At 49.2% G+C, this 115,343-nt stretch carries 103 protein-coding genes (2 of these 103 cut by a window edge); 54 read left to right on the top strand and 49 right to left on the bottom strand.

All coding sequences use genetic code 11. The annotated features are described in order from the left end of the window. The 5 genes from GJR95_RS15010 to lepB form a co-directional block, all read left to right on the top strand. Positions 1-1,807 carry the 3' portion of a CocE/NonD family hydrolase gene (locus tag GJR95_RS15010; protein WP_162386641.1) on the top strand. 146 nt of this gene lie to the left of the window's left edge, so the window shows 1,807 of its 1,953 coding nt (coding positions 147-1,953); its start codon lies beyond the left edge, outside the window; it ends in the stop codon at positions 1,805-1,807. Between the two features lie 243 nt (positions 1,808-2,050). After that, on the top strand, positions 2,051-2,332 hold the full coding sequence (locus tag GJR95_RS15005; RefSeq protein WP_162386640.1) for a DUF427 domain-containing protein: 282 nt from the start codon (positions 2,051-2,053) through the stop codon (positions 2,330-2,332). After that, positions 2,329-3,042 carry an ABC transporter ATP-binding protein gene (locus GJR95_RS15000; RefSeq protein WP_162386639.1) on the top strand — a complete coding sequence of 238 codons (714 nt, stop codon included), beginning with the start codon at positions 2,329-2,331 and terminating at the stop codon, positions 3,040-3,042. Before GJR95_RS15005 ends, GJR95_RS15000 begins: the two co-directional genes overlap by 4 nt. A 47-nt stretch (positions 3,043-3,089) precedes the next feature. Further along, complete coding sequence (locus GJR95_RS14995; protein WP_162386638.1) at positions 3,090-4,649, top strand: ABC transporter permease/substrate-binding protein; 1,560 nt, start codon at positions 3,090-3,092, stop codon at positions 4,647-4,649. A 159-nt stretch (positions 4,650-4,808) separates the two neighbouring features. Beyond that, entirely contained in the window at positions 4,809-5,978 is a 1,170-nt protein-coding gene (gene lepB, locus GJR95_RS14990) for a signal peptidase I (protein ID WP_162386637.1), read from the top strand. Between the two features lie 2 nt (positions 5,979-5,980). On the opposite strand, the gene GJR95_RS14985 is transcribed toward lepB, so the two are convergent. The 5 genes from GJR95_RS14985 to GJR95_RS14965 form a co-directional block, all read right to left on the bottom strand. Next, positions 5,981-6,616: a DNA-3-methyladenine glycosylase gene (locus GJR95_RS14985; RefSeq protein ID WP_162386636.1), complete on the bottom strand. Its 636-nt coding sequence runs from the start codon at positions 6,614-6,616 to the stop codon at positions 5,981-5,983. Positions 6,617-6,712: 96 nt separating this feature from the next. Next, a complete protein-coding gene (locus GJR95_RS14980; RefSeq protein WP_162386635.1) occupies positions 6,713-7,405 on the bottom strand; it encodes a DUF2306 domain-containing protein in 693 nt (230 codons plus the stop codon). Positions 7,406-7,654: 249 nt separating this feature from the next. Next, the gene (locus GJR95_RS14975) at positions 7,655-9,046 is read right to left on the bottom strand and encodes a serine hydrolase domain-containing protein (RefSeq protein ID WP_162386634.1); all 1,392 of its coding nucleotides are present in this window, start codon (positions 9,044-9,046) and stop codon (positions 7,655-7,657) included. Between the two features lie 355 nt (positions 9,047-9,401). Next, positions 9,402-10,028: a helix-turn-helix domain-containing protein gene (locus GJR95_RS14970; protein WP_162386633.1), complete on the bottom strand. Its 627-nt coding sequence runs from the start codon at positions 10,026-10,028 to the stop codon at positions 9,402-9,404. Positions 10,029-10,171: 143 nt separating this feature from the next. After that, entirely contained in the window at positions 10,172-10,324 is a 153-nt protein-coding gene (locus GJR95_RS14965) for a hypothetical protein (protein WP_162386632.1), read from the bottom strand. Positions 10,325-10,351: 27 nt separating this feature from the next. On the opposite strand from GJR95_RS14965, the gene GJR95_RS14960 reads away from it, so the two are divergent. The 23 genes from GJR95_RS14960 (at position 10,352) to GJR95_RS14865 (ending at position 35,505) form a co-directional block, all read left to right on the top strand. Further along, the gene (locus GJR95_RS14960) at positions 10,352-10,603 is read left to right on the top strand and encodes a helix-turn-helix domain-containing protein (protein ID WP_162386631.1); all 252 of its coding nucleotides are present in this window, start codon (positions 10,352-10,354) and stop codon (positions 10,601-10,603) included. A 52-nt stretch (positions 10,604-10,655) separates the two neighbouring features. Then, the gene (locus GJR95_RS14955; RefSeq protein ID WP_162386630.1) at positions 10,656-11,336 is read left to right on the top strand and encodes a tetratricopeptide repeat protein; all 681 of its coding nucleotides are present in this window, start codon (positions 10,656-10,658) and stop codon (positions 11,334-11,336) included. 104 nt (positions 11,337-11,440) lie between these two features. After that, positions 11,441-12,187: a 3-oxoacyl-ACP reductase family protein gene (locus GJR95_RS14950; RefSeq protein ID WP_162386629.1), complete on the top strand. Its 747-nt coding sequence runs from the start codon at positions 11,441-11,443 to the stop codon at positions 12,185-12,187. A 44-nt stretch (positions 12,188-12,231) separates the two neighbouring features. Next, the gene (locus GJR95_RS14945) at positions 12,232-13,449 is read left to right on the top strand and encodes a beta-ketoacyl-[acyl-carrier-protein] synthase family protein (RefSeq protein WP_162386628.1); all 1,218 of its coding nucleotides are present in this window, start codon (positions 12,232-12,234) and stop codon (positions 13,447-13,449) included. A gap of 26 nt (positions 13,450-13,475) precedes the next feature. Further along, the gene (locus GJR95_RS14940) at positions 13,476-13,967 is read left to right on the top strand and encodes a 3-hydroxyacyl-ACP dehydratase FabZ family protein (RefSeq protein WP_162386627.1); all 492 of its coding nucleotides are present in this window, start codon (positions 13,476-13,478) and stop codon (positions 13,965-13,967) included. 14 nt (positions 13,968-13,981) lie between these two features. After that, positions 13,982-15,226 carry a beta-ketoacyl synthase N-terminal-like domain-containing protein gene (locus GJR95_RS14935; protein ID WP_162386626.1) on the top strand — a complete coding sequence of 415 codons (1,245 nt, stop codon included), beginning with the start codon at positions 13,982-13,984 and terminating at the stop codon, positions 15,224-15,226. Between the two features lie 20 nt (positions 15,227-15,246). After that, complete coding sequence (locus GJR95_RS14930; protein ID WP_162386625.1) at positions 15,247-16,443, top strand: lysophospholipid acyltransferase family protein; 1,197 nt, start codon at positions 15,247-15,249, stop codon at positions 16,441-16,443. A gap of 37 nt (positions 16,444-16,480) precedes the next feature. Next, a complete protein-coding gene (locus GJR95_RS14925) occupies positions 16,481-19,087 on the top strand; it encodes a lantibiotic dehydratase (protein ID WP_162386624.1) in 2,607 nt (868 codons plus the stop codon). Between the two features lie 50 nt (positions 19,088-19,137). Further along, positions 19,138-19,551: a DUF2141 domain-containing protein gene (locus GJR95_RS14920; protein ID WP_162386623.1), complete on the top strand. Its 414-nt coding sequence runs from the start codon at positions 19,138-19,140 to the stop codon at positions 19,549-19,551. A gap of 10 nt (positions 19,552-19,561) precedes the next feature. Next, entirely contained in the window at positions 19,562-21,070 is a 1,509-nt protein-coding gene (locus GJR95_RS14915) for a class I adenylate-forming enzyme family protein (RefSeq protein ID WP_162386622.1), read from the top strand. Positions 21,071-21,073: 3 nt separating this feature from the next. Further along, a complete protein-coding gene (locus tag GJR95_RS14910) occupies positions 21,074-21,700 on the top strand; it encodes a 4'-phosphopantetheinyl transferase family protein (protein ID WP_162386621.1) in 627 nt (208 codons plus the stop codon). An 18-nt stretch (positions 21,701-21,718) separates the two neighbouring features. Beyond that, positions 21,719-22,462 carry a thioesterase II family protein gene (locus GJR95_RS14905; RefSeq protein ID WP_162386620.1) on the top strand — a complete coding sequence of 248 codons (744 nt, stop codon included), beginning with the start codon at positions 21,719-21,721 and terminating at the stop codon, positions 22,460-22,462. Further along, positions 22,443-24,770 carry a TonB-dependent receptor gene (locus tag GJR95_RS14900; protein ID WP_162386619.1) on the top strand — a complete coding sequence of 776 codons (2,328 nt, stop codon included), beginning with the start codon at positions 22,443-22,445 and terminating at the stop codon, positions 24,768-24,770. The genes GJR95_RS14905 and GJR95_RS14900 overlap by 20 nt, the downstream gene beginning before the upstream one ends. 150 nt (positions 24,771-24,920) lie before the next feature. Then, positions 24,921-25,208: an acyl carrier protein gene (locus GJR95_RS14895; RefSeq protein ID WP_162386618.1), complete on the top strand. Its 288-nt coding sequence runs from the start codon at positions 24,921-24,923 to the stop codon at positions 25,206-25,208. Between the two features lie 164 nt (positions 25,209-25,372). Beyond that, positions 25,373-25,498 (top strand): hypothetical protein, encoded by a 126-nt coding sequence (locus GJR95_RS42535; protein ID WP_262889785.1) that lies wholly within the window; start codon positions 25,373-25,375, stop codon positions 25,496-25,498. A 187-nt stretch (positions 25,499-25,685) separates the two neighbouring features. Then, positions 25,686-25,817: a hypothetical protein gene (locus GJR95_RS42530; RefSeq protein WP_262889784.1), complete on the top strand. Its 132-nt coding sequence runs from the start codon at positions 25,686-25,688 to the stop codon at positions 25,815-25,817. Positions 25,818-26,015: 198 nt separating this feature from the next. Further along, positions 26,016-26,165 (top strand): hypothetical protein, encoded by a 150-nt coding sequence (locus tag GJR95_RS14890; RefSeq protein WP_162386617.1) that lies wholly within the window; start codon positions 26,016-26,018, stop codon positions 26,163-26,165. Between the two features lie 37 nt (positions 26,166-26,202). Next, entirely contained in the window at positions 26,203-26,328 is a 126-nt protein-coding gene (locus tag GJR95_RS42525) for a hypothetical protein (protein ID WP_262889783.1), read from the top strand. Between the two features lie 626 nt (positions 26,329-26,954). Next, complete coding sequence (locus GJR95_RS14885; protein WP_162386616.1) at positions 26,955-28,235, top strand: M50 family metallopeptidase; 1,281 nt, start codon at positions 26,955-26,957, stop codon at positions 28,233-28,235. Positions 28,236-28,250: 15 nt separating this feature from the next. Next, positions 28,251-29,471 (top strand): arginase family protein, encoded by a 1,221-nt coding sequence (locus tag GJR95_RS14880; protein WP_162386615.1) that lies wholly within the window; start codon positions 28,251-28,253, stop codon positions 29,469-29,471. Positions 29,472-29,475: 4 nt separating this feature from the next. Beyond that, entirely contained in the window at positions 29,476-31,674 is a 2,199-nt protein-coding gene (locus tag GJR95_RS14875; RefSeq protein WP_162386614.1) for a TonB-dependent receptor, read from the top strand. A gap of 15 nt (positions 31,675-31,689) precedes the next feature. Beyond that, the gene (locus GJR95_RS14870) at positions 31,690-32,724 is read left to right on the top strand and encodes an NADP-dependent oxidoreductase (protein ID WP_162386613.1); all 1,035 of its coding nucleotides are present in this window, start codon (positions 31,690-31,692) and stop codon (positions 32,722-32,724) included. A gap of 414 nt (positions 32,725-33,138) precedes the next feature. Continuing rightward, positions 33,139-35,505 (top strand): gliding motility-associated C-terminal domain-containing protein, encoded by a 2,367-nt coding sequence (locus GJR95_RS14865; protein ID WP_162386612.1) that lies wholly within the window; start codon positions 33,139-33,141, stop codon positions 35,503-35,505. 63 nt (positions 35,506-35,568) lie between these two features. Here the strand turns inward: GJR95_RS14865 and GJR95_RS14860 are convergent, their stop codons facing one another. Further along, complete coding sequence (locus GJR95_RS14860; RefSeq protein WP_162386611.1) at positions 35,569-37,107, bottom strand: P-loop NTPase family protein; 1,539 nt, start codon at positions 37,105-37,107, stop codon at positions 35,569-35,571. 202 nt (positions 37,108-37,309) lie between these two features. Here GJR95_RS14860 and GJR95_RS14855 point away from each other — a divergent pair, with 202 nt between their 5' ends. Next, positions 37,310-39,103, top strand: coding sequence for an IPT/TIG domain-containing protein (locus GJR95_RS14855; RefSeq protein ID WP_162386610.1), 1,794 nt, complete (start codon positions 37,310-37,312; stop codon positions 39,101-39,103). Positions 39,104-39,154: 51 nt separating this feature from the next. Here GJR95_RS14855 and GJR95_RS14850 read toward each other — a convergent pair whose 3' ends face one another. Continuing rightward, positions 39,155-40,093, bottom strand: a complete 939-nt coding sequence (locus tag GJR95_RS14850; RefSeq protein WP_162386609.1) for a 2-hydroxyacid dehydrogenase — start codon at positions 40,091-40,093, stop codon at positions 39,155-39,157. Positions 40,094-40,228: 135 nt separating this feature from the next. Between GJR95_RS14850 and pdxA the strand changes: the two genes are divergently transcribed. The 5 genes from pdxA (at position 40,229) to GJR95_RS14825 (ending at position 46,186) form a co-directional block, all read left to right on the top strand. Then, on the top strand, positions 40,229-41,788 hold the full coding sequence (pdxA, locus tag GJR95_RS14845) for a 4-hydroxythreonine-4-phosphate dehydrogenase PdxA (protein WP_162386608.1): 1,560 nt from the start codon (positions 40,229-40,231) through the stop codon (positions 41,786-41,788). Between the two features lie 132 nt (positions 41,789-41,920). Further along, positions 41,921-42,808 carry a YicC/YloC family endoribonuclease gene (locus GJR95_RS14840; protein ID WP_162386607.1) on the top strand — a complete coding sequence of 296 codons (888 nt, stop codon included), beginning with the start codon at positions 41,921-41,923 and terminating at the stop codon, positions 42,806-42,808. 272 nt (positions 42,809-43,080) lie between these two features. Next, complete coding sequence (locus GJR95_RS14835) at positions 43,081-43,857, top strand: LytR/AlgR family response regulator transcription factor (protein WP_162386606.1); 777 nt, start codon at positions 43,081-43,083, stop codon at positions 43,855-43,857. Beyond that, entirely contained in the window at positions 43,854-45,032 is a 1,179-nt protein-coding gene (locus GJR95_RS14830; protein ID WP_162386605.1) for a sensor histidine kinase, read from the top strand. Before GJR95_RS14835 ends, GJR95_RS14830 begins: the two co-directional genes overlap by 4 nt. Then, the gene (locus tag GJR95_RS14825) at positions 45,029-46,186 is read left to right on the top strand and encodes a sensor histidine kinase (RefSeq protein WP_162386604.1); all 1,158 of its coding nucleotides are present in this window, start codon (positions 45,029-45,031) and stop codon (positions 46,184-46,186) included. The genes GJR95_RS14830 and GJR95_RS14825 overlap by 4 nt, the downstream gene beginning before the upstream one ends. An 81-nt stretch (positions 46,187-46,267) precedes the next feature. Here GJR95_RS14825 and GJR95_RS14820 read toward each other — a convergent pair whose 3' ends face one another. From GJR95_RS14820 to GJR95_RS14795, 6 genes are all read right to left on the bottom strand, one after another. After that, positions 46,268-46,453, bottom strand: a complete 186-nt coding sequence (locus GJR95_RS14820) for a hypothetical protein (RefSeq protein WP_162386603.1) — start codon at positions 46,451-46,453, stop codon at positions 46,268-46,270. Positions 46,454-46,545: 92 nt separating this feature from the next. Next, positions 46,546-49,656 (bottom strand): lantibiotic dehydratase, encoded by a 3,111-nt coding sequence (locus GJR95_RS14815; RefSeq protein ID WP_162386602.1) that lies wholly within the window; start codon positions 49,654-49,656, stop codon positions 46,546-46,548. Positions 49,657-49,754: 98 nt separating this feature from the next. Next, positions 49,755-50,123, bottom strand: coding sequence for a hypothetical protein (locus GJR95_RS14810; protein ID WP_162386601.1), 369 nt, complete (start codon positions 50,121-50,123; stop codon positions 49,755-49,757). After that, a complete protein-coding gene (locus GJR95_RS14805; protein WP_162386600.1) occupies positions 50,123-50,260 on the bottom strand; it encodes a hypothetical protein in 138 nt (45 codons plus the stop codon). The genes GJR95_RS14810 and GJR95_RS14805 overlap by 1 nt, the downstream gene beginning before the upstream one ends. Positions 50,261-50,871: 611 nt before the next feature. Further along, complete coding sequence (locus tag GJR95_RS14800) at positions 50,872-51,798, bottom strand: bestrophin family protein (protein ID WP_162386599.1); 927 nt, start codon at positions 51,796-51,798, stop codon at positions 50,872-50,874. A 162-nt stretch (positions 51,799-51,960) separates the two neighbouring features. After that, a complete protein-coding gene (locus tag GJR95_RS14795) occupies positions 51,961-52,893 on the bottom strand; it encodes a sugar phosphate isomerase/epimerase family protein (RefSeq protein WP_162386598.1) in 933 nt (310 codons plus the stop codon). Between the two features lie 205 nt (positions 52,894-53,098). Between GJR95_RS14795 and GJR95_RS14790 the strand changes: the two genes are divergently transcribed. From GJR95_RS14790 to GJR95_RS14780, 3 genes are all read left to right on the top strand, one after another. Next, positions 53,099-53,509, top strand: coding sequence for a hypothetical protein (locus GJR95_RS14790; RefSeq protein ID WP_162386597.1), 411 nt, complete (start codon positions 53,099-53,101; stop codon positions 53,507-53,509). 63 nt (positions 53,510-53,572) lie between these two features. Then, on the top strand, positions 53,573-53,962 hold the full coding sequence (locus tag GJR95_RS14785) for a helix-turn-helix domain-containing protein (protein ID WP_162386596.1): 390 nt from the start codon (positions 53,573-53,575) through the stop codon (positions 53,960-53,962). A gap of 51 nt (positions 53,963-54,013) precedes the next feature. After that, positions 54,014-54,397 (top strand): VOC family protein, encoded by a 384-nt coding sequence (locus GJR95_RS14780; protein ID WP_162386595.1) that lies wholly within the window; start codon positions 54,014-54,016, stop codon positions 54,395-54,397. 63 nt (positions 54,398-54,460) lie between these two features. On the opposite strand, the gene GJR95_RS14775 is transcribed toward GJR95_RS14780, so the two are convergent. The 24 genes from GJR95_RS14775 to GJR95_RS14660 all read right to left on the bottom strand — a co-directional run bounded on the left by GJR95_RS14775 (position 54,461) and on the right by GJR95_RS14660 (position 85,695). Next, positions 54,461-56,848 (bottom strand): gliding motility-associated C-terminal domain-containing protein, encoded by a 2,388-nt coding sequence (locus GJR95_RS14775; RefSeq protein ID WP_162386594.1) that lies wholly within the window; start codon positions 56,846-56,848, stop codon positions 54,461-54,463. Between the two features lie 345 nt (positions 56,849-57,193). Further along, positions 57,194-58,399: a DUF3570 domain-containing protein gene (locus GJR95_RS14770; RefSeq protein WP_162386593.1), complete on the bottom strand. Its 1,206-nt coding sequence runs from the start codon at positions 58,397-58,399 to the stop codon at positions 57,194-57,196. 12 nt (positions 58,400-58,411) lie between these two features. Next, positions 58,412-58,639, bottom strand: a complete 228-nt coding sequence (locus GJR95_RS14765) for a DUF4266 domain-containing protein (RefSeq protein WP_162386592.1) — start codon at positions 58,637-58,639, stop codon at positions 58,412-58,414. Positions 58,640-58,667: 28 nt separating this feature from the next. Then, the gene (locus GJR95_RS14760) at positions 58,668-59,636 is read right to left on the bottom strand and encodes an FAD:protein FMN transferase (RefSeq protein WP_162386591.1); all 969 of its coding nucleotides are present in this window, start codon (positions 59,634-59,636) and stop codon (positions 58,668-58,670) included. Beyond that, entirely contained in the window at positions 59,633-60,076 is a 444-nt protein-coding gene (locus tag GJR95_RS14755) for a thioredoxin family protein (RefSeq protein WP_162386590.1), read from the bottom strand. The genes GJR95_RS14760 and GJR95_RS14755 overlap by 4 nt, the downstream gene beginning before the upstream one ends. Before the next feature lie 27 nt (positions 60,077-60,103). Continuing rightward, a complete protein-coding gene (locus tag GJR95_RS14750; RefSeq protein ID WP_162386589.1) occupies positions 60,104-60,628 on the bottom strand; it encodes a Rieske (2Fe-2S) protein in 525 nt (174 codons plus the stop codon). 254 nt (positions 60,629-60,882) lie between these two features. Further along, complete coding sequence (locus GJR95_RS14745) at positions 60,883-61,296, bottom strand: hypothetical protein (protein WP_162386588.1); 414 nt, start codon at positions 61,294-61,296, stop codon at positions 60,883-60,885. A 22-nt stretch (positions 61,297-61,318) separates the two neighbouring features. Beyond that, positions 61,319-61,567 (bottom strand): hypothetical protein, encoded by a 249-nt coding sequence (locus GJR95_RS14740; RefSeq protein WP_162386587.1) that lies wholly within the window; start codon positions 61,565-61,567, stop codon positions 61,319-61,321. Positions 61,568-61,957: 390 nt separating this feature from the next. Next, a complete protein-coding gene (locus GJR95_RS14735) occupies positions 61,958-63,283 on the bottom strand; it encodes a DUF4270 family protein (protein ID WP_232541191.1) in 1,326 nt (441 codons plus the stop codon). Between the two features lie 9 nt (positions 63,284-63,292). Next, positions 63,293-63,661: a DUF4907 domain-containing protein gene (locus GJR95_RS14730; RefSeq protein ID WP_232541190.1), complete on the bottom strand. Its 369-nt coding sequence runs from the start codon at positions 63,659-63,661 to the stop codon at positions 63,293-63,295. Further along, a complete protein-coding gene (locus tag GJR95_RS14725) occupies positions 63,648-64,745 on the bottom strand; it encodes a Kelch repeat-containing protein (RefSeq protein WP_162386586.1) in 1,098 nt (365 codons plus the stop codon). The genes GJR95_RS14730 and GJR95_RS14725 overlap by 14 nt, the downstream gene beginning before the upstream one ends. 345 nt (positions 64,746-65,090) lie before the next feature. Further along, complete coding sequence (locus GJR95_RS14720) at positions 65,091-66,491, bottom strand: S41 family peptidase (RefSeq protein ID WP_162391714.1); 1,401 nt, start codon at positions 66,489-66,491, stop codon at positions 65,091-65,093. A 435-nt stretch (positions 66,492-66,926) separates the two neighbouring features. Beyond that, a complete protein-coding gene (locus tag GJR95_RS14715) occupies positions 66,927-68,174 on the bottom strand; it encodes an NAD(P)/FAD-dependent oxidoreductase (RefSeq protein ID WP_162386585.1) in 1,248 nt (415 codons plus the stop codon). Between the two features lie 2 nt (positions 68,175-68,176). Then, entirely contained in the window at positions 68,177-69,175 is a 999-nt protein-coding gene (locus GJR95_RS14710) for a 4-hydroxyproline epimerase (protein ID WP_162386584.1), read from the bottom strand. 60 nt (positions 69,176-69,235) lie between these two features. Beyond that, on the bottom strand, positions 69,236-70,156 hold the full coding sequence (locus GJR95_RS14705; protein ID WP_162391713.1) for a dihydrodipicolinate synthase family protein: 921 nt from the start codon (positions 70,154-70,156) through the stop codon (positions 69,236-69,238). Positions 70,157-70,180: 24 nt separating this feature from the next. Beyond that, a complete protein-coding gene (locus GJR95_RS14700) occupies positions 70,181-71,821 on the bottom strand; it encodes a M1 family metallopeptidase (RefSeq protein WP_162386583.1) in 1,641 nt (546 codons plus the stop codon). Between the two features lie 14 nt (positions 71,822-71,835). Then, positions 71,836-73,959: a S9 family peptidase gene (locus GJR95_RS14695; protein ID WP_162391712.1), complete on the bottom strand. Its 2,124-nt coding sequence runs from the start codon at positions 73,957-73,959 to the stop codon at positions 71,836-71,838. A 166-nt stretch (positions 73,960-74,125) separates the two neighbouring features. Beyond that, entirely contained in the window at positions 74,126-74,446 is a 321-nt protein-coding gene (locus GJR95_RS14690; protein ID WP_162386582.1) for a heavy metal-binding domain-containing protein, read from the bottom strand. A 233-nt stretch (positions 74,447-74,679) separates the two neighbouring features. Beyond that, a complete protein-coding gene (locus GJR95_RS14685; protein WP_162386581.1) occupies positions 74,680-75,138 on the bottom strand; it encodes a hypothetical protein in 459 nt (152 codons plus the stop codon). A gap of 497 nt (positions 75,139-75,635) precedes the next feature. Then, positions 75,636-77,123 carry an MBOAT family O-acyltransferase gene (locus GJR95_RS14680; protein ID WP_162386580.1) on the bottom strand — a complete coding sequence of 496 codons (1,488 nt, stop codon included), beginning with the start codon at positions 77,121-77,123 and terminating at the stop codon, positions 75,636-75,638. Positions 77,124-77,135: 12 nt separating this feature from the next. Continuing rightward, positions 77,136-78,209 carry a hypothetical protein gene (locus tag GJR95_RS14675; RefSeq protein ID WP_162386579.1) on the bottom strand — a complete coding sequence of 358 codons (1,074 nt, stop codon included), beginning with the start codon at positions 78,207-78,209 and terminating at the stop codon, positions 77,136-77,138. 64 nt (positions 78,210-78,273) lie between these two features. After that, a complete protein-coding gene (locus tag GJR95_RS14670) occupies positions 78,274-80,703 on the bottom strand; it encodes an outer membrane beta-barrel family protein (RefSeq protein WP_162386578.1) in 2,430 nt (809 codons plus the stop codon). A 902-nt stretch (positions 80,704-81,605) separates the two neighbouring features. Continuing rightward, positions 81,606-84,143: a carboxylesterase family protein gene (locus GJR95_RS14665; protein WP_162386577.1), complete on the bottom strand. Its 2,538-nt coding sequence runs from the start codon at positions 84,141-84,143 to the stop codon at positions 81,606-81,608. 202 nt (positions 84,144-84,345) lie between these two features. Continuing rightward, on the bottom strand, positions 84,346-85,695 hold the full coding sequence (locus tag GJR95_RS14660) for an alpha-L-fucosidase (RefSeq protein ID WP_162386576.1): 1,350 nt from the start codon (positions 85,693-85,695) through the stop codon (positions 84,346-84,348). 281 nt (positions 85,696-85,976) lie between these two features. Between GJR95_RS14660 and GJR95_RS14655 the strand changes: the two genes are divergently transcribed. Together GJR95_RS14655 and GJR95_RS14650 are read left to right on the top strand one after the other, a co-directional pair. Beyond that, positions 85,977-86,480, top strand: coding sequence for a lipocalin-like domain-containing protein (locus tag GJR95_RS14655; protein WP_162386575.1), 504 nt, complete (start codon positions 85,977-85,979; stop codon positions 86,478-86,480). Positions 86,481-86,781: 301 nt separating this feature from the next. Next, complete coding sequence (locus GJR95_RS14650; RefSeq protein ID WP_162386574.1) at positions 86,782-87,246, top strand: lipocalin family protein; 465 nt, start codon at positions 86,782-86,784, stop codon at positions 87,244-87,246. 78 nt (positions 87,247-87,324) lie between these two features. Here GJR95_RS14650 and GJR95_RS14645 read toward each other — a convergent pair whose 3' ends face one another. From GJR95_RS14645 to GJR95_RS14610, 8 genes are all read right to left on the bottom strand, one after another. Then, positions 87,325-88,002 (bottom strand): uracil-DNA glycosylase family protein, encoded by a 678-nt coding sequence (locus GJR95_RS14645; protein WP_162386573.1) that lies wholly within the window; start codon positions 88,000-88,002, stop codon positions 87,325-87,327. Continuing rightward, positions 87,999-88,880: a serine hydrolase gene (locus tag GJR95_RS14640; RefSeq protein ID WP_162386572.1), complete on the bottom strand. Its 882-nt coding sequence runs from the start codon at positions 88,878-88,880 to the stop codon at positions 87,999-88,001. Before GJR95_RS14640 ends, GJR95_RS14645 begins: the two co-directional genes overlap by 4 nt. Positions 88,881-88,885: 5 nt before the next feature. Then, positions 88,886-89,989 carry a vWA domain-containing protein gene (locus GJR95_RS14635; RefSeq protein WP_162386571.1) on the bottom strand — a complete coding sequence of 368 codons (1,104 nt, stop codon included), beginning with the start codon at positions 89,987-89,989 and terminating at the stop codon, positions 88,886-88,888. A gap of 219 nt (positions 89,990-90,208) precedes the next feature. Next, entirely contained in the window at positions 90,209-92,101 is a 1,893-nt protein-coding gene (locus GJR95_RS14630) for a CocE/NonD family hydrolase (RefSeq protein ID WP_162386570.1), read from the bottom strand. A 114-nt stretch (positions 92,102-92,215) separates the two neighbouring features. After that, positions 92,216-92,794, bottom strand: a complete 579-nt coding sequence (locus GJR95_RS14625; RefSeq protein WP_162386569.1) for a Uma2 family endonuclease — start codon at positions 92,792-92,794, stop codon at positions 92,216-92,218. Between the two features lie 136 nt (positions 92,795-92,930). After that, entirely contained in the window at positions 92,931-93,854 is a 924-nt protein-coding gene (locus GJR95_RS14620) for an aspartate carbamoyltransferase catalytic subunit (protein WP_162386568.1), read from the bottom strand. Between the two features lie 75 nt (positions 93,855-93,929). Further along, positions 93,930-95,348, bottom strand: coding sequence for an arylsulfatase (locus GJR95_RS14615; protein ID WP_162386567.1), 1,419 nt, complete (start codon positions 95,346-95,348; stop codon positions 93,930-93,932). A 33-nt stretch (positions 95,349-95,381) separates the two neighbouring features. Further along, positions 95,382-96,311 (bottom strand): M20/M25/M40 family metallo-hydrolase, encoded by a 930-nt coding sequence (locus GJR95_RS14610; RefSeq protein WP_162386566.1) that lies wholly within the window; start codon positions 96,309-96,311, stop codon positions 95,382-95,384. Between the two features lie 352 nt (positions 96,312-96,663). Here GJR95_RS14610 and GJR95_RS14605 point away from each other — a divergent pair, with 352 nt between their 5' ends. The 8 genes from GJR95_RS14605 to GJR95_RS14570 all read left to right on the top strand — a co-directional run bounded on the left by GJR95_RS14605 (position 96,664) and on the right by GJR95_RS14570 (position 106,481). Further along, positions 96,664-97,005 (top strand): PadR family transcriptional regulator, encoded by a 342-nt coding sequence (locus tag GJR95_RS14605; RefSeq protein ID WP_162386565.1) that lies wholly within the window; start codon positions 96,664-96,666, stop codon positions 97,003-97,005. An 18-nt stretch (positions 97,006-97,023) separates the two neighbouring features. Next, positions 97,024-99,774 carry an ABC transporter permease gene (locus GJR95_RS14600; RefSeq protein WP_162386564.1) on the top strand — a complete coding sequence of 917 codons (2,751 nt, stop codon included), beginning with the start codon at positions 97,024-97,026 and terminating at the stop codon, positions 99,772-99,774. Positions 99,775-100,361: 587 nt separating this feature from the next. Then, positions 100,362-101,147 carry a LamG domain-containing protein gene (locus GJR95_RS14595; RefSeq protein WP_162386563.1) on the top strand — a complete coding sequence of 262 codons (786 nt, stop codon included), beginning with the start codon at positions 100,362-100,364 and terminating at the stop codon, positions 101,145-101,147. After that, positions 101,144-101,923: a hypothetical protein gene (locus tag GJR95_RS14590; protein WP_162386562.1), complete on the top strand. Its 780-nt coding sequence runs from the start codon at positions 101,144-101,146 to the stop codon at positions 101,921-101,923. The genes GJR95_RS14595 and GJR95_RS14590 overlap by 4 nt, the downstream gene beginning before the upstream one ends. Before the next feature lie 11 nt (positions 101,924-101,934). Beyond that, positions 101,935-103,050, top strand: coding sequence for a caspase family protein (locus tag GJR95_RS14585; protein ID WP_162386561.1), 1,116 nt, complete (start codon positions 101,935-101,937; stop codon positions 103,048-103,050). A gap of 3 nt (positions 103,051-103,053) precedes the next feature. Next, entirely contained in the window at positions 103,054-104,244 is a 1,191-nt protein-coding gene (locus GJR95_RS14580; RefSeq protein WP_162386560.1) for a caspase family protein, read from the top strand. Between the two features lie 64 nt (positions 104,245-104,308). Further along, positions 104,309-104,938 (top strand): hypothetical protein, encoded by a 630-nt coding sequence (locus GJR95_RS14575; RefSeq protein WP_162386559.1) that lies wholly within the window; start codon positions 104,309-104,311, stop codon positions 104,936-104,938. A gap of 46 nt (positions 104,939-104,984) precedes the next feature. Beyond that, a complete protein-coding gene (locus GJR95_RS14570; protein WP_162386558.1) occupies positions 104,985-106,481 on the top strand; it encodes a DUF4384 domain-containing protein in 1,497 nt (498 codons plus the stop codon). Between the two features lie 13 nt (positions 106,482-106,494). Here the strand turns inward: GJR95_RS14570 and GJR95_RS14565 are convergent, their stop codons facing one another. The 4 genes from GJR95_RS14565 to GJR95_RS14550 form a co-directional block, all read right to left on the bottom strand. Then, positions 106,495-107,328, bottom strand: a complete 834-nt coding sequence (locus tag GJR95_RS14565) for a C1 family peptidase (RefSeq protein ID WP_162386557.1) — start codon at positions 107,326-107,328, stop codon at positions 106,495-106,497. Continuing rightward, positions 107,325-108,143, bottom strand: coding sequence for an anti-sigma factor (locus GJR95_RS14560; RefSeq protein WP_162386556.1), 819 nt, complete (start codon positions 108,141-108,143; stop codon positions 107,325-107,327). Before GJR95_RS14560 ends, GJR95_RS14565 begins: the two co-directional genes overlap by 4 nt. A 2-nt stretch (positions 108,144-108,145) precedes the next feature. After that, positions 108,146-108,829, bottom strand: coding sequence for an RNA polymerase sigma factor (locus GJR95_RS14555; RefSeq protein WP_162386555.1), 684 nt, complete (start codon positions 108,827-108,829; stop codon positions 108,146-108,148). A gap of 363 nt (positions 108,830-109,192) precedes the next feature. Beyond that, positions 109,193-109,444: a hypothetical protein gene (locus GJR95_RS14550; RefSeq protein WP_162386554.1), complete on the bottom strand. Its 252-nt coding sequence runs from the start codon at positions 109,442-109,444 to the stop codon at positions 109,193-109,195. Between the two features lie 294 nt (positions 109,445-109,738). Between GJR95_RS14550 and GJR95_RS14545 the strand changes: the two genes are divergently transcribed. The 7 genes from GJR95_RS14545 to GJR95_RS14510 form a co-directional block, all read left to right on the top strand. Then, positions 109,739-110,713 carry a hypothetical protein gene (locus GJR95_RS14545; RefSeq protein WP_162386553.1) on the top strand — a complete coding sequence of 325 codons (975 nt, stop codon included), beginning with the start codon at positions 109,739-109,741 and terminating at the stop codon, positions 110,711-110,713. Between the two features lie 57 nt (positions 110,714-110,770). Then, the gene (locus GJR95_RS14535; RefSeq protein ID WP_162386552.1) at positions 110,771-111,733 is read left to right on the top strand and encodes a hypothetical protein; all 963 of its coding nucleotides are present in this window, start codon (positions 110,771-110,773) and stop codon (positions 111,731-111,733) included. A 63-nt stretch (positions 111,734-111,796) separates the two neighbouring features. Further along, positions 111,797-112,747: a hypothetical protein gene (locus tag GJR95_RS14530; protein ID WP_162386551.1), complete on the top strand. Its 951-nt coding sequence runs from the start codon at positions 111,797-111,799 to the stop codon at positions 112,745-112,747. 71 nt (positions 112,748-112,818) lie between these two features. After that, the gene (locus GJR95_RS14525; RefSeq protein ID WP_162386550.1) at positions 112,819-113,262 is read left to right on the top strand and encodes a hypothetical protein; all 444 of its coding nucleotides are present in this window, start codon (positions 112,819-112,821) and stop codon (positions 113,260-113,262) included. A gap of 2 nt (positions 113,263-113,264) precedes the next feature. Further along, positions 113,265-113,759 (top strand): CsgE family curli-type amyloid fiber assembly protein, encoded by a 495-nt coding sequence (locus GJR95_RS14520; RefSeq protein WP_162386549.1) that lies wholly within the window; start codon positions 113,265-113,267, stop codon positions 113,757-113,759. A gap of 152 nt (positions 113,760-113,911) precedes the next feature. Continuing rightward, a complete protein-coding gene (locus GJR95_RS14515; RefSeq protein ID WP_162386548.1) occupies positions 113,912-114,346 on the top strand; it encodes a curli production assembly/transport component CsgF in 435 nt (144 codons plus the stop codon). Between the two features lie 40 nt (positions 114,347-114,386). Further along, on the top strand, positions 114,387-115,343 hold the 5' portion of the coding sequence (locus tag GJR95_RS14510; RefSeq protein ID WP_232541189.1) for a CsgG/HfaB family protein. Its footprint extends 459 nt past the window's final position; the window shows 957 of its 1,416 coding nt (coding positions 1-957); the start codon lies at positions 114,387-114,389; its stop codon lies off the right edge, out of view.

Below are 115,343 nucleotides of genomic sequence, written 5' to 3'. Positions count from 1 at the left end.
AACTGTCTATGTGCCTAAGGATGCTTCGCCAACGAATAAATACCCGTTTATGATGCAGCGGACGTGCTACAGTGTAGCGCCCTATGGCCCCGACACGTACCCGAATCAGGTAGGACCATCGGGAACGCTGATGCGTGACAAATACATTTTTGTGTATCAGGATGTGCGTGGACGCTGGGCTTCGGAGGGGACCTGGACCAACATGACGCCGACCGTAACCGACCAGCAACCGGCGGTTGAGGCCAATGCAAAGAAGAAAGGAAAAGCACCCGCCCGTCAGTCGGCGCTGGCGGTTGACGAAAGCTCGGACACGTATGATACGATAGACTGGCTGCTTAAAAACGTAACCAATAACACCGGACGCGTTGGGCAGTGGGGCATTAGTTACCCTGGTTTCTATACCATTGCCGGGGCCGTTGCGGCTCACCCTGCCCTGAAAGCGTCGTCGCCCCAGGCACCCGTATCGGACTTTTTCTTCGACGATTTTCACCATAATGGTGCCTTTATTCAGGCTTATCTGTTCACCTATCCCGTATTTGGTATTCAGCACCCACAACCAACGACGGAAGCCTGGTATAACAACGGGTTTATTCAAACGGGGAGCAACGATGGGTTTCAGTGGCAGTACGATCTTGGCCCGTTGAAAAATGTGGATAAATATTACAAGGATAATTTCTACTGGCAGGAAACGGTTGAGCATCCAAACTACGACGAATTCTGGCAGAAGCGTAGTATTATTCCACACCTCAAAAACGTAAAACACGCCCTGATGACCGTAGGCGGTTGGTTCGATGCCGAAGATTTATACGGTCCGCTGAACATCTACAAGACGGTTGAGAAAAACAATCCCGGCACCTACAACACGCTGGTGATGGGGCCGTTTGGGCATGGCCGCTGGTCGCGCGAGACAGGACATACACTGCATAGTAATATCTATTTTGGTGATAGCATCGCAACGTTCTACCAGCGGAATATCGAAGCCAAATTCTTCAATCATTTTCTGAAGGGAACGGGCGACGGTAAAACTGGCCTGCCTGAAGCGTACCTGTTCAATACGGGCCGCAATGAGTGGAAAGCGTTTGATAAATGGCCCGCTGCCGATGCGCAAACGAAGCAATATTACCTGATGTCGGGCGGTCAGTTGGCCACGAACCGGGTTATGGGTTCGACCGATGCGGGCAGCGGTCCGACGCTCCGGTTCTCGGAATTTATCAGTGATCCCATGAAGCCCGTGCCGTATACCGAAGACATCACAACGACGCAGGGATTCACACCCTTCAACTACATGTCGGAAGATCAGCGGTTTGCCAGCCGACGGCCCGATGTACTAACGTTTCAGACGGATGTTTTAACCGAAGATATGACACTTGGTGGTGAAATAACTGCCAAACTGAAGGTCAGCACGACCGGCACCGATGCCGACTGGGTAGTGAAACTGATTGATGTTTATCCGGCTAATGAGCCGAACCATCCGTATATGCCGAACAAGAACATTACCCTTGGCAACTACCAGCAGATGGTGCGTTCGGAAGCCATGCGTGGGCGGTTCCGCAACTCGTTCGAGAAACCCGAGCCATTCAAATCGGGCGAGGTTACTGATGTGACATTCCGTTTGCAGGATGTGCTCCATACCTTCAAAAAAGGCCATCGGATGATGATTCAGGTGCAAAGTACCTGGTTCCCGCTCATCGATCGTAATCCCCAGAAATATGTAGAAAACATTTTTAAAGCGAACGCTGATGATTTTCAGAAGGCCACGCACCGGATATATGACAATTCGATAATCGAGGTGCAGGTAGTGAAATGAACACAAATCGTTCGTTGTTACGATTACAGGCTTTTCGCTTCGAGCTGTGCCACGGTTATTTTAGACTGTCGTGGTTAACCACCGTCCGCGGCCGAGGTGGCACGGCTCGAAGCCAAAGTCCTGGATTATATAGTTTATAAAAAAGTACGGGCAGTAAATGCATAAGAACGGGACATTCGCAGAAAATCATGACACGGTTTCTGCGAATGCCCTGAAGTATTCAACGCTATAACTTCACCACGAATGAAAGCAATCTGGAACGGTAAAATCATCGCTGAAAGCAACGACACGGTCGTTGTTGAAAATAATCATTACTTCCCGAAAGGCTCGGTCAATACTGACTTTTTGCTGGCTAGCTCAACGCACACCACCTGTCCCTGGAAAGGGCTGGCATCCTATTATTCGCTGACAGTAGATGGTAAAAACAATACGGATGCGGTCTGGTATTACCCCGATCCAAAACCGGCCGCCAGCCAGATTAAAGACCGGGTCGCATTCTGGAAAGGCGTTCGGGTGGTTGAATGATCAAGATAATAAATCTGACGAAACAGTTTGCGTCACATACGGCGGTTAATGATGTATCATTATCAATTGGACGGGGCGAAAATCTGGTTTTGCTTGGTACAAGTGGTTGCGGGAAAACGACTACCCTAAAGATGATTAACCGGCTGATCGAACCCACAACGGGTTCGATCAGTGTCGATGGCGTGGATGTGCGGCAACAACCCGGCCCTGAACTCCGTCGACGCATTGGTTATGTCATTCAGGACGGTGGCCTGTTTCCGCATTACACCGTTGCCGAGGCAATTGCTACTGTGCCTAAACTGCTCGGCTGGGATCTGGCTGCAACGCAGCAGCGAATACGCGAACTGATCGACAAACTTCAATTGCCCGAATCCTTGTTGACCCGGTATCCGGCTGAATTAAGTAGCGGACAGCGGCAGCGTGTAGGTTTAGCGCGGGCTCTGGCGGCTCGCCCACCCGTAGTGCTGATGGATGAGCCTTTTGGTGCCTTGGACCCCTTTACACGTAAGCACGTTCGGCGCGAACTGTTCGGGCTGAATGAGTTACAGGAAACCACCGTCGTTTTGGTGACGCACGATGTACGTGAAGCCCTCGAACTGGCCGATCGCGTTGCGCTTATGGATAAAGGACGAATTGTTCAGCTTGGGCCGCCCGGCGAATTGCTGAACCATCCGGCCACTGATTTCGTCCGTGATTTTATGGAAATATAGACTAAGCCTGCTTTTGTCAGGCTGGAACGCCAATCCGGTGTCAACTAATGACCGACTTCTTTGCTTTTATTCGTGACCATGCCGATAAACTGCTGGAGCAAACCCTGACGCATATTGGGCTAACCTTTGTCTCGCTACTGGTTGCCTTGCTGATTGGGGTGCCGTTGGGTATTGTGATTGCCCGTCGGCCGAAGCTGGCAAGTAGTGTTTTAGGTATCGCCGGTGTGTTGCAGACTATTCCAAGCGTTGCCCTGCTGGGATTTCTGATTCCATTGCTGGGTATCGGTGTCGGTCCTGCTCTGGTTGCTCTGTTTCTGTATGCGCTCCTGCCGATTATTCGGAATACCTATGTGGGCATTATCGAAGTCAATCCATCGGTAAAGGAAGCAGCGCGGGGCGTAGGAATGACCGATAAGCAGGTGCTGACGAAGGTAGAATTGCCGTTAGCATTGCCCGTTATTTTTGCGGGTGTTCGTACGGCAACGGTCATCAACGTGGGCGTAGCCACTCTTGCCGCCTATGTTGCTGCGGGTGGACTGGGCGAATTTATTTTTAGTGGTATCGCCCTCAGTAACGTCAATATGATGCTGGCGGGTGCCATTCCTGCCGCGCTGCTGGCCGTGGGCTTTGATGTAGGATTGGCCCGATTACAGCGATTATCAGGGGAGAAACTGCGGCTAGGAGCGCTGGCTTTTCTGATACTGGTTCCTTTCCTGTCGGCGTTTTACCTGGTGCCGGGTCGGCAGGATAAACTGATTGCTGGCTTTGCACATGAGTTTTACGGTCGGGCCGATGGCTATCCTGGCTTGACAAAAACATATGGTCTGAACCTGCGCCCCCGGCTGATTGACCAGAGCCTGATGTATGAAGCGATTCATCGAAAACAGGTAGACATCATCAGCGGTTACTCGACGGATGGACGGATCAAAGCCTATGATCTGCTTGTGCTTGAGGACAATCATCATGCGTTCCCTCCCTACGATGCCGCTCCGATTGTGCGGCAAACCACGCTGGATCGTTTTCCTGATCTCGGCCCAACGCTTGATCTGTTGGCCGGAAAACTGACCGACTCGGTTATGACCGCCCTGAATTATCAGGCCGACTACAAAAAACAGTCCCCGGAAGCCATAGCACATTATTTTTTGAAACAAACGGGTTTGTATAAAACGCCTGAATCGACAGAACGGACAGAGACGATCGTCATGGGATCAAAAGTGTTTACGGAGCAATACATTTTAGCTGAGATTTACCGGCAGCTAATTGAAGGCCATACACGGTTGCGTGTTGCGACGCGCACGGGTCTGGGAGGAACACAAATCTGCTTCGACGCCTTACGAACGGGGGCTATTGATTTTTATCCCGAATACACGGGTACCGGTTTGCTGGTTATTCTGCAACCGGCGGCCACGCGTCTGAAATCGTTGCCAATGCAGCCGGATTCTGTATATCAGTTCGTTCGCCAGCAATTTCGTGAGAAATACCAACTGGATTGGTTAAAGCCATTGGGTTTTAACAATAGCTATTGCCTGATGATGCGCCGGGAACAGGCACAACAGCTGGGTATTCGATCGATTGAGGATTTAGTGAAATTTCTTGATAAAAAGTAAAGCAGCCTCCCTTCGACGCGCAGTTTGACCGTCAGTGTAAAATTTAGCCTGTTCCATATCCCTGGTTCCTACCTTTCCCCAAAATGTTTTTCGTCGAATGGGAAATGGAGTACGGTTAGCCTCTCCCTAATACCATCTCTGCGCTGATCCCATTCGTTTATGCTCGATGCTCAACTAAAAACTGCCAGCAAGCCGGTCAAACGAAAAAAATCATTCCTTCGGGAGTGGTTCGATTCGATCCTGTTTGCTGTTGTTGCCGCTTCACTTATCCGCTGGTTATTCATGGAGCCGTTTGTCATTCCGACGCCGTCTATGGAAAATAGTTTGCTGGTAGGCGATTTTTTGTTTGTCAGCAAGCTTCATTATGGCGCGCGTACGTTTAAAACGCCCTTACAAGTCCCGCTTACCCATCAGAAAATCTGGGGCACGAACATTCCATCCTACAGTACGGCCATTCAATTGCCAACGTTTCGGTTACCCGGTTTTACCCAGGTGAAAAATGGCGATGTCGTGGTTTTTAACTATCCTCCTCCCAAAAGTGGAGAACCTGATTATCCGGTTGATTTAAAGACGAATTTCATCAAGCGGTGTATCGGGGTTCCCGGCGACAGGATAGATATACGCCAGCAACAGGTATACATTAACGGGAAGCTGTTTCCGACTCCCGCACACGCCGAAACCAATTATTTCGTCAAAACGACCGAAGTACTCGATGAGCGGTTTTTTCGCAGATATGATATTGTTAACGATTTCAAATCACCAGAGGGGCCGTTTATCAACTGGCAACCGCTTGAGCAGTATAACGACTCAACAAAGACGAATTCGCTCGTTGGCTATAGTGTAAACACAACGGCAGCCATCATTGCCAGGTTTAAGGAGTTCGACTGGGTAAAAAGCATCGAACCCATGATGGATCATCCGGGAGAGTTAATGCCGGGTATTTATGGAGGCTCGGCGCATCCATGGAATCGGGATAATTATGGCCCTATAACAGTTCCGAAAAAAGGCATGACTATACCCATTAACCCGCAAACGATTGCTTTATATGGAACCCTGATTGAGCGATATGAAGGAAACCATAAAGTAGCCCTGACACCGGCAAGCATCAAGGTTGACGATCAGCTAATTACCGCCTATACATTCAGCCAGGATTACTATTTTATGATGGGCGATAACCGCCATAATTCAGAAGATTCGCGGTTTTGGGGCTTTGTACCGGAGGACCACATTGTAGGCAAAGCGGTTTTGGTCTGGATGTCGATAGATCCCGATCCGGCCTCTTTCTGGCAAAAAATTCGCTGGAACCGCCTGTTGCGGCTAGTTGACTAAGCTCACTTTTTACTGATATACCGATTCCCGCTTATGTAAAACCGATACGGCAAATCGGCTCCGCGAGTGAGGCCAATTCGGGTGGTTGTTACCATATCGAAATCATGAAATACCGGCCCACGAATGAACAGTTCGCCCGTTGTTAGCGAGGAGGAATTATGTTTCTGCCGATCAATGCCCATCGCGATTGTCAGCTTTCCGGGGCCATTGCAGAGATTACGCTGACCATTGGCACTTGAGGAATCTATTGTATTATTTCGGTATCGTTCAAAACCCGTCTTAAACGCGTCATTGCGTCGAAAGCCCATCAATTCAATGCCTTCTGTGGGCTCCAAAGCGCGAATTAGCACAGCTTCGCCGACTCCCTCTGGCCCGGTAACGACGTTTATGCAATTGTAGTGATTGTAGATCTGATAAACGTACAACGTTCCGGCGGGGCCAAACATGGCCGCATTGCGTGTTGTTTGCCGTCGATAAGCATGGCAGGCCGGGTCGTCGGTGAGGTAAGCTTCTGTTTCAACGATAACCCCTGCGGTTATGCCTTCGAGGTTCTCATGCACAAGCTCGCAACCAAGCAGAAGCTGGGCGAGCCTGAGTGTATCGTGGGATTGATAAAAATCCAGAGGCAACTTTTCCAATACTGCTACGTCGGTTATGTCAATGGTTTTATGTTATCCCTGATCGTTTTATGTCCAGAAAATCGCTAGCCGGATACTAACGTTGATAACGCGGTACTAACTAATTACTGATTGCATAACCGCCGTTTTCACTTTCTGTTCATTTCTTGTTCGGAGTTGGCGAACCACCCGAACAATCAGCGGGGCTCCAACCAGGGTAGGGGTTAACCAGACGGCCATAGACGGTAAAAAATGCACATTGACAACCAGAAACGCCGTTAGGGTGGCAATATAGCCTGCCGACATGCCAATAATATGCGAATAAAGCCAGTATGCTTTATCGTCGGGAGGGGTCCGAAAACGATCGATTGTCTGCTTCACGCGTATCAGGGCAATACCGCCGAACACAATGCCAACAGCGCCAAAATAATACGAATTGATTACCTGCCAGATACCCCAGCTTAGCAGCACAATCGCTGTAATGCCTGCCCCGATCTGGATAGCCCAGTCCAATCGAACTACCCGGCCATCTATGGATAAACGTTTCCAGCGAAGGGCGCGATAGCCGGAAAGGACCAGGTAGAAACTAAAAAAAGCAACCATAAACAGAAAGGTCAGGTCTTTCAGGTAAGCGACAACGACCGCCGTTACAAAAACACCCGCCATGCTGTAGGTGTAATAGCGGCCTGCCCGACGGTGCACTGGTCCGCCCTTTTTTGTAAGCATGGCCACGGGACCAGCTAGCAGGGCAACTGTACCCGCCGTAGCGTGTACAATGATGAATAGCTTGATAAATAAGGCAAGAGACATGGCTTTGCGGGCTTTAAGGCTTTAGGTTGAATGAATAGACAAACCTAGAATGATCCTCTTCCCGCTACAATAATGGGTGGTTATAAACGATGCGATACGGTTATAATTTACCCCGACTTACTACAGAAAGATCACCTGATCGACAAACTGAATGAGCCGGTTACCTGATTTAGCCCGGATGTAAAAAACGGATCAAATCACAATTGATTCGTAATTCCCCTCGGAACGGTTGCCCTGAGCGACCTCTGGTTATTTTTTATTGAACGCTGCTAAAATGTACGTAGCCATCAATCCGTCGGAGGGCGACTGCTGGTTAAAATTGCCCCCCGTAATAACCGTGACCATATTTTGGGCTGGCCAGATATAGATCCGCTGGCCACCGTTGCCCTGGGCCGTTACACCATCGTAGCGGGTTCCGGCCGCATTTAAATACTTTAGCCACCACAGATAGCCATAATTGGTATTCTGCACCACAGAGTGCTTCGCCATAGAGGCCGTGACCCAATCCTGAGAAATGATTTGCTTTCCCTGCCACTGCCCCTTATTCAAATATAACAGGCCAAACTTGGCCATATCCCGCGGCCGGAGATAAAGCTGACAGTAGGATTCAGCGCTGGTCAAGTCGGGCTGAAAGTGCCAGTTAAACTGCGTGATGCCCAATGGGTCGAACAGGGTTTGTCGGGCAAAATCGGGTAATGACATATGGGCCTGTTTTTCAATAATCCGACCTGCTGTAATCGGATTGCCCGAACAGTACATGCCTTTTCCGCCGGGCTTATCGATCATTGGTAAATCCAGCGTGAATTTGACCCAGTCAGGCGAGTAATCCATCTTCTCTTCATTGCCCGCCGACTGCTCATTGGTAATGTCACAATCCAAACCACTTTGATTGGTCAGTAAATGTTCAATGGTCAGTTGCTGCTTCAGTTCTGACTGATTTTGTAGGGTATATTCAGGGAAAAAGGGTAACACCGGCTCATGTACACTTTTGATGAGTCCTTTGTCGATGGCAATGCCGGTTAGTGCCGAAATGAAGCTTTTGGTGGCCGACCTTAGCTGGTGTAGGCTATCCTGCGTGTAGTCAAAAAAGTATTCTTCAAACACCAGCCGACCGTCCTTAATGATTAAGATACTATGGATATTTGGATAGGTTCCATCCGCAATTTTGTTGACCATTGTAGCCAGTAAGGTCGAATCCAGCCCCGAATGCTGGAGGCTCCCTACCAGTAAGCCATCACTGGCCTGAGTGGGTACGTTGTAGCGATAGGTGAAGGGGCTTAATCGGGGATACCACATTTGCCGTGGAAAAGTCAGCGTGCTGTTGAGCCGCTGAAATCGCTGCTGTTTAACCGAATAAGACACTATTTTTTTTTGTGTATCGCGCTGAAAACGCACTGTATCCTTGCTTTGATTCAGAAACAGATCGGGGCCAACCGGATAGAGCGGGTAGCGACCATCGGCAATGAGGGCATATAAAAGCGAGTCTTTAGGAGAGGCCGCCAGTTTCAGTGTGGTTCGATTGGTGTACTCATAAAGTCCCTGATATTCCTGAAGTTTCTGATAAGACCGGAACGATGGAGCCTGTGCATGGACAACCAGCGTCAGGAGAAAAAACAGATTGACTAACAACCAAGATTTCATAGACGAAGAAAAAAAAGAGTATAGCCCCTGATAACTGTTTGGGTGAGCAAACATAGCGCTTCCGCATCGCTAGCCTTCTGCCAAACCCACGACATTAAGACGACATTGTTATGACATTCGTGCTAAGTGTCTGATACGTAATTACTTTGCTCGGTCACCTCTCTGCTCATCAGGCGGGTATGAAGCGAAATAGATTCGGGAAAGCCAACGGTGTATTGCTGACAACCAACGTTGAATACTGTCTGACAACGCGCTTGCTGGAAGGCTTTATTCAGAGCGCAGCGCTTAATCGGGTCTAATAAGGCAGCTTTTATGCTTTGGTAATTAACCGTCAATAAGGTGATAGTCGGGCAGTTTAAAACAGCCGTAACCCGACTGGATACCCGCCATATCGACCTTTTCGGGCTCGCCAGGCACCAATCAGGAGTAGGGGAGCGTGAATGGCATTTAGTAGAAAGAGGAAGACCAGGGGAGTCCAGACAATAACAACCTGGAAATTCAGGATCAACCCGATCTGAACGGCTAATAGGAGTAGATACCCGCCATAGGTTACCAGTGTCCATCCCAGCTCAAAATTGAGCAGCCGACTACCAGCCTCCTGAATTTGAGGATTATGGCGTTTACGGTATCGCATAAACAACGGTAGCAGAATGTTGACCCCCGGTAAAATCAGGTAAGTGAAAGCGGATAGATACATCAAAGCAACATAGGCTGGTGTTTCATCAGGCTTACTATCGGAAGGCGCTGATTCGAGCTGGTCGATCAGCGATTCATTCTCAACCATTGTCAGGGCATCGACCGGAAGGTCAAGTGCCTTAGCCAGGGCCTGCAAGGTGAATCCGCGTGGTAGTGTTTCGCCTTTTTCCAGTCGTTGTACGGTTCGTAAACTAAGCCTGGCCAGGTCAGCTAACTCCTCCTGGGAAATGCCCCGGCGTTTCCGATAGGTGATTAATGTAGTCGCGAGGGAGGAGGAGGATTGCATGATGAGCTAGCAAAAAAAGCCATTACAAAGCTATATTTTTTGCCTTATAATCACCCCAAAGTCTTAAAAACAGAGCCATTTCAGGTCTTCTTTTCGATAACTATCTCAATAAGCTGATCGGCAAAATGCCCTGCAACAGGGTGTCAAACCTGTACGAACGGCAAAAATTTCGTTTTGACGCCCAACTGCCGGATTACATTCGACAAGCTGGCTTTTTCATTGGTCGACAGATAGTGGGCATCGGTCGAAATAAGTTGAAATGACCCCCGCTGATGCCCCACATTTGTATTGTTCAAACGAAAAAACAAAACAAATCATACACCATGAGCGCCATTGCCATCAAACTCCGCAAACTCCGTGAAATCTACGGCTACCCACAAGAGTACGTTGCCTATCAGATGGGCATCAGCCAGGCAGCCTATAGTAAAAAAGAAAATGGTAAAACTGAATTGTCGCTAACCGTGCTGGAACAACTGGCCAGCCTATATCAGATTTCGATGCTCGATCTGATTGCACTTAGTCTGTCGGACCTGCTCATTATGGCGGTTCAGAAAACCACCAACGCCAGCTCTTAAGCTATCAGAAACGTCTCTTGTCAATTTTTCACTTATAACCGACCGATTTCCAATGAAAACCAAACAACACATCGGCTCTCTTGTGGCCGCTACGCTACTTACCGGCTCAATGGCAGTAGCTCAAACGACCGATCAGTACAAAACCGCAATGACTGGACTGATAACCCGGATGGATACAACCCAAAGCGTTGATGGGAACCTACAAACGGCCAATGCTTTCTCCCGCGTTGCCAACGCCGAAAAAGACAAGTGGTTGCCGTATTACTACGGTGCGCTCTGCACGGTTACGGCTGCCTTCAGTGAGCCAAGCATTGAAAAAATAGATCCGCTCTGTCAACAGGCTACGCAATTGCTCGATGAGGCCGACCGTATTTCACCCAATAATTCGGAAGTGTATTGTGTCAAAGCCATGATCGTATTGGCTGGAATCAAAGTGAACATGATGCAGCGGGGCATGCAGGGAATCATGAAGGCACAGGCCAATCTTGAAAAAGCCGTTCAACTGGATGCCGAAAACCCCCGCGCTTATTATTTAATGGGTCAGCAGTCCTATAACACACCTGAGAAATTTGGCGGTAGCAAGAAAGAAGCCCTAGCATTTTTTGAAAAAGCGGTTGAACTGGCCGAAAAACAGAAGGACCGTGCTAACACGATCGAGGTAAACTGGGGGCGTAAACCAGCCGAACGCCAGGCCGCCAACTGCCGGAAACTTCTCCAGCTTGCGGCTAAATAATACCTCTACGGGGGTGTATGCATGACTACTTGTTACGCTTGTTCGTAACGGGCTGTAAACCGATAAAAACTAATCTTCCCCAAATCCTTTTTCCTTTCTGTTTCATGAAAAAATCCATTATTCTGGTCACCGGCGGCTCGCGCGGGATTGGCCGCTCTATATGCCTTGCGCTCGCTGAGCGTGGTTGCACTGTTCTCTTCACTTACCTCAGCAATGACGTGAAAGCTGGAGAACTCATCACAGAGATTAATCAGATCGGAACGGGTGGGGCCTTTGCCTACCGCTGCGACATGAGCAGCTTACCCGAAGTGCTGGCTTTAGCGAAACGTATACGGCAGGACGTTAGCTATCTGGACGCTATTGTCAACAATGCGGGTATCGTTGGCGACGGAAAACCCTTCCTGTTTGCTACCGACGAACACTGGTGGGATGTGATTCGGACGAACGTGGGCAGCGTGACAAATACCTGCCGGGTTCTGCTGCCCATGATGATTGCCCGCAAAGCGGGCCGGATTATCAACATCACGTCACTGTCGGGCCAGAAAGGCAATGCAGGTCAGTCCGCTTATTCGGCCTCGAAAGCCGCAGTGGTGACATTTTCCCGGTCGTTAGCCAAAGAAGTAGGGCGGTTCGGCATTACGGTTAACTGTATTTCGCCGGGACTTATCGATACCGACATGACCCGCGACATCAGCAACGAATACGTGGCCAATCGCCTGGTGTGGTCTCCGTTGAAACGCAAAGGTGGTGCCGATGAAGTTGCTAATCTGGTAACCTACATGCTCTGCGATGCGCCCAGCTATATTATCGGTCAGGAACTCACCATCGACGGTGGACTGGGTGTATCCTAAGCTACATCGTTCTGATCACTTCATTTTCCTAAACCCTTACTTTTATGGAACGAGTTGTTGTTACTGGCATTGGCGTATGCTGCTCTATTGGCCAGACAAAAGATGAATTCAAGGATAGTGTCTACAACGGACGACTGGGGCTCAAACCCATCGATCCGAAACGCTTCCCGACAGATAGTGCATGCTATGCCAACAAGCAGGCTTGTGTACTCGACCAGGACCTGTATGCCGATATTGAAGCATCTGATGAAACCGTGCTAACCTACCTGGGCAATCGCGTTATTGCCGAAGCGCTGAATGACGCAAGTCTGGTGCCACAGGAGCTTAATCCTCACCGGGCGGGGCTGTTTGTAGCTACCACAATCGGCGGTTCGTATGCGTTCATGGATTTTACCAAAAAGCGAATCCAGGAAGGGATTGAGGTTGCTGATTATGAACTGCTCTTCAAGGCATCGACCCCCAACATAACGGGCTCTTTCATGCGGGCCTTAGGCTGGCGAGGGCCATCATCGACCATATCAACGGCCTGTGCGGCAGGTACAAACTCAATTGGCCGGGGATTTGATTTTGTGGCTGGAGGCCGGGTAGATGTAGCCGTTGCGGGTGGAATCGACATTTTTACCGAACTGAGTTTTGCGGGTTTCAATTCGCTTCAATCGCTGTCGAAGTCCATTTGCCAGCCGTTCGATAAAAACCGGGACGGCCTGACCCTGGGCGATGCGAGTGCCTTTGTCGTACTCGAAAGCCTGACTCATGCTCAGGAACGGGGCGCCCGTATCTACTGCGAACTAAAAGGGTATTCGGCCAATAATGAAGCACACCATCCAACGGCCCCAACACCCGATGGCAGCACGGCGTTCCTGACCATGAAACAGGCACTTCAGCATGGCAACATGACCGCCGACGAATTGGATTATATCAATGCGCATGGTACGGCAACCGGCGTCAACGACAGCATGGAACTGAACGGTATCGGACGATTGATGAATGACCGGCCTGTTTATATCAGTTCGACCAAGTCGATGATCGGTCATACACTGGGAGCGGCCGGGAGCATCGAATTCATCACTACGGCGCTGGGAATCTACCATAGTTTCGTGCCCCCTTCCTGCAACGTACAAACCACAATGGTCGCCGATGAAGGGCCAATCCGGCTTGTACAGAACCGTGCTATCGATCAGCCAATTCGAGCTGCTCTTTCCAATTCCTTTGGCTTTGGCGGCTGTATGGCCTCCATCGCACTCCGACGCTTCGATAACTGATTACGTACGCCAAGACCCTTTTCCTTATGACTTCAGTAACGCTATTTAATCAGATACAGGTCGATCAGATTCGTCCGCAGGATCTGCTGCCACACCGGCCACCCATGCTGCTCATCGATCGGTTGATCGATTACTCACCCGGTGTGTCGGTGCTGGCCGAAACGTTCGTAAAACCCGATACGATGTTTTTTCAGGGTCATTTTCCGGGAGAGCCTATTCTGCCTGGGGTGGTGCTGGTCGAAATGATGTTTCAGGCGTGCGGGATTTTCGGGCGGCTCGAAGCGCTCAACGCCGTGGATTTGAGTTCGATACAAAAAGACTATCGGCCCCGCTCCGGACGAGCCATAAAAATTGACAACATGACGTTCAACAAGCCCGTGTTGCCCAATGATACAGTACGTATCCAGTCCGTATTCGATCATAAAATGCTCAATTTCTCGGTCTTTAAAGCGCGCGTCGACATCGATGGCCGTGGCCTGGCCGCCAAGGGAATCGTTACGGTACTCATCAACTCTTAACTCCAACCCTGATCATGAAAACCAAACCATCTGTAGTGCTGACCGGGGGTGGAGTCCTGTCCGGTCTGGGTGTAGGTCTGGAGCCATTCTGGGACGCTCTGCGCCGGAATGAGTCGGCTGTCACGGTGAAAGATACCTGGAATGTTCCCGATCTGGCCACTAATGAAGCCATTTTCTACGCACCCTGCGCCGATTTTTCACTGACCGATCATGTCGGTAATTTACGCCCGCCATTTCCGCTTCGCTATTCGCAACTGGCCATGGTCGGCTGTCGACTGGCCATCGACAATGCCGGGCTGGATCTGACCGGACTCGTACCCGAGCAACTAGGTTTGATCCTGGATACAACGCTCAGCGCCAATGCCGCGGCCGAAGCCTTTTTGTATAAACTCTATACCGACGGCCCGTCTAAGGTAAGCCCTTTCGTATTCACCAAAACAACGACCAATTGTGCCCTCGGCGACGTAGCCCGTGCTTTTAAACTCAAAGGGCCCAGCTCGATCCTGCTCGGTGAGAACAGCGTTTGCTATGGGTATGATCTCATTCGGGATGGAAAAGCCGATGTGGTTATCTGCGGTGGTTTCGACGAAATCAGGGAGACTACGCTGCTGGCGAATCTGTATCGGGGCTACCTGCCTTCAGTAACCGACTCGTCGGGCCAGCGCCGGACGTTTGCCGAGAGTCTCCGCGATGAACAGGGCATCATTGTCTACGGCGAAGGGGCTGCGTTTGCGGTGCTCGAATCAGCCGAACACGCCCTGCGTCGGCAGGCTGCTGTACTGGCTGAAATCGTTAATTACCAGGTGTCGGGCGATACGTCCTACCGGGATTTTATCTACGAACGCAGTGCCGACGATCTGCTCGATCACCTGACCGAATTCTGCCAAAACAGCCAGATTGACCCATCGGGCGTCGATTTGTTCGTGGGTGGGGGAGGACTGCCCTGGCATATTCGCGACTACGAAACGCCCGCTATTCAGGATCTGTGGGCCGATAGCAGCTTGCCCGCTTATGCCAACATCAAAGGGCAAACGGGCGAAACCTTCAGTGCTTCGCCGATTATGTCATTGCTGGCCGGGGCCTTGTGTCTGCGCGACAATGTGGTTATTGGAACAGGTTACGAACCGGCGCAGGTTGGATTGCCTACCGTGGCTCCAAAACGCACAACCGACCGGGTTTTTGGCGCTGGCGCAACGGCCTTTGTTCATTCGCTGCACGTAGGCGGTAATGCCGTGACGCTGGCAATTCGTAAACCCTAAATCGTCCACTTGTTATGACCATGCAATCGTCTTTTTGGGAAACCTACGGCACCGCATTTCGGCAGACCTACGAACGGGCTTATCAGGAGGTAAGCGAACGCGAAAAGCAGAAGAAAAAAGCACACCAGCAAAAAGATCTGCATTTCCTGCGGGCCAATCTGAGCCATTTCTGCCCCGATGTTCCCGCCGAGCGACATGAAGCGATTTATTTCCGACTGCTGACGAATCACTGGCTGAGCGCCCGCAGTTTTCGCTACGTCGATTTTGGTTCGCTGGCTCACATGGGTATAAACGGTGATACCGATTTCCTGAAGCCGACCGATTCGCCCCGACCTTCGCGCATCTTCTGTACGTATCATCTGGGGGGCTATCGGGCCGTTCTGGCCATGCTGCTGAACGCGGGTTATCCGCTCACGCTGGTGATCGATAACCGCACGCTGAGAAGTCAGAAGGAGTACATCGAAAACATTTCGGCTCAGCTGAATCAATACAACCAGGCGTCGGCCTCAATCGACATGCTGGATGCCGAGAGTCCGGCCATTGGCCGGCAGATGGCCGGAGCTTTGCACAAAGGCCGATCAATTCTGATTTTTCTGGATGGTAATACGGGTGTTGGGGGCATTTATCAGCGCAATAACCGGCAGCTGCGGGTTTCATTCCTGAATAAGACCATCGTGTCACGAAGCGGAATTGCCACGCTGGCCCATGCGACCCGAACGCCTATCATTCCGATTATCTCGTATTACAAAACGGTGGATGGTGTCGAGATCCCATATTATGACTGCCTGCCCGCCATAGCACCTAAAGCTGTTCAGGCCGAGGTGTTTGTACGCGAAACAACCCAGCAACTGTATGACCTGCTGGCCGGCTATGTCCGGCGGTATGTCGATCAGTGGGAAAGCTGGTTTTACTTTCACAAATTCCTTGATTTTGATGCGCTGACGGCTACCTCGTCGGACGATGAACCCGTCGCGGATGCTCCGGTTACGGCCTTCCGATTCAACGAAGAACGGTACAGTCTTTTCAAAATAGAACAGACTGGCTACCTCTTCGACCGACAGACCTATCAGGCCTTTCCGCTGACCGACGATGCGTTTGACTGGTTGCACCAATTGGAACAGTCCAGCGATTCAACCTCCGCCGAGGGCGATTCAGCATCAGACGGTGCGTTTATCGATCACTGGTGGAGCCAGGGCGTGCTGCAATCGGCCGAGTAAAGCCTAACTCAATCGTACCCATATCCTCTCATCGCTCATGACCCGAACTATGCCTACTCCGAACAAGCCCAAGCTCCTGTCGCCGGTGCTGCTGCGCGTAGCCGGACTGTCTATCGATGTGCTCGACGGGCTGCGAGCACCCGTAATCACCCATCGGCTGCATCAGTATGAACATTGGCGTCGGCGGGTAGAAAGCCGCAAAGAACCCTTACTGGCTGCTTTGTTTGCGGTGATCGAGAAGCATTGTCCGCCCGGAAAACCGCAGCAGCAACTACAGCAATTACGTCGTGATCTGCACAATGATCGGGCAATTCGCCCTAAAGACATAACGCAGGCCCAACACTGGCTATCCGAATCGTTACTGAATCAATTGATAACGTATATCGATGATCGTAAGGCGCTGGAACGCTACATGAACACAACCGCGAAACTCTATCGTCTGCAGGCGATTCAGGGTCGGCAGCGTTTTCAGCAACTCGTCGGAAATGCAGCTTTTCAGCGGGGGCTGGCTTTGTCGAGCTTATCATTGCTCCGTCAGGTAGTGGCTTATCAACAGACGAATCCGGCCAGTTTTCGGAAGGATGATTTTCAGGTTGAAAACGGGCTGTTGCGCTATCTCTCGCGGGCGGCTACCAAAACCACACCCTACAGCACCCTAACCCATCTGGCCACAATACCCGTACATGCTGGCGAATCGCTGGACTGGAAAGCGGGCTCACCCCGTTCGCATGTGCGACTGTCGGTTCGGTTGTTGGGCGTATTCGACGCTATGCTACGAACAAACCGGCGGTTATATGAACAATGGCCTGTAATGGTGAACCCGAGTGTGTTGATTTCGGGAGAGGGCCTTAGCTACATCCGTCAGACGAATGGTCAGGTAGCCTGCGTTAAAATTTCCCTTAACCCCGTTCTCCGGTGGGTAACGTCGATGCGTCGCCCGGCGCGAACGTACAAGGATTGGGTCGATCGGATTCAACAAAAATTTCGATCAACAAGCCTGGAAGCACATCAATACATTGACAAACTGATTGAACTGGGCCTTTTGCAGCATCCATTGCCTGTGTCGGCGGCTGATGCTGACTGGGCGATACGGTTGCAGGACTGGCTGACTCAGTACCGATGGATGGCACCCAGGTTTGTCGATAGTCAGCTTAGTTTGATCCATGCCCTGCTGGCCACGGCCACAATGTTGCCAATGGCTACGCCCGGTCAGCGACTTTCGCTGTTATCGAAAGCACAGGGTGTGCTGGCAGAGCATATTGGGCAACTTCCAGCTCCACCAGCTCCTGATTTCTGGCCGCTGCGAGCCGAACAGTTATTTTTTGAAGACGTTACCCGTTCGCTTCAGGGGCATTTACCCAAGCCTGATGTAAAACGCCTGATTACCAGTGTTGATAGGTTGACGAGGCATATGGTGGAGGTTTGCACACCGCCTGCTTATTCCTTGGCAAACCTGTTCAAAACTACCTATCCGACAACCGAATCTGTACCCGTAACTACGTTCTTTGCGCATTACCTGAGCCAACCGGAATCGTTCCAGAAGAGCTCAGTAATTGCCCCTGATATTCGACAGCAATGGGAGCACTGGGCTGCTGAAGGGCTTCGTGCTGACACAATACAGCTACGAAGTGAATGGATTCCTGATTCGTCGGATACCCTACTCAGCCAGGCTGTTTTCTGGCAATCGTGGACCGATAGTCGAGGGCGACTTTGTGCCGCACTGAATGAATTAGCTGGCGGCTTTGGGCGCCTTTATGGGCGATTCCTGCCTTACTTTAACCATAGTCTGACGCACGAACTTGTCAAGACAAACCACAGTGCCACTCCTGCCGATTGTTTGCTTGTAGAAGCTACCGACGACCATTATCATAACGCAAACTTCCATCCGGCACTGGTTGAGGGATCTATTTTGACACCGGCGGGTCATGTACCACCTTCATCGGTACAAGCCATTCCGCTCAGCGACTTATCGGTACGCTTATCGGACGACGGCCAGCGGGTTGATCTCTGGCATGCACCAGGCCATAAGCGGGTGCAGGTTGTGGATATGGGCTTTCAGGCAGATCGGTCTCGCTTATATACGTTTCTGTGTCAGTTTGCTCCGTTGCCGGAGCTGAGTCTGACAGTGTTTAACTCGGTTATCAATGCGTGGTACGCTGAGCAAAAACCTGCCGGAACGATACGGATAGGACCGCGCATCGTGCTGGACCGCCGGTTGATCATTCAGCGAAAGACGTGGTGGTTACCCGTTGGGGCGGAGGCCGCGCTGCCCATCGAAGGTGATTCGTTTACTTTTTTTCGAGCCGCCCATAGCTGGCAACAACGATATCAGTTACCCGATGAAGTATTTGTCAGTTTACCCGATGCACCCAATCCCGATGACCACAAACCCCAGTACATCCGCTTCGACAATGCCTTGCTGGTGGATCTGTTTCGGCGATTAGTGCGGAAAGCCGTTACGGTAGGAGCCCTCCTGAAAGTGGTGGAAATGCGACCGACATCCGATGAGCTAATCCGTATCGAAGGGAAACGCTATGCGGTAGAAGCCGTGCCGCAATGGTATGCTCCGAAGCCTGTCAGCTCTGTTGTAGAACCGTTGCCCGGAGCGGCTATCAATCAGCCTTTAGTAACAGTGAATAATTGAATACAAACGTAACCCTGTTTTATTTTTTAATCCTTTAATCCCTGTTTAGTATGAAAAATGTACTCCTTGCCGCCACACTGCTGGCTGGCTCATTTGCCGCAAAAGCGCAACATCAGGCTAATGCACACACCGTGACGGTCAACGTGACCGACCTCAAAACGGAGAGTGGAGCTGTGTATGCGTCGCTTCAGGACCCTGGCCAGAAGGCTGTTCAGAAACAGACCGCGCTGGTTCAGAAAAACAACGCCCAACTCGTTTTCCAGAACGTTCCGCCGGGAACCTATGCCGTACGGTTGTTTCACGATGAGAACGATAACAAGAAAATGGATACGGGTATTTTCGGTATTCCGAAAGAAGGCTGGGGTGTTTCAAACAATGTAAAGGCCTCTTTTGGCCCTCCCAAATTTGACGCTATGCTTTTTACGGTCAATAGCGACAAGTCCATTACCATCCATATCAACTAATTTCACTCCTATGTCTGCTTATTCGCTGACAGACTCTCTGCCGATCTCCCCCCTCATGCCTAATCCCGCTTCGACCAGGAGCGGGGTAGGCGGGGAGACGCTGGCCAACGTGCTGCGAAGGCGACACGAGCGACATCCCGACAAAACGGCTCTTATCGAAGGAAAGCGCAGCCTGACGTATGCCGACATGTGGCAGCAGGTTAGCTACCAGCAGCGAATGCTAAAACGGGCTGGTGTTCAGCCCGCCGATGTGGTGGCTATCTGTTCGCCGAATAGCCTCGATATGAGTACGTTGTTTCTGGCTGTTTTGTCGCTGGGGGCAGTGCCGTTCGTGATTAACTATCGAATTGAGGTGCTGGGCGATTTGAGCCAGTTAAACATCGCCTGGTTTGCCGTACCTCGTAGTAGCCTTGCTATCCGAAAACAACTGGCTAGTGAGTCCTATATGACGCAACGGCCGTTCGATGCGGGATTCGATTTGTTCAGTAATAATTGTGCCACGAGTTCAACGCATGGCGATACGGCCCTGTTAGTGACCAGCTCGGGTAGCAGCGGAGCCGCCAAAGTCGTGCAGCTCACCAATGCCGGAACGCTTTTCAACATTCGGGCTAATGTGGATGCGCTAAAGCTACGTTCGGACGATGTAACCGCCATTGCCTTGCCCATGGGGTATTCGTACGGACTTATCGGCCAGTTTTTAAGCCATTTGTACGTTGGAGCGACCATTCTGCTGCTTGATACACTGTTTTTTCTGCACCAGATGGTCTGGCTCTTTGGACGCCATCGGGTTACGACCCTGTTCCTGGTGCCGCCGATGGTTCGCCAGTTGAATTACCTCCATGACCGGAAACTGTTGCCCGCCGATTTCTCGACCCTGCGATTCGTGGCGGTGGGTGGTAATCGCATCGAAACGACGGCAATTCATAAAGCGATGCAGGTTTTTGGTTGTCCGGTTGTAAAAACGTATGGCCTGGCCGAGGCTGGCCCTCGCGTTGCCACGCATCCTGTTCACCATCCGGCCGACCCGGACGTGGAATCAGTTGGACGACCCAATCAGGGCGTGCGTGTGCAGATCATTGATGACGAAGGAGGTGAGTTGTTGCCCGGTAACATCGGTACGGTTCGAATTCATAGTCCATCGGTCATGATGGGGTATTTTAATGCACCCGCCTGCCCTTCACATCGCCCCCATTCGACCATTACCACGAAGGACGTGGGTTACCTCGATTCGCAGGGCCGATTGTTTGTGCTGGGACGAAAAGGCGATCAGTTTCGGATCAATGAGCAAATCTACTGGTTCCGTGAAGTCGAAAATGTGCTGTATGCCCACTTTGCGTTCCTGAAAGTAGCGTTGCGGCATACCGACCAGCAGATTCATATTGGCGCCATTGCCATGCGGGATTATCCCGTACAGGAAACCGATGTCTATCAACGACTCCGCGACGCTTTTGGGTCACCCTGTGATCAACTGTTTGTGTTCACGTTAATGCGTACCAACACGCTTTTAAACGAAAAATAAGCTATGCCGTTATCTACTCTCTCTGTCTATTGGGCTGACCTTGCGGCTGAACATCGGTCTGAGGCTGACTTAGCCCGATTACCGGTCCCCGTGCGACCCTATCGCACGGCTCAGTCCCGGCAATTGTCGATGTTGAGTAAGTGGCTATTGCATTACGCGCTTCACCATCACCCGCCCCATCCCGATGAACCGCTGGTCAGTTTACGCTACCATGTGAATGGAAAACCTTATCTGTCAGATAGCCGCTATGCATTCAGTCTGTCGCATTCGGGGCAATTGGCTGCCTGCGTCATTGCCCCCCGCCGAGCCGTAGGAATCGACATTCAGAAACGGGTTCGGTTACGCCCTGGGGTCGAAGGATTATTTCTGTCAATGGCCGAGCGGGAGCTGATGACTGGCGAGGACGTACTGGCCCTGTGGTCGCAGAAAGAGGCCGCCTACAAGGCGCTTGGGCATGAACTGGATGCACGACTGACCGACTTTCAATTTGAGCATATTCAACAGCTTCGGTGTCGTGATGTAATCGTACGACTGACCCCGTTGCTGATTCAGCCAAACTACATTGGCTACGTTGCCTACGAAGCCAGCGATACGAACGACCACGTGACCGTACAACTCGAAAGCCTCTGATTTTATACCCCGTTGATTATGGAAGCCCTTCGTCTGTTCTGCTTTCCGTTTGCGGCCGGCAGCTGCTATTCGTACCAACCCCTGATCCGGCAGGCTCCGCCGGGTATCGTATGGATACCGCTTGATTATCCGGGTCGGGGTCGTCGGTTGTTTGAATCCTCGCTGGATACGCTCGATGCCGTAGCCGATGATCTGTTTCGGCGACTCAAAACACAACTGACAGGCCCGTTTGCCTTTTTTGGGCACAGTATGGGCAGTTTAATCGCCTATCGACTCAGCTGTCGGCTTCGGGCCGAAGGAATGACCCCGCCCCTGCATCTCTTTCTGTCGGGGCGGGGTGGGGCCAGCATTCCCGAAAAACAACGAAACGCAAAGAACATGACCCGCCAGGAGATCATTCAGGAAGTGCAGGATATGGATGGTGATGTGTCGGCTTTACTGAAAAATCCACGCTCGTTCGATCTGTACGAGAAAGTGTTGCGGGCCGATATGATGGCGCTTGAAAGCTACGATTATGCACAAACTGGCCCCGCCAGTCTGACCATTCCGGCAACTGTATTTATCGGCGAAAACGACATTTATACACTGGCGGAGGCCGCCCGCTGGCAGGAAGAGTTTACCGCACCGATTGATTTACATATTCTGCCAGGCGGCCATTTTTTTCTCTTCGACAATGCGCCGTTTATCCATCGGTGCGTACACGATGCGCTTGTCCCTTTTTCACTTTATCCAATGCAGCGACATGAAACCCTTTCTCCTTAACCTATGTCTGCTCTATGCCTCGCTCGTGAGCGTTTGTGCCCAGACAATTCAGGGAACGTTGTTTCAGGAACGAACTCAGCGGCCCATTGCCCATGCCGAAGTATTGCTGGCCAACGGATCAGACCAGCATGTCTTCTCCGACAGCACGGGTCACTACGTAATGGCAGTGCCCGAACCGGGTCGCTATCGGTTGTTGATCAAAGCCGAAGGATACCATCTTCAACTGATCGACAATGTGCTGGTAACTACCGGCAAGGAAACCGTGGCCGACGTTGTACTGACCGAATCGACTCAGCAGTTAGGGGAGGTAAACGTGCGGGGCAGCCGGCCAGCAACGGCCATTGCGAATGGTTATGTGTCGGTGAGCGGGCAGATAGTTGATCTGGAGCAAACGACGCGTTTTGCCGGAAGCCGCAATGACCCGTCGCGAATGGCCATGAATTTTGCCGGTGTGGTCGGTAATAACGACACACGAAACGATATTGTCGTCCGGGGAAATGCGCCGAATGGTCTTTTATGGCGAATCGAAGGTGTCGACGTGCCGAACCCGAACCACTTTGGTGCCATGGGCGCAACGGGCGGGCCCGTTCCGATCCTGAATAGTCAGACACTCCAGACATCGTCGTTTCTGACCGGAGCCTTTCCGGCCGCTTACGGGAATGCCTTATCTGGCGTGTTTGATCTTCAGCTGCGCAATGGAAACGAGCGCAAACGGGAATATACCTTTCAGGCTGGTTTTACGGGCTTTGAAGCTGGTGCTGAAGGGCCGCTTTCCAGAAAGAACAAGTCGAGTTACCTGGTTCATTACCGGTACAGTGTGCTGGGGCTACTCAGTAAAATCGGGGTTCGGTTCGGAACGGGTACGTCGGCTCCTCAATACCAGGATCTGACTGTTAAACTGAACTTTTCGATAGCTAAAGGTCATACACTCAGCATTTTTGGTGTCGGTGGGAAAAACGGAACAGTCTTCGATAATACGGTTAGCGCCTACAGCGATGCAGGTACCTATAACGACTATCGAACGGCAATGGGCGTGATAGGAGCAACCTATAACAGCCAGCTAACCACCCAGACAACGTTTCGTCTGGCAACTGCTTTTACAGGGACACAGGTCGCGAATCGCTATGACACGCTCGGTCGGGATGATGCCCTGCACGCAAACTACCGCGATCGGTCGCACTACACAAAAGCCACGGCTCATGCTCAACTGACGCACCGGTATTCGATGCAGAGTAGCCTGCTGGCTGGCGTGATTGCTTCCAACTACTGGTTTTCGTTTCACGACAGCACCCAGCTGGCGTCGGGTATGAAGTCACTACGTAATGCCGATGCGTCGGCACAGACCTACCAGGGCTACCTTCAGTGGCAATATACGCCTACCGATCGACTGACGCTTAATGTAGGGCTGCATGCTACGCACCTGAGCCTGAATCAGCACGGAGTTGTTGAACCAAGAGCGGGGCTTCAGTATCAACTTACGCCTAAAACAACGCTCAGTGCTGGTGTGGGCAATTTCAGCCGGATGCAGGACTGGATGCTGTATTTTAACGAACCAACCGCCGATAATCAGGTGGGTCGTTTGCCGAATCAGTCGCTTGGGTTCTCAAAAAGTCGGCAGGCCGTACTGGGCTGGACCCAACGCATAGGCACCGACTGGCTCCTGAAAGCAGAGACATATTACCAATATTTATACGACATCCCGATCGACCAGAAGCCATCGTATTATTCTGCGCTGAACGAAGGGGCCTCGTTTTTTACAACCAACCGAACGGGCCTGATCAACGCCGGAACCGGACGAAATTATGGCGCTGAGCTAACCGTCGAAAAGCCTTTTAGCAAACAGTATTACCTGCTCTCGACACTATCCATGTTCAACAGTCAATATCGAACCTTGCTGGGTGAATGGAATTCGACGGCTTTTGCCAATCGGTTTGTCTGGAATGCGCTGGGAGGTTATGAATGGACGGTTGGCTCCCGCAATTCGCTGGCTATCGATATTCGAAATACCCTGGCTGGCGGCCGACGGTACACCCCGATCGATCTGGCCCGTTCGCAGGAAATGAACACGACCGTTTTTGACGAACAGCGACCCTTTGCCGGACAATTGCCGGTCTACAGTCGAACAGATATCAAGCTTACGTACCGGCGTAACAAGCCCAGGGCCACCTTCGAATGGTCGATTGATATACAGAATGCATTTAACCATTCGAATGCTTACCAGATGCTTTACAGTAGCCAGTTGAATTCATTGGCGTATTCGTTGCAAATGGGTCGTTATTTTGTTGTTAATCAGCGGATTGTATTTTGATTTTGCTTGCTGTTATAGCTTATAACCTACGCAATTAAAGCAGTCCATTAGGTTTTTGATTCGGAGCCATTTAGCCGCCAACTTTGTCTCAGTAATTAATTCACAAACAAGCCAAAACATATTGTTTCACCCCTTTAACTCTTTTCAATTATGTCAGCTTTAGCAAACATCCAGGGCCGTATCCGTGAAATCGTAATCGATGTATTACAAGCCGATGGTGAGCTTGTCGAACTAACCAACGAAACCCCTTTCTTCGGCACTGAAGATCATCCGGGCGTTATTCAGGACTCACTGGCTATTCTGGAGATTGCCTCCCGCCTGGCCGAAGAATTTGGCCTGATGCCTTCTGATTTAGGTGAAGAAGCTTTCCAAAACCTGGATACGCTGAGTGAGCAGGTTGCTCGCAAAGTTCAGGAGAATGCACTGGCCGTCGTCTAGTTTACGCGACCAGTTTAAGCCCGAACGGACTTATCGTATAGCGGTATCCGTTCGTTAATCGAAGAACTAAAAAAAGACGCTGTGCACGGCGGGAAGGCAGTCGCGAACCTTTCATTTAGTTATCTATATATTTTTCATTTTATCACCCTGTTTCACTTATTATCATGAGCGCACAAGTTTCTACCCCAGCCCTGTCAATTGTTGAACTCGAAGAGCGTTTCGAAACCACCGTAGCAGCCGCCGATTCAGCCCGTTGCAGCGGCAACACGGTCACTGTTTCAGCAGTTTAGTTCGTGTAGCAGATCTGCCCTGGGAGGCATTCCAAAAACGATCCATGCACAGTCCGCACCGACTTAACCAACGCCTAGTCGTGCACTTCGGGACTTGTTTTTCGAATCTGCCAGCAAATGAAATCTGCGTTTCAATGGTCTTTAATCAGTATCAATCGAACAGTTTCTCCCTAAATCAAACTCTGTCATGAACTCACAACTTTCTACCTCAGCTCTGTCAATCGTTGAACTCGAAGAGCGTTTTGAAACGACCGTTGCCGCTGCTGACAGCGAGCGTTGCAGCAATAACACGGTTAAAGTTCCCGTTGTAGCTGCCTGATCGCCAGGCGGGTAATTACGCCAGATAGACAGCTATCAGCGGTTCATCCATCAACTGGCCTGGCACTCTCCAACGAACGTAGTGCCACTCTGGACTTGTCTGTTAGCATACATTCTGAGCAAGCTATTACCCCTTTAGGCTGCCTGCACTGGATTTTTTCAGATACCGAGTTGCCAAACTTTCGTAAAGAACAAAACTATGAACACGAAAATCTTCGCCCCGGCTCTCTCGATTGTTGAACTCGAAGAGCGTTTCGAAACGACCGTTGCGGCCGCCGATACCGATCGTTGCAGTGGCAATACCGTTAAGGTAAATGCGCCAGTCCCGCCCGATGGTGTAGTCTACTAAGACAGACTCCCTAATCCGTACGATTTATCGGAAAATCATGGAGAATTTACCCGTTTATCACGACGAATCGCTAACGATTGTTGAGCTCGAAGATCGCTTCGAAATGACCGTTGCCGCACTCGATTCAGCCCGGTGCAGCAACAACAGTCTCCGGTCCCTTTAGGACGTATTTACCGCTATAATTCACTTTCAATTTTTTCACTTTTCAAATTAAATCAATCATGAACAACACAGCACCCCAAGCCGAATCATTGACAATTGTTGAACTCGAAGAGCGTTTCGAAACCACTGTAGCAGCCGCTGATTCAGCTCGTTGCAGCGACAACAACGTCCAGGTATAGGGTTATTGGGTCAACTGATTTTCAACTACAATTTTTTCACTTTTCAAATTCAAATCAATCATGAACAACACAACTTCTCCAGCCAAATCTCTGACAATCGTTGAACTCGAAGAGCGTTTCGAAACCACAGCAGCTGCTGCCGATGCTGGCCGTTGCAGTGGCAACACGGTCGAAGTATAGCCTAAGGCAATTATCAGTTGATTTCCCTTTTTCAATTTTCACTTTTCAAATCAAACCAGTCATGAATAACACAACTCCAGAAGTACTGACGATCGTTGAACTCGAAGATCGCTTTGAAACGACCGTAGCAGCCGCCGATTCAGCCCGTTGCAGCGACAATAGTGTTAGCGTTTAGTCGATCTCGCTGATGCACATGCCGACGTTCCCGCCCCGTTTGTGGGGGCGTCGGCTTTTTCTCTCCCCATAACTTTCCTAAACCGACTTGACCATGATCGCCTTAGAAACCGACTCGTTCCGAATAGAAGAGATGGAGCGCTCGGACTCCAACCGACAGTTTTTGCTGACCGTAAGTGGGCGGCCTTATAAAGTCGGGGAATTTGTGTACCTCATTTTGGATGGTGTCAGCCGGAAGCTTACCTATCAGCAAATCAGCGAAACACTCAACGCCCGCCAGAGCGAAACGCATTTCGGGGCCGACGATGTGGCCCGGCTGGTAGAGGATAAACTCCGGCCAATGGGCGTTTTCGACGCTCCTCAGGCAGAAACAAGCCAGGCCAGCAATCCGGCCCTCGGCAATATATATGCCCGGTATACACTGCTTCGGTTTAACCAGTATGCCTGGTTGCTTCGTATCATTCAGTACGTTTTTTCGCCCGTATTCTTTGGCATTACCTTCGTGGTGGCGCTGGCCGCTAATACGTACCTGATGCGTGAATTGCTGGCCCTCGATCATTATGTGCAAAATCACAACGCGGCTACCCTGGCCACGGGTGATTGCGACCGGGGGCTGTGGCATATGCTCGTTTTTTATCCCGTCGTACTTGGTATTCTATTAATTCACGAACTGGGCCATGCCGCTGCGGGCTACCGGTTCGGTATCAAACCTAAAGAAATTGGAGCGGGCTTATACCTGATTTTTCCGGTACTCTATACCGATGTTACGGAGGTCTGGCGGCTCGGGAAACTCAAACGAACCATCGTTAACCTGGGGGGTATTTATTTTCAGCTTCTCATCAACCTGATCCTGATCGGGTATCTGGTCAGTCACTTCGGCGATTTCGGCCAGATCAATACAACCCGCTATCTTATTCAGCTCAATGTGGCGACGATCATTATCAACGCCATTCCATTCCTCAAATTCGACGGGTACTGGATCTACAGCGACCTGTTCTCGCTGCCTAATCTGCGTCGTCAGTCAGTCCTGTATGTTCGTAATCTGGCGGGTAAAGTGCTTCCGTCACTTCGGAAACCGGCCAGGGCGAACGATCCGGAAGTAGACCTGAAAAATCCGTTTCTGCTGGTATATAGCCTGGGGCGGTTGTGGTTTCTGGCCTATTTTTTCGTGTTCGCTTTCAAAACATTCTTTGAGGTCGTGCTGCATTATCCACAGACCACCTATCAATTCTTCATGGATTTCTCGGTCTGCTCGGCTGAGCCGTTTCTGAAATCGTCACTAACGGTCGGGTTGTTTGCTTACTTCTCGCTGGGGTATGCCCGCCAGAGCCGACAAGCTATCCGAACGGCTATCCGTAGTCGATTCGCTCACTAACTAAACTCCATCGCCATGATAACCGACGTTTCTGTTTCGCCCCTGTTGTTAAAGTCGCCTTATCTTGACATTACCCTGTCGAATCAAACGGGTAAAGGCACCATCTTCAACATGATCAGTGGAAAGAGCTACGAAGTTAGCCCGGCCATTGTTTCGATCCTTGATTTCTTTAGACAGCCTGCCACGACCGACGCGCTGTTTGACGAAATGGACATAGAGAATGATCAGCTTGAGCTGGCTATCGCCTATCTGCAACGAAATGGATTGCTACTCGATCCCAGCACAGAAGGGTGGGAGCGTTTTACGGCCGATGTGATGGCGGTAAAGAACCGGATCTTTGGGGTAGATGCCTATCACGAGCGGGCCGAAGTCGTTATTGTCGGTATTCCGTTTGGCAAGGGAAATGGGAAGTCGATGGGCGGGGCGAAGTTCCCGTTTCACATCCGGGAGTTTAGCCAGAATAACAATCTTCTGTTGAAAGGGGCTGATTTTCTGCTTTTTGATGAGCTGACCGCCACGCGTCTTCAGCCCCTGTTTCAGAACAGCAAGCTGGTTGATTACGGTAATCTGTTTGTGAACGCCAATGAGTCGACGGCTTTTGTATACGCCAAAATTCACCACATGGCGAGCCAATTGTTTAAAGCCGGTAAAATTCCGGCCTTTATCGGGGGCGACCACTCCATCAGCTATCCGCTTATTAAGGCAGCCGCTGAGACTTATCCCAATTTACACGTCATTCATTTCGATGCCCACACCGATACCTACGGCTCGCGGTACGACAGTATAAATCACTGGGGGAAAGTGCATCATTACGGTAATTTTATGACGAAGTGCCTGGAATTGAGCAACGTACAGCAAGTCTATCAGTTTGGCATTCGCGGATTTGCCAATGCCGGAACCAGGCCGCGCCCGAAACAGCACATTCACTGGTGTCATCAGGTGAGCGAGCAGTTACGGCAGGGAAAACGATTCGATTTGCCCGACGATGTTCCTTATTACGTGACGTTCGATGTCGATGTTCTGGACCCGACCGTTCTGCCTGGCACCGCAACGCCGATACCGGGAGGCTTTTCGCTGGAGGAGATCAAACAGCTTTTTAGCCAGCTCCTGCCAGGACGTCAACTAGTAGGCTTCGATCTGGTAGAAGCCAATCCCGACTTCGATTCAACGGATCTGACCACGCAGGTGGCTATGGAAATCTTGCTTCGCCTAATGAGCTATCTAACTATTTCGTAAAGACATGAAAACACGTCTACAGACATTCATTTTAGGGCTGCTTCTGAGTAGTCCTGCCTGGAGTCAGGTTGTTGTGCAGGGTAAGGTGTTCAATGCACAGATGAAGCCACTAGCCAGTGCTAATATTGGTATCCTGAATTCGTATGCCGGAGCCACCACCGACGCCGATGGCTCCTTCTCGTTCACGACCGATGGTCGGGGAACCGTTCAGGTGGTGGCGCAGATGTTGGGTTATGCTCATCTGCCGATGACGATTACCATCAGCGACACGACACGGCAGGTAACACTAAAGTTCGTGCTCAATGAAGAGTCGATCAATCTGGATGGTGTCACCGTTAAAACCCGAAAAACTGATTTTCTGGGCCGGGGCGGGCTCCCCAGCCTGAAAGCGCTGGAGGTTCGGGCAATGGGTGGCAGCAATGCCGATATTGCGAATGGCATTCGGACAATGCCCGGTGTACAGGCCACTTCGGATGCTACCGGGTTGTTTGTCAGGGGCGGCACCAGCGATGAAACGAAGGTGTATGTGGATGGACTGCTGGCCAATAATTTTTTCTACAACGGTAGTCCGGGTGTGTCGCAGCGGGGTCGGTTTGCGCCAGAGCTATTTTCGGGAAATTTCTTTAGTAGTGGTGGTTATTCGGCCCTGTACGGTCAGGCGTTGTCATCGGCTTTGATTCTGGAAACCAACGATGTGGCCGACCGTTCATCGATAGGCGGCAACATCAGCACAACGGGTGCCATGCTCGAAATGAACCGCGTGATCCGCCCTGAGCGGCTGTCGGCAGGTGGGTCGATCACCTACACGAACATGAGTCCCTATTATCACATTGTTCCGCAGCGTCGCACGTTTACCGCTGGCCCGGAATACCTCGACGGCCTGTTTCACCTCAAATATCGGGCTGGCGATAAAGGAGTACTGAAAATTCTTGGAACGGTTGGCCGCAACAACGTCCAGTTTTTGCAGAATACCACCGGCCGAACCGCCCAGTATGGGTTGGTAAGTAGCAATGGTTTTGTGAGCGTTTCGTATGCAGGCAGTGTGGGTAAGGAATGGACGATGAATGCCGGATTTGGCGCCAGTTTATCCAATAATACCGCGTCAATTGACTCTTTGCCGATGATCGATGGACAGGTATCGCTGCGTCGGTCGCGCCAGGTTGCCCAGCAGGTCTATAATACGCGGGTTGTCTTTCGGCGGTCGATCGGGAAAGGATCGGATCTGTACCTGGGTATGGACCATGTCATGACCGGAACCGACATGCAACTGGCTCAACAGCATCTGATTGCGCCAACCCAGCATCTGAACGAACAATATGGCGCCGTTTTTGCTGAAAGTAACGTGTCGCTGAGTCGGACGCTGAGCACCCGGCTTGGTCTGCGGGCCGAGGGGGCATCGGCAATCAGTCGGCTGGCTGTGGCACCGCGTATGTCGCTGAGCTATGCACCGGGAAAGGTTCATAAGCTGACCCTTAGCTATGGGCAATTTTACCAACAACCGACCTACGATTACCTGATCAGCAATACAAACCGCAACTCGCTGCGTTTTCAGGAAGCTACCCACTACATCGCGAGTTATCAGATGGTACGGACCAATCAGTTGCTGCGGGTGGAGTTGTATCAAAAAACGTATAACCGGCTGCTTCGGACAAGCCCCGATACCAGTTCGACCGGCAAAGGCTATGCCCGTGGGTTTGAGGTACTCTGGAAAGAAGAAAACCGTCTTCCGAACGTAAACTATTGGGTATCGTACTCATACCTGGATACAAAACGGCAATATCTCGACTATCCGATGCTGGTGCAACCCAGTTTTGCGGCCACGCATACGCTGGCTACCGTTGTCAATGTGCTGATTCCGTCGATTCCGCTCAACATCGGTCTGACCTACACCTTTGCATCAGGACGGCCTTATTATAATCCCAATCGGTCGAAGGACCAGTTTATGACCGATCATACACCAGCCTATCATAACGTAGGAGCCACGGTGGCTTATTTGACCCGCATCGGTAAGGCTAATTCAACGCTTGCCTTTTCGGCCAACAACTTGCTGGGTAATCAGCAGATATTCGGTTATCAATACAGCTCACTCACAAACAGGGAAGCGTCGATGCCGCTGGCCAATCGCTTCTATTACCTGGGTCTGTTTATAAACTGGGGAATTGATAAGCGTAGTAAAACTCTTAACGATCTGTTACAGAATTAATTACGATCAAAGATTATGCAAAACACGCAAGTTCGACTCATCAACCGGCCGCTTGGTTTGCCTAAAGCAACTGATTTCTCGGTAGAAACACAGCCTTTGCAGCCACTTGGCATCAATGAAATACGGGTTCAGAATCGGTACGTATCCATTGATCCGGCCATGCGCAGCTGGATGGCAGGAGGCCGATCTTACATAAACCCCGTACCTGTTGGGGCCGTAATGCGGGCGTTGGGAACGGGTATGGTCGTGGAATCGCGCCATCCTGACTACAAAACAGGCGATTACCTCTATACGAATCTCGGCATTCAGGAGTATGCCTTGCTGACTGAAGAACACCTCACGAAACCCGATTACGGAAATAAACCGTATCGGGTCGATCCAGCCGGGGCTCCACTGCCAGCCTACCTTGGCGCATTAGGGCTTCCGGGTATGACCGCCTACTTCGGACTGTTACGGGTGGGTCAGATCCGGGCGGGGGAAACGGTCCTGATTTCGGCTGCTGCGGGTGGTGTGGGAAGCCTGGCCGGACAGATTGCCAAACGGCAGGGGTGCTTTGTTGTGGGAATTACCAGTAGCCCGGAAAAATGCCGGATTGTTGAAAAGGAGTTCGGATTCGATGCCTGCCTGTCGTATAAATCGCCAACCTGGCGCGACGAGTTAGCGGCTCTTTGTCCCGACGGTGTTCACGTATTCTTCGACAATGTTGGCGGTGATGTGCTCAACGGGGCATTACCGCTGATGGCCAGAGGAGGCCGGGTGATTTTGTCGGGGGCCGTTTCGCAATACAATAACATGCAATTTATGCGTGGCCCGGCCAATTACCTGACGCTCATCTCGACCCGTGCGCGTATGGAGGGCTTTGTCGGCATCGATTTTTACGATGAGTTTGCGGAGGCACGTGCCGAAATAGCGGGCTGGATTCGTGAAGGCACTATTCGATCCGACGTTCATCTGGTTTCGGGTCCGGTCGATACATTTGTCACGCTCCTGGGCCAGTTGTTCGGCGGGCAAAATACGGGCAAGCTCGTGCTGGAAATTGTTGCAGACTAACTCAGTCGGTTATTGAACGGCTAATTCGTAGCTAAAAAAGCTAAAATGACCTGGGTCCGGAAAACGAGATTTTCCGGACCCAGGTCATTTTAATGAACCTCAGCCGGGGCGATCATGGCAATAGTCCAGTGCATTGATGATGGAATCGAAACCGTAGAAAGGTTAGTTCTATTGAGACCTAATAAACACGCCTATTTTTACAGGTTAAAATAGTTATAATAAATCAATAAACATAAATAAGATTAAATATTAATGCGGTTATTTGATGAATCGGTAACAAAATTCCTATGATTTGTGGCTAATAAGGCCCTATTTAGCGGTCTGAGAAGTGGGGAGTCTTCAGAGATGAATCCGCTTAAAAACACACCTGTATGGCAATGAGTGACTGGACAGAAAATCTGGAACGACTAGTTTATGTGTCTATCTATTTTTCGGGTCATACTATGGCTAACCCTGATCGGAACATCCCTGCAAGCGCTGGGTGCCCATCAGGTAGGAGGGCAACTGGAAATGCAGGCGATTGGCGATATACCCGGCCATTATCGGATTGTCCTAACCAATTACTTTGAAGCCGGGCCACGCGCTGATGCCCAGGCAGGTGGCGGATTGGGCGTGTTCAGGAAAAGAGACAATGTCATGTTGTTCGCTTTTTACGCGAAACGAACCGGGCCAGGTGAACCAATCGTGTTTAGCAATGAGTTTTGCGCCAAACTCCGAAACCTCAATTTTATTACGGTAAATTTTGAAGCGGAAATTCAACTCGACCCATCCGAATATAGTGACAGCCAGGGTTATTATATCTCGTATCAGGGCCGGAACCGAAACGTTAGCATTAACAACATTAAAAAATCATACGATACGGGCTTCACCTATTACCTGGAATTTCCTCCCCTGCAACAGAGTGGCAAGCCCATTAAGTATTCTTCTCCCCATTTCCCGCCCATGACCGGGGAATACATCTGTATCGGTGAACCGTTCCGATTTCCCTTTGGCGCAACAGATCCCGATGGCGATCAATTAACCTATTCACTCGTAACACCCCTCGACCAGAAAATTTATACACAGGCTATTTCTCCCGGACCTTATCCGGGCGTTGCCTGGGTGCCGGGTTATGGGCCTGCCAATGCCATACATGGCTCACCTCCACTTGCTATTAATGCAAAAACGGGCGAATTATCGGTAACCGCTACGCAAGCGGGCTTATTTGTTTTTGGGGTTAAAGTCGAGAAATACCGGAATGGCAGGAAGCTCGGCGAAGTCAGACGGGATTTTCAGTTCTTGGTGATCGACTGTGCATCCGAAACCATACCAAGTCCAGTCGTTCATGCTGAGAATCAATCATCGACAGCACCTGAAGCAACGATCTGTCAGGGAGGCTCAATCGTTCTTCAAACAACAGTTGATTCGAACTGGAACTACCAATGGTATCGGAATGGTAGCAGCATCTCGGCGGCTAACAAACCCTCGCTAACGATTTATGAGCCTGGTAGTTATAATGTTATTGTTTATTCGAAAAACGAGTGTTTAAAACCCGGAACGTCAAAGAATATTATTGTCAAAACCGCCACGTTAACCAGCTCAATAAAGGCAAGCGGATCGCTCTGCGCAGTAGATGGTTCTGTTCGGCTTCAGGCGTCGGCAAATCTGGCTGTGCGCTATGAGTGGTACCACAATGGCCAGCCGTTGACGCACCAAACTGCCGATACAGTGCGAGTTAGCCAGGAAGGAACGTATTGGGCGGTATTAACGGATACTGCTTTTGGTTGTGTTTTCCGGACCGATACGCTCTCCATTTCGCGCTTGCCAGCCTTACCCGCGTCCATTCGATCGGTTAGAGGTTCACCGCGATTATGCCCGGAAGATTCATTATTATTAGAGAGCAGTAGGGGGAAAAGTTACACATGGCAACGAGACGGTCAGCCGATTCAGGGCGCAACGGGTGCGCAGTATCAGGCGAAAACGTCGGGAAGTTATGTTGTCAGGATTACCGACGATAGTGGTTGTTCGCACGTTTCAGAACCCTTTCTTGTGGAGGCCATTCCTCCGCTGACGGTTCTCTTTGATTCAATACCAGCCATTTGTGAAGCCAATGCGACAATAATCACTCTAAACGCCAGTCCCCCTGGCGGAACGTTTTCCGGCAATGGTGTTGGTGGAAATGAATTCGATCCGCGACTCGCCGGAATTGGTAATCACCGTCTGTCGTATGCAATTAAGCCGTCGCCCGAATGCGCTGATGTAGTCGTTACCCGAACTGTTGTTGTTGGGAAATCGCCCAGTATTGAATTGCCCGATAGCATCGTCACGAATAAGGGGAATACAATTCAGCTTACGCCTTCAATCAGCACTAATGCCGTTTTTTTTCAATGGACGCCCAGTACGTATCTGGATAATCCGACCATTGCGACCCCCTTAGCCGTATCGGTCCTGAATACTATTACATACACCGTTAAGGCATCAGACAGTTTAGGATGCGCTAGCGAAGATTCCGTACGAATTAAGATCATCGATCAGATCTGGGTGCCGGATGCCTTTACGCCCAATGGCGACGGTATGAACGATGTACTGGCCCTGCCTGGCATCGAAGCCTTTCCTGATGCAGTCATTACAATTTACAACCGGTGGGGCGAGGTGATTTATCAATCCGCCAAAGGCTATCCAACGCCCTTCGACGGTACGCTAAATGGCCATGAGTTGCCCATAGGCGTTTATTCCTACAGATTGCAGACGGGCTCCGGCAAGCCACAAAAGGAAGGAAGTATTCTACTACTTAGAGACTAATAGGCATTCTACAGTAGGCAGTTAACCAAACCTGCCTACTGTAGAATGCCTATTGCTTACTAGTTAATACCGGCTATCGTCGTCTTCCTCGTCTTCATCCTCTCCCCCAAAATTGCTGCCGGGGTTGAACATGGAGCCTAACAGATCTTTAAACTGCTGACCTGTGTCGAGCGCTTTTTTGCCGATCAGTGAATGTTCGGCCAGACCATGTAGCGCGAATTCCATCATGAATAATTTTTCGGGCTTACTGAGTCGCGCGTGGAACAGATCGACTACATCATCCAGTCCATCAATGGTGCGCAGACGGGCTTCGTAGTCACGATTGGTTAGATCGCTCAGAATTTCCATGATGTTTCCATCCCCAAACCAATCGGTAATCTTCTTGTATGGATTGCCGCGTTTGTCTTTTTTGGCTTTTTCCGGATTCGGGAAATATTGCAAAAACTGATTCCGAACTGCTTTCCCAATCAAATTCTGCGCCACAATAACCGGCCCTTCCACTTCGCCTTCATAGACCAGCTCAACTTTACCACAAATGGCGGGTACAACACCGTATAGATCCGCGATGCGGACGTGGGTGTCTTTTTCACCGTTCAGCAATGCCCGCCGTTCGGCCGAAGACAGGAGATTTTCGTAAGCCGAAATGGTCATCCGGGCCGATACCCCACTCTTCGAATCAACATATTCACTTTCGCGGGCTTCGAGCGCAACCTGTTCGATAAGGTCGGCAATGAGGTCGTTGGTTTTCACCATTCCCTTCTGCTCGGTCTTAACGACGGCTTCCTGCATGGTGATTTTTTTTCCGATTTCAATTGATTTCGGATAGTGTGTCACAATCTGCGAATCAATCCGGTCTTTCAGGGGTGTTACGATGCTACCCCGATTGGTATAATCTTCCGGATTGGCCGTAAAGACAAACTGAATATCGAGCGGCAAACGGAGTTTGAAACCCCGAATCTGAATATCACCTTCCTGCAAAATATTGAAGAGTGATACCTGAATACGGGCCTGAAGATCAGGCAATTCGTTGATGACGAAAATGCAGCGATGGGAGCGGGGAATCAGACCAAAGTGAATGGTGCGTTCATCCGAGTACGGCAATTTAAGCGTCGCAGCCTTGATCGGATCTACATCCCCAATAAGGTCGGCCACCGACACGTCGGGCGTAGCGAGTTTTTCGGTGTATCGATCATTCCGATGCATCCAGGCTACGGGGGTCTGATCACCTTTTTCGGCAATAAGGTCCAGTGCAAAACGAGATAGGGGCTGGAGCGGATCGTCGTTGAGTTCAGAACCGGCAACCACTGGAATATACTCATCCAAGAGATTGACCATCAGGCGGGCGATCCGGGTTTTGGCCTGCCCGCGCAACCCCAGTAGGTTTATGTGGTGCATGGACAGAATAGCGCGTTCCACATCCGGAATGACGGTATCTTCATAGCCCCAGATACCGGGGAAAACAACTTCTTTATCCCGTATCCGTTCGATCAGATTTTCTCGTAATTCCTGTTTAATAGGTCGGGGAATATACCCTGCGGCTTTCAGTTCGCCGAGTGTAGTAATTTTCAATAAATTTGATGACTTCAGGCTGCGGTAGTTCATTCGCGTTTTTATGGATAACGGATACTGTACAACTAACGATGGATTAGCGATTTATGAGTTTTTAGCTTGCCAAAGCTAGCGTATTTGCTGTACACTATTCCTAACAGGCTTTCGCGAGAAATGGTTTTTAGACACTAAAATTGGCTACTTTTACTACACCGCAACGAATGTTTGCTCCGGGCGAAAGAGCCCTCTGCCAGTTATGAAGTTAGTTTCCGTTGTTTTTGCCTTCCTTTTTTTAGTACTCGGGATATCGGCTTGTCGCGTCAAAAATGCTCCACCAGAACTAGCGACATTGTTGCCCAAGGAAGCCTATGTTGGTCAGGAGATTACGCTGGGAGGTTATCAGTTCGGCGATGAACCCGTTGTCACATTTGGGGGAGCCGGTTCGGCGGTTGTTGGTCAGATTCTGGGCTCATCGGAACAAAGCATTCGGGTAACGGTGCCGCTGATTGCGCCGGGCGTTACCCAGGTCAGGGTACAAACCAGCGAAGGAATATCGGACCCTCTGCCACTCAATGTGTTGCAACCACCTCCTGTGATCACGTCGATAACGCCAAGTAACGGTTTGCCGGGAACAGAAGTAGTCATAACCGGCAGCTATTTAAATCAGATTCAGTCACTTCGATTCGAACAGACTCCGCCCATCGTTAAAGACAGTACGGCCAACAAACTGACACTGGTAGTGCCGGAAAAAATACCACATGGACCACTCAACATTGTCATTACCACCAAAGGAGGAGAAACTTTCACTGGATTTATTGTAGCCGGGACACCACAAATCACCAGTATCTCCACGAAAAGGGCGAAACCTGGTTCTGAACTTATAATTCAGGGGCAAAACCTTCTGGATGGTCTGGTGCGTATCAACGGATTGACGACCGACCGCAATCAAACAAGTATTAAAGACACCGAAATCCGTACGGTAATCCCGACAAATGCTACATCCGGTAAAGTCACCGTAACGGTATTTGAAAAGCTGGTGGCTACCAGCGCCGATAGTCTACAAATTGTGTTGCAGCCTGCTGTTGCTAACCTGAGCGCACGAGACGGCATTACAGGCGATAAAATTATTCTGACCGGGCTTAATTTACGTGATGTATCAAGCGTGTTGTTTGGGACCGCATCCGTTCCCTTCCGCGTCATCAGTGATACGCAGCTTGAAGCAACGGTGCCTAATCTGGGATCGCCGGGGCAGGTAACGGTTTCGGTGACCAGTGTTGGCGGGAACGCCAGTGCAGCCGATCCATTCTTCTTTTACGTGGCTCCCTCCAATCTGGTCATAACGCCCGTCCGCCAGCTGCGTCTGCAACCCATTACGATAACAGGGCAGAATTTATACAGGACAACAGAAGTTCGGGTTAGTGGACAGGTCGTTTCCATTAACAGTAGTATTGAAGGCTCACAGATTATTGTCAGCATACCGGCCAATGCGGTTAGTGGTGTGGTTACGGTCACGAACCGGGCCGGAACCGCCACCAGCCAGCCTCTGGTTGTGGTGCAAAAGGCGCTTATTACCGACTTTCTTCCGGCCAAGGCGCGTTCCGGCGAACGCGTCGTTGTGCGGGGTAATTTCCTGCTGAATGCTCAGTTTTACTTTACCGGCACAACTACCCCCGCTGCTGACGGGGGCAAAAATGAGGATACGGAGCGATGGATTCTGGTGCCATCGGATGCTCAGACCGGCCCGATTCGAGTGCTCAATGCAACCAATGAATCTGTGCTTACGGATACATTTACCATTCTTCGACTGGCAACTATTACCGACTTTACGCCCAAAACGGCTAAAGCAGGTGAAGAAATAACCATTACGGGTCAGAATCTGGCGAATGTGACAGCCGTAAAATTCAATGGCGGTGTCTTACCCGCTACCTTCAAGCTTTCGGGAAGCTCTTTAGTGGTAACTGTTCCAACAGGGGCTGTTGCGGGGCAGATTTGCCTGACTACGGAAGCGGGGGCATCCTGCACGAGTGCGAATTTTACGCCCGAAAAATAGATAAGCAATGGGGTAGTGTCGATTCTAAAATCGACACTACCCCGCTCAGTTTTACACATTCATCAAGTCTTTAACCAGAACTTCATTGATTCGGACATAGCTTTCGTGTGTCCACCCGGCAATGTGAGGGGTCAGAACGACCCGGTTCGACTGACGCAGGTAATCGAACGAAGCCTGCTGCTCGGGGGTGAGCTTCGCTAATTTTTCATTCTCCAGCACGTCCAGACAGACTCCCCGCACTTTACCGCTTTCCAGGCCGCGAACCAGCGCTGATAGGGAGGTGATTTCGCCCCGTGCAATGTTGATGAGGTAAAATGGTTTGGCAAAACGGTCGATGAACGTATCGTTGATCATCATCCGCGTGTCGTCGGTTAATGGCACATGTAGGCTGAGCACATCGGCCTCGGCTATAATTTGCTCCAGCGTAGCTTCCTGAGCAAACGCATCGCCATAATTTGTCAGGTATTTGTCATAAGCCAGCACCCGGCATCCGAAGCCGCTGAGCCGACGGGCCGTTGCACTTCCATTATTACCATAGCCAACCAGGCCAACGGTAAGGTTCCCCAACTCGTAACCCCGATTACCTTCGCGGTCCCAGATGCCCTGCCGAACTTCATGGTCCGCTTTCAGAATGTTGGCCAGTAAACCGAGTAGCATACCAACCGTATGTTCGGCCACGGCATCCCGATTCCCGGCACCTGCATGAAACACGCGAATATTCCGGCGTTCAGCTGCGTCGAGGTCAATTAAATCCAGACCGGCACCTGCCCGTCCAATAAATTGCAGATTCGGAGCTTTACTGAAAATCTCTTCGTCTACCGTTGTTTTACTCCGGATAATAAGTCCATTGAAGGGAGCTATCTGGTTAAGTAGCCCTTCTCTCGTAATTTTTGGTTGATAGTCATACATAAAGCCTGCCTCATCGAGCATGGCAAAGAGCGACGGGTGCATTTCGTCGGCAATGAGAATAGAACGCTGATTCTGGGACATCCGTGGGGTTTTCGTAACTTGCGTCAATTACAGACATTGGACGCTGAATCTTAACGAATGGATTGAACGAGTCCAGTAATCAAGATCAAGTTTCCAACGTCCTTTCAAACTAGTTGGCGAAACTAACAAAAGTAGATGGAACAACGCCAATCCGACGATCCAAACGAAGCTCGTACACCCCAGTCGACCGGCCCGAAATCGGGTGATCGACCAGCCAATACCCCCCCATCAGCCAATGCAAAGCCATCGGCCGATCAGCGTGAAACGCCCCAACGTTCAGCAAATCAGCGGGATGCGAATCAGCGTAACCAGAACCAGCGGGAGAATCGCCAGCAAAATGGCCGTACAGGCGGACAGCGGGACGAAAATCCAAAGAACAACCGCAACGAGCGGGATGCTGGACCACCAGACCGAGGGCCACGTGATGCGGGAGCGCAGGAACGGGTATCGCGCGAGGAAGGCCAAAATCCTCGTAACAATTCTCGCCCAAACGACAGAGACCGTGCCAATGGAAATCGTGACCGAAATGCGTCAGAACCCCGTGAATCAGTGAATCAGGAAAGCCATCAGCCCGAAAACACAGGGCGTACGGACCGGGATGGAGGATCGCAGGATCGTACACCCCGCGATGGTAGTGCCGTCGGCCGTGAGGACCGTCTGGTTATCGGCATCAGCCTGGGGGATTACAATGGCATTGGTCCGGAGGTAATTCTGAAAGCCCTGCAATACAATCGGCTGCAAAAAATCTGTACACCCGTTATCTACGGGTCGATGCGGGTTTTGAATCGCTACCGTAATCTGCTGAATCTGAAAGACTGGAACCTGAACGGAGCACCGACTATTGGGCAAATCAGCCACAAAATGACGAACGTCATTACGTGCTGGCCCGACCAGAATCAGGACATTCAGCCCGGTCAGGTAACGGCAGACGCCGGACAAGCCGCGCTGGCCTGTCTGCAACGCGCCGTCGATGACCTGAAAGATGGCAAGCTGGATGCCCTCGTAACCGCGCCGATCAATAAATACAACATCCAGTCGGAAGAATTTAAATTTCCGGGCCATACTGAATATCTGGCGCAGGAATTTGGTGTTCAGGACAATCTGATGTTTCTGGTCAGCGAACGGCTTCGGGTAGGTGTTGTAACGGGGCATGTTCCCCTTGGGCGTGTTCGGCAGAACGTAACAAGGGAGCGAATTGCGCAAAAGTTAACCCTGATGATGCAATCACTCAAACAGGATTTTGGCATTGAAAAACCAAAAATTGCGGTACTTGGCCTCAATCCGCATGCAGGGGAGGAAGGTTTGCTGGGTAATGAAGAACAGGAAGTGATCAAGCCACTCATTGCCGAATGGCGTAATAAAGGCCAGCTGGTGTTTGGCCCTTATCCAGCCGATGGTTTCTTCGGAACAAGAGGCTATACCAAGTTCGACGCCGTATTGGCCATGTATCATGATCAGGGATTAATTCCGTTCAAGGCTATTGCCTTTGAGGATGGCGTAAATTTTACGGCTGGTATGCCCGTTGTTAGAACCTCACCCGACCATGGAACCGCCTATGATATTGCCGGTAAAAACCTGGCTGATGAAACATCGATGTTACAGGCTATTTACACGGCTGTTGACGTAGCCCGTCAGCGAAAGGAGTTTGCTGATTTAGAGGAAAATGCACTTAAAAAGCAACCCGTAGAAAAATAATTGTTGGTTTACGGTAATTGGTTTACAGGTTTGAATTTACGGCAGACTGGCGCACCGCTTATCGCCTGCGTCGGCTTACTATAAAACCGGAGATTGTAAAATCAACTACTGCACGTACTAAACTCTTTCCAAATGCTTAAATCCATGACCGGCTTTGGCAACGCAACAGTAGAAGCTGGTAGCTTATCTGTAACGGCTGAAGTTAAAACACTGAATTCTAAATTTTTAGATATTTATTGCCGCCTTCCCCGGCAGTTCTCCGATAAAGAAATTGACTTGCGGGCCTTGCTGACCCAACAGCTGGAGCGTGGCAAAGTTGAGTTATCGCTTAATCTCACCCGCACAAGTGGATTACGACCGGGTGTGACAATTAACCGGCCATTGGTAACGGCATACGTTCATGACATAAAAGAAACCGCCAACGGCATGCTGATGAGCGTTTCTGACAGTGATGTGCTTCAATTGGCGTTGCAACAACCAAATGCTTACATGACCGAGTCGGCCGATCCAACGGCTGATGTATCGGACTGGAATACTGTGCTGGCCGCAGTGCAGGGAGCTATTCGTCGATGCGATGAATTCCGCCGGCAGGATGGCGCTGTGCTGGAAAGTAAATTTCAGGAATACATTCAAACCATTAGCGACCGGCTGGCCGATATTGAACAGCAGGACGTTCGACGGATTCCGGCGGTACGTGACCGGATGCGTAATTCGGTGAAAGAGCTTCTGGACAGCGAAACATTTGACCATAACCGCTTTGAGCAGGAACTGGTCTACTACGTTGAAAAGTTCGATATTTCAGAAGAGAAAGTCCGGCTCAAGAATCACCTTGCCTATTTTCTGGAAGTGCTTTCTACCGAAGAGGCAAATGGCAAAAAGTTGAATTTCATTTCGCAGGAAATTGGCCGCGAAATCAACACGATAGGCTCTAAAGCCAATGACGCGGCCATTCAGCGATTTGTGGTACAGATGAAAGATGAACTGGAGAAAATAAAGGAACAGACAATGAATGTAATCTAGAATAGATCCTTTATTTGTGAAATCGAACCTGTTTGGTGACCGGTAGTCCATACACTCTATTGAGGGAACAGGGTGTATGGGCTACGGAATAAATGCACTTGGTAAAAGCTGAATACCAGCGGTTTAGGATCGAATACGGATCACTATTCCCATGGTGAACTATTTAGTTACTTATAGCTAGTTTAGCTGTTCTCTTTTTGTAATAAGCCTGAATTTTGTATCCTTTCTTTTTATAGTATTAAGAATTACCTTGCTACCTGGCTACTAATTCTATGGCATTGACCCTGAAATGCTTTATTATTGATGATGAACAACCAGCACGGGCTGTACTGGAAAAATTCATTCAGCGCGTTCCATTTCTAGAACTGGTTGGCCAAAGTTACAATGCCGTTGACGCGCTCTGGGAAATACAACAGGTGCAACCCGATCTGATCCTGCTCGATGTGGAAATGCCCGAAATGACAGGAATTGAATTTCTGCGATCCCTTAGTTTGCCCCGCCCCCAGGTTATCATGGTAACGGCCTCTCCGCAATATGCCGTAGAGGGTTTCGAGCTTGAGGTGCTGGATTATTTGCTGAAACCCGTTGCTTTCGACCGCTTTTTAAGAGCCATCAATAAAGCCGTTACTAAACTACAGCCCTCGGCCGCACCAATGGTCAGTCTGCCATCATTGAACCCGCAACCGGCCAGCCGAACCGCAGAAACAGCTACTAATCAACCGGCACCGGCCAATTTCTTTCTGGTCAAAGAAGACAAAAAGCTGATTAAGGTCTTGCCGGAAGAAATTGTGTTTGTGGAGGCCATGAAGGATTACCTTACCATTCACCTGCCCACCCGCACCATTGTCACGCACATGACCATGACAAAAATTGAGGAGATGTTGCCATCTGCCCAGTTTCTGCGGGTAAACCGATCTTACATTGTCCGAAAAGGGGCCATTCGGGAAATAGATGGAAATCTGATCACAACAACTGATGGGAAACGCGTGCCAATTGGTGTCACCTACCGGGAGTCTGTATGGAAAGCCATGAAAGAGAATCTTATGTGAAAAATCTACTCGACCGGGCGATTGCCACGTTTATTCGACATCAACGCTTTTTTCGTAGCGTCGGTCGGATTCTGATCGTTAGCTTAATCGTTGCCGTTGCCCTGAGTATGGCCTCATTATCAGTCGGTAATGACTGGCCAACGTTTACATGGTTCAGCGTTAACCTGCTTACGCAACACCTGCTTATTTACTATTTGATGGGGTACTGGCTGCTGCCTCGGCTGCTGTATAAACGTCGACTCGGGTGGCTGCTGCTCTGGATCGTGCTGGGTTTCTGGGGTGCCTACCTCATTAATCGGGCTGTTGTACTTGCTGTTGAGCCAACGCAGCCCAAAGCCATTCATTATGTTAGTCAAATTCGAACGTTTCTCGATGGTCGCGGCTGGTTCGGGCCGTTTCTGTCCTTACGCGTATTTCTGTGGAATTTTGTTTTTAGTATTTTCTCTCCGTTTATTTTTCTAACGCTCAAAGTCATTAAAGACACGATTGTTTTACGGCAACAACAATTCCAGTTGACGCGGAATCGATTATTGCTCGATCGTGATAATGCCGTTCTAAAACAGGATTTTCTGAAAGCACAGGTTAGTCCTCACTTCCTGTTTAACACCCTCAACAGCATTTATTCGCATGTGGTAGGTACTGACGACGGGGCGGCCGATATGGTACTGCGCCTGGCAGAACTCATGCGCTATAACCTCGATACTGCCAGCGCAGCACAGGTATTAGTACAACAGGAAATAGATTATCTGCAAAGCTATATTGTGCTTGAGCAGGCCCGGCATGGCGATCGACTCTTCGTAGAAGTCGATGTGAGCGGGAATCTGACCGACTATCTGATTGCTCCATTGCTATTAGGTACGTACGTAGAAAACGCCTTTAAGCATGGAATCCGATCGGGAACCGAAGGGTCCTATGTACTGGTGAAAGTTGCGTTAGAAGCGGATACGCTACTCTTTATTGTCGAGAACAGCATCAGCCAGGGGCCAACGGTTGTCGTTGCCAGAAAGGCGGGCGGAGTCGGTTTGCCAAATGTTAAGAAACGGCTGGCCCTGTTATACCCAGACCATCATAGCATTGAGCACGATATTACGGATCAGTATTACCGGGTCACCTTACGTATCGATCTGACTCGGGTAGGAGCCCCTCGTACCTTAGCCCAATCAACCGTTCAATGAACAGAGCAGCCTATCGTTCCTGGCTACGCCAGACAGCCCGTCGCGGATTAGTCTGGCTGCTCATGCTAGGGTTGACGCCAATCATAGAAGCACCAACCTTTAAACCCGCCGAGAAGCCTTATTTCTGGATCATATCCTTATTGACTTCCTGCTTAACGATACTGACTTATGAACTCTATGCCCACTGGCTATTTCCCCGATACCTGTATCGTGGCCGACTGTTATGGCTAACGGGTTTATCGATCGTTGTTTTTGCACTGATTTACTGCCTGATGTATATGAGTTATCCCCTTATTCAGCAGACGGCCCGAATACCCGAAACTATACTGACAAAGGGCATATATCCTCAGTTAAACTATTGGTTTTCAATATATAAAGCAGGTCTGGTTGGCTGGCTTCATACACCCAGGACGATTGCTATCGTTTTGGGAACACCCTACTTTTTTGCAAGCCCGTTCCTGTTTATTCAGCTGATTCGTTACTACCTAAACCAGCGGCAGAACAGCCAGCAGACGGAGTTGGATAACCTGCGTATCAATAATGAAAATAAACTCCTTGAACTGGAATTACTAAAAGCTCAGCTCAATCCGCATTTTCTATTCAATTCGCTGAATAGCATCTACGTTCGGATTATCGACGTAGACGAAGAAGCTGCCGATCTGGTATTGCGTCTGGCCGAGTTGATGCGCTACAACCTTTATGAGGCTGATGCCCAGACCGTAACGCTGGACCAGGAACTGGAATACATCGAAAACTACCTTCAGTTGGAACAGACCCGGCATGGAGAGCGCATTGAAATCCTCTTTAGTAGTGAAGGGGATTTTAGTGGGTTGACCATTGCGCCCCTGATTTTGCTGGCTTTTGTCGAAAATGCTTTTAAATACGGAATTGGTGGAACACAGCAGGGAGCTTACGTTTGGGTCGAAGCCCACCTCGACCAGTCAGACACACTGGTTTTTACGGTGCAAAATACCTTAATAACGTCTGGGAATCGATCGGCATTCGATCGTCAGCCAAGTGGTGTAGATCTACCCAATGTACGCCAACGGCTTGCTCTTCTTTATCCAGAGTCCCATCGGATCGAAACGGAACAATCAGAGGATAGTTACTCCATTTCGCTCTTTATTCAGCTCGCGCCTGTTCAATACTCGTAGGCGATTCACGTCATCGTATTCCAGTGAAAAAGCTCCTCAGTATACAATTGAGGAGCTTTTTGTTCGTAAAGTGATTGGTAGTCATGCGGCCTGATCGTAGAAGGTTATCATATCAGGGCCTTCGCCGATCGGGTTAAAGGAACCAAAAAGATCGTTCGCCGAAACGATCCAGTTGTCGTCGAAAATGCCGTCACTCTCGTCGATAAACAGGAAATCACTAGACCGGGACGCATTATTTTTCTGCTTGTTAAGGATTACAGTTTTCATGGCTATCAGGGGTTTATGTATAGCCAAATTTCGCCCTTAAACGGTGTCTGTTCAATAAGCTCCGTGACTAACTCATTCGCTGCCCGAATAATTTAGGAGTCTGTCAACTGGCGCGTTGCGGTTTGTTGTCGGGCTCGTTGCGAATCGTAGAATTTAGCCAGACAATGGTAAAGAACCAGTTCGTAAGCCCGTTGTTTGGAAGGAAACAACCGATTGATTGTCATGTGGATCAGGCTTCCGGCCAGTGTCTGAAAATGAGAGCTGGACTGATTCGTCTGACCCAGCGTAGCTAATAAAGGCTGCTGTTGATCGGCCCAGTCTTCCAGGCCGTTCGCTAGCGGAAATGGGCGGCTCAATGCCTGTTCAAGAAGTGGCTTATACGTTCGATACCGTTCGTTTAGTTGCTGGCGTAGATTGGCATCACCATTAAATTCCACGAAAAACCGCTCCTTCAGGTGGTTGAGAAGGGAATGACAATCGTCAATTGTGGTGTTCATGCCTTTGAGTAGCCGGTCTACTTTGTGGGCAGCAAAAGCAAAACGCAGATTTTCGTCGAAGCTATCGCCGGTCTGGCTCATAAACTGAAGAGTACTCAGGCTGTCGTGGTGGAAAACGTGTTCGCAGGTAGCAATCGTTTTCATACCATACCGTTCCAGTTCCCGCTGGTAGGTATCAGTCTGAATTTTGTGAACAATACCACTTTGTACGTAAGGTTGTAATGCTTTCTCGATACGTCGGATTACGTAATGGTAAAACTCAATAAACGGGTTGCCGTGGAACCGCAGACGCAGGTGAGGGTCCTGGTCTTTATAGCGGATAAAAAAGAACTTTGTTACAATTTGCTGCTCAATCAGCTCCTGAATAGCCGGGTAGAGGGCATCAACCAGCAGAATATCAGACGCTTTTTCTCCTGCGTAAATTTTTAGATAGAGCCATTCACTACCCACCGAGAATCGGCGCTGGGGTATGTCGGCCGTTGCCGCATCGATTGGTGCATAGGGCAATGCCGATGAATTCCGAAAGGGGAGAACCAGTTCATGGGTAAAGGCCAGATTGTCGGAATCGCGTACAGGGCAGCTTTCGGGCGTGGTCAAACACTCGACCAGACGAAGTGTAATTCCCCGTCTTAACTCCTGAATTAACAGTTGAACGCAGGCGTCCACCCGAAGATCGATACGTAGTTCATTGTCGCCACTGACAATCATAAACTCCTGTGGCAAACCAATATCGTTCAGTTGTTCGCGTAGTCGGGTTGGGTCGTTGAGTGTGAATTGTTTGGCCATTACTTGCCAGGTTGCTCGGCTCAGCACAATGTGGTTATACCGTACACGAGGCAGGTAAGCCTGTTGGGCCAGCAAGCCCCAGTTCCAGTGCAGATCCAGATAAGCATCCTGGTATTGAAGATTGCAGAGAAATTGATAAACCGGCAGGCCGCCCTGGTAATTATGGGCGTTAGACAAACGAGGAATGACTCGTTTATTGAGCCGCTTTGACCGGAGAATCAGCCGGTTATTGCGAACGGATACATAGAGATCCGACAGCGGAATCTGGTGGTCGGCATCAACCGAAGCCCGGCCTAAGTAAGGAATCTCATACCGGTGCAGCGCCGGGCGCACCAGAATATTACCAGCTCTGGATTCTGGGAAATGAACAATTTCGGCCAGAATTACATCCGGATGATGGTCTTCTTCCTGTCGTGCGCAGTTTCGGATACACTCGGCCAGGTCAGGATCTGACTCACTAAACCGGCTCATTAGATTGACGGCCGATGGGCCTCTAAAACCCGATAAAACAAATAAATAATCGTCGTTATCGATTGCCTGAGCCGAGGGTGCTACCAAAGTACCAAACGCATAACAGCTCGAAGGAAGCGTCTGATGCTTGCTGCCCTGATCGCCAACTTTCTGAAGGTCGGAGTCGGTTAATACGATCTCTCCATGCCCATAACGAAGCACTTCTGTATAACGAGTTAAAACGAATGACTGCCAGTCGGTTAGGGAGGTGGCCTGATGAATCGCGCTACCGGGTAACGACAGGCTATCGATCATCGGGGCACTGCCTACGCCTAAGGTCGAGCTGTTGCCATAGCCTATTCCCATCTCATGGTCCAGGGCCAGGGCCAGTGGCACTTCTTCTTCTTCGTAACGGGTATAAAAACGATGCCGGAAGTCATCGAGATCGTTACTATGAAAGGGCTGGTTTAGAACCAGCAATACGTTTAACTGGCGTTGAAGGTTATTGAGCCAGCGTTCGCTTACCTGGTACTGGTCGCCAGCGAAGGCTGTGTCAATCTGAATCAGGTCGCTGCCCGGCTTGTTGATACCCTGTTCATCGAGGTAATTTAGTAAGGCAGGCAGTTGAAGAGGTGGGGTCGTTAACAGGCTGGTCACTTCCTCAATAACCTGTTGGCTATATAAGACAGAGAGCGATTGGGAAAGCGTGGCTAACCGATTTTGCATCGCAGTCAGGTAGGGATCGCCGGTGAGCGATGGCTCCAGTTCGAAAACAAGAAGTTGACTGTCAATTAGTTCACTGACATAATGAGCCGCATCGTCGGGTGTAACCTGGTAGCGGGTATTCAGAAAATCGACAATGTCATCGCCCGTTACACCCTGCTGGGCAAATGAAAACAGGTCAGCCAGTAAGTCATCCCGGCCAACGGCGCTGATAAAGTAAGTCCGGCCGGTCGTTTCCTGCTGTTGCTCGATAAAGCGAAAGTAATTGCCTGCCAGATAAAGCGTTGAATTAGTAAAAAGCCGAAGCTGTCGCCGGATATCAGGCTGAGCCAGAAGCCAGTCTTTAATGGATTGTAAATAGTCGATGTCTAAACGAACGTGGGGGGCAATGGTGGCTGGTGATCCTGCCTGAAACTGAGTGGTACTACCAATCGAGCCGATTGTACACCCGGCAAATAAGCCATAGGGCGTACTGCGGGTAGTCATTCGGATTAAATACTTATGGAGCGTACTGATAATTTTTGCTTCGTCAGATAGCGACTCACCCGCCAGCCATCGCTGGACTCGGGCAAACAATTGGGGAGAAGCTGTTTCTAAAGCTTGCTGCTGAAGCGGAGTGCTAAACCAGTCACGAAGTATGTCGGGTAGAGCAGCAGGATTGTCCCGGAGTAGTTGGTAACGGGAATGCAGGGAGTCGACAGAAAAAACCGGGCGTCGTAGGACAAAAAAATCTAAACGTTGGATCATATACTAGACGGTCTGGTATTACCCTCTAATATATTTCTTTCTGCTTTAAGAGTTTAATAAAAACGCACTTTGTTAATAAAAAATTAAACTAGTTGGAATTAACTAGTCGCCTGACAATAAGCGGTTAAACATTTGCTGAACTGAGCAAACGAGAAAGGTTCGGTCAGAAAGGCAAAGGGTTGGGTAAACAAATCAGGAAATTGCTGCCTGGGAAACGGCGATGTGATCACCACACCCTGATGCTGTTTCAACTGGGCCGCCAAGTCGTTTTGCACCAACTCTTCGGGTGAGGCCAGATGCAGGAAAATTAAATCTGATTCGGTAACGGGGCTGATTTCCTCTGGGTATGCCATCAGACTGGTTGTCAGGGTTAATTCCTGACAACCAGCCCGACGAATATACTGCTGAAGCAGCGCCTGGCTACCCCCGTCGTAATTGACCAGTGAGCAGCGAATAGTATTGATCATTAGCGAGCCGTGCCAATAGTGAACCAATCGCAGATTTGACCCGATTTGGTCGATGCGGTATTTGTGCCTATCGCATTCAGGTTGACTACGCGTTGCACTTTAACTGACAGACGGTTGTTTTGAGCTGGAGCTTGCATGACACAAAAAGTTAAGAGTTAGAAATAGATTAGTTAACTGGTTGGTTATCTACCGGCTTGGTTGATGATTCAAATGTAATAGCCTGAAGTGGGGGTAATCAACTAATTTAGACCGGTGAGTTAGCAACCTTCGATGAATGCCCGGTTTTTATAGACGAATAGAAAATAGAAAAATTCAATTGGTGCTAAACCCGCAAAAGGTTCTAGTACAGTATGGCTGTGAATTACGTCGAAGCAACTAGAAAATTGACCGCACTATTAAAATAGGGGATTAATAGGGCAGAAGCAAAAATGCTGTTAGCCGATCCCGATAAATTGGTGTGTCACTTGCGTTTGGACGTTGAGTGATGGGGATGCCCATCACGGAATCCAGCGAGGCCGCGATTTTTTGGATTGAGTGAAGCCCAAATACGAGTACGTATCAGGAGTGGAGCCTGAACATTACAGAGAACCAATAATCTCCGATTGGCGGAATTGTGGTAGGAGACATTTCCAGTGCGAAATGAACAGGCTGTGATACATGGCTCCCTTGACTCATTTTGCCGGAGACAGGCCGTTTGAGTCCATTATTATGTCGGCAGCCCCGGTTCTTCAGGATTAACGTTTTCCCGTTAATTTACTTTCATGAAGTTAATTTCTGGTTTGGGACTGACACTGGTCGTTGACGGGACTGCCAGGATTTCGTGCATATTCCGCTGGATCGTTTGGGCAATCTGGTTGAGTGGTAAATCATTACAGTCCAGGCCAAACGGATCTTCAATTTCGTCGCCGATCATTTCGACACCCAGTAGGGCATAGGCCGCCAGGATAGTGGCCACGATGATAAAATATTCGTACTTATCGACCAGTACCAGTGGCAACAACAGCAGGTAAAGACTGATAAATAGTTTGATAAAAAAGCTGTAAGAAAAAGGAATTGGCGTTTTCCTGATCCGCTCACACGACCCCGTTATGTCAAGGAATGCCTGGTGATAAAGCCGGATGGTAATCAAATCTGCATCCCCGACAATGCCTTCTTGTTTCAGCACCTGAAACCGACGCATCAACAAAGCAGCAATTCGGCTCGGAATGTGTGTGTACTGTTTCAGGGCATCAGGGTCCTGATCGTCGGTTTTTGCCAGTTCACTCATGTCTACGCCCGTTCGTAAATGCCCTTTGAGTACCAGGGCAAAGTTGGATAAAGTACGGGCAAAGAAAAGCCGGTTTGTCTTGTCACTGTCCGGCAGCAACGCATCGAGCAAAACCGCCATATTGCGACTTGTGTTGACGAGCGAACCCCATTGGCGACGCCCTTCCCAGAAGCGGTCGTAGGCGGTGTTCGTTCGAAAAACCAGCAGCAAGCTTAAAAGGATGCCTAATAATGAAAAGAAAATGCCGTCGATGGGTACCTCAACGTTGACCACGTATTGATCGACCAGCGTAACAACTACGCCATAGCCGCCAACGTAGGCAACTCGTCGCAGAAGAACCTGAATAACATAACTTGTGTGGAAATGCTTGATTGCCTCACCCCAATCTTTCGCGTCGTAAATAATCATTAACGTTTCAGGAAAGACGAAAGATAATTGCCGAATTTCTGATTAACACCATGGTTCGGGTCAAAAATGTGCTCATACGGCTCATGATCGCCATTGTTGGGCTTCGTAGTCAACTAAAAGTAGAAGTGAGTTTATTGTATACTTGGCCAGAATTGACTTTTCTTAGCCTGCAGCCGTTAACGCTTTCTTCACCTTTTCGTAAAAGGCAGGCACTTTTACGCGCGGATCGCCCTTGCCAAGCGTTTCGATGGGGAGGTAACCTTTGTAGCCAGCTTCGCGAACAATTTGCATAATTTTATTCAGATCGGTTTCCTGTTCCTGACCGTTCACAAACAGTTTTTCTTTGACCTGCCAGGTGGCAGCATAGGGCGCTACGCTGGCAATCTGCTGGTAAGGATCACCGATTTTAAAGCTACCAATGTCCAGGTTTACGGCCAGCCATTCCGAATTAACCCGGCGCACAATATCCAAAACATGATCAGCCGTTTCAATAAAATCGGCATGATTCTGTAACACGATCATGACGCCCTGCGTGGCGGCATAATCTGTGCATTCGCGAATGGCATCGACGACCCTGGTCGTGACTTCCTGCCGGTTGTATCCTGTCGGGAGTTCCTTTCCTGTACCCGAAAATACGCGTATAACGGGCGCTCCCAACCGGGCAGCCGCCCCAGTCCATTTTTTGACCAGCTCTACCTCCGCTTTTCGGCGGGCCGGATCGGGTAGCGTAAAATCATTGCGTACGCCGGTCCCGCTTATGTCGAGCCCTAGCCGAAACGCTTTTCGCTTGATCTGGTAGAGATAACCATCATCGGGTAGCGCCGGGTATTTGGGGAAGTAATACCCGGTGGGATCAACGGCGTCGAAACCAAGCTCAGAACAAAATGTCAGTACATCTTCGAGTGTCATCTGGCCGCTCATGAGCGGTTCGTTGAACGAATAGAGATTACAGCTTAATCGGATGGGTCCTGATTTACCCGTTTTTGTACCAGCTATTGCTTCCTGTGCCGAGGCTAGTGTTTGCGCCGTTGTTGCGATGAGAGGTAAACTGGCACCGGCGGTTTTAAGAAAAGTTCTTCGGCCTGGGTTATTCATAGGGGTGAGGAGTTTAACGTAAAGGCATGATTTCAAAACACATGGCCAAATCAGGCTATAGTATTGATTTGCTGGAGTTTATGGGCGTAAAACAACGTAAGACTAAAACAACTTCTGCTAATCAGAAGTATTTGTATGGAAAGGCTAACAAATTGAAAGCCATTGGATCGTGCTTTTATTGACTAACATAGCCTTTGTAAAAAACATGAAAATAGTACTCAACATATTCCCCTTATGGCTGATAACCGTGTTTGCGATGGCTCAAACAAAGCCAGCATCATCGACGTCGCCAGCACCATCCGCTATCGTTTCGACCATACAGGACATCACGGGCAAACGTTTCCAGCCCGATACGGTCTTCACCGCTCTATCGGAGGAAGACGAAACCTTGCTGGAGAAGGAGCCCATCGCCAATTGGGGACTGGCTCAGGAATCGGGACAGAATATGACCTACTATAATCTGGTCATTGGCACACGGTCCTACCAACTGCTCATCACCAAATCGCCCAAGGCTGAGTTTCCAACGGCAACCTTGCTTCGCTTCATCACACCTAAATCGAAGCCGGAACCCATTGCCCGAGGTACACTCAAACCGAAGGAAGAAAAGCCTAAATAAACCATCAATTTTCGATTCCTTTAGTTACTTTGGCAAAAGACACCCACTAACCAGAATTACCCCTTGACGTACTATCAGCAGCAATTGGTGAAAATCAGGGAAGCGTGCTTTCTTAAGGACTATATCTACGATCAGCTCATTCAGGCCAAGCAATTTATTGACCTGAACTATGCTCAATCGCTCAAACTGACCGACATAGCAGAAAAAGCCTTCCTGTCGAAATACCATTTTGCCCGGCTTTTCAGAAATGCGTACGGCCGAACACCCCATCAGTACCTAACCGCTATTCGGATTGAGAAGGCTAAAAAACTTTTGATAACAGATAGTACGGTGATGGATGTTTGCTTTGCGGTTGGTTTTAATAGTGTTAGTTCGTTTACCAGCCTGTTTAAACGAATTACCGGCACTACGCCCGCGGCTTATCAGGCAAAAAAAGCAATTTTGAAGAAGTGACTCCTGAAAGCGTAGCGTATTCTTGCATCGATTGGACAATAGGCAAATACGATGAAAATAAAGCTAACCAGTATATTGGTCGATGACCAGGAGAAAGCGTTAAAATTTTATACCAATGTGTTGGGCTTCCTTAAAAAGACGGAAATACCAATGGGCGAGCATAAATGGCTCACCGTTGTTTCTGCGGAGGAACAAGATGGGGTTGAAGTAGTTCTGGAACCAATGGGTTTTGAACCGGCTAAAGTATATCAGCGAGCTCTGTTCGAGGCAGGCATTCCGCTAACGGCTTTTCACGTCGAAGATGTTCAGCGAGAATATGAACGATTGGTGAATTTAGGCGTCGTCTTTAGTATGAAACCGACGCAAATGGGACCTGTTACGCTGGCTGTCTTCGATGACACCTGTGGTAATAATATTCAGTTGGTACAAGTGTAGTCGTCATGATCGCCCAGTATCATGACGACTACACTTGTCAGGAGTAATCCGCCTGTTTTATCATCAGGGATGATCCCGGATAAGGACCAATCGGCCCTGAATCGGCGGCTTACCGGGAATGGGGCGCAGACTGTATGGATAAACACCCGTTGGCAATTCACTGCCATTAAACATACCGTCGAATGGTGTCGCATAGCCATTTCTGGATAAATAGACCACCTCGCCCCAGCGGTTGAAAATGGTTACTACAGCATCAGGAAAAGCTTCAATACCGGGTAAGCGTAAAAAATCGTTCATACCATCGCCGTTGGGCGTGAAGGCATCGGGTACGTAAACACGTTCATAGACGGTGATATGAATGGTGTCTTTTACCTCGCAGCCACTCTTGTTTTTGACATCGATTGTATATGTTATATCATCCTGAATAGCGGTTATGGTCGGATTGGCAGTGGTATCGTTATCCAGATAGGTAGAAGAAACCCATTGAAACTGGTTTGGATTTCCCGTGTAAACCGGGTTGAGATTGAATGTATTCCCTTTGTAGGTAATCAGCGAGTCGATGAGCTGGATCGTTGGTATGGGTGCTACAATAGCCGTGCGGCTGGCTACAATACCGGTACATTCAGGCGCTGCTTTGACGGTGTAGGTTACGACATGTTCACCAACGCCAGCCGTTCGGGCATCAAATGCGGCTTCGGTTACCCCTGGCCCGTTATATTCTCCCCCTGGTGGGCTACCCTGTAGCGTAACTACAGGTACATTGGTGCCGCACATATCCGGAATCGTATCCAGCTTGACGGTTATAGGCGGAATTTGTTCAACCACAAAGTTGGCCGATACGCCTGTGCAGCCGTAGGTGTCCGTTGCCGTGAGGCTATAAATGCCAGCGGCTATTGCTTTATAATTTGGGTCGGTTGTACCCGTAAGAATCTGCCCGTCTTTTTGCCAGCTGTAACTCACACCGCCACTGCCAACCAAGGCCAGAGATTCCTGCGGGCAGAGCCGGTGGGAGCCGGTTGCCGATTGGATGACAGCCTGCACCGCCGGTGAGCGCTCAATCGAAAGCGTATCGGTGCGTGAAATACATCCTAATGGTTGCAGTGTCAGCACGGTCCAGTATTTACCGGGCTGACTGATTGTCATGGAGTCGGTAGTTTGGCCAGAAAGAGATTGTCCATTTTGATACCATTGGTACGTAACATCCGTGCTTCCCACAACCTGCATTCGAACTGAGCCAGTCGTAGCGCATAAGTGCCCGGTTGGGCTTAGTTTGCCATCGGCTCCAGCCACGGTGATGATTACGCTCTCTGAATTTCCCGTTTTGCTACAGGCTGCTTTCTGCGAAACAACAAGGGTATATTCGCCTGCGTCCCGCACCGTTATCGATGTGCCGGTTGCATTGGCCAGATTAATTCCATCCCGGCGCCATTGATAGTTCCAGTTTGAATTGGCGGTGGCCTGAATTACCGCCGAATCGCCCCGACAGATGGTCGCATTACGGATTCCCAGGGCTTGGTTTTTGATCTGAACGGCCGGATCGGGTGTTGTGGTAGGCGGGCAATCGATAACCAGGAATTGAAAATCCCGCCGGACCTCACCAATTTTTGTGCCGTTTCGGTACTCTTCAACTTTTACGGCAAACACAAACAATCCCAATTGAGTAGCCGTTACCGAAAGTTGCCCGGTTTGTTCATTAATAGATAACGTCGGGCTGCCCGGTATGGCATTATTGGCATTGAAACCCGATAGCCAGTTTACGTCGGGGTAGGGCGCTGGCGAAACGGCATTCTGGGTATTTCCGGTTCCTTTCTGATTGAGCGGTGTGACGAGCGAGTAGCGGAGGTCGTCGCTATCGGGATCGGTTGCTCCAAAGGGAAATGTAAAGGGGTCGCCGAGGCAGATGTATTCGCCATTGATGGGTGCAAATCGGGGTGAAGAGTTATCGAAGACTTTCCCGTTCTGCTGTAACGCCGGGAATTCCAGATAAAAGGTAAAACCAGTTTGTGATGGATCATTAATGTTATTGATACCCGCATTACGATTGCGGGTTTGATACGAAATATAATACCCGCCCGCGTCAGAATAAGCAGAAGGTGTAAGTTGAATATCGGCCTCGTAGGTAAGCACCACAAATCTCAGGTTACGCAATTCGGCGCAGTATTCATTGCTGAATATAATGGGCTGGCGCGCTGCCGTTTCGCGAACGGTAAAGGTTAGCATCAGCATATTATCCCGCTTCCGGAAAACACCCAGATTGCCCGTATTGGCCTGCCGGGCTATGCCGGGAGTGCCATCTTCGAGATAGTTCGTTACAATGATTCGGTAGTGGCCAGGTACATCGCCAAGGGCCCGCATTTCCAGCTGTCCACCCACCTGATGAGTAGCCCTTGCGGTAAATGAATACCCCAATGCCATAAGACTAAGTATAATCCGGAAAGTAGATGTACGCATAAACTAGTTGCTCTAAAATCACCTGCACTCATACTCGTCACTGCTATGCACTAGTAGGGAATTCTACCCGGTCGACGTTGGGGAATAGGCATTTATTCTACCCGTTTGACCAGTTTTTATGAATACACGAAATGTGTCTTATCTTGTTAATCTGTATATTTGAATCTATTAGAGATAAAAATACACACTTATCTGGCAATCAACTCAATAGTTTTTGATTTTGCTATAAGCCGGGCTGTTCTCTATAACAAGTTATTTTAAAAAAAGCAGCTGGGCCCTTAGCCAATGGCATCATTATTAACACAAGTCAAAAAGAGCATAACCCTGCTCTGGCTACTGTGGTAATTACTTCAATTTTGCTAATAAGGTAATGTTGTTAGCCACCATACCGGTACTTCGGATGTAATGCCCATACCGTAATTCAATGCTCTGCCAGTGACTAATACCAAACAGACCTCCAGGAGGGGCCATTCGTAGCCCTGTACCCAGAAATTGGCTGTTAAATCCCGAGATATCATAGTCGCTGGTAAAATAGCGTTCTGTTAGCGCATGCTGGCCATACGGAGCAAAATACCGCACGGCTGTCTGGTGGCTAAAGCGATAAAATGGGCTGACCGATACGAACGAGGTTAGCTTGATAGGGGCCTCCAGATTGATGGTATGGGCCTGCATTCCCCAGTCGTCGATATAATAGCGGTAGAACGTTCGCAGAATAACCCGGTCTCCGGCAAAATAATGGAGCCGCAGGCCAATGGGTAACTTTAGCCGGGAGCCGGGCAATCGCTCCACGGTTTCGGAGCCATCTTTAGAGTAAATGCGATGAAACGGAGTGCTCAACAAACCCTGCTGAACTGCCGGTTCGATGGTAAACAGCACTTGTAAACGCTTATTGATCACCTGTGATAGCGACAGGCTAAAGTTGTACGAATTTCGGGGCTTATGATCAACAGGATCGGTGTCGCCATGTGCGCCGGAACCGTAGCCATCCGGCCGGAGCTCGGCTGGCAGAATCACCGTCCAAGTATCAAAAAACGCGCCTGCTTTCAGACTTACTTCGCGGTTGTTATCCGCTGAGGCTTTAGCCCAGTTCAGGTTTATACCATAGGATTTGTAATCGTATTCCGTTGAATAGGCCAGTGAAATCCCTTTTGTCGTTCGATTCTCGTCGTTATGGACAGTCCAGGATATGGACGGGTAAACATGGGTATCGCTTCGGGAGGCCGACGAAACGGTTAACGGATCGATCTTGTCGGAAGAGGCTGATGTGTAGTGATCAATGTTAAAATCGAAGGCAAGCGTATGTTGCCGGTTTCGGCGATCTGTGGTTTTCAACACCAGATCGAATGACTGGGCCAGATCGGTTAGCTTTTCAGATCCAATGCCGCCGGTAACTGCCGAATTATTACCGTCCTGCTGGTAATAGCTTGATACCAGATTAATTTCTTCAACCTTAAGTTTTCGCTTTTCGTAAGCCGGTTTTTCACTGGATTGGGCATAGCCAAACTTCATCAGACTGAGCAGTAATCCAACAGAAATACAAATCTTTTTCATGAATTTCGGGGATTAATTACAGCCACAACCACCGCCACTTTTGCCACCATTGGCACCGGCCGCTCCTTCGCGGTAGAGATAAAAGTTCTGTTCGAATTTCTCGGATTTGCGCGCCGATAATTCCATTTCGGCGTCGTTGATACGGCTTTTCTGGTACTCTTTGACCGTAACGCAGGAGGTCGTGCCCAGTACTAGGATACTGGCCGATAGAATAGCCTTGAATGAGGTTCGTATAGTCATCGATACGGTGATTTACAGGGCATTGGCTTTAGCTGACCATGTCTGGTGAATGCAATCGAATAGTTTTTGAGGTGTAAATCACATCGGTATCGTCGATAATGACGCAGGCAATATTTTTCATCTGATTGATCAAATCGAGCCCTACCCGAACACCCATTACCATAACAGGGGTAGCGAGCGCATCGGCCAGTTCAGCATTTGGCGCAATGATCGTCACGCTTTTGATTCCCGATACTGGGTAGCCGGTTTTGGGATCTATTGTGTGCGAATACCGTTTCCCGCCAATTAGCGCATACTTTTCGTAAGTGCCTGAAGTGGCTACAGCCGCATTGCTGATGGTCAGATAAGAAAATGCCTGTCTGGTTCCGGCCAGAAGGTGCGAATCCGGATCCGCGATACCGATCGTCCAGGGATTGCCAGTTGGCTGGTTTCCCCAGGTTGTCAGATCACCCGCTGCGTTTACGATACCACTTTCGACCCCGCGCTCACGCAGGAGCTGTTTAGCCCGTTCGGCAGCATATCCTTTGCCAATACCACCGAAACCAATCCGCATTCCTTTTTCTTTCAGGAATACACTACGCACAGCCGCATTAAGTTGTACGTTCCGATAGTCGATGAGCCTTACCAGCCGCCGGGCCGTTTTGGGGTCTGGCAAGGATGTCAGCGTGGTGTCAAAATTCCAGAGCCGTTTATCAATCGACCCGTAGGTAATATCAAATGCGCCCTGCGTTAGCTCCGACAGCCGTAGCGAGCGCTGAATCAGCGCAAATACTTCTGCATCGACCTGAACGGGTCTGATGCCTGCATTCGCATTGATCTGATTGGTCTGACTGAGCTCGTTATAGGTAGTCAGCAATGCCTCAATTCGACTGATTTCCTGAATGGCTTCATCGATTCGAGCGTTGGCCCAGGCTGCATCCTCGCCAACGACGCTGATTTCGAAGCGATTGCCCATCAGCCGCTGGACTCGTTGGTGGATACGCATGTCCGATTTCATTTGGCCGAAGGTGTCAGGGACTGAATGGTTTCCATAAACGACGATGGCGTCAGCGATTGCGGATAGCCATCCCATTCTTTCAGGACTTTACCATTGGCGTCGAGCAACAGCGTAAACGGAAACTTACCCTGCCGGTTGTATTTTTCGGCCAGTGCTTCGTTATGGGCAACCTGTTTGGTCTCTAACTGATTCTTCGATAGACGGGGGAAATCGGCACGTACGAGTATTAAGCGATCCGTTGCGAATTCCTGAAAAGCGGGAGATTCAAAAACGTCTTTTTTGAGCTTAATACATGGGCCGCACCAATCGGAGCCCGAAAAATTAAGCAGAATCAATTTATGACTTTGGCTGGCTTCAGCTTTAGCGTGCTCAAAATCGAGTTGCCAGCCGGTAGTCGTGATAACAAATGATGTTAGAAGAGATATGAGTAGCAGTTTCATACAGATGTTGGGGCTAACCGGTGATGATTAACTGTAAACGACAAGGGTTTTGCCATCGGTGGCTACCTTATAAACGGTTATTCCCCGACTTCCAAAGCTGTTTTTGCCTTTGCCAGTCAGGTCAAAGCGTGCGCCGTGCTGGGTGCAGTAGAATTCTGTTTTATTGAAGATAATGGCTTTCTTCGGCTCATGGCTACACGTTTGCGTGACAGCAACATAGGTGCCTGCGCTAACCTGGGCCACTACAATTCCACTCTGCGCAAGGTAACCTCCGATGCTTTTCAGCGCCGAAGCTGTCGAACTGGTCAGGTCAATGGTTAGCAGGCGATTGGTAATTGTGCTCAGGTCGGTTGAGCTGCTGGTTGTAGTGGTTACCGGTTGTGTTGTGGTGCCACTGCTGGTTGTAGTGGTTACGGGCGATGTAACGGTGCCCGTTGGCGTAAGCGTCAATGCATTAACGACAGAGTCTCCTTCATGGACACAGGACGTAAGCGCTGCCATCAGCGCTGCCCCTGTGAATCCCATTGATTTCAGAAAATCGTAACGAGTCATAGGTGATAAACTGCAAGTACTGGAGATTATTGACCAATACGCGAACTCGTTCGAAACTGTTGCAGAAATTACTCAAATTGACTGTGCGATTTCCAGGTCGTATAACACATCGTTTATTATGAGCGAGTTACAGCAGACGTCGATTATAAACACTGAGGAAGCAGATGGCCAGCAATCGGCACGATCAACTTATAATCAGCTAACTAGCTACTAAAACTCTTGCAGGAGCGATTCCTATTGCGGCTATTTTCAGATCATTTATCCCATAGCATCAGCCATTGGCGAGCCTCTTCGTTGCCAACAAAATAGCGGCTGACTACTGCATCATTCTGTCGGGCGGAGGCTCTCAGGATCATATCGGCACCCAGCTTCCCGAACTGATTGAGGTCATTCAGAATAATGGCTACCCGGATGTTATGCGGCAAATAAAGAGTCGCTCGGGGTAGCCATTCCTGTATGAACCACTGTAAATCGATTGGATTAAATAATCGGAGCGCCTGGAGGTCGATCAGCCACCGTTTAGGCTGGTGTTTTCTGGCCAGTGCCAGTATGGCCAGTGAGCCATTCTGGAAGCTTTCGCTGGTGGGCAAGCCCGTCCATGTTTGCTGGATGAAGTGCACTCCACAATCGACAATCACTGTGACGTGCTCATTCCGGTACGTTTTCATAGTTACTGAAGAGCGGAATCGACTAAAATTTATGGGGAGCTATAACGACTACTTCTTTTTCAGAATAGGCCCGCTGTAATTCGGCTTCAGCAAACCGGTAAGCATAGATGAACTTGTCGTTTTCGTTATGAATTAGGCCCATATCTTCGAGTTGCACAACGTTATTCCAGATACGTTGGAGACTTCCGTAAAACTCATCTTCTGACTGCGACAGGAGCGCCTGTAGGGCTGGCTGCGGTGTTGGAGTTGCCCGATTTACTTCCGATTTCATGAATGTACGTTGCATCTTCTGACTTATTCAGTTTGGCCGCTGTCTCACGGTTTAAGAAGGTAACGTACATCTTGGGCATCTGATATTTGATTTCTGGCCTTTTAACGCGGTTTTTAAGCTCTTTTAACATCAGTCCAAGGTAGACCTCTGCCTATTGGCTGCTGACCCCATTGCAAGTAGAAAGCCATCGGTAGAGAAAAAAACGAGCTGCTGTGTCCAGAAAAACAATGGGCTTTTACTGGTTCAACCTGGGAGTTATAGCTATAAAAAAGGAAGAGTAGTAAGTAGCCAGAGAGTGGTATGTATAGAATTATAAAGGCCAGCAAAATAGAATTTTGCTGGCCTGCTGAATAAAGTTGTAGTCAAAAACCGAAATGCCTTGCAAGCAGCTTATAGACTGGACGTCATATACAGCTGCAATTTCATCGGGTCGTTTTGCCGTAGCTGGTTACCGAGCGTTACCCGCTGAATCAATTCCCGCAACGTAGGCGTCCCGTTTTGTGGGTTTGGATACGTGGTCAGCAATAGTGCACGATTCGGAATTTTCCGCTTGATAATCTGACCAATGTAATAGGTCAAATCAAACGTGTACGTATCATCCAGTAGCGGTGTATATGGATTTAGGTAATACTGCGCAATCGCTTGTGTTGACCCTGATGACGTACCCGGTACGGTTGCTATAATATCATTCTGACCGTTGACTTCATAAATAGCCAGGTTTAGTACTGGAGCCGCATTATCCAGAATGCTTTGTCGAACCGGTTTTATGACCAGTAAGGCACTGTTCAGGTCGACAAACTGATCGGGGCGCGCAAACGCACCCAGAAACGGAAATTCGATGCGGGTTTGCAGACCGGCTCCCCAGGAGATAGATGTCGTGTTGTCAGTTTGACGGCTGTTTACCGCATCTGAACGGGTCTTTAACGAACTTAAGACTGTGCCGCTCCGGTCGTTCTGCAATTGGGTAAAGTGCAGACTGCTGAGCGGGAACAGCACGTTCGAGGCTGTCTGATTAATATCAGTATCGTGATAATAGAGCCGTAAACCGCTTGTTGAACCCGTTGCAAACGCCAGAAATGTATTATTGGCTGTTGATTGACTCACAAAGGCAAAGCCAGGAAAAAACTCTTCTAATGTAGTTGAGTTGTTAATTTCTCCATTAACCAGCTTTGCGTAGAATGCCTGTGCGATGTCGGCTGGAATCCGCATACGAACGGGCCTTGTACCGGTTACCGGCCTGGGTATAATTGCCTGTTGTAAAAAGGGCTTCGTTTCGTAGCTGGCAGGCGTGGTATTATAAAAGAGTTGAGGAGTCAACGGCCGATTCAGGCGGTACACACTCATATTAAATACTGAAGCAGTATCACCATAAGTATAGGCATAGCCTAATTCAAGCACTAAAGAATCTAAACGCAATGTCGTTTGAGTCGTAAACGAGTTCGACGCATAATCAAGTGCCGCGATTCCTCGTGCCGTTAACCGACCCGTTTTTGCATCAGTCCACTGCCCAATCAGAATATTTTGGTCGGGAGACGTTGGGAATGAGTCAGTCTTCAACACCGTTGATGTCTGAATTGTAACAGAATCAATGGATTGAACCAACAACTCCTGCGGGTTGATGACCGATTGCCCCACGTTAAGATCGCCTGATTGACAGGCGAAAAGTACAATACCGGTCAGCAACAGCAAACCGGCGTACCAGAAAGTACGCATCATAAAAACAGATCAGGGAATTGTTACGCCTAACTGGCGCAATTCGTCATGTGTCAGAGTAGGCATTGCCTGTTCCTCCTGTAATTTCTCGACAACCCGCTCACCGACCCGTTGGGCCTGCTCACTGTTGGTAAAGCCTACCACACCAGGTACGCCCGGTATGGTAGGCTGGTGAATAAACGGCTTGCCGTTATCCAGTATATCGTAACCCCAGCCACTAGATGTGTTAAAGACCTGAACCTTGTAGTGAGGCTGCCAACTGTAGAACAGGTAGCCAGTCAGGATTGCAAGGCCCGCCATTACCAGTAACAACCCTTTGCGGATCAGCTCTGGCCGGGAACGTCGTTTCTTCTGTGGCTCTATGGTTTTAGTTGGTGTCAAGGTCCTGTGCTATGGTTGGGTCGAACTCCCACAGGTCATCAAAACGAGCTGTACCACTCAGACCTGTTGTAACGTACCCTTTACCGCCGATTGCAAAACCAATCGCGTAGGTTCTTCCCGATCCTTCAAATGTTCCGAGCGTTGCCCAGATGTCAGTAGCCGGATTGTATTGCCAAACGGTTGTGCTGCTGGCATCACCGGATGTAATATAGCCCAGGTTGTTAATGGCAAATCCAACAGCATAGCTCCGGGCAATGGTCGACTGATCAGTCGTAAACTGAGCTTTTTCAACCCATAAATCCTGCGCCGGATCATAAGCATACCAATCTCTCAGGGTGCTTCCGTTGTTGTTGCCCGTTCCAACATAAGCCAGTCCGTTGAGCACGATGGCTACGGCACCAACCCGCTTCGATCCGCTGTAGCTGCTAACTTTTGCCCAGGCGTTTTGAGCTGGATCAAACGACCATATATCTTTCAAATAGTTGCCATCATTACCAGTACCCACGTAGCCTTTGTTACCAATCGAAAAGGCGACAGCAGCGTAACGGGCCGTACCACCAAAATCGGATACAGCTTTCCACTTATTGGTTGCCTGATCGTATTCCCAGAAGTCTTTCAGTTTGTCATTATTGGCATTCAGACCGGTTCCGATATAGCCTTTGGTACCGACCGAAAAACCAACAGCATTTGTCCGGGCAACTCCGCCAAAATCGGCCAGCTGTACCCAAGTGTTTTTCGTCTGATCATAAGCCCAGAAATCTTTCAGGCGATTATTGGAAGCATCGTATCCTGTACCCAGGTAGGCAAAATTACCGATAACGAAACCGGAAGAAGAGGCACGAGCCACACCTTCAAAATCGGAACGGTGTCTCCAGTCGCCTAGCGTTGATGCCGTGTCGGAGCTGGAGCAACCGATAAGTGCGCTGGCCCAGCCTATGCAAACCAGACCTAATGCCCAGTTAATGAGCTGTGACCGGCGGTGATTTTTAGTATCCTGATCTGCTTGTGAGAGAGAAGCCGTTTGGGATATAGATTTCGGCTGGAACCCAGTTGCCGAACGAAATCGGATTGGTAAATTAATCATGAAAGATAGCGTAAACGAAAGAACTGAACCGTAAAGTTATATCAATTTGAGTTAAGACCGATGCTTTTGAGGCTTCCAACGGGGGAATTAGCCGAGACGAACGATTAACGTATAAATGGTTAATTTGTCTTTCCTGGCCAGCTCGCGCGGGCTTGAACCTTAAATGCGTTCTGCAAAATTACTTTAAACGGACCTTACTTACTAACGGGGGGTATTCATAAAAATTCTTAATTCTTGCCGACCAGTCAAAACTTAATTTGCCGGAACGGCTAAAGGACCTGTTTAACAAGCGCGCTGGCATCTCTGAATCAGAGGTGCCAGCGCGCTTGTTAAACAGGTCTGTATCTACAGATTGAGGTTTTTCAGGGGACGTACCATCTGGCTGCCACCTGCTTTTCGCTGGATCGATGACCCCAGCGCTTTCAGTGGATTTTGGGTAGCACCCAGGCGGCTGCTGGCTCCCGTACCCGTTATCTGACCGATAGCCGCATTTAAAAGAGCATCGCGGGTGTCGCCGAGCGGATACAGGGTGATTGGTTCCTCTACTTCAACCGAGGGCGTAAAGCCAGTAGCATAATCGGATTGGCCCAGGCTGTTGAAGGACTTGAACACAATCGGCTGCATACCCCACTTGATTTTGCCGGTGTCGTCGGTAATCGTAATGGAACCAACGTTCTTGCCATGGGTAGTCGTGCCAATTGTCGTAACCGTCATGTAAGGGCGCAGGCCATTGATAATCAGCTCGCTGGCCGAGGCTGTCCAGTCGGTTGTCAGCACAAATACCCGCGATAGATTGCCACCAATGTTTTGTGCCTTCGTACTGAATTTTTGCAGAAAGAAATCGCTGCCGTATTCTTTTTGTAATTCGGGTGTAATGGTTGCGTTCCATTCTTCCCGGAAGTATAGTTTGCTGGCATCGACACCTTTGCCAATCAGGCTGGCCAGATTTGCCGAAGAGGACGTATAACCGCCCGGATTGTAGCGCAGGTCAAGAACAAGTTCATTAACGCCCTGGGCTTTAAATTTGCTGAAAATCGCATCGACCTGATTGTCATATTCCGTACCATTGCTGCCATTGGGAGCCGGTACGAACTGATTATAAACCAGATAGCCAATGGTTTTGCTGCCAATTGTATACACCGAATCCAGAAAGACCGGATTTTCCTGATAAACTGCCGTTGTTACGGTTTTTGTGACGTCGGTATCGACCAGGGCCTGATTGCTGACCTGAGCGATTCCGAACGCATAGGTCGTGGCATCGCCGAATAACAGTGATTCATAATTGGTGGTAGACAGCGATTGACCGTTTACTTTGCTGATAATGTCACCCCGCTTCAGCCCGGCCTGTTCGGCGGGGGAGTTCGGTAGAACGTACAATACCTGGGCAATCACATCGGTGGAGCCGGACGTGCGCAGATAGAGCGTAAACTCCATCCCGGTTGTTTTGGTCTGACCACTTAACTCGGCCGTCAGGTCGGTAGCGTTTTCCTCAATCCAGGAAAATCGATCCCCATCGGGTCGTAACGTTGCATCGAAACTGTATAGAATGGAATCGAAAAAGTCAGAAGGAGCCAGGGTGGTGTCAGGGTTTGCCGGAATTTTATCGTTCCAGTAATACACCTGACGCATGTTCTCCAGAATCCAGTTGTCTATCGTTGAGTTTTCACTGCTCGTTCCTGTGGTCTGCGGACTGACGTCATCGACTTTCTTATTGCATGACGACAAGGTTAGCACGAAACCGGCCATTAGCCACAAAATTGGTTTCTGCCAGATAGGCTGATTGTGAGATGCGTTGGTCATACCGTATTTTCTCATCTTGATCTGTATACTTGGAAGACTATAGGCCGTCTTCTGTAATTATGTACGTCGATGTCAAATCAAATGTTGCATACGGTATACAACGTATTGGCAGAATTCGGCCTGTGTCGATGGGATAGCGCACACTATCAGTCAATTACAGAAAGTGTCTAATCACATTTTAATCTAAAAGTCCAGGCCTATCGCCTGGAGCCGTGCCACGGGTTGTTTACGCATATTCGGCTCCAGGCGATAGGCCTGAAATCTACTACCAATTGAATTTTCCTGAATGGGATACAAACAGAGCGAGTTACTGAGTCAATAGAAAATTCTCTGCTGACTCAGTAACTCGCTCTAGTTACGCTGTAAAAAAAACTGGATCGGTTACTTGCTGAACCGTTCAGGAGCAAAAGGATATAGTGATAGGCTGGCGGTTCTACCCGTAACGGTCTCGGCAACTAACTGACCAGTTGCCGGGCCAAGGCTTACGCCCATCATGCCATGCCCGGTAGCGAGTGTCAGGTTTTGCAAATGCTTCAGGCGACCAATGTAAGGGAGCCCATCGGGGGAGCAGGGACGAAGACCCCGCCAGACCGTTTCAGTCGCGGGCATCGTAACGGCCAGATCAGGATAATACCGATTGATCGACTGTACAATACCCCGAACCCGATTCGGGTTTACCGACAGATCGGTTCCAGCAATTTCGAGCGTTCCGGCCAACCGGAGCTGACCGTTCATTGGTGTAGCGGTCGCGCGTGCTTCGAGCATAATGGCAGGTACCCGAATGGTTTGCTCCTGCTTTGGAAGCATAAAGCTATAGCCCTTTCCGCCCTGGAGGGGTAGGGATAACCCCAGCTTTCGGGTCAATTCAGGCGACCAGGCCCCAGCGGCTACAACCACTTCATCGAATGAATAAGCACCCGTAGTTGTAATAACCTCCTGAATACGACCGTTTTGAATCGAAAAATCAATTACTTGCTGATTCTCGAGCATCGCTACACCCAGTTGTCGCAACCGAATGACTAATGCCCGAATCAACTGATTGGGATAGATGTGTGCATCGCCGGGATAGTAAACGGCACCGCGTACTGTGACCCTGGCCGTCGGCTCAAGATCCTGTACCTGCTGACCTGTCAGTAGTTGCGCGTCAACACCCGCCCGATTCGCTACATTGGCTTCATCAGCCATTTCGTGCTCGTTGTCGGGCGTCTGATAGAGCATCAGTAAGCCACGTTCCTGCCAGCCGAAGTCGAGATTGCCCGTTGTGGCCAGTTCCTGATAGAGTTTTTTGCTCAAAAAACTCAGATCGCGTAGCACGGGAATCGCCCGTTCGACGTGCTCGGCGGTAGCATGTTTATGAAAAAGCCAGCCCCAGCGCAGCAAATCGCGGTTGAGCCGTGGCTTTACGTAAAATGGACTGGTCGACCGAAACATCCACCGAATCCCTTTGGCGATCATTCCTGGTGCCGCGAGTGGAATAATGTGACTGGGCACAATCATACCTGCATTGCCGTGTGAGCAACTATCGGCAAACGTACCGTTTTCCAAGAGTGTCACCTCATGACCTGCCTGTCGTAAATAATAAGCTGAAAAGAGACCGCTGACGCCCCCGCCGATGATTCCTACGTTCATGATTAAATCACTTGAAATCCATACTTATACGGGTCATCCTCGTCGAGTAAGATCTGATTGAATCCGTGAATAATAGCCCAGCCTTCAACGCTGGGTATGATGGCAGGCTGGCCATTTAGCTCCGTTTCGGCCTCAATGCGACCGATGAATTTTGAGCCGATTATGCTTTCGTGGATAAAATCCTGACCGGGTTTTAGTTTGCCTTTGGCATACCACTGTGCTAATCGGGCTGAGGTTCCGGTGCCGCAGGGCGATCGGTCAATGGCCTTGTCGCCGTAGAATACAGCGTTGCGGGCAGTTGACGTAGGATCAAGTGGTTCACCGGTCCAGAGAATGTGACTTAGTCCATTGATGGTAGCATTTTCGGGATGCACAAACGTGTACTGCTCGTTCATCCGCTGTCGCATCGTTCGCGCCCAGGCAATGAGTTGTTCGGCCTTAAACTGCTCTATCCCTGGGAAATTAGGTTGTGGGTCAACAATGGCATAAAAGTTTCCGCCGTAGGCTACATCGACTGTCAATGTGCCTAAGTCGGGGCATTCTACCGTTAGGTTTTCAGCCGCGAGGTACGATTTAATATTCGTAATCTTTACCGATTTGACCTTTTTGCCTTCCTGCCGGTACTCAGCCCTAACGAGTCCGGCAGGAACTTCCAGATTCAAAACACCCGGTGTTTTGGGAGTCACCAGCCCCTGCTCAATGGCAACCGTAACCGTACCGATGGTGCCATGACCGCACATGGGCAAACAGCCCGACGTTTCGATGAACAGAACACCCACATCGTTGGCGGGGTCGCTGGGTGGATAGAGTATACTCCCCGACATCATATCGTGGCCGCGTGGCTCAAACATCAGGCCGGTCCGAATCCAGTCGTATTCGCGCAGGAAATGCTGACGTTTTTCGCTCATCGTTGCCCCCTGCAAATACGGAATACTACCACCTGTCACTACCCGAACGGGGTTACCGCAGGTGTGTGCGTCAATGCAAAAAAAAGACTTCATGAACTGGAAATATAGAATGGAAAATGAAGAACTGACCGGATCATGTCAACGATCGACACCTCAGTCTACATGAACCAACTCTTCCAGTGCGGGTAGTTTTGGCCGGTTGGCGAGACCTGTGTTTATGACGTTCAGGATACGCTCGCGTTCAGAACCGGCGAGTGGCAGGCGTGGAGCGCGGACATACTCTGTGCCAAGTCCAACGGCCGTTTCAGCTAATTTAATGTATTGTACAAGTTTGGGATGAATATCCAATTCGAGCAGGGGCAGAAACCAGCGATAAATGGCACGGGCTTCGTCGTAACGGCCTGCTTTGACGAGTCTGTAGATGGCTACTGTTTCGCGTGGGAACGCACAGACCAGCCCGGCTACCCAGCCATCGGCACCCATAACCAGTTCTTCCATCGCCAGCGTATCGACACCGCACAGAATTTTGATCCGGTCGCCAAAGCGGTTGCGGAGCCGGGTAACATTCGATATATCGCGGGTCGATTCTTTAACGGCCTGAATGGTCGGCAATTCAACCAATTCCTCGAACATGTCGAGTGTCACCTCGATTTTATAATCAACCGGGTTGTTGTAAATCATAATCGGCAGGTCGGTAGCTGCGGCAATGGCTTTAAAGTACGTGCACGTTTCACGTTCGTCGGCTTTGTAGCGCATCGGCGGCAACAACATTAACCCACTAACGCCCATCCCGGCGGCCCGTTCGGCAATGCGAACGGCTTCCCGCGTGGCTCCCTCAGCGATGTTTAACACCACTGGAACCTGTCCGTCAACATAATCAACGGCTGTTTTGACGAGTGTATCTTTCTCGTCATTGGAAAGCGTACTGGCTTCGCCGAGCGAGCCACCCAGAATAATGCCGTCTACACCCGCGTTGAGCTGTGCTGCCAGATTAGCGCTGAATGCTGCCAGATCGAGTTCTTCGTCTGCTGTGAATTTGGTCGTTAAGGCCGGAAACACGCCTTGCCAGTTGATTGCCATAGTTGAGGTTGGTTAAAATTATAGACTACTCACTAACTTACTCAGTACATAATAATTTGCATCCGGGATAAGCGTTACTGCACCCCTGGCTGGCAACGTTTTCCATTGCGCGCTTGGCGTTAGCTGCTTATACGGCCCCGATTCATCGAGGCATACGCGCACGGGCATGTCGAATCCAGCGACGCAATTTGTCCAGCGGTATTGAAACCCACCCGCAACCGGGCGATATTCGAGTACTGGAATTCGGGTGTCGCGCAGATATTGATCGAAAATGGGTTTGAGATTCAGACCCGTCTGCTGGCTCATATAGTCCTCGATTTGCTGAGTCGTAACGGTCTGGTGATAGAACGTTTTGTTCATCCCACGCAGGAGTTGCCGCCATTTCTCGTCGTCGTTAACAAGCTGCCGGATGGTGTGAAGCATGTTGCCGCCCTTGTAATACATATCGCCGGAGCCGCTATGATTAACATTGTAAATGCCGATAATGGGTTTGTCGTTACGAATGTTACCTCGACAGCCGATCACATACTGTGCCCCGGCATCTTTCCCGTAATAATATTCCGTAAACAGATTTTCGGAGTAGTTCGTAAAGCTCTCATGAATCCACATATCGGCTACGTCTTTGTAGGTAATGTTGTTGGCGAACCACTCATGCCCCGATTCGTGGACAATGATAAAATCCCAGAGCAATCCCCAGCCTGTTTTCGATAAATCGCGGCCCAGATACCCATTCCGAAATTTGTTGCCATACGTGACCGAGCTTTGGTGTTCCATACCCAGATAAGGTGTTTCGACCAGTTTGTAGCCGTCTTCGTAGAACGGATAGGGCCCAAACCAATGCTCAAACGCTTTCATCATCTGCGTAACCTGTTTGAATTGCGAACGAGCGGAATCGACGTCGTCGCGCAGGGCATAGAAGTCGATGGAAAGCGGACCTTTTTCACCTGCATATTTCTCACTCCAGTGTTCATATTGCCCGATGTTCAGGTTTACACCGTAGTTGTTGATCGGGTTGGTTACGTACCAGTTGAAGGTGCTTGTATGGTCAGGATTCGTTATTACCTGCCGCAGCCGACCATTCGAAACATCGGTTAAACCTTCAGGAACCGTCACGCTGATCGCCATCGAATCCGGTTCGTCGTACATGTGATCTTTGCAGGGCCACCACGCACTGGCGCCCAATCCCTGGCAGGCAGTGGCAATGAACCAGTTGCCCGATTTATCCCGCGACCAGACCATACCGCCATCCCAGGGGGGACGTTTGGCAATGCGCGGTTTTCCGGCATACTGCACCGTGATGGATTCCGTCTGGCCGGGTTGTTGTCGCTTGGTCAAGGCAACAAAATACGCGTTGCCATCCTGCCGGAATTTGAGTGACTCGCCATCCTGTTCAACGTTTACCACCCGCAGCGGCCGCTGGAGATCTACCTGCATGGTTTGCCCTGGCTTCAGAACGCGATACCGGATCATCGTAGAGCCGCTAAGCGTGCTATCCGTAGGCTGAACCCGGACTTTAAGATGATAAAAAGCAAGATCCCACCAGGCCCGTTCGGGCGTGATGGAGCCGCGTAGGGTGTCGTCATGGGTAAATTCATACTGTTGGGCTGATACCAGAAGGGGCAGAGTAATCAGCAGCAGGACTAATGTCAATCGGGTCATAATCGAACAGACGCTTAACGAGGGCCCGGAGGGCAGTGTTGAAGCAGATAATTGGTGTACAACGTGTGCAGATGCTGCGATGTGCCCGGTCCTTCCGAAATGCTGTGTGTCCGGTTCGGATAAGGCATTACCTGAAACTGCTTGTTGTATTTGATCAACTCATTGATGAGCACTTCAGCATTGTCGTAATGGACATTATCGTCGCCAGTACCGTGAATATAGAGTAGGTTTCCTTTCAGGTTTTTGGCGTACGTAACGGGTGATCCGGCTACAAAATCCTCGCGGTTTTCCTGAGGCAGGCCCATATAACGCTCCTGATAGATATTGTCGTAGAAGAGCTGGTTGCCCACAGCGGCAATGGATATACCCGTTTTGTAAATATCCGGATATTGAAACAACAGGTGTAAGGTTGTAGAACCACCGCCACTCCAGCCCCATACGGCCACGCGGCTGGTGTCCATATAAGCATGCTGTGCTAATAATTTCTTAGCCCCCATCGCCTGATCGCGGATGTTGATACGACCAATCTGGCGGTAAATGGACTTGCGCCAGGCAGCACCTTTCAGGTTGGGCGTTCCCCGGTTGTCGAGGGCAACGTAGATGTAGCCCGCTTTGGCCATATCGCCCACGAACATGTTGTTGCTCCCCACCGAAAAAACATCATTGACTGTGCTGCTGGCTGGTTCGCCATAGACGAAAAAAACAACCGGGTATTTTTTCGTACTGTCGAAGTCGGTTGGTTTAGCCATCCACCCATCCACCGTAATGCCATCTTCGGTGGTCAGGTTGAAAAAGCTGACGTTTGATTTCGGAACAGGTTTAACCCGAGCGGCAATACTTTCTGATTCGATGACCGGTTTGTGGTCGGGGAGGGTTATCCATTCGCGCGCTGGGGGCGTTTGGTAGCTCGTAAATGTGTGCGTTGCCAGCCGACCGTTGGGCGAAATCGTATAGCCGTGCGTACCGGCCAGTCCGGCGGGTGTTACGCGCTCTGCTTTTCCCTTCCCATCCAGACGAGTGCGGTACAGATACCGCTGATTCGTGTTCTCGGGGGATGCGATGAAGTAAATTTGATTACTCGCTTCGTCGATGTGGCTGATTGTCGAAATATCGTAGGAACCGGGCGTTAGCAAGACCTCCTGTTTGCCATCGGCACTAACGCGGTAAATATGCCGCCAGCCGTCTTTTTCGGATACCCAGACGAACGCTTTGCCGCCGTTGAGCCACTCCCAGCCAGCAGGACCAGCAGGGCTCCAGCGGTCTTTGCCATCGATCCATGCTTTGTCTGTCTCCGTTGAAATGAGGCTGGACGAACCGTTGGTTGGGTTGCAACTAAATAACTTACTCTCGTTCTGTTTACGGTTCAATTGCTGGACAATAACAGCGTCCGTATTTGGGAACCACTCCATTCGGGTGAGGTAGTGCTGCTGCGGATCGCCTGGGATGGTCAGCCAGTTGGTGGCTCCACCAGTTGCCGCCACGATCCCAATCCGGGCAGGAGAAGGGTTCTCGCCAACTTTAGGATATTCAACGGGTACAATATGCGAGTAACTGGAGTCAGTTGTATTCAGCATCAGGTAGTCCCGGATGCGGGTGGCGTCAATTTGCCAGTAGGCAATGCGTTTGCTGTCGGGACTCCACCGAAAACCGTCACGGCAATCGAACTCTTCTTCATAAGCCCAGTCGAAGGTTCCATTAATACGCTTACGTGTACCATCGGTCGTGAGTTGAGTTCGCTTACCTGTTGCCACATCGTCTACGAACAGATTGTGATCGCTGACATAGCCTATTTTCCTGCCATCCGGAGAAAATTTCGCGTACATCAACGATTGAGCGGGTAGTGTCGATGCACCGGAACCAGCTCCGAGTTGCCGGAGCTGGCCACTTGTTCGGTTTAGCAGAAAGTAATCGCCCCGTGTATTGTATCGCCAGACACGCGCGGTGTTCGTGAAAATCAGAAGCTGACTGCTGTCGGGTGTGAACGCAAAATCCGTAATGACCAGCGGTTGGTCAGAACCTGGCTTACGGAATTTGTCTTTCGTGATCAATGGCGTTTTATGGCCAGTACGAATGTCTGTTCTAACCAGGTCGCCCTGTTCGACCGACGCGTAGGCATTGCCATCGGCTGACCAGTGCATCTGGCGACCGGGGATCTGAGCCAATGAAAGGGAAACAGATAAACCAAGCCAGGCCGTCAGCAGGGTTTGGCGAAATGAAAAGGGTGATGAAGTCACGAAAAAAGCAGCTTGTTTCGGTTAGCCAGTAAAGTTACACGAAATTCAGTATGCTGCCAGAAAAGAGGCTCTATTCAACAATAACAGCCGTGCCATTGGCGCTGACCATGAGCATAGCCCCGTTGCTGCCGATGGTCTGATAGTCTAAGTCGACTCCAATAACGGCATTGGCTCCAAGCCGGGTAGCCTGATCAATCATTTCCTTGATGGCAAAACTTTTTGCTTCGCGTAGCGCCTGTACATAGGCCCCGGAGTGGCCGCCAACTACATCCCGTATCGTAGTAAAGAAATCCTTGACGAGATTCGCGCCGATAATGGCTTCCCCGTTGACCAGACCGACGTATTGGGTAATTTGTTTGCCTTCGATGTTAGGAGTAGTGGTTATGAGCATTGACAGGAAGCGATGAGTGGTAAAGATCGTAAATATACAGTTGTCTGTTTATTCAACTGCGTGTTTCACGCCAATTAATACATAGACGGTCGTAGTTTATGCATTTAATAGCACGAATCGATCAATAGCCCGACTGGTTGAAGGGCTGGCAAGGCAGTACTCCTCGGCCAATTTAAACCTATAAGGTCTTTGAGACCTTATAGGTTTAAATTGGCCGAGGAGTAGTCTGAAGATCAGTATTGGGCAAGCAGGCTGTCGCGCTCCAGTGATTTAGTTACCAACACAATCCGCTCGGCTGTCGATGGCTCAATCCGGAATATCTCTGTCTGCTTAGCTGATTGGGTGCTTAACTCAATAATATATACGCCATACGGTAAGGCTGCCATATCGAACCGGCCGAAAAACTTGTTTTTGGTGACATAATTATCATACACTAGATCTTTGCTTTTTACGCTAAAAAGCCGAATTCGTAGCGGTTGAGTGCTATGCTTTTCAACGCGGACATTGATGGCCGGTCTGTTTTTATCCGGAAGGATTATAGCCCGGAAACTGACTGGATCAGTAGCAATAAAAGGTTTTCCCACATAGGTCTGAGCATAGATTGAGGGGGAGATCAGAAGAAAAAGGCCAAAGAGAGCCCGGCCGATGCTGGTGTACCAGCATTGGTTTGATGGAAGTAGTCTTGTTTTCATGGTGTGGATAGTTTTGAGAATGCTTTGTATATCAGGGTTGCATCATTGATAAGAAGTTATTCTACAGACATTATCTTGTTTTATTTATGAGTCGCTGTTAGTCAGGACATTGGCAACAAGCGTAGCAATAAATTTGTCTGTGTGATCAGGCTTGCTGTAGATCAGATAGCTATTGCCTATTTGGCCCTGTTGAATGGAGAGAATTGTGAACCCATGGCGAAGCATGCTTATAGGCTCCTGAGCGTCGGCCGTATTGCGTAATCCGGCTGTGCAGTTGTGGGTGAATACCCTTAGGGCTTTCGCTCAGTTTAGAAGCGTGCCACGGTTACTGATGATGTTCCTAATAACCACGGTCCGTCGTACGGTGGCACGCTTCTGGACAAAAGCCTATTCTTATTAAATGAAGCGTAGTGTATTAACGTTCCGAAACGGAAGTCCGGCCCATTTCGGAACGTTAAGAGTTTATTGGTAGGTGAAAAATAGAAGAAATCCGGGCGTTAAAATTGAAAATAGATAAACGATCCGCTGCTTTTCTGGGTCAGAATAACCAGGATCAGCATGATTGTCCAACCAAGACTGATTGCCCACCAGGGCAGGCGTTTCGACAATTGTACCAGCGAACTATTGCGCATAAACCAGTGACAGCCAATCAATGCCACGGTGATAATACTGACGGTCAGAATGGCCAGATTCGTGAGCATGGTCGCCCCATTGGGAATGATGCCAAACATGGCAAGCAGGAGCAACATGGCACCTTTAAACGTAGGAGCCCGAAAAAATACCCAGGTTATATTTACCAGAAAGAGCGTCAGTAAGGCAAGGCCAAATCGGGTAAATGAGTTGGAAACGGCTACTGGTGGAATAACCGAAGCCCGGCTAATCAGGGAGCCTTCGACCACCAGTTCAGTCACTTTCGCGCGTCGGCGGGCCGACCAGTCGCGCCATAACCGTTCGATGCACAGAAATAATCCGTGCAATCCGCCCCAAATCACAAATGTCCACGACGCTCCATGCCACAGACCACCGAGTAGCATGGTAATCATCAGGTTAACGTAGGTTCTAACCGATCCATGCCGATTGCCCCCCAACGGAATGTAGAGGTAATCACGCAACCAGGTCGAGAGGGTAATATGCCACCGACGCCAGAAATCAGAAAAACCAATGGCTGCGTAGGGGTAACGAAAATTTTCGGGCAGCACAAAACCCAGGCATAACGATACACCGATGGCGCAGGTCGAATAGCCCGCAAAGTCGCAGAATATCTGCCCCGAAAAGGCTAGTACACCCATCCATGCGTCGAGTGTCTGCACCGGGAACGGGAGCGAGAAAATCAGATCGGCCGTTTCGGCCAGCAGGCCATCGGCTATGGTGACTTTCATAAATAAGCCAAGCGATAGAAGAAATAATCCCCAGCTTAGTTGTTCGGCCGTTGCCCGACGTGGTGTCTTGAACTGCGGAATCAGATCCTCAGGGCGCACAATCGGCCCCGCAACCAGGTGTGGAAAAAAGGTTACGAATAGGGCAAAGTTCAGGAACGAGGGTTCAGGAGCAAACTTACGACGGTAGACATCCAGCGTGTATGAGAGTGTCACGAACGTGTAAAACGAAATGCCGACCGGTAGAATAATATCAGGCTTGGCTGCCTGAAAAACGATACCTACGGGTGATAATAACGCCGTAAAATTCTCCAGCAGAAAGCCGCCGTACTTAAAATAACTGAGCATGCCCAGGTTCAATACGAGGCTAACCGTTAACAGGAGTTTCCGGCGAAGCGGGCGCTGTTCGAGCGAAATCAGCCGGGCCATGTAAAAATCAACCACCGTCGAAAGCCAAAGCAGTAAAATGAACGGCGGATTCCAGAGTGCGTAGAACAAATAGCTGGCCAGTAGCAGGTTGATCTTTTTCACTTTCCACGAAAAAGGCAAATTGTGCAGCCCTAATAGTACAGCAAAAAAGATAATGAATGTGTAGGAATTAAAGACCATGAGTTGAGTGCGCTAAAGAGAGGAACTATTTTTTTTAGTCGGGCTGGACGAACTTCGGGGGATCGACCTGCTCATTTTTTTCTCAATAATCGGAATCAGATCTTCCGTGAAGCGAATAGCATCCTTTGGCGTCAGGTGCGACCATTCCGGGCACTGAAAACCAGTGAGAGCTGGGTAGTCTTCGAAAAAAATGCCGGGTGTCTGCGTATGAGCCAATAGTCGATCCCAGTACAATTCACGAGGGAACATCTGTTTTTCGATCTGCCGAAAAGGGCCATCCGACGGTGTTCGGATAAACACCACCTGACCTCCCCGCGCCCGGATCTGATCGACCGACTGCTTTGTCGAATTGAGAATTTCCAGCAAGGGCGGTCCCGCAATTGCCTGTTTGGGACTGTGTGCGCCAATATCCAGCCAGACGGCCTTTACCTTGTTTTGAATAGCTGTATCGGCAACAAATGCATCCGTCATTTTCGTTTGTCGGTCAATGTCAATTACCGCAAACTCAGGCGGGAATTTTGGGCCGCCCCACGCACCGGGCCGGGTCGGGATTGGCAGTAAATTCAGGAGCGGATTCAGGGCTAGTCGCTCGGCATCCAGAAATAGGAAATTAGCCTCCAATATCCGATTGATCTGAAAACTAATCTGTTGAGACAATGACCATTTAGGATAGGCCGTAACCCGATTAATTGCCTCTTTTTCGGGAAACGAACCGGTTGGCGTAAAAAACAGCCCTTCCGTTACGTCGATTAAGACTGTTCCTTTGAAGTTTTTGTCGTTGCCCAGATCGGTCAGCATGGGGCGAGGTGACGTACCAACCATCGATAGCTGAATGGGTTTTTGCCCGGTTATTCGTTCCCAGGTGCTCAGATCCAGGTCGAATTTGATGCGCGACGAGCCAATCAAAACAGGTCGTGCCGGACTGCTCTGGTAAATCAGTTTCCGTTTGCTGGCCCAAAGGCTTTCGTCGTCGTTGTACGATAATACGTAGTTCTCGTGACGCCAGTACAATTCCCAGCCAGCAATGAAGGCCAATACGAGCAGCAGCGTAAGCCCGGCGGCTTTTGAATAAGCGGTTGTTTTCATGAGCATGGTTAATAAATAGACAATACAACAGTGATCAGGTGAGCAGTCAGTTTACTATGAGTTGTTAATTTGCCCGTCGGGTCTCGTCATCGGAGCCGGTACGCCGTTGACGTTCGCCCTTCAGTTTCTGGTTGCCAAACGAGTAGGTCAGGTTCAGAAGGGCAATACGTGTGTCGAATGTCAGAACGCCTGCCTGTTGCCCATTTGCCGTTTCGACGGATGGGCGGAAACGATTGGTATGAAACACGTCCTGCACACTGAACTTGAGCTTGAGCGATGAAGAGACCGTTTTTTGAATGCCAGTATCCATAGCGCCTAACCAGGGCGACTGCCAGATGCCGTTTACAGCGGGCGTACTGACCCATCCGTTGAGTTCGGCCGTCCAGCCGTGGCCCAGCGTAAACGCGTTGTTGCCGTTCAGCCGCCCTGCTAGGTTCTGTACCTGCAGAACGGTTCCTTCGTAGTCATATTCAAAGCGGTTATAGTAGCCCAGTACATTGGTTTGTAGCTGCCAGCCTTTCACAACGGTCAGTGGCCAGCTCAAGGTCAGGGTGTAGCCCTGGGCACTACCCAGGTTTTCAGTCGTGACGTAGGTCTTATTGCCTTCCAGTGCATGGATCGTAAAGAACATCAGGTCAGTTGTGTAATTGGCTCCCAATGACCCGAACATGCCGTTTTTTAAACTTAATTTCCCTTCCAGCGCATGCGTAAACTGAGGTTTCAGGTAGGCGTTCCCCTGGCTATAGGCGTATGGGTCTACATACCCTCTGGCCGGATTCAGGTTCTGGTAGTTCGGCCGGTCGATCCGGTAGCTATAAGAAAAGGTAAACGTCTGGTTCGCCGACAGAGGCCGCGATACAAACACACTCGGAAACCACTTTAAATAATCTCGAACCACAACCTGATTCAGCGTTAGTGAGTTACCTTCTGAATGAGTGTGCTCGGTTCGTAAACCTACCTGAACCGCTGAATTCCCCCACTTTCCCGACACGCTGGCATAAACAGCATTGACACGCTCGGTATACTGAAAATGGTTCGATAGGGTAAGATCAGGCACTAACACTCCATCTGGGCCGCTGCTCAGACGAAGATCGTTGTCGGTTTGAACCGATGCACTTTTCAGGCCGGTTTCCAGCTTCCAGCCTTTCGATAGCGGACGACTATAATCGGCCTTTACCGTGCGGATGTCCACTGTAGATGGCTGTGTAATCAACAGCCCGCCGGTTGGCGGATTGACATCGCTGGTGGCAATAAGCGTTTCGGTTAAGAGGCTGTTCGAATATTGACGATTAAAATGGCCAATGTCGAAGTCGGCGGATAGCTGACCGCCCTTTTCGCCGAACGAATGTTGCAGATTGAGATTGCCAATCTGATTTTGCGAAACCGTTGAATACGTTTTTTCAGTCGATGTCTGGAGGTAAACCGGCTGACCATCGCCCCGCCGGAAACTTGCCCCCGCCGGTCCATGTTCGTGATGATCGCTCCAGAAACCCGTCCACACCACGCCTATTGTTGTCGTTTTAGACGGCGAAAAATCAAGCCCTGCTTTGGTATTCTGGCCCAGGTCGCGAAAAATCAGGTGCGTATATTGGCTGACCACGTTACGCCGTGCCGGATCAGTCGCACTGGGATCAGGCTGATTGCGGTCCAGCTTAAAATCCCAGTAATTACCGCCCCGGTTCAGGCTGTAATTTCCAAACAGGTTCAGTTTCGGCGTGCGGTGATTGAGTTGCAGACTACCCCGTTCCCGATCATATTGGCCCGTTCCGCCAGCCACTGATACCGAGCCATTGGTGCCAACACTGTTATTCTTTTTGAGCCGTATGTTGATAATGCCCGAATTTCCGGCTGCGTCATACTTCGCTGAAGGATTCGTGATGAGTTCGATTTTCTCAATGTTATCACTCGACATGCTCCTCAGCAGCGCAATGACATCCTGCGCTGAGAGATACGTCTGTTTTCCATCGATCTGAACAATAACACCATCTTTTCCCCGAAGCTGGAGCCGCTCGTTTTGATAGTCTACCGTTACACCCGGCGACTTTTCGAGCACTTCGAGCGCTGTACTGCCGCTACCGACAATACTATTGGCAACGTTGATGACCATACGGTCGAGTTGCTGCTCAACGAACGGCTTTTTGGCCGTTACCTGTACTTCGGCCAGTTTACCCGTAATTTCAGACAAGGCCAGCGTCGGAACATGAGTGGGTGTATTGCTGACATCCAGGATCATTGAATGCATTTTCTGATAGCCAACGGCCGTAGCCCGCACGATATACTGCCCAATCCGAACATTCTCAAAGGCGTATGCTCCCTGCTGATCACTGGCTGTTCCTTTGGCCGTACTCGAATCACGGGCGTTGAGCAAGGCCACACTCGCATAGGGCAGGGGTTTGCCGGCACCGTCGCGAATGGCTCCTGTAAGTGTCGTTTGTCCGGATGCCTGGCTAAACAATAAGATGATTATGGCAAAAGTCCATTGTGCTGATTTCATGATAATTAGGTGTGGATAAACGCTTCCTGTCAGGATGGCGCATGGATTAATTTACTCCTGAAAACTGTGCGAATGATCAGTTTTACGGCCAGCTAGGTACTGTGTAAAGCTGAGGTAGAGGTCGATCGTATAGGTCAGAATCCATATATCGATTTTATCGATATATGGATCAACATCTCGATCCGTCCTTCTGATAGAGTGTCTATTATTCGCTTGCTCATTTTTAATGAGCTATGCCTATGTTCAGCGCAGGAAAGTATACGTTCATAATGGTGTGGTTTAAGTATTCAGTAAATGGATTTTTCGTTTTCTGATGAGTCGTTGAAAATCAGGTTGTTGGAAACAGGGCTGTTCCAGCAATGCACAGTAGGGCTACGACACTTTGGCAGTTGGCCAAAAGAAAGCAGGAAATGACAGCTACAACGCTACCGACCAGGCTCAACAACGAGCCTGGAAAAGAACAACTGCTTTAAATCGTTACAAAAAAGAAGAGCCTTAGCTCGACAAGGTGTCAGGAGCTTGAATCGTTATACGCGAAACCAACAACCAGTTCAGGTTTTGGAGAAGATAAGGTAAAGACCACTCAACTAACCGGCTACAGGGGGTCTCTAGGCAAGGGTAGGCACCGGCATACTTGTTTAGTTGCAGAATAAAAATAAGTATTTTTACGGATATTGATTGAGTAGTTTGAGCGAACGGTAAGTTCGGTAAACCTATTTATGAAAACCTACCGTTCACTCAATAAATTAGATCTTTGATCGCTTGATTATGGGTATTTATTTTTATTAACATACTTATAATTAGACATTTAATCAAATGGTGGGCCAATTACCAGGCAGTGCTAAAACCGCTCGACTTGAAGCGTCTTTGTGGGTGATTCACCACCCTGTTATTTCTGTAGCTTACTCATTCAGAACGGTATCGTTACCAATCAGTTTCCAGGAGTTGTCGAAGAAACCAGCCTGCTTTATGCTTTTACTGCCGGTCTTTAGCATGTCCAGGCTGAAAATCATAAAATCAGGAAAACCGCTTGCCCCGGCAAAATATTGATTCGCGGAAGCTGCTTTCAACCCTTTCAGACCCGTTCCACCAATCACGGCCACCGACGCAATAGGCGATCCTTTGATTGGCCAGACAAAATACGTGGCCAGATCGTCGCCTTGCCAGCTCTGGCTCCCTGCGCGAATCAAATTTCGCTCGACCTGAATTGGGCAGTCGTTTAACAGGAGTTTCCAGGCGGCATTTGTGCTGGCGTTGCCGAAGAGAATAATTCCCCGGTCGGCATATTTCTGAAGCGAAAACTCTTTGTCAGCTACAATGTCTACAGCACCATTGCCCCGATAATACCATGTTTCAGCATCATAGCGGGCTTTCTGAAGACTCCACTCGTTTTCTTCTTTGGAGCCAAGTGTACTATACACAAAAACCATTCGGTTTGTAAAGGCATCTTTAAATGTTCCATAGCGATGCGGTCCTTTTTGGGCTAAATCGGGCTGTTGAGTGATCAACCATTGACCATTATCCCGGCGCAGAAATAAACTATCGTTCGTACTCTTCGTCGTGTAATCAACGGCTGTCATCCCGTCGAGTGTGAGCTTGATGCGGGCATTTGCGCCAAAATCAGCCAGTTTTATTTTCAGCAGATGGACGTTTTCGGTCGAACCCGTAATGGCCGCTTTCGTCCGGTTGAGTTTTATTCGACTGTATTGCAGTGGCTGGTTTTGCTGTTCGATGGAAGCCCAGTAATAAGAGGACGAAATACCTGGGCTGGAGGTCATAAAATCAATGGCATTCACCGTCGAATCGACGGGTCGCTGATGCCATTTGAAGAAATCGAATAAGGGTTTCCAGTCTACACTCTGGTCGCCAAACCAGTGTTCGCCGTTAGGATACTCATAATAACTCAGATCGGAATGAAAATTGCCCAATAGCTTCCGCATCTGGCGCGCATACGTTACGGGCACTGTTTTATCGGCATCGCCATGAAGTACATAGATACCCAGTGGTTTATAGTTGCTGACCAATTTCAGTACATCACTCTGATTGCCAGCCCGCAACAACATGCGCTCTATCGGATTATTGCTGCTATCGGGAATGACGCCGTCGGCAGAGCCATATTCTTTTAAGGTCGGATAGCCCGCGCAGGGAGCAATACCAGCCCATTTATCAGGGTAAGTCACTCCCAGAAACCAAGTCCCATGCCCACCCATCGAGTGTCCGGTCAGATAGATGTGCTGTGGATCTGGTTTGAATCTGTTTTTGGCGATCGACAGCACTTCCAACGCATCTAATCGTCCCCAATCTTCCCAGTTGAAGCCACGTGGCCGCCGGTTCGTAGCCGCTACTAAGGTGCCCCAGTCTTTGGGTTTGTAGGCTCTGGCCTGCCCAATTGCTTCGACACCAGCGCCATGCACAGAGAGAAACAACGCAGCGTTCGTTGTGTTGGCGGAGGATTGTGGTGTAACGGCATAATATTGCAAACTGCCATCGATCGTACTGGTAAAGGTGCTGCTGTATGACTCGCCAAGAGCAACAGCTTCAATAGTCACCTTCGATTCGTCCATGGATTTACCCTTTTTGAGCAACGTAATGGCGCAATCATACTTGCCTTTGGCGCTCACACCACTGCCATCGAACGTAAAAGGCACCTTTCGAATCGACAGGGCCGGAATCGATGGGAGGAGGGAGGTCACTTCTTTCCCTGCCAGTTTACTCGTTAGCTGCAAACCCGTTAAGGGCTGATCGGACGTATTGACGATAACCACAGCCCCCTGCAAATTCGCGTTCTGGCCTCCCGGAACAATACTGGGAAGCGTAGGGTCATCTGTATTGAACAAAACAGATTTTTCAGGGAACGTCAGACTGGCAACGATCGCCATACCGCGTACATAAAATTCGTTGAGCCCCTTTTTTAATTTTACCGGTAAGGCCAGATAGCCCATACTATAAGCATCGCCCATGTGTAGTTCACCATTGACATACACATTGCTGTTGCCTTTGATGTTTAGCAGAGCCGTTTGCTCTTTGGGAGAGAAATAGGTCAGGTAAATATAACCACCGCCATTTCCAATTCCTCCCCGACTGTTTCCAGGTGTAATCCCCGGCCCGGCGGGACCGCCCTGTCCACCTCTAAATCCATTTCGACTCCGAAGCCGGTTCAGACTATCGGCTACAATTGGCTGCCATTTTATTTCCTGACCTTGTTCAGTTGTGCCGAATACCGATCCTTCCGTTGGCTGTTTGAGCGTATTTGTATAGAGCTGGTAGGCTAGTGGGTCCATATAAATGGCTTCCCGACCATATCGACTACCCGTGTTGGCTAGTAGCCCTTTGGTGAACTGATAGACGTTTGGCCCTGATTTTGGCGTAACGGGAACCTGTGCCTGAATGAAGTAAAACGTAGAAAATAGGAAGCCGATGGTGTTTATTAACCTATGCATGTTGAGAAGTATCGATCAATCTCTGAGGTAGATTCTGAACGGTAATACTACGATCAGGGGAAAGATTTTACAAATAAAACCCATTCTGCCGCCGATTTAGGCCAGTCAAAATGCCGATGGCCGCAGTATCTTCGCGGCCATCGGCAAAAAATAACCCATAAAGACGCTTAGCGGTTTCAACAGAAAACGAAAGCCTGCCCACTTATTTCTTAGCTACTTCGGGAGCCATTTCCAGTTCAATGATTGTATCGGTGGCATCAGCTGAGGGTGCCGAATTCATGGTTAACACAATGCCTTCGGGCGTTTGAACGACCTTTACCGGGCTCTTGTCGGCAAACAGTTTAGCCGAGCGGATTTTGCCGGAAACGGGCGGGAGCGTTAGCTGGCGATCTTCCCAGTTGAGGATATGAACAAAAACGCGGTTGCCTACGGCGGTTGTGACGCCCCAGTCGCGGGCGGGAACCGGTCCTCCGCGCGTACCATAGATGGTTTCGCCATTCTTCTGCATCCACTGCCCCACTTCGGCCAGCGTTTTGACAAACTCAGGTTGGATTTTACCATTGGGCATTGGTCCAACGTTTAGCAGAAAATTGGCGTTATGACCGGCAGCCTTCACCAGGTACTGCACCAGATCTTTTGTGCTTTTGTACCGGTTATCTTTGATGTTAAAACCCCAGGCCCCATTCATTGTTTCGCAGGTTTCGAGCGGCAACTGCCCAATAACCGACTCTCCGCTGAAACCAGTCTTGTTTTGCCCCGGCAGGTCTTTCTCAAACATCTGGAAATCTTCACCGGGGAAAGGGGCAACGTGGTGATTATTACCAATCAATGCCGCAGGCTGAAGCTTGTGAATGAGGGAGTAAGTCCGATCGAGTTTCCAGTCGACAACGGTTTTATGCGGATCATTTTTATCATGGGCCGACTGATCCCACCAGCCATCGAACCAGATGCCACCAACGGGACCATAGTTGGTCAGCAGTTCGGATAGTTGCGTATCCATGTAGGTGAGGTACTTATCGAAATCACCACTTTCGGGTCGGCCTGCCGTTTTGCCGGTCTGTCCGCGGGGGAAGTAATCGGGATGGTGCCAGTCGAGGTGGGAGTGGTAGAAAAACAGTTTGATACCCTGAGCGCGGCACTCGTCGGCTAGTGCTTTCAGCACGTCTTTTTTGTAGGGTGTTCGGTCAACTATATCGTAATCAGACACTTTGGAGTCATACATCGCAAAGCCATCGTGGTGCTTGCTGGTAATGGTGATGTATTTCATTCCTGCATTTTTAGCCATAGTAACCCATTCTTTGGCATCGAAGGCAGTGGGGTTAAAAAACGTCGGGAGTTTTTCGTAGTCTTTGATCGGAATCTGCCGCTGGTTCATCACCCATTCTCCATCCCCCAAAATACTGTAAACACCCCAGTGAATGAAGAGGCCAAATTTATCGTCCTGAAACGCTTTCCGGGCAGCCAGATTGTCGGGCGTTGGTTGATAACTGGTTTGGGCTGATGTCTGGCTGAACAGGCCGAAAGACAGAAGTAGAATGAATAAAATACGCATGAGTCAGAAGAATTACAGTTACGTTATTAGGACTTTTCGCTTGGGGTAACGGCGGACCGTGGCTCTCAGCGAATGGCCTAGTTATGCAGAATTTGTTGACTTTAAAAGAAATGGCAATGGCTTTTACTAAAAAAATAGGTGTGCAACCAATTCATCCTGCTCTTATGACACTTCGTTAATAGGATTTTACGATTCAACCCGATTGCCCCTGTCGATCATCTGTAGCCCCGATACTTTTGTTTCGAAACTGAAAAAAACTCAAGCAGTAGAAACAAATAAACATGATGAAATTAGGTCGTTTACTCACGTGGGCATTCGTACTGGCAATGCCACTCTGGTTCGGAAGTTGTAAGAAAGAGAATGGCGGTGGTGATGTCGTGACGCCAAATTCGGTGGAAGGAAGCTGGAAAATTTCCGGCATGAAATTGAAACAGGGCAACCAGACCGAAGATTACCTCGAACTTATTAAACAATATGTTGGTGCTGATGCCATTACCTGCCTGACCGACAGCAAGATTACGTTCAATAGCAATGGTAAAGTGACGGGTGTTGCCTCACCAAAATGTCAGTCGGGTGATGCCGACGATTTCAATCCGGCAACGGATAACTCAACCTGGAAAGTAACGGGAGATAAGTTGACAATTACAGACAGCGACGGTCCACAGGTATATGATTTGACCGTGAGTGGCAGCGCAATGACCTGGAGCGTTACTGAACAGGATGATCTTGATGGCGATGGGAAAAACGAAACCTACACAACTGTCATCGAATTTAAGCGCGCATAAGGCATATTCTCTCTTTACTGAAAAAAGCAGTCCGTTGTCAAATGGACTGCTTTTGTTTTTAGTCGGCGTTAGAGTCAGACCTTTGACCATCATCGTTTGCCTTGGCACGAACTGAGGCTAAAAGCCTGAGATCGATTGTGTTGGTCGAATAGATTTTGACGTTGTATTTTCACTTGCCTGAGAATTAAGTTACGTTTGTATCCTATCTTTAGCGATACAGATCATGGCTGTTGTTTGTGAGAATTCACTGATGAATAGATACAGATTACGGCACTGGTCTGGCTGTATTCTTATTCTGACTATGATAGGGTGGCTGGGAAGCTGTAGAAAAGATGACAGCGACGCTATAAAAGCTTCATCAATTGAAGGAAGCTGGACTATTTCGGCCTATAAGGTAGACCCAGCTGTAGATTTGCTGGGAAATGGGCAAAAAACGGCCGATTTGTTCATCTATTACGGTGCCTTTTTGGGAGATGATGTTATTAAATGCGTCAAGCAGGCAAAAATTACGTTCAACGCTGGAGGAAAAATAACTACTACACCAATCGCTTCCTGCTCAACCGTAAGAGAAGGACCAATTGAAGATGGCTCGAACTGGACATTGACCGGGTCAAAACTGACAATTATCAACAGCCGTAGTACGAAATCGTACGATGCCGTTGTAAGCAGTAATACGCTAAAAATGTCTAAAGCTGAGAGTGATGATTTTGATGGTGATGGGAAACTAGAGCCTGTTGTGTTTATTCTGGAACTGATCAGGCTATAAAATCAGGACTTACGCTGAGAGCTGACAAACGTATAAGCGAAGTACGTTTATAAAACGGCTTGCCGACTTTTATGCGCCCTATTCCAGGCAGTCGTACAGGGTTGAAATGTAGCGTTCGAGATAAACGGGAACATCTTTCGTTTTATACTGTAGAATGTAACGCGGGTGATCGAGTGTGACAATGCGGTCGAAGAAATGCTGCTGGTCGTTTAGGCGACGCAGATATGTTTCGTTTTTGCGACCCAGACACACAGCTATCCGCCTATCGTAGCCAAAGTCGATCTGCGTTCGAACGGTTTCTGTAATCGCGGGCCAAAGCGCTTCGGTAGTCGTACGGTCATCGTAGAAATTGTAATTTTTCCCTGATTTGGTCAGAGCGAGCGGAAACAGAGAGGTCAGAAAGAAACGACCATAAAACGCCTTAGCGCCACCGAAGGCTTCGACAACCTGATAAATAAACCGGCTGGAAAGTTCGGGGGTATCGGGCAGGTTATTGTCAATGCCACAATATCGGCGGAGATTCTGGGGTGTTGTGAACGAAATCCCCGTTACACCCGCTCCAAATCGACCGGGATTGATCCCCAGAACGAAAATCCGGGGCATGTTATCATTGAAAAAACGGCTGTAAAATTCGCTGACCAGATGCTGTACTACCGGTTCCTGATACGGATTCATAACGCCGATGTCGGGCGGCAGATTGGTCGGTGCAGCAAGCGAATTGTAATAAGCAATGGCTTTATCAGCGAAGTTGATCATTGGTGGGAGTAATAGGTATAACAGATTAATGCAATCTCGCCAATAATTCGCTCCGCTTCTGGCTGGGCAACACCTTCCACAAATACAGACAACAAAAAGGGTTGATTTTGGCTACCCGATTTTGCGTACACAATGCCAACATCGCCCCGCACGTAGGTCAGCGTGCCGGTTTTGTGCGCTACAACCGTTCCTTTGGGCAACAAACCGGGGATCGTCTTCGTATCTTCGTTTTGCTTCAGAATATCGATCATCTGATCGCAGAGTTCGGGTGTTGCGACTTGCTTTCGGTAAATTTTCTCCAGCAACTGACTCATTTCCCGCGCTGTCACGTAATTATCGCGACCTTGCCGGGCAGCCAGCGTATCCATCATAACCCGGTTAAGCTGGCTTTGTGCAAGACCAAGCTGATGAATGCGCTGGTTGATAGCATCGCGACCCAGTTCGTTGATAAAGATGTTGGTTGCCGTGTTGTCGCTAAAAACCATCATGAGTCGGAGCATGTCGCGGTAGCTGACGCGGCTACGGTGTGAATAGGTTTTCAAAACACCATCGCCACCGGTTTTTTCGGAGTCCGTCAGGATATGAATCTCGTCCAGATCGAGCGTTCCGGCTTTTACCCGCTCCATTGCTTCGATCATGATCGGCAGTTTGATCACGCTGGCGGATGGTACCCGTTCATCGGCCCGCTCATAAAACGACAAGCTGCTGTCGGCCAATGATTTAGTGGCAATGCTGATCCGGGCGTTTTTGGGTAATCGATGGATATAGGCAGTCAGCGAGTCGGTTAGAGGTTGGCTAAGTGCATTCGTGACCATACTGAGAAACAAAAACAAAGTCGGGAGGAGTGTCCCGACTTTATTCGATACGGCTGATAGCATACGGCTTATTTGATATTCTTCCGACGGTTTCGCTGAAAATCTTCAAACATCATATTGCCAAGACCCTGCAAGCCACTGTAGTAAGCCCGACCGTTGTTAACCTTCGTAAACTCCTGCACAAATTGCTTCAGATACGGATCGGAGGCAATCATAAAGGTCGTGATCGGAATCTCCAGTCGACGGCATTGGGCAGCCAGCGTCAGGGTTTTGCTGACAACCTTGCGGTCAAGGCCAAATGAGTTTTTATAGTATTTGATCCCTTCTTTCAGACACGTTGGTTTTCCATCCGTGATCATGAAAATCTGTTTGTTCTTGTTTTTCCGCCGACGCAGTAAATCCATGGCAAGTTCCAGCCCGGCCACGGTGTTCGTGTGATACGGGCCAACTTCCAGATAGGGGAGTTCTTTCGCCTGAATCTGCCAGGCATCGTTGCCAAACACAACAATATCCAGCGTGTCTTTCGGGTATTTCTGTTTAACCAGTTCGACCAGCGCGAGGGCTACTTTCTTCGCAGGTGTAATCCGATCTTCGCCATACAGAATCATCGAATGGCTAATGTCGATCATCAACACGGTCGATGTCTGTGTTTTCTGCTCTTTCTCTGTTACTTCAAGATCGCGCTCCATGAGTTGGAACTCTTCGACACCGCTGTTGATCTGGGCATTTTTGATCGATTCGGTCATCGAGATTTGCTCTAGTGTATCACCGAATTGATACGAACGGAGATCGCTGCTGAGTTCATCGCCAGTACCGGTGTAGGGTGTGTTGTGATTCCCGCCCGACTTGGAGCGTTTGAGCTTCCCGAAAATTTCTTCCAGAGCGCTCCGGCGAATGGTTTGTTCGCTTTTGGGCGTCATCACAATGCGACCTTCTTCATTTTCTTCGGTCAGATAGCCTTTTTCTTTCAGGTCATCGAAGAAATTGCCAATCCCGTACTTATCATCGGTAAGGCCATATTGCCGGTCAAGCTGGCTCATCCACGACATTGCCTGCTCCACATCACCGGAAGTTAGCAGCAGCAATTGCTGGAAAATATTGAGCAGTTGGTCGAATTTATTGCCTTCCTTCTGTTCGGGTGGTACGTAATCGGAAAATTGAAAGCCTTTCATCAGTAAAGTCGTTTTTTGTCAGTGAAGAAACGTAAAGTAGTACTTCTCCAACGTATCAGCAAGGTATTGGGTCTCGTTATTCGCTAAAATTGGTGAGAAGAAGGCATATTTTAGTACTCAGAGAACAGCGAGGTTCGCGAATTTGTTCGCTCGGTTGCTGGGACAACGGATTTGGTAGATTGGTAAATTCAGTAGCTTCCTGGCAGGAAGCTACTCGGTTCACTTTTTTACAATCGGCAGGCGTATCTGCGATGGATACTGGACTGAATGAAACACCTGATTGTGTGCAACTACGCCTTTCGATTCGCTGTAATTATCACCACCCGTGTTCATGTTGCGATCAAAGCGCGGAAAATTGCTACTCGATAGCTCAATCCGAATCCGATGGCCCGGTGCAAAATAATTACTTGTAGCCATCGGGCTTAACGTAAGCTTATACACTTTACCCTTCTCCATCCATACCTCTTTGTCGAACCCCTCCCGATACCGGGCGCGTAGGATTGTTTCGTCCAGATTATAGGCTTTCCCATCCGGATAAACGTCGATCAGCTTAATCGTAAAATCCGTGTCTTTGGCATCCGACGAAACGTAGAGCGTTGGTTCAATCGAACCCGTCAGTTCGACTCCATCGGCAAAAGGCTCGGTTGTGTAGACCAGAATATCCTGCCGTGTTTCCATCTGATGCTGGTCAAATGAGCCGCCCTGAATGGCAGTGCCCGTGCAGCAAACGTTACCGCCATACGAAGGGACAGGATAGGCCGGATCATAGGCGAAAGCATCCGGTTTTTCGTCTTTTCCCAATGGTTTGGTTGTGAGCTTACCGTCGCCATAGAGGCTATTGGCGTGACCACCTCCCGACAGGAAGTAGGTCGTCATTTCCGTACTGGAGGGAGGCCATGTATCTGAGGTCTGCCATTTGTTAGAACCCATCGTGTAGTATTTGACGCGGGGTGTATTTTTCAGGATGTCATTGTTTTCACCCTTCAGCCAATGATCAAACCAGCCGTAGATGAGCGCATCATAATCCAGTCGTGCATCGCCCACACTACGTTCACCAACAACGGTGTTTTCGGTGGCGCGTTTGTAAGCACAATGCAGCGTAGGAGCAATGACCAGATACTGATTGTCGCGAACCTGCGGATCAGTCGCATTTTTGCGGACGTGATTGAACAAGGCCAGATTCGGCCCGTTCGAGACATCATACCACGAGACAAACCAGAAACTCGGCACGCCAAAAGGCATATTGTCGTGGTAAAGACCGCCCTTATACCAATCCGGATCGTTCGGTTTGCGAACGATCATCTTTTCGTAAATGCCCTTCTGGCCATTCACATTCCTGATTATATCCTGAACCGGTAAGTGTTTCAGCCCCTGCGCCCAATCGACTTTAGGCATTTCGGGAGCCAGGTCATAAAACCGGGATACGCGCGTTAAGTCGTCGCTCGTGGCCGTTTTGGGGAAGTTCGGACGGGCAAATGCATCTGTTTGGCTACCATATAACCAGGTTGTAAAAAGCATCTGCTGCGCCCCGCCCCTGTACCAGTTGCCCTGCTCCATAAACGGGCCGACACGCCCCACTCCGGCCCCAAAACCCATTGGCACCATCGCTGCGTGAGCCGGGTGGTCTAAAGCGGCCACGGCCATCTGCCATTCGGCCGTGGAGGAGCAGCCCAAAGTGCCAATTTTACCATTCGACCACGGCTGTTTTGACATCCACGAAAACGCATCATAGCCATCCGTCGTGGGTGGCCCGAGAATGTCCCAGTCGCCTTCCGAAAAGAATTTACCCCGTTCATTTTGAACGACATAAGCATAACCCCGTTTTACGGCATCGAGCGCTGCCTGATAAGAATTCTGCCGGAGCTCACCATCGCCCCAGGCATTGATATTATAAGGGGTTTTGGAGAAGATAATTGGTACGGGCTTATCGGTTTTAGGTCGATAGATATCAGTTGCCAGCCGAACGCCATCGCGCATCGGAATCATCATTTTTTGCTCGATGATGGCAATTTCCTGGAGTTTTTTAAGGATATCTTCCTGTGCGTTGGCGTAGTGCGTGATGCACAGGGCAAGAAAAAGCACTGTTCGAATGAACGTAGAGGGGTATTTCATTGACGAAGTAGTATGATTAACAGGCGAGGGAGTGAAATAACGTATTTAAGCCCATAAAACAAAAGCAGCATAGCCCAGAACTACGCTGCTTTTGTTTTATGGGCAGTACATTGGTTATAGATCAATCTGGATGCTCAAATCGGGCAGAATGTCTTCACCAGATAAACCGACGAACGTTCCCTGTTTAATCTCGATGGAGCCGTTTTCGCGATAAATAAAAACCTGCTTCTCCTTCCGATCAATGAGCCAGCCTAGTCCGCAACTATTGTCGCGGTATTCTTCCATTTTCTCTTTCAAATCCTTTAAATCATCACTCTTTGAGCGAATTTCAACCACAAAATCCGGGCAAAGTGGGGCGAAACCCTGTCGATCAGATTCGGGAATTGCCTCCCAACGGTCAAGACTGACCCAGGCTACGTCTGGTGATCGAACAGCAGAATTCGCTAATTTAAATCCAGTTGACGAATCGAATGTGTAACCTAGTTTGTTACGGCGATTCCAATTCCAAATTTCGCCTGATAAATCGGCGTTATAACGTCCTGTTTCTGTTCTGGCGAGGGGTATAAAAATGATATTTCCATGGGCATCCCTTTCCAGTCGAGTCGTTTCGTTCACCTGACATAAGGCGAAGAAAAAATCGTCATCAAATTTCTGGTACCGGGGCGGGTGCAACGTTCGGAGTTCCAGTTCCATTGGCAGTACGCTATTTTATCAACTTAGGCCTTTCGTTCAGAGCCGTGCCACGGTTATCACAAGTAGGATCAGTAACCGTGGCACGGCTCTGAACGAAAGGCCTACAACTATAACAAAAAAAGCTGTCAGTAAGGTCTTACAACTGCGCCAGCAAATAGAGCACCGCCATCCGAACCGCAACTCCATTTTCGACCTGATCCAGAATGATCGAATGCGACGAATCGGCGGCATCGGAGGTTAGTTCGACACCCCGGTTGATAGGGCCAGGGTGCATGAGCACAATGGATCGGTCCAACTCATCGAGCATTTGCTTTGAGATACCGAAATAGAGCGAGTACTCACGCAGCGATGGGAAGTATTTGATCTGTTGCCGCTCCAGTTGAATCCGGAGCACATTGGCAACATCGCACCAGGCGAGAGCCTTCCGAACATCGTGGCCGACTTTTACGCCCAGCGCTTCAATGTATTTGGGGATAAGTGTTTTAGGGCCGCAGACCATTACCTCGGCCCCTTGCTTTTGCAGACAGAAAATATTGGAAAGCGCCACACGGGAGTGCGTTATGTCGCCGATGATGGCAATGCGCTTACCCGCAACATCGCCGAGTTTCTCGCGGATAGAGAAGGAGTCGAGCAGGGCTTGTGTGGGGTGTTCGTGCGTACCGTCGCCCGCGTTGACGACGTTGGCTTTGATATGCTTCGTGAGGTAGTGCGGAGCGCCGGGGCTACTGTGCCGCATCACGACCATATCGACCTTCATCGCCAGAATGTTGTTGACCGTATCCAGCAGTGTTTCGCCTTTTTTTACTGAACTGCCCGAAGCCGAAAAATTGACAACATCGGCCGATAATCGTTTCTCGGCCAGTTCAAACGAAAGCCGGGTACGGGTCGAATTTTCAAAAAAAACGTTGGCAATCGTCACGTCACGCAGCGACGGCACTTTTTTAATTGGGCGATTAATCACTTCTTTAAACTGCCTGGCCGTTTCCAGAATGAGCTGAATGTCAGATTCGGTCAGGTCTTTAATACCCACCAGATGGCGGACGCTGAGAGATTGGGCCATGGAAGCAGTAGAACTATAAATTGGGCAAAGATAGTGCTCCTCGCTGCCGAATGGACAAAAGTAAACCTAGTTTTTTCACTCCTTGCCAAATGGGAAAATAGCCGACTCTACGTGTGAGGCATTCATCAGTTGGGCAAGTTGCTTCGCTTTGTCGGGAAATTGGGCTGCCAGATTACGGGTTTCGGCCGGATCTTTTGTCAGATCATACAGTTCAACAGGGCCGTTCGGGTCTTTAGCCACCTGCAGCCGAACCGCTTTCCAGTTACCCTGACGAACTGCCTGTTTGCCACCGCCCTCGTGAAATTCCCAATAGAGGTAATCATGCTTTTTCTGCGTGCCTTTACCCGTTAGTGAAGGCACGAACGAGAGGCCGTCAATTCGGGCGGGCGCCTTGGCTCCGGCTAGTTCGGCAAAGGTGGGCATCAAATCCCAGAAAGCGCCAATGTAATCGCTTTTAGTGCCGGGCTTAATGACGCCCGGCCAACGGGCCACAAACGGTTCGCGGATTCCTCCTTCGTATAAGTCGCGTTTTACGCCCCGGAAGCCACCGCTGCTCGTAAAAAACGTTGGATCGCCACCGCCTTCTATGTGGGGACCATTGTCGCTGGAGAAGATAACGAGGGTATTCTGATCCAGACCACTGGCTTTCAGTTTAGCCATGAGCTGACCAACATACAAATCGAGCCGGGTTACCATGGCCGCAAAGGCCGCATGTGGATAGGCTTGTGAAGTGTAGCCGCCGTCTTTGGCATTTGGCCCATAATCAGCTCCCTTGAACGGTTTTTCGGCAAACTTGCCTTTATATTGAGCAAAAATGCTGTCGTCGGGAACGGCCAACTCGGCATGAGGCAAAATGTAAGGGAGGAAAAGGAAAAACGGTTTCGATTTGTCCTGAGCGTCCAGAAAGTTGAGCGCCTGTTTCTGAATCAGGTCGGGTGCATACTCGTTCGTTTGGCGCAAATTCTGGTTCGATTCCAGTACGATCTTCCGGGCGTTATCCCAAAGGTGATTCGGGTAAGCCCGATGTGCCAGCGACTGGCAGTTGTAGCCGTAGAATCGATTGAATCCCTGCTTATTGGGATCACCTTCTGAACCAACCGGGCCTAAACCCCACTTGCCGAAAGCCGCTGTCGTGTAGCCAGCCTGTTGCAGAATTTCAGCCACTGTAACCACCGAATCGGCAATTGGCTCCTGGCCTTCCGGGTCTACGCCCTTGTTGCCGCGTATATACGTATGGCCCGTATGTTGACCCGTCATAAGCGACGAACGCGAAGGCGCACAGACCGATGTGCCCGCATAGAACTGCGTGAACTGCATTCCTTCTTTCGCCAGTCGGTCTATATGTGGCGTTTTGATGAGCTTCTGCCCATTGATGCCCACATCGCCATAGCCCAGATCATCGGCCAGAATAAAGATAATGTTAGGTCGGTTCTGCCCTTTTGACGACAGACAAAATACCATAAAGGCAAGAACGTAGAAGAACGATTTTAGCATATTTTTTACCAGGTTAAGCGATTTCGGGAAGCGTTACTTCACCGCCGTGAACGTTAGTTTGGGTTGTTGCATAGCCTTTTCGAGAATCCTGATTTCCAGCTTTAGAATGGCTTCTTCGGCTTTGGCATCAATTTTATCCGGATCGTCGGTTGGTTTGTGGTAATCGGGGTGGCCACCGGTATGAAAGAATAGAACCGGAATCTGTTTCGCATAGAAAGCCGCATTATCCGATCCACCGTTGCCGGGACGATCGGTAAAAAATTTAATCATACTGTCAACACCGTTGAACACGGTTGGCCATGCATCACTGGTGCCATAACCACCAATGCCCACACCCCGCTCCGGGTTATATCGGCCGATCATATCCATGCAAACCATAAAGTTCATTTTTTCTAAAGGCAGCGTTGGGTTGTTCAGAAAATAGCGAGAGCCCTGTAAGCCCAATTCTTCGGCACCAAAGGCCATAAACAGGAAATTGTACGGTTCTTTTACCCCGTTTTTAGAAAAATACTGAGCTAATTCCAGCAATCCGGCTACGCCCGATGCATTATCATCGGCCCCGTTGTGAATCTTTCCCTCGGGCTGTGCTTCCAGAGAACTTCCCTGCCGACCGATGCCCAGGTGATCGTAATGAGCGCCGATCACAATAGTATAAGGCGCTCCATTATCCAGAAAGCCAATCACATTCGTTGCTTGCCGGAGACTATCAGGAACAACGACACGCCTGATTTTCGCCGTAAAGGGTTGATTGTAGCCATCGGTTCCCAAAGGAGTTAATCCATATTTTTTGAAGTATCTGGCGATGTAGCTGGCCGCTTTTGCGTTTTCTGGGCTACCTGTTCCACGTCCTTTCATCTTGTCGGATGCCAGTTTTTCAATGTGCCGGGTAACTCGTTCGGCAGATGGTGTCTGACCAAATAGGTGATTCGTTAGAAGGAGCGACAGGAAAAGAAAGCGTATCATAAAAAGCGTAATCGTACTTGGCCGGCCAAGATAGGCTGACGAACGCATATGCACAAGCGTACGGAAAAGAAAGCACCAGCCTGTGAACCTGTTATAATCATATGGTGCGCTATGGATCATGCTTGGCCAGATCTGTAGCTTATCGCCACATGACAGGTTTAGTTCCTGTCAGGCAAGTTGTGATCGCCAGGATTTTATTTTTTCTTACTGTCCACTCATGGACAGAGATGCGTCCGTTTCTGGACAGTGTACGCGTTGGTTAGTTGGTTTAGCGTATGCTAAAGGCACTTTTTGACTCTGGCATCAGATTTGATTTAAAATATTGTATCTAATTGATCAGCCTGACACGCGTATGAAAAAGACCATACTTGGAGAACTGGAAGAACTGGTGCTATTAGTGGTAGCTGCCAGCACCGAGGAGGTCTATGGGGTGCCGGTTATGGAGCAGCTTCAGGAGCAGACGGGCCGAAGCTTTACGGTTAGCGCCGTGCACACGACCCTGTATCGACTCGAAGAAAAAGGCTTTTTGTCATCCTCTATAGGCGGGGCAACGGCTGAGCGAGGAGGGCGAAGCAAGCGTTTGTTTGCGCTAACGGCTGAAGGGGGGAGAGTCTTGCTGGAAATTCAACAGATGCGCACCCGGCTTTGGGAGGCCATTCCTACTGGAAAGCTTCAGCTATTAGGGGTCTTATAAGCAAATTTTTCGCTACCGATGAAGAATAAACCCAACCAGCACCACTTGCCAGGAACTGATTCAGGTGGTTTGCCGCAACCGCCCCGCTGGGCTGACGGGCTTCTCAAGTGGTTTGTGGCCCCGCACCTGCTGGAGTACGTGCAGGGAGATTTGCACGAGGTGTTTTACAAGCGTCTCAAACAGGTGAGCCCAGCCCAGGCTCGACGTGAGTATGTCTGGGCTGTTTTACACTGCCTGACTCCATTCTTTTATAAATCCCTCCGGCGCACAGGTGTATCAACGGTCTCGCTCCCAAATGCCGGATCACGATATGCCAGCCGTCGCTATGACTACCCAAAACCAATACTAACTGACATGTTACGCAGCTATTTTAAAATCGCTTTTCGCCACCTGGCCAAGAATCGGGTGTATTCCGTTATCAACGTTGGGGGTCTGGCTACGGGTATGGCCGTGACTATGCTCATTGGGCTCTGGATTTACGATGAAGTTTCGTTTGATAGGTATCATAAAAATTATGATACAATCGCCCAGGTGAGGAGAGTGTATACAGACCCGAATATCCAGAAAACGGACGGAACGGAGGCCTTGCAATTTCCCATGAGGGCCGCGCTGAAAAGTAATTACCATCAGTATTTTAAGCACATTTTGATGGCCTGGTGGATTGGCGATTATACGCTTTCGACTGAGGACAAAAAAATGCCCAAAAAGGGCGAATTTATTGACGCAGGCGCTTTGGAAATGCTTTCGCTGAAAATGCTTAAAGGAAGCTACGCATCGCTAGATGAACTTCATTCGATCGTGCTGTCGAAATCAGCATCGGAAGCGATTTTTGGCGAAGAAGACCCGATCAATAAACAGCTGAAAATTGATAACCGTATTGATGTGATCGTAACGGGCGTCTATGAAGATATGCCCCGAAATACCCGATTTGGGGAAGTGCAGTTTTTTTCGCCCTGGGATTTATGGGTTGCTTCAAATGATTGGATAAAAAAGAATGAAAATGAATGGGGCAACAGCTCATACGGTATTTATGTGCAGTTGAATCCCAATGTGTCGATTGAAACAGCCAATGCCAGCATAAAGGATTTTTATCAGAAAAGTACACCAAAAGAAGTGGCCGAACGATCCGCAAAATACGACTACGAAGTTTTTCTGTATCCGATGAAAGACTGGCATTTGTATTCGGAATTTAAAAATGGCAGACCTGCCGGTGGGCACATCACATTTGTCTGGCTTTTTGGTATTGTTGGCCTTTTTGTATTGCTGTTGGCTTGTATCAATTTCATGAATTTGAGTACGGCAAGGAGTGAAAAACGGGCCAAAGAAGTTGGGGTTCGGAAAGCCATTGGTTCATTGGAAAATCAACTCATTCAGCAGTTTTTGAGCGAATCCTTCCTGGTGGTTATTTTGTCGTTTGTTCTGTCGATTTTACTGATTTTAGTGTCCATTTCCTGGTTTAATCAAGTGGCAGACAAAGACTTATCCCTGCCATTTTTAAACCCGTTTTTCTGGCTGATCAGTATCGCTTTTATTACCATTACGGCCTTTATGGCCGGGGCTTATCCTGCCTTTTATTTGTCCGCTTTCCAGCCAGTGAAAGTCCTGAAAGGCACGATTCGGTTGGGCCGCTTTGCGGCTTTGCCTCGAAAAATTCTGGTGGTCGTTCAATTTGTTGTTTCGGTGGTTTTGATTATCAGCACCATAGTCGTTTACAAACAGATTCAATATGCGCAGGACCGGCCCGTTGGCTATAATCGGGAAGGACTGATTACGATTCCGAAGAATGACCCTAATTATTTGGGTAAGCTGGATGTGTTGCGAAGTGAGTTGCTGAAAACAGGCGTGGTGGCAGGCATGGAACTTTCGTCGAGCCCGCTGACGGCCATCTGGAACAATATGGGTGGTTTCACCTGGAAAGGGAAAGACCCTGAATTAGCCGACGATTTTTCCATAACCGATGTTTCGTATGGATTCGGTCAGGTGGTGAATTGGCAGTTGATTGCTGGCCGGGATTTTTCCAAAGCATTTGTCACGGACAGTACTAAAATGATCATCAATGAATCTGCCGCTAAATACCTTGGTTTTAAAAACCCTATCGGAGAGTTTGTGAAATTTTATGACGGCAAAACAACCCGGCAAATTATTGGCGTAATCAAGGATATGGTCAGAATCTCGCCCTATGAGCCGGAGAAGCGTGCCTTTTTCTTTTTAGATGCAACCTATGATGCCGCCAGTCAAATAGATATAAAAATCAAACCGACTGTCAGTGCTAATGAAGCGCTGCCAAAAATCGAAGCAGTTTTCAAGAAAATAGTCCCTTCGGCGGCCTTCGATTACAAATTTGTTGATAAAGAATACGCTAAAAAATTCAGTAATGAAGAACGGATCAGCAAGCTGGCTTCGTTTTTTGCAACGCTGGCAATTTTTATCAGTTGCCTTGGCCTGTTTGGGCTGGCTTCGTTCGTCGCCGAACAACGCACCAAAGAAATTGGTGTTCGCAAAGTGCTGGGCGCTTCGGTTCTGGATCTATGGGGCTTGCTTTCCAAAGACTTCTTGTTTCTGGTTGTCATTGCGCTGGCGATTGCTACCCCTACAGCCTGGTTCTTACTAAACGGGTGGCTACAGAATTATCATTATCGAACTGAAATCTCCTGGTGGATTTTTGCGGTGTCGGGGGCAGGCGCACTGTTGATTACGCTGTTGACAGTCAGTTTTCAAAGCATTAAAGCCGCTTTGGTGAATCCGATCAAAAGCCTGCGTTCAGAATAAATCAGCAAAAAGGCGATCACTGAAAAGCGCCGTGTCATTACGGTGCTTTTTTTATCACCCAACTTGTGCCGATAAGCCAGCTCTGTAGACAAGAAAGCTGTCTTATCGCTAATAAGAATAGATTTGATTTTGACAATCAGCTAATTGCATACAACGGTTCCTCCCCGAAAACTGTCTACCTGAATAAACCCATTGGCGATTGATGCCTGCCTGACTTATACGCAAGAAACTGAGTATTTTTCCAATTTCGTTGCTTCGATTACTCAATAGGTTCTAGCTGGCGAATTGCGATGCAGCGCCACAATTATCACAGAAAAGAGATTCGATTTTCGATGAGCGCGCTGATTAGCTAAACGTTTACCCCTAAATCTCCAAACAGGCCATAACCATCTGATTTACTGTTGTTAATAGGAGGAAGTGGGCTAATTACGTGAAGAGTCTGAGAAGAACAGTTTTGTTGAAATTTTTATCATGTATGTAGTAAAACGGTAGTAAAGAATAAAATTAGCTTTTGCAAAGATTAAATAGTTATTTTTTACTACATTTCTCTTGCTTTTCTAAGGCAGTATACTAAGCCCATGTTTGTTATGAGAAAACGATTGGCAAGCACAAGGCAATTAAAATTATATATCCTGTTGCTGGGTATCAGCCTTGTTTCTGGTTGTGAAAACTGGGATTTGCCACCCTTACAGGACAGTGTGACGAATGGATTGATTGCCTATTATGCTTTCAGCGGGAATACACTCGATGGAAGTGGGAATAACCTGCGGGGAAATACTATTAATGGAGCTTCGTTTGGCCCTGACAAAAACGCGATGCCAAACTCAGCGTTGCTTCTGGATGGGGTCGATGATTATTTCGAAATACCTGATGATGGTAAACTTCGACCGGCAACTATGTCTATAAGCGTCTGGATCAAGCCGGTACAGGTACTTTCCAGTAGCCATATTTATGAGAAATCGAATTTTAAAGATGACCTGAACCACCAGTATAGTGCTAAAATTAAACCACACATAACGGGGGATATAAGCGGTGGTTACGATTTTCAGGCAGATGTGCATCGCGATAATCTTTGCGACAAATTTGAATCTACGATCCAACTAACGGCCTATGAACCAGCGTTTAAGGTGAATCAGTGGTATCATTTGGTTATCCAGTACGACGGGCAGACAGTAAAAATTTACCTGAATGGCGTAGCAAGAGGCCAATCCGAATCGCAGACGAAACCAATTGATAACTGCCCTGGCGGTTCATTGCGGTTTGGGAGTGCCTGGATGGGTGATATTAACGCCTTTAATGGGTTGATGGACGAGGTGCGAATCTATAATCGAGGTCTTACGGAAACGGAAATTAACGCTTTATACCAGAGATGATAAAACCCGTTTATTGCTCCATTGGGCTCGTCTATTTACTGATAGCATGTCTGGCTCATAGGCATGTCTATGGACAGTCTTTGGGTAATAAGGCCGCTTCGGTTTCCGACATTCGGGTCACGTTAGATAGCGAACGTGTAAAAGTGGTCTATGATGTCGCGGGAATTACCAGCCATGATTCGGTTTACCTACAGGTCGAAAGCCGTACCCGAGGGTTATTAAATGCATCGACCGTTACCGGCGACGTAGGGAAAGCCGTACTGCCCGGTAAGAATAAGGTGATTTATTGGGATTACCGGCTGGATGGTCTGACCATCGATGACGCGATTCGGGCAACCGTGCTCGTAAAGCAACCGCCCAAACTGGCCCAACAGAAAGCGATTGGTGGTGGGCCTGCCAATGCGCTTATCTCGGTTTTAGCGCCTGGCGTGGGTACTATTTTCGTTCAGCCTAACCGAAAAATCGGACTTCGGCCTTTAATCACGGGAGCCTATGCCGGGCTGTTAGTGTATGGTTTTTCGCAGAATAGCCGCTCAAAAAAACAGTATGATCTGTATGCCAGTCAATTGAACGAATCGGATTATACGGAAGCGAATCGACTGCACCATAACTATCTGGTGGCTACCCGTCTGGCCCTGGCGCTGCTGATAACGGATGTAGCATACACTTTTTTGAAAGGAAGAAAGAACGTCAGGCAAAAGCAGGGTACAGGCCAGCGGGTTGTTTTTAACTACATCGGCAACTCGCCAACGATTGGGGTTCAGGTTCATTTCTAATCAATGCGGTCATGAAAATCAGTTTACTTTTTCTCTTGCTGCTTCTGTTCGTTTCAGACCCACTGGCCGCTCAGCAGTCCGTAACGATTTCAGCCCGCAGCGATTGGGTTTCTATGCAGAAAGGGCCATCGACTGCACCGACTATAGCCTGGAAAACTCCACAGCCAAAACAGACAACCGAGCATACTTTAGTCTATACTGCCACGGTTTTTATTCAATCTGCCGACGCTGTAACCCAGTTGCAGTTTGTTCATAACGGAAACGAATTGACTGGGCAACAGCGCGGATTTAAGCGATTTAGTGGCAGTCAGGAGGTGTCGGATGTCATTCCGTTGGTTGTTGGGTCAAACGAAATCTACGTTAAAGCTACCAATGCCATTGGAACGACCATCTCCGAACGGCGTATCATCCTTTGTCAGCCCGAAATAACCTCAAAAAGTGTTCAGGGGCAAAAACGGCTGGCACTGATTGTTGCCAACGGAAATTATACGAAATACCCGCTTAAAAATCCGCCGAACGACGGCCGGGCTGTCAGGCAGCAGCTGGAAAAGCTTGGCTTTACTGTCGTCTATAAAGAAAATCTGCCCTTGCGTGATCTGAAACAAACTTTCGATTCATTTGTGACTAATCTCGGCTCCAATAACGTAGGGCTTTTTTATTATGCCGGACATGGGCTTATGGTCGGCGGAGAGAATTATGTGCAGCCGGTAGATGCCGATCCCAAAGCAGAGCCTGACGTTGAATTTGAATGCTATCCCTTACGTCAGATTATAAGCCGTATGGCCTATGCTAACCCTAAAGGTGCGAATATGATTTTTTGGGATGCCTGCCGAAATAACCCGTATCGATCCTGGCGAAGAGGAGCCGGTGAATTGACGTTTGCTCCCGTTCAGCCCGCTGTGGGTACGATGATCGTTTTTGCCACCGAACCCGGAAAACAAGCTTACGATGGCGATCAGGAAAACGGCCTTTTTACGAGCGAACTGGTAAAACATATTGGCCAGCCGAATGTCGATATTTTTGAACTGGTCGACCGGATCGATCAGGGCCTTGAGAATCGTGGTTTTAAGCAGCCTCCTTACCTCGAAGGTCGGTTGAGAGGCAAGTTCATGTTCAAAGCCGATTAAGCCATGCCAGCCGTCTTCGCTCTCCGGCAACAAAAACGAATGGCCGTTTTCGTCATTGGGTTTAGCCTGTTGGCTTTTTATTGTCAGGCTCAAACGGTTCATGCCATTCTGGTGGCCGATACCAAAGATCCATTGCTGTATAAAGCCTGCAAACGGGATGTCGAGATCATGCATCGGCAATTTATTCAGTTGGCTGCCGCTATTAATTACCAATTGAGTGAACAGGTGATCTGGGATGATGAGTTTAGCCGCAAACGATTCGACGATGTATTACGTGATCTATCCCCAAATCCGAACGATATTCTCTTTTTGTATTACACTGGACACGGCTATAACGCGAGTCAGCGTACGGGCCGTTTTCCGGTTTTGCTGCTTGAAAAAGATGAGCAGGCAAGCGAGCAAAATCCTGGTCTGATGGCTGTCCATCAGGCACTTAAAGCTAAGCATGCACGACTGTGTATTACAATGGGCGATTGCTGCAATAATCTGGTCAATAACATGCGCGGCATGGTGAAAAAAACAATTTCGCCGAAGGCGTTGACGCTCACCGACGAGTTGCTGAATGAAGCCTACCGAACGCTTTTTCTAAACATGAAAGGCGACGCGCTCATTGCCAGTAGCCAACCTCCGCAACAGGCGTGTGCTCATCCCGATTCCGGGAGTTTTTATACCCGCTCGTTCGATGAAGCGCTGGAACTGGCCAGTCGTTACAATAAAAACATCAGCTGGTTAACATTGCTTCGGGATGCTCAGACCCGACTGACGCGGCATCAGGCAACGCGTGCTAAACAATCTATTTATGAAGTAAATGTAGTTGGTATTACACCAACAGCTACTGCATTGGCCACAACTCCGGGCCCTGATTTGAGCAAGTCCGATAGTTCCGTAACAACCAGTACAAATCTTAGCTTCGATCAGATGAACCGTCACCTGAACGAGTTGACGGATAAAACACTGTCTTCTCAGCAGCGATTGGCCGCTATGAATCGCCTGACGGGTTTCTTTTCGAAAAACGCCCGCATCGATATTTACGTGAATTCGACATTGGGCGACGTGCAGCCGATCGAAACGTTTGTTCGGCGATTATACCTGAATGCCGATCATATTCAGCAAATTAACCTCATTGAGCGACTCTCGGAAGTTGCGGCCGACGGGCAACACTACAAACGGGCAGCGATTCAGGAAGTGTGGTAATGAGAATATCGATGATTTTTTTATAGTCAGTAAAGCAGTCAGGGGTAGTTTAACATAATTGATTATGAATAGGTTAGTGGTTTGTTGCTTGGCATTGGCACTCAGCGTTTTTCTGCCTGATCATGCATCGGGGCAGGAGTGCCCATTGCCGCTCGATGACCATCAGGTTGTGGTAGAAACTCAGCTAAGTGATAAACAACTGCGTGACTTCCGACAATTGACCGGGCAGAAAGTGTCCGAATTTCAACGCTACTTAACTGTAGTCGCCGATCCCGACCAGCAGGACAACATCCGTGAGCTGGCTATTGAAAATGCCCTGATGCTTTTTTTGCCCGATGCCACCATGCAGGTTGGTTCAAACAAAATAACCAGGGAGTATCCATTGGCAATTTATTTACGCAGACTAAAGAATCTGGATAAAAAGTATTTCGATATAGCCATTACCTTCTATGACCTTGCCTTACTGGGCGACTGGGCAGAAACGGATCGGGGATATCTCACAACGGCTACTTACTTTCAGCGGTTTCAGGCCTTTAACCGTAAAGGTCAGCCTGTCTATAAAGCCAAAACCGCCAAACAAATGGACGTAGACCTGCGCAATCGGAAAGATCCTTTCTATGAAGAACATCGCTGGACGGTTCTGCTGGGTAATGTTCGATTAGCTGAAACAGCACCCAGAAAGGCGATGCCCTGAAGCCACTCGTTGTGTAATCGCAATTCTGTATCAACTAATCAACTGTATGAAGCCAGTGCTTTCTGCAATAACTGCACTCCTTATGCTGGCTGGATTTCCGGTCAGGGCGCAGTCGTATACGCAAAGCGAACGGGTAATGATCGCTGAAAATGCCCGCCGACTGGTAAAGGACAAGTACCTGGCGAATCTGGAAATTCTGACACATTATGAAGCAAACCAGCCTTTTGAGGCTCTGCAAAATCACATCAGAGGATTGGTGAGAGACGCCTTCCGAAGCCGGGAAGTATTGGTCTATAATGAGTTTAGAAATCCGGCAAATGCCTATACGACTATTGAGGAGTATGTAAAAGACTGTCGCATTTTTGCCGGTGGAAAGCCGGTTGTCAATACGATGGATTTCGGTAAGGCCCGCTACGATATCCAGCAAACAAAAGATGGGCAGCCGTTTATCAATTTGTACCTCAGCAAACAACTACAAGGTACTGATAAACAAGGGCGCCCATTCCAGTTTCAATATTTGGCCGAGGTTCGGGTTATGTTCGTGTTTGACCGCCAGTTGTCTATTTATCGTGATTTTCGAATAGCCGGAATTAGTAAAACGGACAAATGGCCGGCAACGGCTTTTACGGCCACTGCCGCCGATACCGAACAGGCTGCAAGCGAACAGAAGGATCTGCTGACTGTGCTGGCTTCACTGGCAAATCACCTTAAAGAGAACCTTCCGGCCAACGCTCAGCAAATCACACTGGAGATGTTTACCTACAAAGGCTGCGGAGTGAACAACGCTTTGTCGGATCGGATTTTTGCAACGTTCGGTAGTCTCCTTCAGAAGATTCCGTCAATTGAGGTGCTTTCACCCGCGCAACATACTGAACGATCGCTACTTGTGCGCGGGTCTTACCAGGAGGACCTGAACAATCTGCTGATTGTGGCAGAGCTTTACAACCCTCATACCAATCAGGTCCTGAAACAGTTGACCAATACCGACCTGCCGCTGGCCTGGCTTGGCCAGCAGAATCTGAAACTAAAGCCAGACAATTATCAACAGATTGTGGCCATACGGGATACCATTCAGCAGAAAATCTCGTCTGAACGAACAACACTGAGCGTAGCGATTCGGACCGATAGGGGCCGGACAAATGTGGAGTATTGGGAAGGAAGTCAATTACTTGTGGAAGCAAAGGCGAATCGGCCATGTCATTTACGATTGGTGTATTTACTGGCAGACGGCACAAAAACACTGCTCGAAAACGATTTCGAAATTAAGCCTGGGCAGGAGAATCAATATGTTCGCATTTCGCCCGATGTTCCATTTGTCTGTTCGGCGCCGTTCGGTATGGAGTACCTGCTTGTTTACGCTGCCGAAGATGCATTCTGTTCGCTGCCAACGAAACCCAATTCGGAGTTATATGTCAGAACCGACAATGGATACACCATTTTTGTCGGTTCAATGCTGAACATGATCGAGGCCGTTACCTGTACGAAAAACCGCAAAGAAGTAGCCGAAGATCGAATCCAGATAACGACGCGCGGCCTTCGTTGAAGTTGAGTGATGGCTAACTAATTTTAAACCCATAGCGTGTAAAACGGGCCATGTCATGGTAACTGATCCAGCAGAAACCGCCATCGGCCCATGCTTTTCCGAAACTGTTTATAACCCGGAAAGCCCCGCCATGCCGTTTGTCGTCATAGCCGATTATGCACAGTGCATGCCCTTTGAGTCGCTTATCCTTTGGATCGTCGCCAGAAGCAGGTTCCCATACTTTCCCCGCAAAGAAAAAGGAAGCTGGAACAACCATACCAACCACCACCGGACTACCCGCAGCCAGTGCTTTTTTTAGATTGTAAATTTTTTGAGGCTCATCATCCTGTACATTGAAAAGCCGTTCGTATTCACGGATTCGATAGCGAGAGGCAACCGCATCGACGGGCACAGTTTGTTGACCGCAGGCTGGATAAGGAAAATGCCTGAACGGTACGACTCCGACCTCTTTCAGGATACTAAAAACTTTAGAAAGATAGACACCTTCCGTACAGGCATAATCACGGTCAGATTTGGCTTTTTCGTACAGGTAACCCGGCGAAAAGGCCAGCTTGTTAATATCAGCCGGGACGGTTATCTTCCTCGATTTCGCTTCCAGAATCGTACGCAGGTAATAACCACACGCAAATCCGGTGCAGGTACTATAGGCTCCCTGTGCCTGTACTGCTGGGCAAAATGACTCAAATGAAACCCGGCTGGGCAGTTTCTCCTTCGTTACAATTTCCTGATAGGGGACTTGCTCATACCCAGCATCATCCAGCAACAAACCTGGCGTAATATCGGTTTGCGCTGATGCCGAAAAAGCCAGCGATGCAATAAGAATACCGATGAGCCAGCCGATTTTCATGGCCGATGGGGTATGGAAGACCTTAATTGGTTAAGCAATCGCCTGGCTTCCTGCTGGTACGGATGACCGTTCAGCTGGCTAATTTTTTGCAAAAGCACCTGGGCCTCAGTCCGCTGATCATTCTTCAGATAAGCCAGCGCCAGATACCATTGCGCACTGGCACTCCAATGGCCAGGACTGCTGGCCGAGAGGTCGGTAAGTTCGTCAATTACAGGCTGAGATTCAGTTCGTTGCAACCTTTCGACGAGAGCGTGCAACCGTACTGAATCCGCGCCCGCCTGACCATTGTCTGGGGAGGCCGATACCCGATCCGGATCATCCGAAAGGGGCGGTGCCGATCTGATCTCAGCCGAAAAGAAATCATTGAAAATCCGCTCATTCTGCGCCAGTTCATCCTGTTTTTGAGTCTGGTTCCGATAAAGCACCCAACCGATGCCAAGCACAAGGACGACTGAAGCGGCCATAGCCCAGCTTGCCCAGCCGTAGCGAAATGACCGGCGGGGAATATCCAGATTCCTGGAAAATGGGGTCGACTTTGTATCAGGAATCGGCGAATCTGTTCGGTTTGGTTGACTGGTCACTGATGGTATTTCGCTCAGCAGGCCACGCTTATCAAGGTCAGCGTGCACTTGTTTAAACCGATCTTTCTGCGCCAGAAACGATAGTCCCTGTTTCAGTTCCCGCTGAATGGCCACTTCCTGCTGAAGCAATGAATCGATTGCCAGCCGATCGTCAAACCGGTCCTTTTCCTCGGCCGATAGCTTCCCTGACAGGTAAGCGCCGATTTGTTCAAGAAGCTCATCAGATAACTCCATGACTACTCTAGTTTATACTGAATGTATAAGGCCTTCAGTCGCTGAGCGCACCGAAATCGTTTTACTTTGGCAGAATTTTCCTGCAAACCAATCTGGGCCCCGCACTCACTCAGTGATTTTTCATCGACATAAAAACAATGGAGCATTGTCCGACAATCGTCACTTACTTCGGAGAACGCCCGCCCAACAGCTTCCCAATCGACCTCATTATCTTCCCAGATCGCATCGCGATCGGATGATCCGGCTTCGTTTTCACCATCCTGATCCGTATCACTCTGAATTAACAAGCTGAAAGTAGATCGGGAACTTTCAGAATCATCCGGCAAATCGCTTTCTTCAGTAGCCGTGTCCTGCTTAATATCGACCTTCTGAATGTGATTTTTTCTCAGGAAACTAACCCATCGATTTCGGCAAACGGTAAATACATAAGCAGCTACCGGCCTTCCCTGAAAGACATATTTCCTACTTTTCAATTTAAGCGCAAACTCCGCCATTCCCTCCTGTAGAATGTCCAGCGCGTCGTCCGTAGAAATGGCGCTTCGCTGGCGGGCGTAGGGCACGAAACTACGGAAGGCGCTCACATACAAGCACTCCCAGGCCTGTTTATAGTCGGCCAGTAACGCCTGATAAAACTCCAGGCTACCCTGTTCAATGTTTCGACAAGGGTTATCAGTATCCGTGGTCATACTGCCCGGCTTTACAATGACTACCGGCAGGGCATAGGTAATGATTTGAACGCCAAAAAGCAATGAACCAGCTAAGTATTAGGCTGGTACGCCTTCCATGCGCTTTTCCTGATATTAATAAGCACAACGCCAATTGATCGTCGGCACAAAATCGTATGACACAACCCATCGAAAAGACCAACTAGCCAATTCAATCAGAAGCGTTTCAGTGAATGGTTTCGACTACGCTTTCAATGACCTTTAGTCAATTTTTTTGTCCTTGAGCTCATCAAACAGGCTATCCGTCCGAAAGAGGTAAAAAGGGCTATAGTGAACCAGGATGCCGTTGAATGTGAGCGCGTTATACGTCAGTTTTAGTTTGCCCTACCGGATCGATTCGCACTCAAGATAAGGCTCCAGCCAGCTATGATTAGTATACGTACAGTTCACATTTTGCAAGTTCGAGGTCAATTCCAGATAAGTCTGATTTGATAATTCCCGTTCAATTTCGTTCTGGGTCGAATACGCCTGCCACCGAAGCGATAACCCTATCAATAAGGCAATTACCACGCAGCCAGCTCCTAATTGCAGCGCAGTACGGATGATATTCGAGATAGTTACGGTCTGGTGCTTCATTTGTCGGATAGGAACTTTCGCTCAATAATACTATCCAATAATATGCCAAATAGTGACTTGTTGGTGTGCTTGTTCGGTCAAATAGTTGAAAACGTGGTTAAAATTGGTTTAACTCCACTATAACAGCCACTAGATATTTGGCCAATCGCCTGCCTCTACTAGTCTAGTTATCGCTGTTTTCCTGAGATCGTTATCAATTCATTTCTTTTTTTTCTGCGCTGTTAACCTTACTCATCCTGCTGCGATACACAGATGAGACAAACTCATAGTCAGTTCACCTTAAATAAATCAATCATGAAAAAGCTCATTTTATCGTTACTGACAGCAGCTAGTGTAGGCGCTGTTTGTGCACAGTCAAACACGTTATCGCTCAGTCAGATGGGTGATGGAAACAACGCTCCGGTTTCGCAGGGAGGCAGCGGAAACCAGGGAACGATCACAACTACCGGCGACAATAATCAGGTTTCCTTTGCGCAGTACGGGCGAGGCAATATCGGGACGCTTTCGACTACGGGTAACCGGAATACGGCATCTCTACAGACCTGGAGCGCAGAAAACCAGGTCTCAATGACGCAACTGGGTAATGATAATACGGCAACTATCAACAGCTTTATATCGAATAATAACCAGTTCAGTATTTATCAGAACGGCGAGGGAAACAGCGCCAGTACGGTATCAAGCTGGGGAGGTAATCATCAGGTTTCAATCACACAGACTGGAAATCGCAACCAGAGTTCAGTCAGAGCATCTGGATACGATGGGCAGGCCGCTCCATTCGATAGCTACAATAACCAGGTCTCGATTACTCAAACCGGGAACGATAACTTCAGTAATGCGAATATCCAGTACAGTTCGGACAACCAGATTTCAATAAGCCAGCTGGGAAATAACAACAACGCCCGCACAAACCATACCGGCGGAGCTAATCCGGGTAATGGTGATTATAACCAGGCGACGATTTCGCAAACCGGCGATGCCAATCAGGCTTTAATTGACCAGCAGGGCAATGAAAATCAGGCCACGCTGACTCAGTCAGGCACCAGCAATGAAGCCCGGCTTTTGCAGGGAAGCTCACAGAATATAGCCACAATTGTACAGGAGGGCACCAATAACGTACTCACGGGGCTGGAGTCAATGTCTACGAGTGCTTTGCAGGTTCAGGGTATGGGTAACTCATTACTACTCAACCAAACCGGCGATGGTAATGTGCTGCGTTTTGGGCAGTTCGGCAGCAATAATACAGCTACAGTTACGCAACGGTCCTATTAAACGGTGAGAATACACAAGGCCATTCTATATCCAGTCACGCTCAATTTTTTATCAATCATGAAAAAACTCATTTTATCAGCCTGGGCAATTGCATCGTTGAATGCTGCACTGGCCCAGCCAAATACCTTGTCACTGAGCCAGTCGGGGAGTGAAAACAATGCGTTGGCGACCCAGCAGGGGCGAACAAATACGGGTACTGTTTCAGTAGCAGGGGATAACAACTACGCATCTTTTGAGCAATCAGGAGACTATCTCAGTGGAGGCATTTCGATTGTTGGCAGTAGAAACAACGCGCTTGTTCAAGCCGATCATTACTTAAATGAAACCACTATTTCGCAAACGGGTAATGACAACCTGGGCATTGCCTTCTCAACATTTCGCAGTGATCACAATCAGGTTACGCTGACTCAGGTTGGAGACCGTAATACGGGACAGGCTTATTCAATCGACCATAGTGATGACAATCATATTGGGGTTACACAGACGGGGAGCGGCAATACGGGCGAGGCTTATTCATCGTACCACAGTACGCATAACCTGATCAGTATCAGCCAGACCGGTGATGCCAATACCGGCACGGCTTATGCGTTGAGCAGCGATCGGAACCAAATCAGCCTTAGCCAAACCGGCGACGGAAATAGAGGGTATGCTACTGCTTCGAGTAGTGATCGAAATCAGATCAGCCTCGCCCAGAGTGGCGATAACAATATCGGCCTGATTTCGTCTAACGATGGCAGTTATAATCGCGGAAGCATGAGCCAGATCGGTTCGAATAACGACGCACAGCTTTCGCAGGCTGGTTCCGTTAATACGGCCTCAGTAATGCAGGAAGGAAACGACAACACACTGTCCGATCTGGAGCGAGACCCCAACGTTCGTTACCGCATTCGCTACTTTGGTGCCGTCCAGCAAGGGTATGGGAACTCATTTTCGCTTACACAAACCGGCGACGGTAATACCCTCCGCTTTGGTCAGACGGGCAATAACAACACGGCGACAGTAGCACAGACTTCTTATTAAGTTAGTGAAAGCCATAGGCAGGCGAACCATTCATTTTATTCATTCATAAATCCGTTATCAATCATGAGAAAGCTCATCCTAAATGTATGGGCGGCAGCATCTGTCTGTGCCGCCCATGCTCAGTCGAATACTTTATCGCTTAGCCAGGTAGGTAATGGGAATAACGCTCCGATTACGCAACAAGGCATCAGCAACAATTTGTCCGTAAGCCAGTCAGGTAACAGCAACAGTTTGTTCGATGAGATGGTCACTCAAAAAGGGAACAGTAATGTTGGCTCGATTACAGTTACCGGTGATAATAACCAGTCGTATTTCTTTCAGGAGGGCAATAGCAACAATACTACGGCTCTCACTACAGGCAATAGAAACTTTGCACTGGCAGGGGCCTATTTGGGCAATGGAAATGAAGCGTTTATCTCTCAGACTGGTAACGACAACTATGGCGAATCGGGGGGTGGTGAAGGGAATAACAACCACACAACACTAACCCAAACGGGAAGTGGGAACTATGGTAGTGCTCTCTTCATTACGGGCAATTCGAATACTGCTACTGTCACTCAATTGGGAGATGATAACCAGGGCCTTGCTACAGCAGGTTGGGGCAGTAATAACCAATTGGCAGTAACTCAGACAGGCAATGGTAACGTGGGTAATGTTTCGGCCATGTTCAGCCATAACAACCAATTAAGTATTACACAAAACGGCGATGACAATACGGGCTACGTTCAATCACAGGGGTATGGCGGAGACAACCGGGCCAGTCTCATTCAATCAGGAACTGGTAATTTAGTTAAGTTTTATCAGTATGGTTCATTCAACGCAGGTACACTTCAGCAAGAGGGTAGTAGCAACCTGCTGACCGGACTCCCGACGGGTGGGTATGATTATGAAACCGCAAGCCAAATGGGGATTGCCAATTCGTTAACGCTTACTCAAATCGGGATTGGTAATACCCTCCGCTTTGGTCAGACGGGCAATAACAACACGGCGACAGTAGCACAGACTTCTTATTAAGCTTTGCCCATCCCGTTCGCAAGTTCAATTGCGGGCGGGATAGCGAAGCTTTCCATCAAATCACAATCGCCATGAAACGACTTGTTGTTATGCTGTTATTTGGTCTACCACTGGCCACTTCAGCTCAGTCGGAGGTGTATTACCGACAACCGCCGGATGACCGGAATAGAACGGGGTTGACTTCCAGCGAAATTACCCTCGTTCAAACCGGGCAATTGAACCAACTAAACTATCAGGAAACGGGGAGAGGCAATGCCGTTAATCTGGTTCAACAAGGCTCCAATAATGTACTGGACGTAGCGATTTCTGGCTCCGACAATCGATATTCCTTCGTCCAACAGGGCGATAATAATGCTGCACAATGGCAGTCGCGGCAAAATAACGGTCAGTTGGAGGTGATTCAGCGGGGCAACAACAACCAGTTGATGCAGGATGGTAGTATGCCTGCTATGGGGGTGTCGATGCGGATTGAGCAAAACGGAGGTATGCAACTGCTTATCAAAAATAATTTCTAATTATGAAAACGCTATTCGTACTGCTTCTGGCACTAAGCCCTTTCCTGGCGTTTGCACAAGATCCGGATTCTGGCGACGAGTTTGACCTGGACGGGAAATTGACGGAATGTTCGCTGAGTGAAATGGGCGGAACCAGCCTGATCCTGGATAATTCACGCACCAAGGTTGGCAAGGATTTTTACGATCTGTTCTACAAGTATTGGACCGCGCTGCCAACCCAGGCCGATACGACTCAACAACGCCGATTAACGTCGGTTGTTCCATCCGTCGATGTGGTCATCATGATTGAAGAAATACCTTCACCCGGAACCGCCAACCAGATCCTGATCAGTATTGACGATGAGCCTGTCTGGCAGCAATTTGTGCAGGCCCGCTATGATTTGCTGGAGTCAGATGCCCAGTACGCTCTGGATACTGTGCGGCAATATCTGGTTAGTTATCAGGAAACGCAACAGCAACTCGGCAGTAAGGACCAGAAAGGCTCAGGAGTGCATTAACGGGTAACAACTCACTGGTTGGGCGTAGCTCAGGAAGTCTGTTCAGGCTTTCCAGGCTACGCTTTATTTTTTTGGTTAACTGCTTCTGCGACTGTTAACCTTCCTGATTCTTCGCGATATACAGTCAGAACACCTTTTACTTCTGACTGTATATGAAAACGTTATTCACCATCGGACTTCTGGTTCTGGCAGGACTAAATCAGCTTCGGGCACAGGGACTTGTCTATCACCCCAACAATCCGGCCTTTGGCGGCAATACATTCAACTACCAGTGGATGCTTAGCTCAGCGCAGGCCCAGGATACGCATAAAGACCCTGCGGCCAAAAGTTCCTCATCGGCAAGTGGCCTGAATGGGCTTTCCAATAGCTCGTCGCTCCAGAGTTTTTCGGACAATCTGCAACGGCAGTTGCTTAGCCGATTGTCGCAAAACATCCTCAATAAGCAATTTGGCGAAGATGGACTCAAAGAAGGCAGCTTCACCTTCGGCGACATGAATGTGGTCATCAGCAATGCCGCTGAGGGAGTTATCATTCGAATTACGGATGGCAAAGGCGGAGAAAGCTCCATCACGGTGCCTTATTTATGAATTTCCTCACCTCATCGATCAACCATTAACCTCGTTCGCCATGTTTCATTCAGGATTAAAAATTGGTGCCATGCTGCTGATAGCCAGTGGCTTTATATGGCTGCTAACCGGTTGCAGTGCTTACTTCCATCAACCAACGCGTACTCAATCAGCCCGCTTGGGTGAAGAAACCTCAATCACGGCCGAGCTACGAAATCTGCCCGCTCCCCAGGAGAAAATAGTTGCCGCCGTCTATAAGTTTCGGGATCAGACGGGCCAGTACAAACAGACTGAAACAGGCTCCGGTTTTTCGACGGCTGTCTCGCAGGGAACCACCAATATTTTGCTGAAGGCATTGGAAGAAAGTGGCTGGTTCGTGCCAATCGAGCGTGAGAACGTCAGCAATCTGCTGAACGAGCGTAAAATTATCCGTTCCAGCCTGTCGCAATATAAGAGCGAAGCCGAAAATCTGCCTCCTCTGTTGTTTGCAGGGGTTATCCTGGAAGGAGGCATTGTATCCTACGATGCCAATACGATTACCGGTGGAGCGGGTCTGCGATTCTTTGGCACCGGCGGTTCCAGCCAGTATCGCCAGGATCGGGTAACGGTTTATTTGCGGGCTGTAGCGACCAAATCGGGAAAGATTCTCAAAACGGTTTATACCTCCAAAACCATTTTGTCGCAGGCGATTGATGCCGGAACGTTTCGGTATGTGAGTTTTAAACGACTGCTTGAAGTTGAAACCGGCTATGCCACGAACGAGCCCGCCCAGATGGCCGTCACGGAAGCCATTGAAAAAGCAGTTCAGTCACTTGTTCTGGAAGGTATCAAGGATAACCTGTGGACGGTTGACGAAAAAGCCGCTGAGCAGGCTCAGCGTGCACTGTCGGCTTATGCCCGAGAGAAAACAGAAATGAGCCAAACCGACATCCACGGAGCGCGTAATACCGTTGAACCATCCCGATTGACAGTTCAGCCTTACGCATCGGTCTGGCGGTATTATGGTGATTTTGCTACC

Origin of the sequence: Spirosoma endbachense (assembly GCF_010233585.1) — a bacterium.
Taxonomy (GTDB): Bacteria; Bacteroidota; Bacteroidia; order Cytophagales; family Spirosomataceae; genus Spirosoma; species Spirosoma endbachense.
Note: the sequence above shows the minus strand (reverse complement) of the source record. Positions and strands in the feature narration are given on the sequence as shown.

Coding starts and splice junctions, on each gene's coding strand:
- GJR95_RS15005 (WP_162386640.1), top strand. CDS start 2,051: ATGAAAGCAATCTGGAACGGTAAAATCATCGCTGAAAGCAACGACACG.
- GJR95_RS15000 (WP_162386639.1), top strand. CDS start 2,329: ATGATCAAGATAATAAATCTGACGAAACAGTTTGCGTCACATACGGCG.
- GJR95_RS14995 (WP_162386638.1), top strand. CDS start 3,090: ATGACCGACTTCTTTGCTTTTATTCGTGACCATGCCGATAAACTGCTG.
- lepB (WP_162386637.1), top strand. CDS start 4,809: ATGCTCGATGCTCAACTAAAAACTGCCAGCAAGCCGGTCAAACGAAAA.
- GJR95_RS14980 (WP_162386635.1), bottom strand. CDS start 7,405: ATGTCTCTTGCCTTATTTATCAAGCTATTCATCATTGTACACGCTACG.
- GJR95_RS14975 (WP_162386634.1), bottom strand. CDS start 9,046: ATGAAATCTTGGTTGTTAGTCAATCTGTTTTTTCTCCTGACGCTGGTT.
- GJR95_RS14970 (WP_162386633.1), bottom strand. CDS start 10,028: ATGCAATCCTCCTCCTCCCTCGCGACTACATTAATCACCTATCGGAAA.
- GJR95_RS14960 (WP_162386631.1), top strand. CDS start 10,352: ATGAGCGCCATTGCCATCAAACTCCGCAAACTCCGTGAAATCTACGGC.
- GJR95_RS14955 (WP_162386630.1), top strand. CDS start 10,656: ATGAAAACCAAACAACACATCGGCTCTCTTGTGGCCGCTACGCTACTT.
- GJR95_RS14950 (WP_162386629.1), top strand. CDS start 11,441: ATGAAAAAATCCATTATTCTGGTCACCGGCGGCTCGCGCGGGATTGGC.
- GJR95_RS14945 (WP_162386628.1), top strand. CDS start 12,232: ATGGAACGAGTTGTTGTTACTGGCATTGGCGTATGCTGCTCTATTGGC.
- GJR95_RS14940 (WP_162386627.1), top strand. CDS start 13,476: ATGACTTCAGTAACGCTATTTAATCAGATACAGGTCGATCAGATTCGT.
- GJR95_RS14935 (WP_162386626.1), top strand. CDS start 13,982: ATGAAAACCAAACCATCTGTAGTGCTGACCGGGGGTGGAGTCCTGTCC.
- GJR95_RS14930 (WP_162386625.1), top strand. CDS start 15,247: ATGCAATCGTCTTTTTGGGAAACCTACGGCACCGCATTTCGGCAGACC.
- GJR95_RS14925 (WP_162386624.1), top strand. CDS start 16,481: ATGACCCGAACTATGCCTACTCCGAACAAGCCCAAGCTCCTGTCGCCG.
- GJR95_RS14920 (WP_162386623.1), top strand. CDS start 19,138: ATGAAAAATGTACTCCTTGCCGCCACACTGCTGGCTGGCTCATTTGCC.
- GJR95_RS14915 (WP_162386622.1), top strand. CDS start 19,562: ATGTCTGCTTATTCGCTGACAGACTCTCTGCCGATCTCCCCCCTCATG.
- GJR95_RS14910 (WP_162386621.1), top strand. CDS start 21,074: ATGCCGTTATCTACTCTCTCTGTCTATTGGGCTGACCTTGCGGCTGAA.
- GJR95_RS14905 (WP_162386620.1), top strand. CDS start 21,719: ATGGAAGCCCTTCGTCTGTTCTGCTTTCCGTTTGCGGCCGGCAGCTGC.
- GJR95_RS14900 (WP_162386619.1), top strand. CDS start 22,443: ATGAAACCCTTTCTCCTTAACCTATGTCTGCTCTATGCCTCGCTCGTG.
- GJR95_RS14895 (WP_162386618.1), top strand. CDS start 24,921: ATGTCAGCTTTAGCAAACATCCAGGGCCGTATCCGTGAAATCGTAATC.
- GJR95_RS42535 (WP_262889785.1), top strand. CDS start 25,373: ATGAGCGCACAAGTTTCTACCCCAGCCCTGTCAATTGTTGAACTCGAA.
- GJR95_RS42530 (WP_262889784.1), top strand. CDS start 25,686: ATGAACTCACAACTTTCTACCTCAGCTCTGTCAATCGTTGAACTCGAA.
- GJR95_RS14890 (WP_162386617.1), top strand. CDS start 26,016: ATGAACACGAAAATCTTCGCCCCGGCTCTCTCGATTGTTGAACTCGAA.
- GJR95_RS42525 (WP_262889783.1), top strand. CDS start 26,203: ATGGAGAATTTACCCGTTTATCACGACGAATCGCTAACGATTGTTGAG.
- GJR95_RS14885 (WP_162386616.1), top strand. CDS start 26,955: ATGATCGCCTTAGAAACCGACTCGTTCCGAATAGAAGAGATGGAGCGC.
- GJR95_RS14880 (WP_162386615.1), top strand. CDS start 28,251: ATGATAACCGACGTTTCTGTTTCGCCCCTGTTGTTAAAGTCGCCTTAT.
- GJR95_RS14875 (WP_162386614.1), top strand. CDS start 29,476: ATGAAAACACGTCTACAGACATTCATTTTAGGGCTGCTTCTGAGTAGT.
- GJR95_RS14870 (WP_162386613.1), top strand. CDS start 31,690: ATGCAAAACACGCAAGTTCGACTCATCAACCGGCCGCTTGGTTTGCCT.
- GJR95_RS14865 (WP_162386612.1), top strand. CDS start 33,139: ATGTGTCTATCTATTTTTCGGGTCATACTATGGCTAACCCTGATCGGA.
- GJR95_RS14860 (WP_162386611.1), bottom strand. CDS start 37,107: ATGAACTACCGCAGCCTGAAGTCATCAAATTTATTGAAAATTACTACA.
- GJR95_RS14855 (WP_162386610.1), top strand. CDS start 37,310: ATGAAGTTAGTTTCCGTTGTTTTTGCCTTCCTTTTTTTAGTACTCGGG.
- GJR95_RS14850 (WP_162386609.1), bottom strand. CDS start 40,093: ATGTCCCAGAATCAGCGTTCTATTCTCATTGCCGACGAAATGCACCCG.
- pdxA (WP_162386608.1), top strand. CDS start 40,229: ATGGAACAACGCCAATCCGACGATCCAAACGAAGCTCGTACACCCCAG.
- GJR95_RS14840 (WP_162386607.1), top strand. CDS start 41,921: ATGCTTAAATCCATGACCGGCTTTGGCAACGCAACAGTAGAAGCTGGT.
- GJR95_RS14835 (WP_162386606.1), top strand. CDS start 43,081: ATGGCATTGACCCTGAAATGCTTTATTATTGATGATGAACAACCAGCA.
- GJR95_RS14825 (WP_162386604.1), top strand. CDS start 45,029: ATGAACAGAGCAGCCTATCGTTCCTGGCTACGCCAGACAGCCCGTCGC.
- GJR95_RS14820 (WP_162386603.1), bottom strand. CDS start 46,453: ATGAAAACTGTAATCCTTAACAAGCAGAAAAATAATGCGTCCCGGTCT.
- GJR95_RS14815 (WP_162386602.1), bottom strand. CDS start 49,656: ATGATCCAACGTTTAGATTTTTTTGTCCTACGACGCCCGGTTTTTTCT.
- GJR95_RS14810 (WP_162386601.1), bottom strand. CDS start 50,123: ATGATCAATACTATTCGCTGCTCACTGGTCAATTACGACGGGGGTAGC.
- GJR95_RS14805 (WP_162386600.1), bottom strand. CDS start 50,260: ATGCAAGCTCCAGCTCAAAACAACCGTCTGTCAGTTAAAGTGCAACGC.
- GJR95_RS14800 (WP_162386599.1), bottom strand. CDS start 51,798: ATGATTATTTACGACGCGAAAGATTGGGGTGAGGCAATCAAGCATTTC.
- GJR95_RS14795 (WP_162386598.1), bottom strand. CDS start 52,893: ATGAATAACCCAGGCCGAAGAACTTTTCTTAAAACCGCCGGTGCCAGT.
- GJR95_RS14790 (WP_162386597.1), top strand. CDS start 53,099: ATGAAAATAGTACTCAACATATTCCCCTTATGGCTGATAACCGTGTTT.
- GJR95_RS14780 (WP_162386595.1), top strand. CDS start 54,014: ATGAAAATAAAGCTAACCAGTATATTGGTCGATGACCAGGAGAAAGCG.
- GJR95_RS14775 (WP_162386594.1), bottom strand. CDS start 56,848: ATGCGTACATCTACTTTCCGGATTATACTTAGTCTTATGGCATTGGGG.
- GJR95_RS14770 (WP_162386593.1), bottom strand. CDS start 58,399: ATGAAAAAGATTTGTATTTCTGTTGGATTACTGCTCAGTCTGATGAAG.
- GJR95_RS14765 (WP_162386592.1), bottom strand. CDS start 58,639: ATGACTATACGAACCTCATTCAAGGCTATTCTATCGGCCAGTATCCTA.
- GJR95_RS14760 (WP_162386591.1), bottom strand. CDS start 59,636: ATGAAATCGGACATGCGTATCCACCAACGAGTCCAGCGGCTGATGGGC.
- GJR95_RS14755 (WP_162386590.1), bottom strand. CDS start 60,076: ATGAAACTGCTACTCATATCTCTTCTAACATCATTTGTTATCACGACT.
- GJR95_RS14750 (WP_162386589.1), bottom strand. CDS start 60,628: ATGACTCGTTACGATTTTCTGAAATCAATGGGATTCACAGGGGCAGCG.
- GJR95_RS14745 (WP_162386588.1), bottom strand. CDS start 61,296: ATGAAAACGTACCGGAATGAGCACGTCACAGTGATTGTCGATTGTGGA.
- GJR95_RS14740 (WP_162386587.1), bottom strand. CDS start 61,567: ATGAAATCGGAAGTAAATCGGGCAACTCCAACACCGCAGCCAGCCCTA.
- GJR95_RS14735 (WP_232541191.1), bottom strand. CDS start 63,283: ATGATGCGTACTTTCTGGTACGCCGGTTTGCTGTTGCTGACCGGTATT.
- GJR95_RS14725 (WP_162386586.1), bottom strand. CDS start 64,745: ATGATTAATTTACCAATCCGATTTCGTTCGGCAACTGGGTTCCAGCCG.
- GJR95_RS14720 (WP_162391714.1), bottom strand. CDS start 66,491: ATGGCCGGTTTCGTGCTAACCTTGTCGTCATGCAATAAGAAAGTCGAT.
- GJR95_RS14715 (WP_162386585.1), bottom strand. CDS start 68,174: ATGAACGTAGGAATCATCGGCGGGGGCGTCAGCGGTCTCTTTTCAGCT.
- GJR95_RS14710 (WP_162386584.1), bottom strand. CDS start 69,175: ATGAAGTCTTTTTTTTGCATTGACGCACACACCTGCGGTAACCCCGTT.
- GJR95_RS14700 (WP_162386583.1), bottom strand. CDS start 71,821: ATGACCCGATTGACATTAGTCCTGCTGCTGATTACTCTGCCCCTTCTG.
- GJR95_RS14695 (WP_162391712.1), bottom strand. CDS start 73,959: ATGCACTGGTCAGCCGATGGCAATGCCTACGCGTCGGTCGAACAGGGC.
- GJR95_RS14690 (WP_162386582.1), bottom strand. CDS start 74,446: ATGCTCATAACCACTACTCCTAACATCGAAGGCAAACAAATTACCCAA.
- GJR95_RS14685 (WP_162386581.1), bottom strand. CDS start 75,138: ATGAAAACAAGACTACTTCCATCAAACCAATGCTGGTACACCAGCATC.
- GJR95_RS14680 (WP_162386580.1), bottom strand. CDS start 77,123: ATGGTCTTTAATTCCTACACATTCATTATCTTTTTTGCTGTACTATTA.
- GJR95_RS14675 (WP_162386579.1), bottom strand. CDS start 78,209: ATGAAAACAACCGCTTATTCAAAAGCCGCCGGGCTTACGCTGCTGCTC.
- GJR95_RS14670 (WP_162386578.1), bottom strand. CDS start 80,703: ATGAAATCAGCACAATGGACTTTTGCCATAATCATCTTATTGTTTAGC.
- GJR95_RS14665 (WP_162386577.1), bottom strand. CDS start 84,143: ATGCATAGGTTAATAAACACCATCGGCTTCCTATTTTCTACGTTTTAC.
- GJR95_RS14660 (WP_162386576.1), bottom strand. CDS start 85,695: ATGCGTATTTTATTCATTCTACTTCTGTCTTTCGGCCTGTTCAGCCAG.
- GJR95_RS14655 (WP_162386575.1), top strand. CDS start 85,977: ATGATGAAATTAGGTCGTTTACTCACGTGGGCATTCGTACTGGCAATG.
- GJR95_RS14650 (WP_162386574.1), top strand. CDS start 86,782: ATGATAGGGTGGCTGGGAAGCTGTAGAAAAGATGACAGCGACGCTATA.
- GJR95_RS14645 (WP_162386573.1), bottom strand. CDS start 88,002: ATGATCAACTTCGCTGATAAAGCCATTGCTTATTACAATTCGCTTGCT.
- GJR95_RS14640 (WP_162386572.1), bottom strand. CDS start 88,880: ATGCTATCAGCCGTATCGAATAAAGTCGGGACACTCCTCCCGACTTTG.
- GJR95_RS14635 (WP_162386571.1), bottom strand. CDS start 89,989: ATGAAAGGCTTTCAATTTTCCGATTACGTACCACCCGAACAGAAGGAA.
- GJR95_RS14630 (WP_162386570.1), bottom strand. CDS start 92,101: ATGAAATACCCCTCTACGTTCATTCGAACAGTGCTTTTTCTTGCCCTG.
- GJR95_RS14625 (WP_162386569.1), bottom strand. CDS start 92,794: ATGGAACTGGAACTCCGAACGTTGCACCCGCCCCGGTACCAGAAATTT.
- GJR95_RS14620 (WP_162386568.1), bottom strand. CDS start 93,854: ATGGCCCAATCTCTCAGCGTCCGCCATCTGGTGGGTATTAAAGACCTG.
- GJR95_RS14615 (WP_162386567.1), bottom strand. CDS start 95,348: ATGCTAAAATCGTTCTTCTACGTTCTTGCCTTTATGGTATTTTGTCTG.
- GJR95_RS14610 (WP_162386566.1), bottom strand. CDS start 96,311: ATGATACGCTTTCTTTTCCTGTCGCTCCTTCTAACGAATCACCTATTT.
- GJR95_RS14605 (WP_162386565.1), top strand. CDS start 96,664: ATGAAAAAGACCATACTTGGAGAACTGGAAGAACTGGTGCTATTAGTG.
- GJR95_RS14600 (WP_162386564.1), top strand. CDS start 97,024: ATGAAGAATAAACCCAACCAGCACCACTTGCCAGGAACTGATTCAGGT.
- GJR95_RS14595 (WP_162386563.1), top strand. CDS start 100,362: ATGAGAAAACGATTGGCAAGCACAAGGCAATTAAAATTATATATCCTG.
- GJR95_RS14590 (WP_162386562.1), top strand. CDS start 101,144: ATGATAAAACCCGTTTATTGCTCCATTGGGCTCGTCTATTTACTGATA.
- GJR95_RS14585 (WP_162386561.1), top strand. CDS start 101,935: ATGAAAATCAGTTTACTTTTTCTCTTGCTGCTTCTGTTCGTTTCAGAC.
- GJR95_RS14580 (WP_162386560.1), top strand. CDS start 103,054: ATGCCAGCCGTCTTCGCTCTCCGGCAACAAAAACGAATGGCCGTTTTC.
- GJR95_RS14575 (WP_162386559.1), top strand. CDS start 104,309: ATGAATAGGTTAGTGGTTTGTTGCTTGGCATTGGCACTCAGCGTTTTT.
- GJR95_RS14570 (WP_162386558.1), top strand. CDS start 104,985: ATGAAGCCAGTGCTTTCTGCAATAACTGCACTCCTTATGCTGGCTGGA.
- GJR95_RS14565 (WP_162386557.1), bottom strand. CDS start 107,328: ATGAAAATCGGCTGGCTCATCGGTATTCTTATTGCATCGCTGGCTTTT.
- GJR95_RS14560 (WP_162386556.1), bottom strand. CDS start 108,143: ATGGAGTTATCTGATGAGCTTCTTGAACAAATCGGCGCTTACCTGTCA.
- GJR95_RS14555 (WP_162386555.1), bottom strand. CDS start 108,829: ATGACCACGGATACTGATAACCCTTGTCGAAACATTGAACAGGGTAGC.
- GJR95_RS14550 (WP_162386554.1), bottom strand. CDS start 109,444: ATGAAGCACCAGACCGTAACTATCTCGAATATCATCCGTACTGCGCTG.
- GJR95_RS14545 (WP_162386553.1), top strand. CDS start 109,739: ATGAAAAAGCTCATTTTATCGTTACTGACAGCAGCTAGTGTAGGCGCT.
- GJR95_RS14535 (WP_162386552.1), top strand. CDS start 110,771: ATGAAAAAACTCATTTTATCAGCCTGGGCAATTGCATCGTTGAATGCT.
- GJR95_RS14530 (WP_162386551.1), top strand. CDS start 111,797: ATGAGAAAGCTCATCCTAAATGTATGGGCGGCAGCATCTGTCTGTGCC.
- GJR95_RS14525 (WP_162386550.1), top strand. CDS start 112,819: ATGAAACGACTTGTTGTTATGCTGTTATTTGGTCTACCACTGGCCACT.
- GJR95_RS14520 (WP_162386549.1), top strand. CDS start 113,265: ATGAAAACGCTATTCGTACTGCTTCTGGCACTAAGCCCTTTCCTGGCG.
- GJR95_RS14515 (WP_162386548.1), top strand. CDS start 113,912: ATGAAAACGTTATTCACCATCGGACTTCTGGTTCTGGCAGGACTAAAT.